Source organism: Streptomyces sp. NPDC088732 (assembly GCF_044751205.1).
Classification (GTDB): domain Bacteria; phylum Actinomycetota; class Actinomycetes; order Streptomycetales; family Streptomycetaceae; genus Actinacidiphila.
Genome location: NZ_JBIVLI010000017.1, coordinates 1 through 110,769, shown reverse-complemented (window position 1 = coordinate 110,769; position 110,769 = coordinate 1). Strand labels below are relative to the sequence as shown.

Here is a 110,769-nt window from a genome sequence, read left to right as displayed (position 1 = left end):
AAAGAAATGGGAATCCGCAAGCACCTACGATTCGATCCCGTAGAAGAGGAGACTCGGGCGATTTATCGCGCCAGGGAGCTCAAGCCGCGCCCGGTGCCTACAAAGTACGGGCGGTTGATCGATGAGCGCCCCCGCGGAATGGCTGCCGGGCCAAGCAGGTTCCTGCCGGCCTCTTCGTCTCGCGGCAGCGGAACGGCGGTGTGCACAGGGGTGCTCCAAGGGAAGGCCGCCTCTCACGTCGGTCGCGCGATTCTCCAGCGCCCAGAACCGGCTCGGCGACCCGAGGCCCCGCTGCACCCGTGTGCATCAGGCACGCATGCGGCACGTCAACCGCCGCGAACCGGACCGCGGTTGCCCGCGTCCATCGCGCGGCTTCGCAGGGCGGCATCGTCGTCACCCACTGAGAAAATGTTGCCGTGCAATCATTCCGTGCAGCGGGCTGTGTCGCGTTGCTCCTCACCGTGGTCGGGTGCGGGGCCGCCATGAGTAAGTCGAGTGCTCCACCCCATCCCGCCAACGACACGGCGAACTCAGTGGTGAGACCGTCGGTGGACCCCAGCTCCGTCTATGTCCTTGTCACGTTCGTCGGGGGACCTACTGATGGGCAGACACAACAACTCCCCTTGTCCCGGCTGGGCGAAGGGATAACCGTGTCCGGCGTCACCTACCGCACCGCTCTGGGTCTGGCGCCAGAGATAAGAGACACTGCCCAAGGATTGGCGCAGGTCTTTCGACCCGAGTAGGAACCGCTCAGCCAACGCTGTCCGCGCATCGGGCTGACTCGCCGTTGCCTTGCCCGCGACAGCCCGACGTGAGCCCGGATCTCGGAGGCTCGCGCCGTGGCGGCGGCCCAGAGCATCGGAACACCGGTGCCCCCTGGCCTACCCCCTGCGGGGCACGGACGGGGGCGTGAGCGACGCCGGGTGCGTCCAAAAAATAAGGGCGATGATCGCGACATCGTGCACCCCGCTCACTGGACGTCGAGCGCCCACCGCACGGACCGCTCCTTGGGCGCGAACCCGGCCTTCTCGTAGATGCCGAACGCCCCGCTGGGATTCGCCGAGTCCACGCTCAGGCCCGCCTTTCCGTAGCCCTGGTCGGCGGCGTTGCGCAGCGCGTGCGCGATCAGCCCGCCGGCGACTCCGCGCTTGCGGTATTCCCGGAGCGTCCCGATGAGCATGAAGTAGGCCTCGCGCACGCCGGTGGCCGCCGTGTCGGCGTCCCACGACATGGTCACCAGCATGCCCGCCGGGGCTCCGTTCGCCACGTCCCGGAGCAGGAAGCTGACCTCGGGCCGGAAGCTGTGGTTGGTGATCTTGTTCTTCCAGGCGTCCGCGGGCACCGGGACGGTGCCCCAGTGGTCCTTGAACGCCTCGTTCCGGATCATCCGGAACTCCTCGTCGTTCTGCTCCGACCACGGCTCGACCCGCAACCCGTCCGGGATCGCCGTGTCCGGGATCGCGTCGCGCAGCGGGTGCTCCATGGACTGGTAGTAGCGGGCCGGCGCGAACCCCTGGGAGTGGAAGAGCTGGGCCGCGCCGGGGATGTGCTCGCACTGCTGGGCCTCGACCACGAGCTTCAGTGTCGGGTGATGCTGCGCATGCAACGCCTTCGCGCCCGCTGTCCCAGCCTTGAGCAACGCGGTGCCGACGCCCTGGCGGCGGTAGTCCGGGTGCACCCCGCCGTCGACCATGACCCGGTGTATGTCCTCGGCGGTCGGCTTGTAGGTGGCCTTCACGTAGCCGACCATCAGGTCGCCGTCGAAGGCGGCGAGGCTCGCACGCTGCAGGTCCGCGTAGGGATCCACCAGTTCCTGGAGGGTGTCCTCCTCCTCGTAGTGCTCGCCGGTCCTGTCCTCGGCCTCCATGGCCTTGAGGAGGTCGGCCGACGCCTTCGCGTCCCCGATGGTGAGCGGTCGCCACGTCAGGTCGGCGGAGTCTGCGTCCATGCGGCCGACGGTACTGAAGCCCGCCGCACGGTGTCGCTCGGATTTTCGTGACGCGGACCAGAAGCACGGTGGGGCACTCCCGGGACCCTGCTCCCCCAATACAACCCGGCTGCGGGGCTGGGGGGTTACCACCCCGATCTCCGTGCGCGCGGCAGTGGGGTCACGCTGAACCCGTTCCCAATCCCCTGGCCCAACGGCGGCGATCGTTCGGCACGATCCGGCAGGCACGCCGGGGACGGTCCGGGGCAGCGGCCCCACACCGCTGCGCGGCCGCTGTCAGGGGCCGTCCATCTCGTGCCGCTATCGTGCGCCGGTACGGCAATCCTGACCGGTTCGGGCACCGGTGGACTGGGGAGTGAGTGATGAGCACGTCGGCCGCCACGGGCAGCGGGGAGCTGAAGCGGCACCTTGGGGTGTCGGACGCCGTGCTGATCGGGCTCGGGTCGATGATCGGCGCCGGGATCTTCGCGGCACTCGCCCCGGCCGCCGCCGCGGCCGGCTCCGGGTTGCTGCTCGGCCTCGCCCTCGCGGCCGTGGTGGCGTACTGCAACGCCACCTCCTCGGCCAAGCTCGCGGCCCGCTACCCGCAGTCGGGCGGCACCTATGTGTACGGCCGCGAGAGGCTCGGGGAGTTCTGGGGCTATCTGGCCGGGTGGGGGTTCGTCGTCGGCAAGACCGCCTCCTGCGCGGCGATGGCCCTGACCGTGGGCTCCTACGTGTGGCCGGGCCAGGCCCACGCCGTCGCGGTCGCCGCGGTGGTCGCCCTCACCGCGGTGAACTACGCCGGGGTGCAGAAGTCCGCGCTCCTGACCAGGGCCATCGTCGCCGTCGTCCTTGCGGTGCTCGCCATCGTGGTCACCGCCTGCCTGACCTCCGGCGCCATGGACACGGCCCGCCTCGACGTCGGCGCCGACGCCTCCTTCGGCGGGGTCCTCCAGGCGGCCGGGCTGCTGTTCTTCGCCTTCGCCGGGTACGCGCGCATCGCCACCCTCGGCGAGGAGGTCCGCGACCCCCAAAGGACGATCCCGCGGGCAATCCCGCTGGCGCTCGGCATCACCCTGGTCGTCTACGCGGCCGTCGCCGTGTGCGTTCTGCTGGTCCTGGGCCCCGGCGGCCTCGCCCGCACCACCGCGCCCCTGGTCGAGGCCGTCCACGCGGCCGGTGTGCCCGCGCTGGCGCCCGTCGTGCGGGCCGGCGCGGCGGTGGCCGCCCTCGGCTCGCTGCTCGCCCTGATCCTGGGCGTCTCGCGCACCACGCTGGCGATGGCCCGCGACCGGCACCTGCCGCACGCGCTCGCCGCCGTCCACCCCCGCTTCCAGGTCCCGCACCGTGCCGAACTCGCCGTCGGCGCGGTCGTCGCCGTCCTGGCCGCGACCACGGACGTGCGCGGCGCGATCGGCTTCTCGTCCTTCGGCGTGCTGGTCTACTACGCCGTCGCCAACGCCTCCGCCTGGACACTGAGCCCCGCCGAGGGCCGTCCTGTCCGCGCCGTGCCGATCGTCGGCGCGGCAGGCTGCCTCGTGCTGGCCTTCGCGCTCCCCGTGGCCTCGGTCCTCACGGGCGCCGCCGTGATCGCCGCCGGTGCCGCCGTCCACGGCCTGCGCAAGGCCGCCGTCCGCCGTACCTGACGGACCCGGTCCAGCCCCCAACACCGCCCCGCGCGGCGACCGTTCAGGACTGCGCACACCGTGACAGCCCTGTTGCCGGAACTGTGGGCTCCGTCACAGCCGTCCGGCTCCCGCGCTGATGGACTCGCCCGATGGTCTTCCTGCTGCTCGTCCCCGCCGGCCTCATCGCCGTCCTCGGCCTGGCCGGCTACGGCCTCGGCACCCTCGGCCGGTCCGGGGTGCGCGGCGCCGGGCGGGAGGTACGGCTCAAGAGCGGCGCGGCACTGCTCGGCGCCTGCGCGGTCGCAATGTACACCTGGGGCCTGATGCACGTCGCGGGAGCCGTCATCGAGGCGGAGGACGGCGGCACCGATTCAGCGCCGCTGCGGCCCTGCAGGTCGCCGGGTCCGTGGGACCGGGCGCTCCACGTCGTGGGCTACCGCGTGGAGTACGTGCCGCTCGGCTTCGTCTGCGAGACGAAGGACGGGGGCAGTTACACGGCCGCGTCCGTGCCGGGCTACGTCAACCCGGCCGCCGTGGGCTTCGCCCTGGGCGCGGTCGTGTGCGCCGGCGCCGCGGCGGTCGAGTCGGAGCGCCGCGCCCGGAAGGCGCAGGGCGCGCAGCACCCCGTCAGGACCTGAGGGCGCCGCGGTCCGGACGACAGATCCCGCACACGCCGACCTCGGGCATGCCGAGCGCGATCTCGAACTCCTTGGCGCTGAGCCGCCCCCCGCCGGGGACGCGGCAGTCGTCGCGGTGGACGACGCCGCGGCCGGGGCCGCCCTGGGGATCGGGAACGCTCTGGAGGCGCCAGGCCCGGGCGGGGGCGGGTCGCCGTCGGGGGCGGACGCCGGCCTCCGCCTTCCGGATCCTGGCGTCCACGGCGTCGATCTGCAGCTGGAGGTACAGCCGGATCACCCGCAGACGTTCCAGATCCGATGGCAACTCGTACACATGTTCGAGATTAGCCGGACGAGGATCGCAGGGCCAGCACGGGTCCGCCACGGGCGTGCCCCAGGCGCACCGCGCACGTGCCGCGGCACGGTCCGCGCGGCTCAGAACCCCAGGTCCGACAGGCTCGGGTGGTCGTCGGGGCGGCGTCCGAGCGGCCAGTGGTAGGCCCGCTCCGACTCGTCGATGCGCAGGTCGTTGATGCAGGCGTGGCGGACACAGTTCAGGCCCTGGTCGTCGAACTCCCAGTTCTCGTTGCCGTAGGAGCGGTACCAGTTGCCGGAGTCGTCGTGGGACTCGTAGGCGAAACGGACGGCGATCCGGTTGCCGTCGAAGGCCCACAGCTCCTTGATCAGGCGGTAGTCCAGCTCGCGGTTCCACTTCCGGGTGAGGAACGCGACGATCTCGTCCCGCCCGTTGACGAACTCCGCGCGATTGCGCCAGCGGCTGTCCGGCGAGTAGGCGAGCGAGGTCTTCACGGGGTCGCGGGAGTTCCAGGCGTCCTCGGCCATGCGGACCTTCTGGATGGCGGTCTCCCGCGTGAAGGGCGGTACCAAGGGCTTCGCGGCCATGCTCGCTCCAGTGGCTCGGCGTCCAGGGGGGTTGATCAAGTCCACCCCAGGACGCCGTTGATCGCATCCCCGCGCGGCGGATTTCAGCCGGAGCCGACGAAGATCACCAGGAGCAGCCACACCACGGGCGCGGTGGGCAGGAGCGAGTCCAGGCGGTCCATGATGCCGCCGTGGCCCGGCAGCAGCTTGCCCATGTCCTTGATGCCGAGATCGCGCTTGATCATCGACTCGCCGAGGTCGCCGAGGGTGGCACTGGCCGCAACGGCGAGGCCCAGCAGCAGACCCTGCCACCAGCGACCGCCGTCGATCAGGTACTGCATGGACAGCGCGCCTGCCGCCATCGCGAAGGTGACGGCCCCGACCAGGCCTTCGCGGGTCTTGCCGGGGCTGATGCGCGGCGCCAGCTTGTGCGTGCCGAAGCGCCACCCCACCGCGTACGCGCCGGTGTCGCTGACGACCGTCAGCAGCAGGAAGACGAAGACCCGCCACGGACCGTCGTGCGAGGCGAGCATCATCACCACGAAGGTGGCCAGGAACGGTACGTAGAAGGCGGCGAAGACGCCGGCCGTGACGTCGCGGAGGTAGTTCTCCGGGGGTTCGACCATCCGCCAGACCAGGACGGCGAGCGCGGTGAGGGCCATCGCCACCCACGCGCCCTCCGCGCCGCGCGCGTACCCGGCGACGACCATCGCCGCGCCGCCGACGGCCAGCGGGATCAGCGGTGCCTTGATCCCCTTGCGCTCCGCGAGCCGCGAGGTCAGCTCCCACAGCCCCACCACCACCGCCGCCGCGACGACCGCGACGAACACGGCCTTGACGATGAAGAGCGAGGCGAGGATGACAACACCGAGGCCGACGCCGACCCCTATCGCGGCGCGCAGGTTGCGCCCGGCGCTCTTCTTCGCGGGGCCGCCCGGGGCCGCCTGATGCGGCGCGGGGCGATCGGGCCGCGCGGAGTGGTCCGCCGGTTCGGGGGCATCGTCGCGGAACAAGGGGCCGCTCATACGAGTGGCCCCTTCGTCCTCGCCTCCCCAGGAGCCGGCGCGTGGCGAAGCCCCCCAGGAAGAGTCGTTCACGGAGATTCGCCTCGCGTTTTCGTCCGGTCCGGGTCGGTCGGAGGTGGGGTGAGTGGGCGGAGGAGCAGGGCCGGGGCTCGGCGGCCCGGCGCGGCCGGTTCCGGCCCGGGGGCCGGAACCAGATGCCGGGGATCAGACCTCGAGCAGCTCGGATTCCTTGTGCTTGAGCAGCTCGTCGATCTGCGCCACGTACTTGTGCGTGGTGTCGTCGAGCTCCTTCTCCGCCCGGCGCACCTCGTCCTCGCCGGTCTCGCCGTCCTTGACCAGCTTGTCGAGGGTCTCCTTGGCCTTGCGGCGCACGCTGCGGACCGAGATCCGCGCGTCCTCCGCCTTGCCGCGGGCGACCTTGATGTAGTCCTTGCGGCGTTCCTCGGTCAGCTGCGGGAAGACCACCCGGATGATCCGGCCGTCGTTAGTCGGGTTGACGCCGAGGTCGGAGTCCCGGATCGCCTGCTCGATGTTGCGCAGCGCCGAGTTGTCGAAGGGGGTGATCACGGCCATCCGCGCCTCGGGCACCGCGAAGGAGGCCAGCTGGTTGATCGGGGTCGCGGCACCGTAGTAGTCCGCCACGATCTTGTTGAACATCGCCGGGTGGGCACGGCCGGTACGGATCGCGGCGAAGTCCTCCTTGGCGACCACGACGGCCTTCTCCATCTTCTCCTCGGCCTCGAGGAGGGTCTCTTCAATCACCATGTGCTCCTGGTCTTCAGAAGGCGGAGCCATCCAATCCGGGCCCCTGCGCGCGTCTTCCCTGCACGGTGTCCGACCGGCAGCCTGTTGTCCATCCCCGTTCCGGGCGGATCGCCGGCCGGGTTGCGGCCGGCGTCGTCCGTCAGCGGGCGCCCGTGTCGTTGACGAGCGTGCCGATCTTCTCACCCTTCACGGCCCGCGCGATGTTGCCCTCCGCGAGCAGCTCGAAGACGAGGATCGGAAGCTTGTTGTCCTGGCAGAGCGTGATCGCCGTCAGGTCCGCGACGCGCAGGTCGCGGGCGATGACGTCGGAGTACTCCAGGACGTCGAACATCACGGCGTCGGGGTTCTTGCGCGGGTCGGAGTCGTAGACCCCGTCGACGCCGTTCTTGCCCATCAGCAGCGCCTGGGCGTCGATCTCCAAGGCGCGCTGCGCGGCAGTGGTGTCGGTGGAGAAATAGGGCATGCCCATGCCGGCGCCGAAGATGACGACGCGGCCCTTCTCCAGGTGGCGCACGGCCCGCAGCGGGATGTAGGGCTCGGCGACCTGCCCCATGGTGATCGCGGTCTGCACGCGCGACTGGATGCCCTCCTTCTCCAGGAAGTCCTGGAGGGCAAGGCAGTTCATCACGGTTCCGAGCATGCCCATGTAGTCGGAGCGTGCCCGGTCCATACCGCGCTGCTGGAGTTCTGCGCCGCGGAAGAAGTTGCCGCCGCCGATGACGACGGCGATCTCGTAGCCCTCGCGGACGACCGCCGCGATCTCGCGGGCCATCTTGTGCACGACGTCGGGGTCGACACCCAGTCCCCCGCCGCCGGCGAAAGCCTCTCCGGAGAGCTTGAGCAGGTACCGGCGCTGGGCGTTGGAGCCGTCGCCGTTGGTGTTGTGGGCCTTGTCGGCGCCCTGATCCATGGAGATCTCCTCGTGCACGTACGAAGAAGGCCATTGCCGAGGGTTCGTGATCGTTCCCTGTAGCAATGGCCTCCTCGTCACAACTGCGGCCGGCCGCCGGTGAACGGCAGGCTGCGTACGACCCTAGCGGGGTCGCCGGTCAATCGCTTGCGCGGCTAGGACGCTCAGACACCGACGCGGAAGCGGGCGAAGCGCTTCAGCGTGACGCCGGCCTCGTCGAGGACCTTCTGAACGCTCTTCTTGTTGTCCTTGGCGAAGGCCTGCTCGAGAACGACGTTCTCCTTGAAGAAGCCGTTGACGCGACCCTCGACGATCTTCGAGAGGGCGGCCTCGGGCTTGCCCTCCTCGCGGGCCGTGGCCTCGGCGACGCGGCGCTCGTTCTCGACGGTCTCCGCCGGGACGTCCTCACGGGACAGGAAGGTCGGGGCGAAGGCGGCGATGTGCTGCGCGACGTCCTTGGCGACCTCGGCGTTGGCCTTGTCCAGCTCGACCAGGACACCGACCTGCGGGGGCAGGTCCGGGCTGGTGCGGTGCAGGTAGGAGGCGACGAAGCCGTCGGTGAACTGCGCGAAGCGGTCCAGGACGATCTTCTCACCGAGGGTGGCGTTCGCCTCGTCGACGAAGGCCTGGACGGACTGGCCGTCCTTGATCTCGGAGGAGAGCAGGGTCTCCAGGTCGGCCGGCTTGGTGGCGGCGACGTGCGCGGCGATCGCGTCGGCGGCGGCCACGAACTTGTCACCCTTGGCGACGAAGTCGGTCTCGCACTTGAGCTCGACGAGGACACCCTCGCTGTTGTCACCGGCGATCAGGGAGACCACGGCGCCGTTGGACGCGGAGCGGCCCTCGCGCTTGGTGACACCCTTCTGGCCCTTGACCCGGAGGATCTCGACGGCCTTGTCCAGGTCGCCCTCGGCCTCCTCGAGCGCCTTCTTGCAGTCCATCATGCCCGCGGCGGTGAGCTCGCGGAGCTTCTTGACGTCGGCGGCGGTGAAGTTCGCCATGTCTGTCAGTCTCTTCTCGGAAGTCGGTGAATCCGGTGAGTCCGGCGGTTCTATGTGCGGACGGCGGGGGCCGGAGCCCCCGCCGTCCTCACACGCATCGGAAGGCGAGCGAGGCTCAGGCCTGCTCGGCGTCGGCGGCCGGCGCCTCGGCGGTCTCGGCAGCGGCCTCGGCCGGAGCGGCCTCAACCGGAGCGGCCTCGGCGACGGGCGCCTCGGTGGCGGCCTCGGCCGGAGCGGCCTCAGCGGCGGCCGGCTCGGCGGCGGACTCGTCGGCCTTGGCCTTGTCGCCCTCGAGGAGCTCGCGCTCCCAGGCGGCGAGCGGCTCGCCCTCGGCCTTGTCACCGGTGGCGGCACCGGCGCCGGAGCGGGCGATGAGGCCCTCGGCGACGGCGTCGGCGATCACGCGGGTGAGCAGGGTGACCGAGCGGATCGCGTCGTCGTTGCCCGGGATCTTGTAGTCGACCTCGTCGGGGTCGCAGTTGGTGTCCAGGATCGCGACGACCGGGATGCGGAGCTTGCGCGCCTCACCGACGGCAATGTGCTCCTTCTTGGTGTCCACGATCCAGACGGCGCTGGGCACCTTCTGCATCTCGCGGATACCGCCGAGGGTCTTCTCCAGCTTCTCCTTCTCACGGGAGAGGACCAGGAGCTCCTTCTTGGTGAGGCCGGAGGCGGCCACGTCCTCGAAGTCGATCTCCTCGAGCTCCTTCAGGCGCTGCAGGCGCTTGTAGACCGTGGAGAAGTTGGTGAGCATGCCGCCCAGCCAGCGCTGGTTGACGTAGGGCATGCCGACGCGGGACGCCTGCTCGGCGATGGCCTCCTGCGCCTGCTTCTTGGTGCCGACGAACATGATGGAGCCGCCGTGCGCGACGGTCTCCTTGACGAACTCGTAGGCGCGGTCGATGTACGACAGCGACTGGAGCAGGTCGATGATGTAGATGCCGTTGCGCTCGGTGAAGATGAAACGCTTCATCTTCGGGTTCCAGCGACGGGTCTGGTGCCCGAAGTGGACGCCGCTCTCCAGCAGCTCCCGCATCGTGACGACGGCCATGGCCGTACTCCTAGAGATACTCGGTTCTGAGCGGCCGCCGGACGGCGGCCGCGCCTGACGCCCCGAACGCGCCGTGCCACAAGGGACCGAGGGACGCGTCCACCGCTCACGAGGAGGACGGTGGCGGGGCGTGCGAAGTCGACCCGGTGACCCGGATCGCCATGGAAAGTGTACGGGACCGCCGGAGCGGCGGGCGACATCGCGCCTGCGGGGTGCGGGCTCCGTGCGGTTGTCCACAGGTCGCGACCATGATCATCTCTTCCCGGCCGGGTCCGTCACCGTTGAGGCATGACGAGATCGACGGTGTTCGTGATGACGGTGTACCTCGCGGTGGTGGCGTGGCTCGGTGGGCCCACGGGGCCCGCGAACGCGACCGCTCGGTGGGCTGACCAGGGTGGCGGCCCAGCTGACCGCGCCTGGCCGGTGGCGGGGGCCGGCGGGGCGCGGCGGCCGGTGGTGGAGCGGGGCTTCGACCCGCCGCTCGTGCGATGGGGTGCTGGGCACCGCGGGGTGGATCTCCGGGCGGGCCCCGGCGCACCGGTGCGCGCGGCGGCGCAGGGCCGCGTGACGTACGCCGGGTCGGTGGCGGGGCGCGGAGTGGTGGTGATCGGACTGGCGGAAGGGCTGCGGATCACGTACCAGCCGGTGCGGGCGACGGTCGCGGCGGGTGACGAGGTGCGCGCGGGCCAGCTGGTCGGGGAGCTCGCGGACGGGCCGTGGCACTGCCCGGGCGGCTGTCTGCACTGGGGGCTGCTGCGCGGGGACACCTACCTCGATCCGCTGTCGCTGCTGCCGGACGGCATGTTGCGCGACGGACCGTCACGGCTGCTGCCGGTGTTCGGCGTGCCGCTGCCCGACGCGACGACGGCACGGCGGGTGCCCGAGGGGAGGGCCGTGCCCGCTCTCAGCCGAGGACCCCGCGCAGGGCCGTGGTGACGGCGGCGTCGGCGATGGCGTCCGGCTCCTCGGCCGCGCCCAGTTCGATGCGGCGCACCGCGGCGTCCACGACGCCCTGCACCAGCATGGCGATGAGCCGGGGTTCACGGTGGCCGAGGGCGCCCAGGGCATCGACGACCATGGCGATCAGGCCGCCGTGGGCGGCGCGGATCCTCTCGCGGGCGCCCGCGTCGAGCTCACCGGCGGAGATGGCGACCACGGCGCGGTGCCTGCGGTCCCCGACGAGGGCGAGCTGACTGCGCACATACGCCTCGATCTTGCGCTCGGGACCGTCGGCCGCCTCCATCGCGGCCTCGACCTCCGCCGCCCAGACGGGGAAGTCGACCGCGCACAGCTCCTCGACCACGGCCGCACGCGAGCGGAAGTACTCGTAGACCGAGGACCTGGCCAGTCCGGTGCGCTCGGCCAGGGCGGGGAAGGTCAGGGCTTCCGTACCGCCCTCGGAGAGCAGGGTTCGCGCGGCGTCCAGCAGGGCGTCGCGCTGCATCGACCTGTGCTCGGCCACCGAGGCCGCTCGAATCTTGGGCACGCCACCACTGTACGGAAGCCGCGCGGGGGCCGGGCCCTCCCGTCGGCAACGCGCGTCATCGGCCGACGTCGGCCAGTTTCGCGCGCAATTGGAGCACGGACTTGGTGTGGATCTGGCTGACCCTGCTCTCGGTCACCCCGAGCACCTGCCCGATCTCCGCGAGTGTGAGCCCTTCGTAGTAGTAGAGGGTGACCACGGTCTTCTCCCGCTCGGGAAGGGTGTTGATCGCCCTGGCCAGCAGCCGGCGCAGTTCGCGGTCCTCGGCGACCTCGACGGGGTTGTCGGCACCGGTGTCCTCCAGGGTGTCGACGAGGCTCAGCCGGTCGCCGCCCTCGACGCCGCCGTGCAGCAGGTCCTCCAAGGCGACGACGTTGGCGAGCGAGAGCTGGCTGAAGACCGCGTGCAGTTCCTCCAGCGCGATGCCCATTTCGGCGGCGACCTCGGGTTCGCTGGGGGTGCGCCGCAGCGAGGCCTCCAGCGTGGCGTAGGCGCGCTCGACGGCGCGGGCCTTCTGGCGCACCGAGCGGGGGATCCAGTCCAGGGCACGAAGTTCGTCGATCATGGCGCCGCGGATGCGGGTGATCGCGTAGGTCTCGAACTTGATCGCGCGCTCGGGATCGAATTTCTCGATGGCGTCGATGAGCCCGAAGACCCCGGACGAGACGAAGTCCGCCTGCTCGACATTGGCCGGCAGACCCACGCTGACGCGCCCGGCCACGTACTTCACCAGGGGCGAGTAGTGCAGGATCAACTGCTCACGCAGGCGCGTGTCCCCCGTGGACTTGTAGGTCCGCCACAGCGCGTCGAGCGAGGTGGGGGCGGGAGGCCGGGGGGAACCGGTGACGGTGGTCGCCGCCGTCGCGCGGTCTGACCCGGGGGTGTGCGGGTGCATGCGTGGATTTGAGCCGTTCTGCTGTGACCTGCGGGGCGGACGGGAGTCGGACCTCCTTGAGCGTAGCGTGACGGCGAGGTCGCAGACCGCGACGTTTCGGCGTCGACATAAGCACGCCATCCAGGAGGTCCCAGGTCAAGAACCGTCCTGTCACCTGATGGTGTGTTCACCGGCGGAGCGTGTCGGCGCAGACCCCTCCTTCAGATGGTTTTCCGCCAACTTCCAGCGCGGGCCGTCACGTTCCACAAAGCCGAGAACATGCAGTTCAAGGAGGTGGCCGAGGGTGGCGTCGGGCGTGCTCGCGGCGGCCGCCGCGATCGCCGCGCACTCGGCGCCCGCCCGTCCGCCGGGCAGTGCCTCCAAGACCCGTGCGGTCTCCGGCGGGAGCAGATCGCGCGGCAGGAGGGCACCACGGCGCTCGGGCGCGAGGTCCTGGCCGATCCGGCCGACGAGTTCGGCCACATCGGCCGCGCCGGTCACCAGCGTGCCGTCCGCGCGCAGCAGTTCGTGCACCCCCTGGGACAGCGCCGACGTGCAGGGACCGGGCACTCCCATCACGAAGCGTCCCAGTTCACGGGAGCGGCGGGCGGTGATCAGCGAGCCGCTGCGGTACTGGGCCTCGACCACGACCGTGCCCCGCGTCAGGGCCGCGATCACACGATTGCGGAGCACGAACCGGGCCCGCGTCGGGTGCGCGGCGGGCGGCAATTCACTGAGGAGCAGACCCTGTTCGGCGATGCGTCCGATCAACTCGGCATGACCGGCCGGATAGGCCACGTCCACCCCGCAGGCGACGACCCCCACCGTCGCGCCCCTGACGGAAAGCGCCCCGCGGTGCGCGGCGCCGTCGATGCCGTACGCCGCGCCGGAGACGACGACCCAGCCCGACTCGGCGAGCTCCGCGCCGAGCGTGGAGGCCATGTGGGAGCCGTACTCCGTGCACGCGCGGGCGCCGACGACGGCGACCGAGCGCAGCGCCCACATCCGCAGTGAGGGCCGCCCGCGCGTCCAGAGCCCGAACGGCCGCTCGTCCCCGAGGTCGTCCAGCTGGGTCGGCCAGTCCGGGTCCCCCGGGCACAGGAACCGCCCGCCCAGGGCCCGCACGGCGGCAAGGTCCCGCGCCGGATCGGCGCGCGCCGCCCGCAGGGTGTAGCCCGCCCGCCGCTGCTCGCTCGCCCCGGGCAGGGCCTCGCCGGCCGTCAGCGCCTTGAGCGTCTCGACGGGGCCGAGTTCTCGCAGCCAGCGTTCGACGACCACATCGCCGGGATCGGCGACAGCGGTGAGCGCGGCCCGGGCGAGGCGCTCCTCCTCCGTCGGGGGCGGTTCGTCCCCGGGTCCGGGTCCGTCCAGCGTGTCGTCGGTGCCGAAGAGCGTGCCGTGCGTCATGGGACCTCCTTCGCCGCCGGCGCCGCCCCTGTCGCCGCGAGACCGCGGCGGATCCCGGTGCGCAGTTCCAGTGCGCGTTCCATGTCGACGCCGTCAGGCCGGTCACGACCGGCCAGGTCGGCGACGGTCCAGGCGACCCGCAGCACCCGGTCGAGACCGCGGGCGGTGAGCAGGCCGCGCTCCATGTCCCGTTCGACGGCGCGCAGGGCGCCAGGGGCGGCGGCCCAACGGGTCCGCAGCTCATGGCCGGGGACCTGGCTGTTGATGCGCCAGGGGGTGCCCACGTACCGCGCGGCGGCCCGTTCCCTTGCCTCGCGCACCCGTTCCGCGACCGTCCGCGTGCTCTCGGAACCGGCGGCGCCGCCCATCAGTTCGGAGCGGCTGACCGCCTCGACCTCCACGCGCAGGTCGACCCGGTCCAGCAGCGGCCCGGACAGTCTCCCCTGATAGCGGCGGACCATGCTGGGTGTGCAGTCGCACAGGCCGCCGACCGACCCGTACCGCCCGCAGGGGCAGGGGTTGGCGGCCAGGACGAGCAAAAAGCGTGCCGGGAGGCGGACGACGCCGGCGGCGCGGGCGATGACAACGTGTCCGGCCTCCAGGGGCTGGCGCAGCGCGTCGAGCGCCTGGCCGCTGAACTCGGGTGCCTCGTCGAGGAACAGCACGCCCTTGTGGGACAGGGAGACGGCGCCGGGGCGCGGCAGGGCGTTCCCGCCGCCGACGAGCGACTGCATCGTCGCCGAGTGGTGCGGAGCGCAGTAGGGCGGCTCCTCGACCAGCGGCTTGCCTGCGGGCAGGATGCCCGCGACGGAGTGCACGGCGGAGACCTCGACCGACTCCTGCCGCGTCAGCGGTGGCAGGAGCCCGGGCAGGCGTTCCGCGAGCATGGTCTTGCCGGCGCCGGGCGGGCCCTTGAGGTAGAGGTGGTGGCCACCGGCCGCCGCCACTTCCAGGGCGAGGCGTGCCGCGCCCTGCCCGGCGACGTCGGCGAGGTCGGGTGTACCGGCGTCGGAGAACCCCGTGCCGTGTCCCGCGCCGGGCAGGGCGAGGCCGGCCAGCATGGGATCGGGGCGCCCTTCGCCCGGGTCCTCGGGTTCCTCCGGGGCCAGTTCGTCGTTGAGGAGCGCGATCAGCTGCCGCAGGCTGCGCACCCCGAGGACATGGACGCCCGGCACGAGCGAGGCCTCCGCCACCGTCCGCTCGGGCACCACCACGTGCCGGTAGCCGGCTTCGGCGGCGGCCAGGACGGCCGGCAGGACCCCGCGCACGGGCCGGACACGGCCGTCGAGCCCCAGTTCCCCGATCATCATCAGGTCGGCGATGTCCCTGGGGGCGACGCGCTCGTTGGCGGCGAGCACGGCGCAGGCGACGGCCAGATCGAAGCCGCTGCCGCCCTTGGGGACGGACGCGGGGCTGAGGCCCACGGTGAGCTTCTTCTGCGGCCAGGTCTCGCCGCTGTTGACGAGCGCGGCGCGGACCCGGTCGCGGCTCTCGGTCAGGCTCTTGTCGGGCAGCCCCACCAGCGTGAATGCCGGCACGCCGGGTTCCAGGTCGGCCTGGACCTCGACGACGACGCCCTCCACGCCGAGCAGCGCCACCGAACACGTACGGGCGAATCCCATCAGGCGGCCCCCCGTACGTGCTCGACCCGGGCGGCGCCCCGCTGCGGCAGGGTCACGCCGACGACGTCGATGCGGATCCCGCCCGGTGGCGGACCCCCGTGGTCGGCCAGCCAGCATTCGGCGAGCTGCCGCAGCCGTTCGGCCTTGCGTGCGGTGACCGCGGCCATCGGGTGCTCGCGGCCGCCCTCCGTCCGCGACTTGACCTCGCAGACGACCACGGCGTCCCCGTCGGCCGCCACGATGTCGATCTCGCCGTGGCGTTCGCGGTGCCGGCAGCGCCAGTTGCGCTCCAGCACCGTCATCCCGGCGGCCGCCAGGGATCGCGCCGCCACGTCCTCGCCGTACCGTCCGATCGCTCCTCGGGCGTTCATGTCACACCACCTCCGTCACTCACTGTGACGGAGGTGGTGCCCCAAAGATGATCTTGCCTGCGCCCTGTGGATAACTTTCCCGGGAGGGCCGAGGCGCCGAGCCCGCCGGGCCGGCCGACTCAGCCGTTGAAGCCCGAGTCGTCCGACGGGAGGTCCAGATCGGCCTTGTTGAGCTCCTCGATGTTCACGTCCTTGAACGTGAGCACCCGTACCTGCTTCACGAACCGCGCCGGGCGGTACATGTCCCACACCCACGCATCGGCCATCGACACCTCGAAGAAGACCTCACCCTGGACCGAGTGCACCTGCATCTCGTAGTCGTTGGTGAGGTAGAAGCGACGCTCGGTCTCGATCACGTACTTGAACAGGCCGACGACATCCCGGTACTCCCGGTAGAGCTTGAGCTCCATCTCGGTCTCGTACTTCTCGAGGTCCTCGGCACTCATGGCATGTTCCCCTTCAGCCGTACGTCCCCCCATTGTGCGTCAGTCACGCTCCGTCCCCAGGTGGATCGGGGACAGTGGGGGTCCTTCGCCCAGCAGCTTGCCCAGCAGTCCGGCGAGTCTGGTCGGATACACCGTCTCACGCGTGCCGAGAAGTTCTTCACAGGTCCACCATCGCAGGCCTGTGACGCTGCGCTGCTCCAATTCCGTCAATCCGGCGGTATGGAATCGGGTGTCGTCGGTACGGGCCAGGAAATACCACTCGTCCTGCTCCCAGCGCCGCCCGTCGAAGTCGAACGCGCACGACCGCTCCCAGAGCACCGGCCCGAGCTTCACGCCCGTGATGCCGGTCTCCTCGGCGAGCTCGCGCAGCGCCGCGTCCTCCAGGCTCTCGCCCTCCTCGACACCGCCGCCGGGGGTGAACCACCAGGTCACCGACGGGTCGTCCGGCTCGTAGCCGTGCAGCAGCAGGATCCGGTCAGTGGGATCGAGCAGGATGACCCGCGCCGCGCGCCGCCGCGCCACGGTCAGCGCGCCGTCCGCCGGCGGCCCGCGAGACGGGCCACCGGCCCGTACGCAGCCCCGCAGAAGATGAGCACGGCACCGCCCACCACCGCCGCCACGACCGCCTTCAGCGGCCCCGGAGCGGACGGTCCGTCCCCGGACAGGCCCGCGAAGGCCGTGGGGCGCTCCAGCATGCCCGCGCGGCCCGCGGGCCAGGCGATGGCGTCGGCGCGCGCGCTCACCGCGCTGCGCGGCACGGAGCCGTCGTCGGAGTCGGTGAGCCGGACCCGGGAGTCCTCTGACGTGGCGCGGTTGTCGCCCATCATGAAGAGATTGCCCTGGGGCACGGTGGCCGTGAAGCCGGTCGGCGAGGCCGGTGCCTTGGGATCGAGCAGGTACGGCTCGTCGATCGGCTTGCCGTTGACCGTCAGCCGCCCCTGCTTGTCGCAGCAGGCCACCTTGTCGCCGCCGACCGCCACGACCCGCTTGACCATGGGGACGTCGCCCCAGAGCGAGTCGTTGAAGACCACGATGTCGCCGCGGCGGACGTCGGAGCCGTCGATGCGCTGGGCGAGGATCCGGTCCCCCGCGTCCACGGTCGGAGTCATCGACCCGGTCGGGACGGTGTAGGGCTGGTAGAGGATCGCGCCCCAGACGAATCCGCCGAGGAAGAGAACGGAGCCGAGGGCGACGGCCAGCCCGGAGAGTATCCCTCCGGCCCGTCCGCCGCCCTCACCGCCCGTCCCGCGCGTGCCGCCCGTCGTCGTACGCGTGCCCGTGCGTGTGCCTGTGCTCATGCGACCGCACCCTACCCGGCGGTACGGATTCCGGGCAGCCCCGTCACTTCGCCTGGTTGATCAGCCGGCGCCGCCGGAGCAACACCAGCGGCACCGCGCCCGCGACACCGGCCGCGGCGGGCAGCCCCGCGGCGGCGGCCGCGCTGATGCCCGGCTGGTCGAAGGTGCTGGGGATGGGCAGGGTCGACCAGCGGCCGATCGGCCACGCCACGACGATCGCCCGTCCGACGACCTCGTCGTTGGAGACCGTGCCGTTGCCCGGGAGGTCCTGGTGGTAGCGGGAGTCCAGGGAGTCCTGGCGGTGGTCGCCCATCACCCAGATCCGGTCCTTGGGGACCCTGATCGGACCGAAGGGGCGGTCGCCGCAGGGCGTGTTCCCCGGGTAGATGTACGGCTCGTTCAGCGCCTTGCCGTTCACCTTGACCGGGCCGGTGCCCTGGCACTCCACGGTGTCGCCGCCGACCGCGATGACCCGCTTGATCAGGTCCTTCTCCTCGGCCGAGGGCATCAGGCCGACGAAGCTGAGGACCTTCTGGATCGCCGAGGTGACCGGGTTGGTGTCGACCGGCGCGGTCTCGCCGAGCCAGCCGCCCGGGTCGTGGAAGACGACGACCTCGCCGCGCTCGGGCTCCGAGCCGAACCAAGGCGTCAGTTTGTCGACGAGGACCCGGTCGCCCTCCTGCAGCGTGTTCTCCATCGACGCGGACGGGATGGAGAACGCCTGCACCAAAAACGTCTTGATCAGCAGCGCGAGCACCAGGGCGATCACGATGAGCAGCGGCAGTTCCTTCCAGAACGAGCGCTGCTTCTGCGGCGAGTCGCCTTCGCCGTCCGTCGTGTCATCCGCCTCGTCGGAGGAGCCTCCCGAGCCGCCCGAGCCGGATTCCGTGCGCGCCCCGTCTCCGGGCCTCACACCGTCCTCGCCGGTCGCGCCCTCCGAGGAACCCTGATCTTCCGGCTCTTCGCGTCCGGACCTTGCGCCGACCACCAGGTCCCCCACATCCACTCCTCACTCCACGCTGCCGCCCGCGCCGGATTCGGCCCAGGCCCACGACTCCCATAACGAGCGGGAGTTCCGCAGGAGGCGGGAGCGCAATCATTCCTTGCCGATTGTTGGATGTTGCCACCCTATGGCTCGCGGTGGCGGGAGACGCGCCAGGGAGAGCCGGTGCGGCGACGGTGGAGAAAGTTGTCGGTTCCTTCAGTCCGGCCCAGTGGCCCAAGGGCCAGGCCACCGCGAAGGCACGGCCGACGACCAGGCTTTCGGGCACGGTGCCGTTGCCGGCGTCCTTCAAATGGAACCGGGAGTCCGCGGAATTGGAGCGGTGGTCGCCCATGACGAACAGCCGGCCCGGCGGAACCTTGACCGTGAATTTAATGTCCGAGGGCGGATTGCCCGGATAGATGTACGGCTCGTCGAGCGGCGTGCCGTTGACCGTGACCCGTCCGTCCTTGTCGCAGCACTTCACCGTGTCGCCGCCGACCGCGACGACCCGCTTGATCAGGTCCTGCTCGTCAGCGGACGGCAGCAGGCCGATGAAGGTGAAGAACTCCTTGATCTGCTTGACCCCCACGGGGTCCTGGCCGCTCTGGGCCTGCTCGCCCTCCAGCCAGTTGCCGGGGTCCTTGAAGACGACGACGTCCCCGCGCTGCGGCTTGGTGCCGAACCAGGGGGTGAGCTTGTCGACGACCACGCGGTCGCCGATGCGGATCGTCTGCTCCATGGAGCCGGACGGGATGACGAACGCCTGGAGCAGGAAGGTCTTCAGGACCAGGGCGATCAGCAGCGCGACGCCGATGAGCAGCGGTATCTCGCGGGCCGCGGAGCGCCGGCGTTTGCGCTTGACCTTCCGGGCCAGCCTGCGGCGCTCGGCGCGGCCACCGCTCCTGCGCGGCCCCGCGGCGCCCTCCTCCTCGTCGTCGCCCAGGTACGCCGCGCGGACGGGCCTGCCCTCTCCCGACCGTCCCCGGCTACCCATGGGCGCCGTCCAGCGACCGGCGCCGGCTCAGCGGCCAGATGGTGAACTCGGCCCTGCCGATCACCTTGTCCACCGGGACCGTGCCTCCGCCGGGGTCACCGAGATGGTCCCGGGAATCCCGGCTGTCGGCACGGTGGTCGCCCATCACCCACAGCCTCCCCTCAGGAACCTCGATGTCGAACGCTACCCGTGACGGTGTGTCGCCGGGATAAAGATAGGTCTCGTCCAGCGGACGGCCGTTGACGGTGATCCTGCCCTGTCGGTCGCAGCAGGTCACCCGGTCGCCGCCGACGCCGATCACACGCTTGACGTAGTCGGTACGGCCGGACTCCTGCACGAACGATCCCTCGCCGTCGAACACCACGATGTCGCCCCGGGCCGGGGCGCCGCCGAAACGGTACGCCAGTTTGTCGACCAGCACTCGGTCCCCGGGGCGCAAGGTGTTCTCCATCGACCCGCTGGGAAGCTCGAAGGGCTGCGCCACAAAGGTGTTGACCGCGGCGATCACGGCGGCGCAGGCCACGACGAGAAGCGCATACCGCTGTGTACGTACGCCGAAGCGCGACCGCTCATCCCGCTCTGGGGCGGGATCTGCGCGGTCGCGCTTCGCAGGAGGTACCTCGGTGTCCATCGAGCGCAGAGCCTATACGGCCCCGCATATGCCCGGACGGACTCAGCGGTCGCGCTTCTCCTTGATCTTCGCGGCCTTGCCGCGCAGCTCACGGAGGTAGTACAGCTTCGCGCGACGGACGTCGCCGCGGGTCACGAGCTCGATCTTCTCGAAGATCGGGCTGTGCACCGGGAAGGTACGCTCGACGCCGACGCTGAAGGAGACCTTGCGGACCGTGAAGGTCTCACGGACGCCGGAACCCTGGCGGCGGATGACAACGCCCTTGAACTGCTGGATACGGGAGCGGTTGCCCTCGATCACGCGGACGTGGACGTTGACGGTGTCGCCCGGACGGAAGGCCGGGAGGTCGCTGCGCAGCGACGCGGCGTCGACGGTGTCGAGCAGGTGGGACATGTGTGTCTGCTTCCTTCGCCCATGCCACAGGTCATCGGCGGACATAGTGATGATGATGAGTGCCACCGCGTCGGACGGGCGTCGTGTCCCCCTGTGGCAGGGGCGCGCGGCGGACGCAGAGCGGCAGCCGCCTATTCTTCCACGGCTTCCGGGGCTCGCCAAAATCGGCCGTCCTCGCGCGGGGCCCAGCCGAGGGCCGCGAGGATCGCCCGGTCGTGCTTGTCGAGGGCCGCGGGGTCGCAGCGCTCGATCAGATCCGGGCGATGAGCCGAGGTGCGGCGGAAGGCCTCGTCGCGGCGCCAGCGGGCGACCTTGCCGTGGTGGCCGCTGAGCAGCAGGTCCGGCACGCCGCGGTCCCGCCAGACCGGCGGCTTGGTGTAGACGGGGCCTTCGAGCAGGTCGGCCATCGCGCCGGGGGCGAAGGAGTCGTCGCGGTGGGACTCGGCGTTGCCGAGCACGCCCGGCAGCAGCCGGGCGATCGCCTCGACCATGACCAGCACCGGGGCCTCGCCGCCGGCCAGCACGTAGTCGCCGATGGAGACCTCGCGCACATCGAGCCGGTCGCCGTACTCGTCGATGACGCGCCGGTCGATGCCCTCGTAGCGGGCCGGGGTGAACACCAGCCAGGGCCGTTCGGAGAGCTCGACCGCGAGTTCCTGGGTGAAGGGGCGCCCGCTGGGGGTCGGCACGACGAGCACCGGCGCACCCTCGCCCGAGGCCAGGACGGCGTCCAGCGCCTCGCCCCACGGCTCGGGCTTCATGACCATCCCCGGGCCGCCGCCGTAGGGGGTGTCGTCGACCGTGTTGTGCCGGTCGTGGGTGTACGCGCGCAGGTCGTGGACGCGGACGTCCAGCTGACCGCGCGTCCTGGCCTTGCCGACCAGGGAGACGTTCAGCGGCTCCAGGTACTCCGGGAAGATCGTGACGACGTCGATGCGCATTACGCCGGCTCCGCCCCGCCCTCGCCGTCGGCCTTGCCTCCGTTGTCGGCGCTGCCGGTGCTGTCGGCGCTGCCGGCCGTCTCGGCCTCGGCCTCGTCGAGCAGGCCCGGCGGCGGGTCGATGACCGCCCGCTGCGCCTCCAGGTCGATCTCGGGCACGATCTCGCCGACGAAGGGCACCATGACCTCGCTGCCGTCCGGGCGTTCCACGACGAGCAGGTCGTGGAAGGGCAGGTGGGAGATCTCAGTGATGCGGCCGACCTCGGTCCCGTCGACGGTGACCACGTCGAGGTCGATCAGCTGGTGGTCGTAGAACTCCTCGGGGTCCTCCGGACGCTCCTCCGGGTCGACCTCGGCGATCAGCAGGATGTTGCGCAGCGCCTCGGCGCCGGTGCGGTCCTTGACGCCCGCGAAGCGCAGCATCAGCCGGCCGCTGTGCACGCGCCCGGTCTCAATCGTGAGCGGTCCGGCCGAGGCCGGGTCCGTGGCCAGTACGGCGCCCGGGGCGAGCCGCAACTCCGGCTCGTCGGTGCGTACCTCGACCGAGACCTCGCCCTTGATGCCATGGGCGCGGCCGATGCGTCCCACTACCAGCTGCACTTGTTCGCGCTCCTGTGCGTTGCCTGTCGGATACGGCTCGGGCCGGGGGCGGCGGTGACGCCTCCCCCGGCCCGTGCCGGTGCTTCGTGTCTCAGCGAACCTGGTCGACGTCGACGAGGTCGACGCGCACACCACGTCCGCCGATCGCGCCCACTACGGTGCGCAGGGCACGGGCGGTACGGCCGTTGCGGCCGATCACCTTGCCGAGGTCGTCGGGGTGCACCCGGACCTCCAGGACCTTCCCACGACGCAGAGTGCGCTCGGCGACCTGCACGTCATCGGGATTGTCGACGATGCCCTTGACCAGGTGTTCGAGGGCCTCCTCGAGCACGATCAGGCCTCGGTCGACTCGGCCGCCTCGGCGGCCTCGTCCTTCTTGTCCGACTTCTTGGCCTTCTGGGTGATGGCCTCACCCTTGGGTCCGTCCCCGGCGTCCTTGGCGGCAGCCTCGAACAGGTTGCGGTGGTCGGCCTTGGGCTCGGCGACGAGGAGCGGGGCCGGAGCCGGCTCGCCCTTGTACTTCTGCCAGTCGCCGGTCTTCTTCAGGATCGCGAGCACGGGCTCGGTCGGCTGCGCGCCGACACCCAGCCAGTACGCCACGCGCTCCGCGTCGACCTCGATGCGGGACGGGTTCTGGACCGGGTGGTACAGGCCGATCTCCTCGATGGCCCGGCCGTCACGGCGGGTCCGGGAGTCGGCGACGACGATGCGGTAGTGAGGCGAACGGATCTTGCCCAGACGCTTCAGCTTGATCTTGACTGCCACGGGAGTGGGTTCTCCTGGTGTTGACGTGGGTTGGGCACACCTGACCGCCACGTGGGGTTGTGGAGGCGGATGCCCGACGGACGCGTCAGCCGAAGGAGAGAGGGGTCCTGCACGGCTGCCGAGTGCTCAGCTGACCATTGTGCCATACGGCGGGCATGCCGCCGCACGCCGGGAACGGCCCCGGCGGTGCTTGCCGTGCCCGCCGCCGCGGGCGGCCGCCTCAGGCGACGGCCGCCGCGGCCTCCGGAATCCGGAAGGGTGTCCCGCACGCCCCGCAGACGATCGGCGCCTGCGCGAGCACGGACGGCACGACGCGGACGTTGCGCCCGCAGTCGCAGACCGCCTTCACCCGTACGCCGCCGCCCGAGGACCCGTGCCGGGCGGCGGGCCCGCGGAAGCTGCGGGCCGTGTCGGCGGCGGTCGCCGCGGTGTGCGCTCTGAGGGCGCGCTGCAGCCGGTCGATCGTGGCCCGGTAGCGCTTCTTGGTGTCGGGGCGCATCTGGACCAGGGAGAAGCCGCTGCTGGGGTGCGGCTCCTCGGCGTGGTCCAGGCCGAGTTCATCGGCGATGGCCAGGAACCGACGGTTGTGGTAGCGGCCCGCCCGCGAGGTGTCCCGGACGCCGCGGGCGGCGGCGACTCCGTGGACGGCCTCGTGCAGCAGGCGCTCGAAGGAGAGCTCCGTGCCGCACGCGGACGAGGACTCTCCGATCAGGGACTCGGGGGCGGCCAGATCGGGCAGCTCGGGGTGGTGCCGTTGAATGTCGGCCCATGCGACTGCCAGCTCGGCGGCGAGGACTGGTGGTGTCGTGCTCACGTCGTGACAACGAGCCGGGGGCGCCCGGTGTTCCGATACCGGGCCATCCCAAATATTTTGCACGTACTAGTCAGTTCAGGATGATGAGTACGGCCGAGGGCGGGTGCGGAGAACAGTGGAGAAGTCACGCACCCGCCTCAAGGAAGGACGTACTGCCGATTACGTACGTCGCTTTTCAGTCACCTGACGGTCAGTATGCCCGCGCGACGACCGCGACGGTACCCGGCGCGTCGTCCGAATCCGGCACGGCCCCGTCCTCGGTGAGCAGGCAGCGCACGGACACTCCCTGCTCGGCGAGCTTGGCCTCGCCCTCCGGGCCCAGGTCGGCCCACGGAATGCGGGCCCAGCCGGTGGCCGCGGCCTCGGCGGCCTCGCCGATGGTCGCGACGTCCACGGTGCGCGACTCGCGGCGCTCGCGGGACTGGCGCAGCAGCGTGGCCTGGTCCTCCTCCAGCGCCTTGGGGATCAGCGCGGTGAGCTCGTCGATGGCCACCGGCTCCTTGCCCCCGGGGATGCGACGGGCCAGCATCGCGGTGCCGTTCTCCAGGTCGCGCGGGCCGACCTCGACGCGGACGGGCACGCCCTTGAGCTCCCAGTCCACGGCGCGGCGGCCGAAGGGGGTGTCGGTGCGCACGTCCACCTGCACGCGGACGCCCGCGGCCTTGAGCCGGTCGCCGATCTCGCGGACCTTGGCGACGACCGCGTCGTCCCCCTTGATCGCGAGCACGACGGCCTGCACGGGTGCCAGCCGCGGCGGCACGCGCAGTCCGTTGTCGTCGCCGTGGCTCATGATCAGGCCGCCGACCATGCGGGTCGAGGTGCCCCAGGAGGTCTGCCAGACCAGCTCCTGCTGCCCCTCCTTGGACAGGTAGGAGGTGTTGAAGGCCTTGGCGAAGTTGGTGCCCAGCTCGTGGCTGGTGCCGAGCTGCAGCGCCTTGCCGTCGCCCATCATGCCTTCGAGCGTGAGGGTGTTGATGGCGCCGGCGAAGCGCTCGCGGGCGGTCTTGCGACCCAGCAGGACGTCGATGCCGAGAACGCCGGTCATGAAGTCGCCGTAGACCTCGCGGTGGATCATCGAGGCGTAGTCGCGCGCGTCCTCGAAGGTGGCGTGCGCGGTGTGGCCCTCCTGCCAGAGGAACTCGCTCGTGCGCAGGAAGAGCCGCGAGCGCATCTCCCAACGGACGACGTTCGCCCACTGGTTGATGAGCAGGGGCAGGTCGCGGTAGCTCTGCACCCACTTGGAGAAGTACTCGTTGACGATGGTCTCGGAGGTGGGCCGGACGACGACCGGCTCCTCCAGCTCCTTGCCGCCGCCGTGGGTGACCACGGCCAGCTCCGGGGCGAAGCCCTCGACGTGCTCGGCCTCCCGGGTCAGGTAGGACTGCGGGATGAAGAGCGGGAAGTACGCGTTCTGGGCGCCCGCCTCCTTGATCCGCGCGTCCATCTCCTGCTGCATCCGCTCCCACAGCGCGTACCCGTACGGCCGGATGACCATGGTGCCGCGCACCGGGCCGTTGTCGGCCAGTTCGGCCTTGTTGATCAGGTCCTGGTACCAGCGCGGGAAGTCGTCCGCCTGGGGCGTGAGTACGGGAGCCTTTGCCATGCCGCAGATGGTACGGGTCCGCCGCCGCCGGACGTGAATCGACGGGGCGTGCGCCCCGTCGCGGGTTCGGCTCAATCCCCGCCTTCAAACCTCTGGACTACGGCCCGGAAGGGGAGTTGGCTGACCTAGGGGGCGTGCACCGCGTAACCGGGAACATGCGCGGCGTAACGGGGGAGCGGACGAGGAAAGCTTTCAGCGAGACCGCGACGCGGCTGAAGGGGCGATCTATGACACCTACGCTCGCACACCCACCGATCCACCGGACCGACCAAAGGGCGCGGGACTGGGCCGAGATCCAGGAGCGGATGCTCGTGCCGCTCTACGAGTCCGTGCACGAGCGCCTGAACGTCGGCACCGGAACCCGCCTGCTGGGCGTCGGATGCGGTGCGGGGCTCGCGCTGCTCATGGCCGCCGCCCGGGGCGCCACCGTCACCGGGTGCGACCCCGACGACCACCGGCTGGCACTCGCGCGGCAGCGACTGCTGCCCGCCCCGCAATGGGGCGTCCCCGCGCCCTCCTCCGGCCGGGTACGGCTGGTGCCCGGCGGACCGGAGGCGGCGGCCGTGCCCGGAGCGCGGCCGTTCACGGTGATCACCGCGTTCGACCCGGCGGCGCCGCCGTCGGACCTGGTGCCGGCGCTGCGCGCGGCGGCCGCCCTCGCCGAGCGCGGCAGCCCCGTCGTCCTGGCCGGCTGGGGTCCGCCCGAGCGGTGCGCGACCGGACGGGTGCTGCGGGTCGCCGCACGCCTGGCCGAGCCGCGCGGCGCCGCGGTGGAGACCCGCCTCAGCGGCCGCGACGACCTGGAGGACATGGCCCGCGGGGCGGGGCTGCGCCCGGACGGGTCGGGACGGGTCTCCTGCCCGTTCGGCTACCCCGACATGGACAGCGCGGTCCGCGGCCTGGTCTCCACCGGGCTCTTCGACGCGGCGGCCGCCGCCACGGACGGGGACCAGGTGCGCAAGGAACTGCGGGAGGCACTGCACCCGTACCGGCGTGCGGACGGCACCGTGCGGATGGAGAACGTCTTCCGCTACCTGGTGGCACGGGTCTGACCCGCTCCGGGCCCGGTTCACTTCAGGGGCCCGAAACCTTGGTGTCGATCACCTAGTCGAGGTTCCCGGTCGGCTTCTCCAGCCGGGGGATGCCCGCGGCCGCGTACGCCTCGCCCTCCTCCAGCGTCTCCGCCTCCAGCAGCCGCTCCGCCAGCGAGTCCAGTTGCCCGCGGTGCTGGTCGAGGAGGCGGCAGGCGGTGCCGTAGCACTCGTCGACGATGCGGCGCATCTCCGCGTCGACCACGTCGAGGGTGGAGGGCGCGGCGGACAGCCCGTACGGCTGCTGGGCGTCGGACGGGATCGCCGACAGCGGCCCGACCCGGTCGCTCATCCCCCATCGGCCGACCATGCCGCGCACGAGGTTGGTGACCTGCTCCAGGTCGTTCTCGGCGCCGGTGGTGATCACCCCGAAGACGACGTGCTCGGCGGCCATGCCGCCGAGCGCGCCGATGATGCGGCCGCGCAGGTACTCCTCGCTGTAGGCGTAGCGGTCGGCGTCGGGCGTGGACAGGGTGACGCCCAGGGCGCGGCCGCGCGGCACGATGGTGATCTTGCGTACCGGGTCGGCGCCCGGCTGCAGCATGCCGAGCAGGGCGTGGCCCGACTCGTGGTACGCGGTGCGGCGCCGTTCCTCGGGGGAGAGCACGAGCGGACGCTCGGCGCCGAGCTGCACCTTCTCCAGGGCGTCGGACAACTCACGCTGCCCGACGGCCTTCTTCCCTCGCTTGACGGCGAGCAGAGCGGCCTCATTGGCGAGGTTGGCGAGTTCCGCGCCCGTCATGCCGGGGGTCGCGCGGGCGATCCGGGTGAGGTCGATGTCGTCCTGCAGCGGGACGTCCCGGAGGTGGATGCGGAGGATCGCCTCGCGGCCGGCGCGGTCGGGCGGGCTGACGTGCACCGTGCGGTCGAAGCGGCCGGGCCGGGTGAGGGCGGGGTCGAGGACGTCCGGGCGGTTGGTGGCGGCGATGACGACGACGCCCTCGGAGCCGGAGAAGCCGTCCATCTCGGTGAGGATCTGGTTCAGGGTCTGCTCGCGCTCGTCGTGGCCGCCGAGTCCGCCGGCGGCGCCGCGGGCGCGGCCGATGGTGTCGATCTCGTCGATGAAGATGATCGCGGGGGCGACCTTGCGGGCCTCGGCGAACAGCTCGCGCACCCGGCCGGCGCCGACGCCGACGATCATCTCGATGAACTCCGACGCCGAGGCGGAGAAGAACGGCACATCGGCCTCGCCCGCGACGGCCCGTGCCAGGAGCGTCTTTCCGGTACCGGGCGGTCCCGCGAGCAGGACGCCGCGCGGCATGCGCGCCCCGAGGGCCCGGTAGGCGTCGGGCCGCTTGAGGAAGTCCACGACCTCGTTGAGTTCGGCCTCGACCTCGTCGATGCCGGCGACGTCCTCGAAGGTGGTGCGCCGGCCCTGGTCGGGGCGGATCGGCACGGGCGTCTTGCGTCCGAAGCCGCCGAGCCCGCCGAGGCCTCCCCCGCCGGCCAGCCGGCTCATGCGGCGCGCGACGAAGAGCCACAGCAGGACCAGCAGCAGCACCGGCGCCAGGGACAGCGCGATGTTGTACAGGATGCCGCGCTGCTGGACGACGGGCTGCGCGGTGACGGTGACCTTGTTCTTGGTCAGCGCGCCCCACAGGTCGTCCTTGGCGAAGACCGGGCGCTGCGTCTTGAACTGGGTGTAGGTCTTCTCCCCCGAGCTCTTGGGCGCGGGGGCGGACTCCCTGAGCTGGCCCTCGATGGCATCGCCCTTGGAGTAGATCTTCGAGATGTTGTTCGCGGCGAGCTGCCGGCCGAACTCGGAGTACGAGATCGTGATCGGGCGTGCGCCGGCGACCAGCGACAGCACCAGGTCGGTGATGACGAAGACGACGACCGCGGCCAGGATCATGCCGCCCCAGCCGCCGAGCCTGCGCCGTCGCCTGGTGGGCGGTGACGGCGGAGCCCCCTCCGCCCGCCAGGGGTCGCCCGGGTTCTTCCGGGGCGGTACCGAATTGGCCATATTGGCACCATACGGACAGCGGCCCGCGCGCGCCCCTCAAGTTCCGGGTCAGGCCCCGGGCCACTCCTCGGCGGTCAGCGCGAAGCGCTCGTGGTCCCGCCAGGCGTCGTTCAGGTAGAGCATCCGGGGCGAGAAACCCTCGTGCCGGAAGCCGAGCCGCTTGGCCATGGCGACCGACCGCTCGTTCTCCGGCTGGACGTTGATCTCCAGCCGGTGCAGGCCCAGCCCGCGCGGCTCCGCGGTGAAGCAGCGTTCCACCACCAGGCGCAGGCCCTCGGTCATCCGGCCCGTGCCGACGAAGGGCACGTAGCTGTCGTAGCCCAGCGAGGCGTTGCGGAACCGGCCCATGACGATGTTGGCCACGTTGCACTTCCCCGCGATCAGGCCGGTCTCCTCGTCGACGATGAGGAAGGTCCGCAGGCCCGGCCCCTGGCGGCGCAGCAGCTCCGGCAGCCCGTCCGGTTCGACGGGATTCCACTGGCCCACGTGTTCGGCCGAGCGGAGGACGGCCTCGCGGTACGCGGGGGCGTCGGCGAATTCCGGCAGGCGGATGTGAACGCGCATGCGTCCATCATGCCCGTGCGCCGCGGGCACCCCCCTCCCGGGGGCGTCCGCGGCACGGCACGGGGCGACGGGCTCAGCCCATGAACTTCTTGAACTCGTCGGGCAGTTCGAACTGGTTGCCCTGGTCCTGCGGGACGCCGAAGGCATTGCCCGCCTGCTGCTCGCGGCGGGCGGCCTCGGCCTTGGCCTCCTCCGCGCGCTTCAGCGGGTTGCCGCTCTGGCGCTTGCCCTTGGCCTTCTTCTGCTGCTTCTTCTGGCGGCCGCCGCCCATGCCCGGCATGCCGGGCATCCCCGGGATACCGCCCTGGGCCATCCGGGACATCATCTTGCGCGCCTCGAAGAACCGCTCGACCAGGCCCTTCACCGCGCTGACGTCCACACCGGAACCGCGGGCGATACGGGCCCTGCGGGAACCGTTGATGATCATCGGGTCCTGGCGCTCGCCCGGGGTCATCGACTTGATGATCGCGGCGGTGCGGTCCACATCGCGCTCGTCGAGATTGTTGATCTGGTCCTTGATCTGGGCCATGCCCGGCAGCATGCCGAGCAGCTTGGAGATCGAGCCCATCTTGCGGACCTGCTCCATCTGCTGGAGGAAGTCGTCGAGCGTGAACTCCTTGGGACCCTTGGCCAGCTTCTCGGCCATCTTCTGGGCCTCGGCCTGGCTGAAGGTCTGCTCGGCCTTCTCGATCAGGCTCAGGACGTCACCCATGCCGAGGATGCGCGAGGCCATCCGGTCGGGGTGGAAGGCGTCGAAGTCGTCCAGCTTCTCGCCGTTGGAGGCGAACATGATCTGGCGGCCGGTGACGTGCGCGATGGAGAGCGCGGCACCACCGCGCGCGTCGCCGTCGAGCTTGGACAGCACCACGCCGTCGAAGCCGACGCCGTCACGGAAGGCCTCCGCGGTGTTGACCGCGTCCTGGCCGATCATGGCGTCGACGACGAAGAGGATCTCGTCGGGCTGCACGGCGTCGCGGATGTCCGCGGCCTGCTGCATCATCTCGGCGTCGATGCCGAGGCGGCCGGCGGTGTCGACGACGACGACGTCGTACTGCTTGGCCCGGGCGTGCTCGACGGAGTCCTTGGCCACCTGCACCGGGTCGCCCACGCCGTTGCCCGGCTGCGGGGCGAAGACGGAGACACCGGCCCGCTCACCGACGACCTGGAGCTGGTTGACGGCGTTGGGGCGCTGGAGGTCGGCCGCAACGAGCAGCGGGGCGTGGCCCTGCGTCTTCAGCCAGCGGCCGAGCTTTCCGGCCAGCGTGGTCTTACCGGCACCCTGCAGACCCGCGAGCATGATCACGGTCGGCGGCTGCTTGGCGAACCGCAGACGGCGGGTCTCGCCGCCGAGGATGCCGACCAGCTCCTCGTCGACGATCTTGATGACCTGCTGGGCCGGGTTCAGCGCCTGCGAGACCTCGGCCCCCGCGGCCCTCTCCTTGACCTGCTTGATGAACGCGCGGACCACCGGCAGGGCGACGTCCGCCTCCAGCAGCGCGATACGGATTTCGCGCGCCGTGGCGTCGATGTCGGCCTCGGAGAGGCGGCCCTTGCCCCGGAGGTTCTTGAATGTCGCTGCGAGGCGGTCGGAAAGGGTGTCGAACACGTCGGTCGCGGATCCTCAGGTCGGGGGCGGGAGGTGGATCGCCCTCCAGGGTATCCGCCCGGCCCCTGAAAGGTCTCCATGGCGTCAGCGCAGCGCCCGCTCCACCTGCTCGGCGAGCTCGGCCGCGCGTACGTCGGGAAGCGGATCGCCGTTGCCGTCGGTGACGTAGAAAGCGTCCACCGCGTTGGCGCCGAGCGTGCTGATCCGGGCTGAGCGCACATTGACGCCCGCCGTCTCCAGGGCGCTGCCGATCCGGTGCAGCAGCCCCGGGGCGTCATGGGCGCGGACCTCGATGACGGTCGCCGCCTTGGAGGTGCCGGGCGCGACGGTGACCCGCGGCGGGGGCGGGGTCACGCCGCGCCGCCGGGGGTAGGCCGACTCGCGCTCGGCGAGCCGGGTCCCGATGTCCAGCGAGCCCCCGAAGGCCCGGGCAAAGTCGTTGCGGAGCCTCGCAGCCTCGGGCAGGGAGCCGTACTCGGCGGCAACGCGCCAGCGCAGCAGGGTGACCGGGCCCTCGCCGATGGGGTCGACCGCACGCAGGTCGGCGGCGCGGACGGTGAGCCGGTGCAGGGCGAGGACGCCGGCGGCGGCCGCCAGCAGACCGGGACGGTCCGGCACGGCCAGCAGCAGCTCGACGCCGACCGGCTCCGGCTCGTCGTCCGCCGTGTCCCGCGAGGCGGCCTCCGGGCCGGGCTCGGTGTGGGCGTGCAGCGCGATCACCGGGCCGCGGGTACGGGCGGCCTCGACCGCGAGGCGCTCCTCCTCGGCGGTGGTCTCGGGGGCCGCGGGCTCCGGCACCTCACCGCTCGCCAGTACGGCGGCGACCCGCTTGACCAGGTCGGCGACCAGGGAGGCGCGCCAGGCGCTCCAGGCCGCGGGGCCGGTGGCCAGCGCGTCCGCCTCGGTGAGCGCGTGCAGCAGCTCCAGGGTCTCGGTGTCGCGCACGGCCTCGGCGACGGCCTCGACGGTGACCGGGTCGTCCAGGTCGCGGCGGGTCGCGGTCTCGATCAGCAGCAGGTGGTGGCGGACCAGCAGGGCCAGCGTCGCGACGTCGGCGCGGCCGAAGCCGAAGCGGGCCGCGGCGTCGCGTGCGATGATCTCGCCCGCCTCGGAGTGGTCGCCGGGCCAGCCCTTGCCGATGTCGTGCAGCAGGGCCGCGATGAGCAGCAGGTCGGGGCGGCCGACCCGGCGGGTCAGCCGGGAGGCGCGCACGGCGCACTCGACGAGGTGCCGGTCGACGGTCCAGATGTGCACGGCATTGCGCTGCGGTCGGCAGCGCACCCGCTCCCAGTCCGGGATCAGCCGGGTGACCATGCCCTCGGCCTCCAGCGCCTCCCACACCGGGACGGTGGACTCCCCCGCCCCCAGCAGCGTCACCAGCTGCTCGCGGGCCTCGGCGGGCCACGGCACCGGCAGCGGGCGGGCGGCCTGCGCGACGGCGAGCCGGCGGACCGCGTGCAGGGACAGCGGCAGTCCGTTCTGCGCGGCGGCCGCCGCGGCGCGCAGCGGCAGCGCCGGATCGCGCTCCGGCCGGACCGTACGGGCGAGAACGGCCTCGCCCTCGTGCTCCACGACGCCCTCGGCGAGCGGAGTGCGCTCGGCCGTTGCCGCGCTCTGCTCGGGGCGGCCGAGGCCGAGCAGGCCGCGCCGCCGGGGCCGGGTCTGCCGCGCGCGCAGGACCCGGCCGACCTCGCGCCAGGTGACGTCGGAGGCGTAGGAGACGGTGCGGGCCGACTCGTACACCTGGCGCAGCAGGGTGTCGGCGTCGAGCAGGCCGAGCGCGTCGGCGACCTGGTCCTGCTCCTGCAGCGCGAGGCGGTCGGTGGCGCGGCCGGTGACGATGTGGAGGGCGTCGCGGGCGTCGAGCAGCCGGGTCCGGGCGTCCTCCAGGCCCTCGCGGGGCGCGTCGGCCAGCCAGGAGGCGGCCACGGCGCGCAGTGCGGTGGCGTCGCGCAGGCCGCCGCGGGCCTCCTTGAGATCGGGTTCGAGGAGGTAGGACAGCTCGCCCTGGCGCTCGGCGCGCTCCAGGCAGAGTTCGTGGAGCGCGGGCAGCCGCTTGGGGGCCTGGTTGCGCCAGTCGGCGAGGACGGCGGAGCGCAGGGACGCGGTCAGAGCGGCGTCGCCCGCGATGTGGCGGGCGTCGAGCAGGCCGAGCTGGACCTTGAGGTCCTCGCCCGCGGTCCTGCGGGCCTCGGCGGGGGTCCGTACCGAGTGGTCGAGGGCGACGCCCAGGTCCCACACGGGGTACCAGACACCGTCCGCGAGGGACGCGACGGTGGCGGCCTTCCCGGAACCGTCGTGCAGGAGCAGCAGGTCGAGGTCGCTGCGGGGGGAGAGCTCGGCCCGGCCGTAGCCGCCGACGGCGACCAGGGCCCAGGTGCCGGCGCCGGCCCGGGCGGCCGCGCCGTGGGCGAGTGCGGCCAGCCAGCGGTCGGTGATGCCGGCCAGTGCCTTGCGGCGCGCCGGCCCCGAGGGTCCGTCGCCGTTCAGCAGCGCCAGCCGGGCGGCGGCATAGCCCTCCGGGGTGTTGTCGCCGGCCTTGGCCTCGACGCTCTCCGTCACACTGTCTCCCGTCGCCGTGCGAAAGGGGCGCGGCCGGATCCCGGCCGCGCCCCGCGCTGTCTCAGAGTGCGTCCGGCCCGCGCTCGCCGGTGCGGACCCGCACCGCCGTGTCGACCGGCAGGCTCCAGACCTTGCCGTCACCGATCTTGCCGGTGCGGGCCGCCTTGACGATGACGTCGATCAGCTGGTCGGCGTCGCTGTCCTCGACCAGCACCTCGATGCGGACCTTCGGGACGAGGTCGACGGTGTACTCGGCACCCCGGTAGACCTCGGTGTGACCCCGCTGCCGGCCGTAGCCGCTCGCCTCGGTGACGGTCAGGCCCTGCACGCCGAAGGCCTGGAGGGCCTCCTTGATCTCGTCCAGCCGGTGCGGCTTCACAACTGCCGTGATGAGCTTCACGCATCCACCTTCTTCGAAGAGGCGCCGGCCTCGGTGCCACTGCTGCTGTCCAGGGAGGAGAGAACGGAGCGGACGGCGCCGGCCACACCCGCGAAGTCGTAGCCGGTCTCCGCGTGCTCGGCCTGGTCGATGCCCGCGACCTCCGTGTCCTCGCTCACCGTGAATCCGATCACCAGGTCGATGAGCTTGGCAAGGATGGCCGACGCGACCAGGGAGTAGGCGAGGACCACGCCGACACCGAGGAACTGCTTCCACAGCTGGTCGAAGCCGCCGCCGTAGAAGACGCCCTTGGCGGTCTGGCCGACACCGCCGGTGGCCAGGAAGCCGATGAGCAGGGAGCCGATGATGCCGCCGACCATGTGGACGCCGATGACGTCCAGGGAGTCGTCGAAGCCGAACTTGTACTTCAGGCCGACCGCGGCGGCGCAGGCCACACCCGCGATGACACCGACGGCGATGGCGCCGAGCGGGCTGACCGAGCCGCAGGCCGGGGTGATGGCGACCAGGCCGGAGACGGCGCCGGAGGCCGCACCCAGGGTGGTGAAGGAGCCGTGCTTGATCCGCTCGTAGGCGAGCCAGCCCAGCATGGCGGCGGCGGTGGCGACCTGCGTGTTGGTGAAGGCCACGGCCGCGACGCCGTCCGAGGCGAGCCAGGAGCCGGCGTTGAAGCCGAACCAGCCGAACCACAGCAGACCGGCGCCGAGCATGACCAGCGGCAGGTTGTGCGGCCGGAACGGGTCCTTCTTGAAGCCCACGCGCTTGCGGATCACGAGGATCACGCCGAGCGCCGCCGCACCGGCGTTGATGTGCACCGCCGTACCACCGGCGAAGTCGATCACGCCGTGGGTGAAGAGGAAGCCGTCGGAGGCCCAGACCATGTGGGCGACCGGGAAGTACACGACCGTGACCCAGAGCGCGACGAACAGCGACCAGGCGACGAACTTCACCCGGTCCGCGAGCGCCCCGCTGATCAGGGCGGGGGTGATGATCGCGAACATCAGCTGGAAGACGGCGAAGACGTAGACCGGGATGGTGTAGCCGTCCCAGAGCTGGGAGATCCCGATGTTGCGCATGCCGGCCCAGTCGAGGCCGCCGACGAAGGCGTTGCCGGAGTCGAAGGCGAGGGTGAAGCCGTAGAGCGTCCAGAGCACGGTGACGATGCCGATGGCGATGAAGCTCATCATCAGCATGTTCAGCACGCTCTTGACCCGCACCATGCCGCCGTAGAAGAAGGCGAGGCCGGGGGTCATCACGAGCACGAGTGCGGCGCTCAGCAGCATGAACGCCGTGCTGCCGCTGTCCAACTTGGGCGTGTCTGCGGCAAGCGTCAAGATGCCTGCTGCCATCGGCGTCTCCTCGTCATCCGGACGGCCCGTGCGGGAAGGGGGCTTGTGGGCCGGTTTTCGCCATGAGGTTGTCCCAGGCGGGTTTCCGTGGGCGCCACCCGGTGTTTCGAGGCCGTGACGAAGAAGTCGGCTGTGTTACGTCACGATGAACCGCAGCCTCAGCGTAAGCCGCCGTGACTGCTCCGTGACCATTGGCGGGGCCGACGCGCTGTATACGGGACCGGCCGCGGACGGCCACCCGGTTGACCTGGCATGGGGGAGCCGAGTCGGGCTGTCGGGATGGCCGGCCGCGGCCGGAGTGCTGGGGCGGTGGCGGGATCAGGCCGTTTCCGCGGCCTCGGGGAGGGCGGTGGCGAGCCGTTCGGTGAGCTGGGCGACCTCGGCCACATGGCCGTAGTGGCGCAGTGCGGAGTCGGCGGTCTTGCGGATGCGGGTGTTGACCCGTTCGGAGCGCACGTGCCGGGCCACGTCGATGGCCTGCACGGTGAGGCGTGCCGCCTGCTCGGGTTCCTTCTCCAGGAGGTGCACCGTGGCCATGCCGATCAGGTTGAGGGCATAGGCGCGCTGATGGACGTTGTCGTCGGCGAAGAGGTCGACGGCCTTCTGCATCACCGGGCGCGCGAGTGAGGCGTACGCGGGGCTGCGGCCGGCCACATAGGCCAGGTCGCGGTAGGAGTGGGCGTTCTCGGCGTTGAGCTCTGCCTCGTTGAAGAAGCTGATCCAGTCGGGGTCCTCGGTGGGGCAGGAGTCGGAGAAGGAGTCCTCGGCCATCCGCACGGCCCGGTGGCACTTGTTGACCTGGCCCATCGTGGCGTAGGCGCGGGCCTCCACCGCGTGCAGCATCGCCTGGGTGGTGGCGGTCGCGGTGCCGCGGCTGCCGTACTGCGCCAGATGGATGAGCTCCAGGGCGTCCTCCGGCCGGTCCAGGTGGATCATCTGGCGGCTCATGCTCGACAGGATGAACGCGCCCAGCGGCTGGTCGTCGGCCTCCTTGGCCGAGTGCAGCGCGAGGACCAGGTACTTCTGGGCGGTGGGGTGCAGACCCACGTCGTACGACATCCAGCCGGCGAGCGCCGCCAGTTCCGCGGTGACGCGGTAGAGCCGGCGGGCGACGGCCTGCGGGTGCGGTTCCTGCAGCAGGTCGGTGACCTCGTGCAGCTGGCCGACGACGGCCTTGCGGCGCAGGCCGCCACCGCACTGGTTGTCCCACTGGCGGAACATCACCGTGGTGGCCTCCAGCAGCTCCAGCTCGGGGCCGGAGAGCTTCGGCCGGCGGTCGCCGGTCTCGCGGAGCGGTGACTGGTGGCCGACGCCGCCCTGCGGGGGCACGGGCACCAGCCAGCGCTGCATCGGTTCCACGAGGGACGGGCCGGCGGAGAGCATCAGGGAGGTGCCGAGGAATCCGCGGCGGCCCAGCATGAGGTCGCTGCGCGAGAACTCGTTGATCAGCTGGACGGTCTGCGGGCCGGCCCACGGCAGGTCGACCCCGGTGGCGGCGGGCGGCTGGTGGGCGGGGTGCAGCCCCAGGTCCTCCACCGGCACGACGCAGCCGAAGCGCTCGGAGAACAGCTCGGAGAGGATGCGCGGAATGGGCTCGCGGGGCTGCTCGCCGTCGAGCCAGCGGCGTACCCGGGAGGTGTCCGTGCTGACGTGCAGCGCGCCCATCTGCCGCGCCCTGCGGTTCACTTGACGCGCGAGTTCGCCCTTGGACCAGCCGCTGCGCACAAACCATGAGGTCAACTGCGCGTTGGGCTGCTTGTCCTGTGTGCCGCCCACGGTCATGCCCCCATTCCGTCGCCCAACACCTCGGAGGCTTGGACCCGTTGCCTGGTTCGGCCCCCAAGTGCTCAGTGTGCTACGAGCCTTGCCTCCGGCATACCCGCCGGCCCGCATACTCCCCGGGGCTTCCCAACCGAAAGTAATCCTACGATCACCCATCCGGCGACCCCCTTGCGGAAACGCCACCATTCGCCACCCCTTCGAATGAACTACGTCCGCACGCGGCGCGCTTCACTTGACACATGCCGACCAGGCACGGGCGTAACCATCGGCAACTGCGACCCGTTGGGGGTGTCATGGGCTTCACGATCGGCAGCATGCGCGAGATGCGAAACATCCGCTCCGGCGCGCGCCGCCGCACGCACGCCTCGGCGTGCACCACCGTGGCGGAGTACACGGGGTTGTGCGGCTGGGCGGTGGCGCCGGGTGCGCGCGCCACACGCGGGGGCGGCCAGTGCTCCTGCGGGGACCCGGGCTGCAAGGCACCGGGGGCGCACCGGCTGGACTTCGCCGGCGAGGTGCCGGCCGGGGCGACGCTGGAGCAGGCCGTGGCCGCATGGGAGCAGGTGCCGGGCGCGGCGCTCATGCTGCCCGTGGGGCGCACCTTCGACGTGATCGAAGTGGCGGAACGATCCGGCGTGCGCGCCCTGGTGCGTCTGGAACGCATGGGACTGCGCCTCGGGCCGGTCGTCGCCACCCCGGACGGCCGGGCGCAGTTCTTCGTCGCGCCGGGCGCCGCCGCGGAGCTGCCGCACCTGCTCTACCGCATGGGCTGGGACGACGCGGACCTCGACCTGCGCTGCCTCGGCCTCGGCGACGACATCACCGCGCCGCCCTCCGACCTCGGCGGCCTGGGCCCCGTCCGGTGGCTGCGGCCGCCGGCCCTGGACGCCGCCCAGCAGCCCCCCGAGGCGCGCCTGCTCCTCGGCACCCTGGCGTACGTCTGCCACCGCGACCGCGCGTACGCCTGAGCGGACCGCCGCACCAGGTCCCGCCTCCGCATGAGTAAGGGGCGCGCCCCAGGGAGCGCGCCCCTTACTCATGCACTTAAGGGCGTGCCGGCCGGGGTCAGGAACCGATCAGCGCGTCCACGAACGCCTCGGGCTCGAAGGGGGCGAGGTCGTCCGCGCCCTCGCCCAGGCCGATGAGCTTGACGGGTACGCCGAGCTCACGCTGGACCGCCACGACGATGCCGCCCTTGGCGGTGCCGTCGAGCTTGGTCAGCACGATGCCGGTGATGTCCACGACCTCGGCGAAGACGCGGGCCTGCACCAGGCCGTTCTGGCCGGTGGTGGCGTCGAGCACGAGCAGGACCTCGTCCACCGGGCCGTGCTTCTCCACGACGCGCTTGACCTTGCCCAGTTCGTCCATGAGGCCGGTCTTGGTGTGCAGCCGGCCGGCGGTGTCGATGAGCACGACGTCCGCGCTCTCGGCGATGCCCTCCTTGACCGCGTCGAAGGCGACCGACGCGGGATCGCCGCCCTCGGGCCCGCGCACCGTACGGGCACCGACCCGCTCGCCCCAGGTCTGCAGCTGGTCGGCGGCGGCGGCACGGAAGGTGTCGGCGGCCCCGAGGACGACGCTGCGGCCGTCGGCGACGAGCACACGGGCGAGCTTGCCGGTGGTGGTGGTCTTGCCGGTGCCGTTGACACCGACGACCATCAGCACGGCCGGCTGGTCCGCCCCGTCCGCGTTGGGCTTGCCCTCGGTGTGCAGGGTGCGGTCGAAGTCCGTGCCGACGAGGGTCAGCAACTCCTCGCGCAGCAGCGTGCGCAGCTCCGCGGGGGTCCGGGTGCCGATCACCCGTACCCGCGTGCGCAGCCGCTCGACCAGTTCCTGGGTGGGGGCGACACCGACGTCCGCGGTGAGCAGGGTGTCCTCGACCTCCTCCCACGTGTCCTCGTCCAGGTGCTCACGGGAGAGCAGGGTGAGCAGCCCCTTGCCGAGCGCGGTCTGCGAGCGGGAGAGCCGCGAGCGCAGGCGCACCAGGCGGCCCGCGGTCGGCTCCGGCAGCTCGATCTCGACGGCGGCGGGGCGCTCCTCGACGACGACGCCCGGGCCCGCGGCCCCTTCCGCGTCGGGGAGCTCGACCTCTTCGATGGTCCGGCGGGGTTCGTCCCGCGGTTCCTCGGCCTCGTCGCCGACATGAGGTTCGGCGGGCGGGGCGGTGATCGTCGGGGTCTCGGTGGGCGGGGCGGGGGGCAGCTGCTTCCTGCGGCGGCTGCCCACCACCAGCCCGCCGGCCGCGAGGATCACGACCAGGGCGATGACTACGGCAAGAATGACGGTTTCCATAACCCGTCCAGTATCGGTCACGCGGCGCCCTCCCCAGGGAGCCACCCGGGCACGGGTTCCCAAGTCCGCTCAACTGACGGCCGATCAGTGAGCACGCGGTGCCGTCCCCGGTCCCGACCGGACCGGGGGCGGCGCCACCGCGGAAGTACGGGCGGCGGGGCTAGCCCATCTCCTCCAGGGTCTTGCCCTTCGTCTCGGGCACGAATTTGAGCACGAAGGGGATCGACAGCAGCGCGAAGGCCGTGTAGATCACGTACGTCAGCGACAGATTCCAGTCGGCCAGGCTCGGGAAGCTCGCGGTGATCACCCAGTTGGCGATCCACTGCGCCGACGCGGCGACGCCGAGGGCCGCGGCCCGGATGCGGTTCGGGAACATCTCGCCGAGGAAGACCCACACCACGACACCCCACGACAGGGCGAAGAACAGCACGAAGGCGTGCGCGCCGATCAGCGCCACGGCGCCCTCGGCGCCCGGCAGCGTGATGTCGCCACCGCTGCCGGTCTTGTGGGAGAAGGCCCAGGCGACCAGGCCCAAGGAGACCGCCATGCCCACGGAGCCGATGAGCGCCAGCGGCTTGCGGCCGATGCGGTCGACGAAGACCATCGCGATCACGGTGCCGATGATGTTGATGATCGACGTGGTGAACGAGTACAGGAACGAGCTGCTCGGGTCGATGCCGACGGACTGCCACAGCGTCGCGGAGTAGTAGAAGATCACGTTGATGCCGACGAGCTGCTGGAACACCGACAGCCCGATGCCGATCCACACGATCGGGGCGAAGCCGAAGCGCCCGCCCAGCAGGTCCTTGAACGTGGACCGGTGCTCGCTCCTCATGTGGGAGCGGATCTCGGCGACACGCGCGTCGGTGTCGACGCCCTCGCCCTCGATGTCGCGCAGCACCTCCTTGGCGTCCGTGAGACGGCCGGCGGAGATCAGGAACCGCGGCGACTCGGGGATGGCGAAGGACAGCACGCCGTACAGCACGGCGGGCACGACCATGACGCCGAGCATCAGCTGCCAGGCCTCGACGCCCAGCAGGTGGCCGCGCTGGTCGCCGCCGGCGGCCTGGAGGATGCCCCAGTTGACAAGCTGGGACACGGCGATGCCGACGACGATCGCGGCCTGCTGGAACGAGCCGAGCCGTCCGCGGTAGGCGGCGGGGGCGACCTCCGCGATGTAGGCGGGGCCGATGACCGACGCCATGCCGATGGCGAAGCCGCCGATGACCCGCCAGAGGGCCAGGTCCCACAGGGCGAAGGGCAGCGCGGACCCGACGGCGCTGACGGTGAAGAGCCCCGCGGCGATCCGCATCACCCGGATGCGGCCGATGCGGTCGGCGATCCGGCCCGCGGTGGCGGCGCCGATGGCGCACCCGATGAGCGCGATGGCGACGACCTGGGCGAGTGCGGCGGAGCCGATGTCGTACTTCCCGCGGATGCCCTCGACGGCGCCGTTGATGACGGAACTGTCGTAGCCGAAGAGGAAGCCGCCCATGGCGGCGGCCGCGGTGATGAAGATGACGTGGCCGAGATCGGCATGGCCTGCCGTGCCGGCCTTGTGTGTGGTGGTGGTCACTGGTGAATCTCCCGGACTCGGCGATGAGCCCACAGGTGGGGGGCAGAAGCTACGAGTGCCGGGACTCCCCAAGTGACCGCCACTCGAACACTAAGCGAAACCTGAGCGAACCCAGAGCAAACGCTACAGACCCAGCAGACCCTAATCATTCAAGCTTCAAAGTCAAAATGCATACTTTGACCCCAGAAGGGAAGGGAGACCCACCCGCTCACCCTTCGATTGTTCGCATCTTGAACCCAAACGGCCGCCTGATCGGCTCACCCGTTCAGCCGCTGGCTGATCACCTTCGAGACGCCGTCGCCCTGCATGGAGACGCCGTACAGCGCGTCCGCCACCTCCATGGTGCGCTTCTGGTGCGTGATCACGATCAGCTGCGAGCTCTCCTGGAGCTCGCGCATGATGCGGATCAGCCGCTGCAGGTTGGTGTCGTCCAGGGCCGCCTCGACCTCGTCCATCACGTAGAACGGGCTGGGGCGCGCCTTGAAGATCGACACAAGGAGCGCGACGGCGGTCAGCGAGCGCTCGCCGCCGGACAGCAGCGACAGCCGCTTGACCTTCTTGCCCGGCGGCCGCGCCTCCACGTCCACACCCGTGGTCAGCATGTTCTCCGGATCGGTGAGGATCAGCCGGCCGTCACCGCCGGGGAAGAGCCGCGAGAAGACGCCCTCGAACTCGCGCGCCGTGTCGTGGTACGCGGAGGTGAAGACCTGCTCGACCCGCTCGTCGACCTCCTTGACGACCTGGAGCAGGTCGGCGCGCGTCTTGCGGAGGTCCTCCAACTGCTCGGACAGGAACTTGTGCCGCTCCTCCAGCGCCGCGAACTCCTCCAGCGCCAGCGGGTTGACCTTGCCCAGTTGCTGGTACGCGCGCTCCGCCGCCTTCAGGCGCTTCTCCTGCTCGCCCCGGTGGTAGGCGCGGGGCTTGTTGCGGGGGTGCTCGGGGTCCTCCGGCAGCTCCTCGCCCTCGGCGGGCGGTGACGGCGGCACGAGCTGGTCGGGGCCGTACTCGGCGATGAGCCCGGCCGGTTCGACGCCGTGCTCCTCCAGCGCCTTGGCCTCCATCTGCTCGATGCGCATCCGCTTCTCGGCGCCCAGCACCTCGCCCTTGTGCACGGAATCGGTCAGCCGGTCCAGTTCGGACTTCAGCTCCCGCCCCTGGCGGCGCTCGGTGTCCAGCTCCGCCTCGCGCTCCGCCTTGGCCCGCTCGGCCGCCGCGCGCTCAGCCTCGGCGCGGGAGAGCGACACCTGTACGTACGCGAGCAGGCCGTGCGCACCCTTGAGCACGGCGGACGCGACCTGCGCCTCGTACGCCAGACGCGCCTTGCGCCGCTCCGCGCGGGCCCGCGCCTCCCGCTCGGCGCGGGCGGCCCGGTCCAGGCCGTCGGCACGGCCGGCGAGACCCTTGACGCGCTCCTCGTGCGTCCGCACCTGGAGCCGCGCCTCCATCTCCGTCTGCCGCGCATTGGCGCCGTCGGCGGCGAGCCGGTCACGGACGGAGGTGTCGGGCTCCTCCTCCGCGGGCGCGGCCTCCGCCTCGCTGAGACGGAACGACAGCTCCTCGAACTCCTCTATGGCCGCGGCCATCGACTCCTCGGCACGTCCCACCGCCGCGGCCGAACGTTCCGCCTCACCGCCCGCGGCCCGGGCCTGGCCGGCCAGCCGGCCCAACTGCTGGGCGACGGCCGACTTCTCCTTCTCGGCCGCCCGGCGCCGCTGCGTGAGCTCGTCGACCTGACGGGCGGCCGCGGCCCGGCGCTCCTTGGCGAGCCCCTGCGCCTCGGCGAGCTCCGCGCAGCGCACGGCGAGCGACTCCAGCTCCGCCGCCGCCTCGTCCACGGCGGCCTGGACCTCCAGCAGACTGGGCGCGCCGGCCGAACCGCCGTGCGCGAAGTGGGCGCCCAGCACATCGCCTTCCGCGGTGACGGCGGTCAGCGCGGGATGGCCGGACACCAGCGTCTCGGCGTCGGAGAGGGTGTCCACGACAACGACGTCCCGCAGCAGCCGGCGCACCGCGGGCAGCAGCCCGTCGGGCCCCGCGACCAGCGAGGCCGCCGAACGGCAGCCCGGGGGAAGGGCGGCGCCCCCGGGGAGCGCGGTGTCGCCCGCCACCAGCAGCGCCGCCCGTCCGGCGTCGTCCTTGCGCAGCAGGCGCAGCGCCTCCGCCGCGGCCGAAGGCCCGGAGACCGCGACGGCGTCGGCGGCGGCGCCCAGCGCGGCGGCCACCGCGACCTCGTGCCCGGGGGCCACGGTGAGCAGTTCGGCCGCCGGTCCGAGCAGACCGGTCAACCGGTCGCCCGCAGCGAGCAGCGCGCCGGTGCCGTCCTTGCGGCGCAGCCCCATGGCCAGGGCGTCGTGACGGGCCGCCAGGGCGGCCCGTTGCCGTTCCGCGGCGGTCGCGGCCTCACGGGCGGCGGAGTGGGCCTCGTCCGCGGCGGCCTGCTCGGCCTTCGCGGCGTCCAGGCGTTCGTCCAGCTCGGTGTCGTCCGCGTCCAGGTCCTCGACCCGGGCGCGCAGTTCCTCGTACTCCTCCTGCGCGGACTCCGCGCGCTCGCGGGCCTCGTCGCGCGCGGCCGCCAGCCGGCCGATCTCGGCCTCGGCGGAGCCGGCCTTGGAGCGGGCGGCGTTGACCTGGCCCTGGAGCCGGGCCAGCCCCTCACGGCGGTCGGCGATCGCCCGGGCGGCGGCCTTGAGGGCCTTGTCCTCCTCGGCGAGCCGGCGTTCGAGTTCGGAGCGGTGGTGGACCGTGTCGTCCAAGGCGCGCTGCGCGGCCTCCAACGCCTCGCTGAGCTCGGCCTCCTGCTCGCGGATCCGGGCGGCCTCACGCTCCATGTCCTCCGGGTCGCGGCCGCGCCGCTCCTCCGGCTGCTGCGCCGTGGCGTGGCGCACGCGCTGCTCGGCCAGGCCGATGGTGCCGCGGACCCGCTCGGCCAGCTGCGACAGCCCGTACCAGGTGGCCTGGGCATCGGCCAGCCGCGGGGCCAGCGCCCGCACCTGCTCCTCCAGCCGGCTCTCGCGCTGGATCGCGGCGGCCAAGTCCGACTCGACAGTGTCGCGACGCTCCTTGAGGGCGGCCTCGTCGGCGACCTCGGTGCGCAGCGCCTCCCGCAGGGTGACGAGGTCGTCGGCCAGCAGGCGCAGCCGGGCGTCGCGCAGGTCGGCCTGGATGACCGCCGCCCGCCGGGCCACCTGCGCCTGCCGCCCCAGCGGCTTCAGCTGGCGGCGCAGCTCACCGGTGAGGTCCTGCACTCGGGCGAGGTTGGCCTGCATCGAGTCGAGTTTGCGCAGCGCCTTTTCCTTGCGCTTACGGTGCTTCAGAACTCCGGCGGCCTCCTCGATGAAGGCGCGGCGGCCCATCGGATCGGCGTGCAGCACGGAATCCAGCTGCCCCTGGCCGACGATCACGTGCATTTCGCGGCCGATACCGGAGTCCGAGAGGAGTTCCTGGATGTCGAGCAGCCGGCACGTGTCGCCGTTGATCTGGTATTCACTGCCGCCGTTGCGGAACATGATCCGCGTGATGGTGACCTCGGCGTAGTCGATCGGCAGGGCGCCGTCGCTGTTGTCGATGGTCAGCGACACCTCGGCACGGCCGAGCGGCGGGCGGCCGGTCGTGCCGGCGAAGATCACGTCCTCCATCTTGCCGCCGCGCAGTGACTTCGCGCCCTGCTCGCCCATGACCCAGGACAGCGCGTCCACGACATTGGACTTGCCGGAACCGTTCGGTCCGACGACACACGTGATTCCGGGTTCGAACCGCAGGGTCGTCGCCGAGGCGAATGACTTGAACCCGCGCAGGGTCAGGCTCTTGAGGTGCACGCCGTGGGACTCTACCTGCCGGTCCCGGTTTCACCGAGGAATGCCGGGGGCACATGGAACGTGAGGGCGGAGATCATGGGAGGGTGAGGGGGAAGGCAAAACGACGAAGGGACGCCGGGGCGTCCCTTGCACATTCCCAAACGGGGTCGTTTCCACTGATCGGCCGAAAGGCCGGATCAAGCGAGAACAGGCTCCGGGTGAGGTACGTCGACGAGCTCGCGCGAAGCGTTGGCAAGCGCATCGTTCTCGGCCTGAATCCGTACGAGTTCGGTTTCCAGGTCCTGGACGCGCTGCTGCAGCCTTCGCATCTCGGAGAGAAGCCGCGGGTCGGGACCGCCGACGTAACCGAGAAGCGCCTTTGCCATGATGGATGGTCCTCCACGCTGAGTGACCGACCGTTGTGCGGTGTGGGTCGTGAGTGAGGGGTCAGGAGACACCCGCGCTGTGTGCGCCGAGACTGCCCTTCGCCATGCATACAGCCGCGGTGCGCGGGGCTTCCAGCGTCTCACCAAATAGTTTGACGGTCAACACGATCACAGCCCGGCCGTCGGGTGCGCCTGGGAATTCACGGTGCGTACCGGCACCGGAGGCGTCCCGCGTGGGGTGGAGGAAAGGGCCCGGACAATACTTCCGGAAGATCACCGAATCCCCGATGTCGGCAGCCTTCCACGCGGTGCGCGAAATGGCAACCTCCTTGGCGCTCTTGCCAAGTGCGATTGCCATTGATCTTCTATTGATCTTCGATGTTCGTTCCCACCTGCGAGGACGCCTGCGGAACGGGCGGGGTGCGAACCCGGGCTCTCAGCGGATCGCGAAGCCCTCGTAGCCGCCGCGCGGCTCTCCCCAGATCTCGGTGACGCCGTCGACGCGTCCGGGCGTGTCGCCCTCGCGGAGCGAGTGCAGAAGTCGGTCGCACAGCTTACGGTCACCCTCGGCCACGACCTGGACCCTGCCGTCAGAGAGATTGCTCACATAGCCGGCGAGGTTGCCGATCTCCAGCGCGCTGGCCCGCGTCCACCAGCGGAAACCCACCTGGTGAACACGGCCGCGGACCCATGCGGTGAGGCGGACGGTCTCGTTCACGGCAGCACGCTAACCCGCCAGTTGCTCAGGGTTCACACCTGCCCCGCCAATGTTTCGGTACAGTCACGCCGCAACAGGGCTCACCCGAACGGGTGAACACGTTCGTCGATGTGAAGGACTGCACCGGATGGGCCGCCACAGCCGTAATGCCTTTGAGCCGGCGCCAGTCGCAGAGGCGCCGCGCCCCCGCGGCCACCGCAGCAACGCCCGGCGACGCAAGAGCAACCCCGTGCGCACCGGCCTGCTGGCCTCTTCCGCGGCACTGGCGGTGGGAGCGATCGGCGTCTCCAGCGGCCTCCTGCCGTCGCCCGACGGCTCGGGCGGCATCTCGTACCACGACAACGGGCCGGGCCAGATCCAGGCCGCCGGGCTGCCGAACTCCAGCAGCCCGCAGGACCTGGGCACCGTCCCCGCGGACCGCCCCTCCCAGCCGGCCAGCCGCGGCGACGCTCGGGCGACGCCGCCGAGATCGACGCCGCCCTCCGCGCCGGCGACCAGCGCGACGCCCGCGCCGCCGACGCCCTCCAGGCCCGCCACCCCGGCGGCTCCGCAGACCTCCGCCCCCGCGGCCCCGCAGACCTCGGCGCCCGCGTCGCTCGTGCCGACCACGCCGCCGGTGGCCACCGCCCCGCCCGTGGAGAGCGGCTCCGAGAGCGCCGCCGAGGCCGCCGTCCTCGCCCTGGTGAACCAGGAGCGCGCGACCGCGGGCTGCCAGCCGGTCACCGACGACCAGCAGCTGGACGCCCTCGCCTCGGACTTCAGCGCCGACATGGCCGCCCGCGCCTTCTTCGACCACACCGACCCCGACGGCGACGACCCCTGGGACCGCGCCGCGCAGGCCGGCGTGAAGGACCTCGGCGGCGAGAACATAGCCCGCGGCCAGGCCACGGCGGAGGAGGTCATGACCGCCTGGATGAACAGCGAAGGCCACCGCGCCAACATCCTCAACTGCGACTTCAAGACCCTCGGCGTCGGCGCGGTCTTCGGCGACGGCGGCCCCTGGTGGACCCAGGACTTCGGCTACTGAGGCGGCCGCAGGTCAGATAGGCCTCAGACGGCTCGGGCCGTCTCCGGGCCGTCGTCAGTCGTGGGCATGTAGCCGCATACGCGATCCACGGCGGCCCGCGTGCGTGTGTCGCTCGTGGAGCGTGAAGCCGGGGCCGGAATGACCGAGGTACTCGCTGACGGCCTTGCCGCTCTCCCCCGCGTCCAGGAGCACGGACGCGTCGAAGTGCCGCAGCGCGTGCATTCCCGTCCTCGCGCCCACTCGGGCACCGGCACCCGACGCACGGATCCGGGCCGGCACTCCGGCCCACGGCCCCCGGCGGACGGGCACGCGTGACAGCCTGTGCCACCGGCAACTATCGACGCCTGCCGCGGGCACCGCGCGCGGTGCCCCGCATGACAAGCTGTGCTTCCCACTGCCCGAGTCCAGGAGGTCACCATGGCTGACGCGTCTCCATCGCAAGAAGGTTCGGAGCCGGCTGAGCCCGAGCGCCCTGCCCTGGCCCCTGACGAGGACGGCCAGTACGACCTGAAGGCCAAGTTTCGGGAGGCCCTGGCGCGCAAGCGCGGCATGCAGGCGGAAGCAACGGCCCTCGCTGCGAACACCGACGCGTCGAAGGCCCGCGGCGCGCACGGCCCGGCTGCGAGCCAGCGGTCGTTCCGACGCAAGAGCGGCGGCTGAGGGGTCGCTGTCGGTGGCGTCGCGCGGCTTTCAGCCACCGGATGCTCACCTCCGCGCCCACCACCTGACTGTGAGCCACTCCGGCACCGGTACCGACCTCCTGAGAAAGCCACTGGCGGGACGGCCCGGGCCGGTGCCGGTCGCAGGCTTGCAGCCGGACGTGCGATCGACGGCGGCCAGGCGTGTGCGTGCTCACTCGTAACCGTCGGCACATGCGGCAAGCGTCCGGATGACGACCGGCCGCGGCCGCGTTCCTGACACAGCGCGCTGTCATCGAGATCCGGTCCACCTGGAAGACGGCAGGCCCGGCCGGGCGTCAGCGGATCGTGGCCACCCTGGACCAGGAAGGGCTCGGCTGGGCCCTGCCGCCAGACGACACCGGAGCCGACGCCGAGAACCGTCGCCCCGGGGCGGCTCGAGTCCCAGGAAAGCCCGGCGATGACGGGTGACCGCCACCCGCGGGTGCCCGCGGCGCGGGGCGGCTACGGGCGGGTAGCCGCGGGGCGCGGGGGGCGCTGGCAGCGGGGGCAGAAGTAGCTCGAACGGTTCATCCACGGACGGCGGCGGATCGGTGTGCCGCAGCGGCGGCAGGGCTCGTCCTCGCGGCCGTACGCGTCCAGGGAGCGGTCGAAGTAGCCGGACTCCCCGTTGACGTTGACGTAGAGGCTGTCGAAACTCGTGCCGCCCGCCGCCAGGGCGTCGCTCATCACCTCGCGGATGTGGGTGAGCAGTTCGTCGGTCAGCGGCCGGGTGAGGGTGGCGGTGGGGCGCTCGTAGTGCAGCTTCGTGCGCCAGAGCGATTCGTCGGCGTAGATGTTGCCGACGCCGCTGATCAGGGACTGGTCCAGTAGCGCGCGCTTGATCGTGGTGCGGCGGCGGCGCAGCGCCGTGTGGAAGGCGGCGTCGTCGAAGGCGGGGTCGAGTGGGTCGCGGGCGATGTGCGACAGGGGCCCGGGCAGTCCTTCCGGGTCGCCGGGGACCGCTTCGTGCAGCGACAGGCCGCCGAAGGTGCGCTGGTCGACGAAGCGCAGCTCGGTGCCGAGGGCGTCGTCGAAGCCCACCCGGATGCGCAGGTGCGTCTCGGCCGGCGCGTCCTGCGGCTGGACGAGCAGCTGGCCGCTCATGCCGAGGTGGCCGAGGAGGGTGAGCGGGGAGTCCTCCAGCGGCAGCCAGAGGTACTTGCCGCGGCGCCGCGCCGGGCCGAACGTCACGCCCTTCAGCCGGTCCGCGAAGTCCTCGGCCCCGGCGAGGTGGCGGCGGACGGCGCGCGGGTGCAGGACCTCCGCGTCGGCGACGGTGCGGCCGCTGACCCAGCGCTCCAGACCGCGCCGCACCACCTCGACCTCGGGCAGCTCGGGCACGGCGTGCACTCCTCTCGGCGGGTCCGGCGAACCGGGGCGTCCGGAAAAAACCGGAAGGGTCCTCCCGGACGGCCTGGGGCCGGCCGGGAGGACCCGACGGTGTTCAGCTCACGGCAGCCGTGTCGCCGTCCCGCTTGGCGCGGATCGCACGCCACGCGGCCTCGGCGGCCTGCTGCTCGGCTTCCTTCTTGCTGCGGCCGGTGCCGGTGCCGTACGCGACACCACCGACGCGGGCGGCAGCCGTGAAGGTCTTCTCGTGGTCGGGTCCGGTCTCGGTGACCACGTACTCCGGGACGCCCAGACCCTCGCCCGCGGTCAGTTCCTGGAGACTGGTCTTCCAGTCCAGGCCCGCACCGAGGTTGGACGACTTCTCGATCAGTGGATCGAAGAGCCGGTGGACCAGCTCGGACGCGGCGTCCAGGCCCTGGTCCAGGTAGACCGCCCCGATCACCGCCTCCAGCGTGTCCGCCAGAATCGATGCCTTGTCCCTGCCGCCCGTGCCCTCCTCGCCCCGGCCCAGGCGGATGAAGCTGCCCAGGTCCAGGCCGCGGCCCACATCGGCGAGCGCGCGCGAGTTGACCACCGCGGCCCGCAACTTGGCGAGCGTGCCCTCCGGGAGATCCGGGTGGCCGCGGTAGAGGGTGTCGGTGACCACCAGGCCGAGCACGGAGTCCCCGAGGAACTCCAGCCGCTCGTTGGTGGGCAGACCGCCGTTCTCGTACGCGTACGAGCGGTGGGTCAGCGCACGTACCAGAAGGGCGGGTTCGAGTGTGTACCCGAGCCGCCCTTCCAGAACCGCGGGGGACGAGGCTGCCTTACCGGCGTCTGTCGACGTTGTTCCGTCCGACATGAGGCCCCTCACCCGCCGATCAGACCTCGAGGACCTGACGACGGTTGTAGGTGCCGCAGCTCGGGCACGCGATGTGCTGCTGCTTCGGCTCGTGGCAGCGCTCGCACGCCACCAGGCTCACGGGCGCAGCCTTCCACTGCGAACGGCGGTGGCGCGTGTTGCTGCGCGACATCTTCCGCTTCGGAACAGCCACGGCTACTTCTCCTGGTTCTCGTCGGCGCCCTCGTCGGCACCGCTCAGCTGAATGTTCTGCAGGGCCGCCCAACGGATGTCGGCGGCCTCGTGACGGTGGTCCGGGTCGTCCGCCAGCCGTGCCCCGCACTCGGAGCACAGGCCGGGACAGTCGTCCTGGCACACCGGCTGCAGCGGCAGTTCGAGAACCACCGCGTCCCGCAGCACGGGCTCGAGGTCGAACAGGTCGCCCTCGAGGAGGTGAGTGTCCTCCTCCTCCGCGTCGTCACCGGCGTCGGCGGCACCGTGGTGCCCACCGGTCCGGGTGTCGGCGTCGGGGTAGGAGTACAGCTCCTGGAATTCCGTGTCGAGCTCGCGCTCGACCGGTTCCAGACACCTTACGCACTCCCCCGAGAGCGGCGCGTGGGCGGTGCCCGTGACGAGCACCCCTTCCATCACCGACTCCAGGCGGAGGTCCAGCGTGATCTCCGCGCCCTCGCGGACGCCGATGACCTCGATGCCGAGATCCTTGGGCGCCGGAACCGTGCGGGAGATCTTCTTCATCGCACCAGGACGACGGCCCAGCTCGTGCGTGTCGAACACGAGCGGGTTGCGGTGGTCGAGGCGGGTGTTCAGAACTCCTGCTTTCATCGGTTCGGTGCCCGTTCGTCCGGGAAGACGGTGGGCACGCCAAAACGCCGGGGATCACACGGCTGAGGGATCAGGATACCCGTCCCCCGGGCTCAGCCCAAACCGCGCTCCTGCTCCAGCTCCCGCAGCCGGTTCAGGTCGATCATGCTGGTGTCGAAGAAGCTGGTCTCGTCCAGCGCCGCGCCCTGGGGCTGGTGGTGCTGCTGCTGCGGGATGTACTGCTGCTGCTGCTCGTAGCCCCCCTGCGGCTGCTGCCAGCCGTAGTTCGGGTCGTAGTACGCCTGCTGCTGCGGCTGGGCCGCGTACGGGTCGGCGTACTGGGCGTGCTGCTGCTGGTACGGGTCGGGCTGCGGCTGCTGCTGGTACGGGTCCGGCTGCTGCTGGTAGCCGTAGGCCGGCTGCTGGGCCGCGTTCACGTCGTACCGGTAGTCGCCGGGAGCCGCGGGGGCGGCCAGGCCTGCCAGGTAGTCGGCGTCCGACTGGCCGGGGTCGTGGGCCTCGGCGTCGCCGGCGTCGTGGGCCAGGTGGGCGCCCAGTTCGTCGATCGGGCGGTGCCCGGTGAGCTTCAGGCGGCCGCGGCCGACGGCCTCCAGGGTCTTGCTCAGCACCGCCTCGAAGGCACCCAGCTTGGCGTCCACGTACTCGTCGGCGCTGCGGCGCAGCGTCTCGGGGTCGGCGCTGCGCTCGGGCGCGTCGTCGTCCTCGTACGGGTAGCCGTTCTCGTCCAGCGCGGGGCCGTGGCCGTGGCCGAGCAGCTTCTCGCGGCCGCGGTCGACCGAGCCGATGGTCTTGGTGAGGACGACCTCGAAGTTGGCCAGCTTGCTGTCCACGTAGTCGTCGGCCTCGGCCCGGATCTCGGTGGCCTCGCGCTGCGCCTCGCCGACGATGCGCTCGGCCTCCTGCTGGGACCGCCGGGCGATCTCGGTGTCGGAGATCAGCGAACCGCGTTCGGCGTGCGCGGCCTCGAGGATCCGGCCGGCCTCGGCGCGGGCCTCCTCGACCATCTGCTCCCGGCCGCCCAGCAGCTGCTGGGCCTGGGAGAGCGAGTCCGGCAGCGCGGCCCGCACGTCTTCGAGCATGGCGAGCAGCTCGGCACGGTTGACCACGCAGGAGGCCGACATCGGCATGGACCGGGCGGCCTCGACGGCGGCCACGATCTCATCGAGCTTCATCTGGACGTCCACGTCACAGACTCTACTGCTGCGCGAGCTTCTTCTTGAGGGCCTCCAGCACGACGGGGGGCAGCAAGTGGGCGACGTCACCGCCCCATTGCGCCACCTCCTTGACGAGACTGGAGGACAGGAAGCTGTAGGTGGGGTTGGTGGGGACGAAGAGCGTCTCCACTCCGGACAGCCCGTTGTTCATCTGGGCCATCTGCAGCTCGTAGTCGAAATCGCTGACCGCGCGCAGCCCCTTGACGATGGCGGGGATGTCGCGCTGCTTGCAGAAGTCGACGAGCAGGCCGTGGAAAGCCTCGACGCGGACGTTTCCGTAGTCGGCGGCGACCTCCTCGATGAGGGCGATGCGCTCCTCGATCGAGAACAGCCCCTTCTTGGACTTGTTGATCATCACGGCCACGTAGACCTCGTCATAGAGGCGGGAGGCACGGGCGATGATGTCGAGGTGTCCATTGGTGACGGGGTCGAAGGACCCCGGACAGACTGCGCGGCGCAACGGTGACTCCTCGCTCTGAGGGCTCTGCGGTTGGTTCATGACGCGTCAGTGACGTCGGCGGCGCGACCGTACCAAAGGGTCCCTTCGCCGTAGCGGCGGGCCCGCAGCCCTTCGAAGCCCTGGGGCCAGCGGAATTCCCCGCCTCGGGTGCTCCGTTCCACGGTGGCGACCGCGTCGCCGGCGAGCCACCCCTGCGTACGGAGTGTGAGCAGGATCTCTCGCAGCTCGTCGTCGGTGACGGCGTACGGCGGGTCCAGGAAGACCACGTCGTACGGTTCCCGCGGGGCCGGTCCGGCGATCACCTTCTCCGCCTTGCCGGCCCGGACCTCGGCCCCGGGCATGCCGAGGGTGCGCACGTTGTCCCGGATGACGCGGGCGGCCCGCGGGTCGGCCTCGACGAGCAGGACGTGCTCGGCCCCGCGGGACAGCGCCTCCAGGCCGACGGCGCCCGAGCCGCCGTACAGGTCGATCACCCGCGCGCCCGCCAGGGTGCCGCGCAGCGACTCCCAGGTGGAGAACAGCCCCTCCTTGGCCCGGTCCGAGGTGGGGCGGGTGCCGGTGCCCGGCGGTACGGCCAGGCGGCGGCCACCGGCGGCTCCTGCGATCACGCGGGTCATCTGCGGCTCATTCGTCTCGTGGGCGGGCGGAGCGGCACCCTGCGGCACCGCTCCCCCACGATACGTAGGTCAGTCCTGGCCCTGCTCGCCCCCGGCCTCCGGCGCGGGCGAACCCACCAGCGCGGGCGAGGCGTAGCGCGACCAGGACAGGCAGCCGTCGGGCGGGCAGTACTCGGGGCGGCGCGGGTCGTGGCCGAGTTCGCGCAGCTTCGTCCGCAGGGAGTCGGGGGTGCGGCCGAAACGGGCGGCTATCCGGGCGACGGAATCGCCGTCGTGGAACCGGCGGACCAGCTCCTCCTCGTGCTGCGGCACCCAGGGCGCGCCGTGCCCCGGGAACAGCTCCCGCAGCACGTCGCGGTCCGGGATGGGCTCGGACACGTCGGCCACGAGGGCGAGCGCGCGCAGCGCGCGGTTGAGGGCGATGCGCAGGGACGGGACGTCGGCGAGCGGCAGGGCGAGCGTGCCGGAGGCGAGGAGGGTGTCCGGGTCGTCCTCGGACCAGCCGGCCAGGGACAAGGTCACGGTGCTGTCGTCGTCGCTGGAGAGCTCGATCCGGAAGACCTTCTCACCGAGCGGCAGTTCGTTGAGATGACGGAACGACATGAAATCAGCCCCCAAAGGTCCAACTACGCCGATTCCCGAGCGGATCGGCGCGGACTGTGTCCATTCTCCCAGGGGGGTCTGACACTGACGGGCCGTCAGCCCTTGTCGAGGTACTGCTCACGGTCCGCGTCGACCAGGCTCTCCAGGGCACTGCGCAGATCGGGCTGCCCGGCCAGTTCCGGGTCCTCTGCGACCAGCGCGACGGCCTCCTCGCGGGCGGCCTCGATCACGTCCTCGTCGTCGATGACGGTGAGCATCCGCAGCGAGGACCGGGTCCCGGACTGCGCCTGCCCGAGCACGTCGCCCTCCCGGCGCTGCTCCAGGTCGATCCGGGACAGCTCGAACCCGTCCAGCGTCCCGGCCACGGCGTCCAGCCGGGCCCGGGCGGGGCTCGCCTCCGGCATCTCGCTCACCAGCAGGCACAGCCCCGGCGCCGAGCCCCGGCCGACCCGGCCGCGCAACTGGTGCAGCTGCGAGACGCCGAACCGGTCGGCGTCCATGATCACCATGGCGGTCGCGTTGGGAACGTTGACGCCGACCTCGATCACCGTGGTCGCGACGAGGACGTCGACCTCCCCCGCGGCGAAGCGGCGCATCACGTCGTCCTTGGCGTCCGGGTGCATCCTGCCGTGCAGGACCTCGACCCGCAGGCCCGCCAGCGGCCCCTTCACCAGCTGCTCGGCGATCTCCAGCACCGCCAGCGGCGGCCGCCGCTCCGCCTCGTCCTCCGCGGACTTCTTCTTCGGATCGGGCTCCTCGTCGCCGATGCGCGGGCACACCACGTACCCCTGGTGCCCGTTCTCGACCTCCTCGCGGACCCGGTCCCAGGCGCGCGACAGGAAGTGCGGCTTGTCCTTGGCCGGCACGACATGCGTCGCGATCGGCGAACGGCCGGCCGGCAACTGGTCCAGCACGGAGGTCTCCAGGTCGCCGAAGACCGTCATCGCGACCGTGCGCGGGATCGGTGTCGCCGTCATCACCAGCAGATGCGGCGGCTGCTTCGCCTTGCCCCGCAGCGCGTCGCGCTGCTCGACCCCGAAGCGGTGCTGCTCGTCGACCACGACCAGGCCGAGGTCGTGGAACTGCACCTTGTCCTCGATCAGCGCGTGCGTGCCCACGACGACGCCGGCCTCGCCCGTCACCAGGTCCAGCAGCGCCTGACGGCGCGCGGCGGCCCCCATGGAGCCCGTCAGCAGCACCACCTTCGTGCCGACCTCGGAACCGCCCAGCAGACCGGCCTCGGCGAGGTCGCCCATCATCTCCGTGATCGACCGGTGGTGCTGCTGGGCCAGCACCTCCGTCGGCGCCAGCATCGCGGCCTGACCGCCCGCGTCCACGACCCCGAGCATCGCGCGCAGCGCCACCATCGTCTTGCCGGAGCCGACCTCGCCCTGCAGCAGGCGGTGCATCGGGTGGTCCGTCGCCAGATCCGCGAAGATCTCCGCCGACACGGCCTCCTGGCCCTCGGTGAGCGTGAACGGCAGCCGCGCGTCGAACGCCTTCAGCAGCCCGTCCGCCGCCGGCACCCGCGGCACGGCCGGCAGCGCCGACTCCGCGGCCCGGCGCCGGGCGAGCGCCACCTGCAGCACGAACGCCTCGTCCCACTTCAGGCGGTCCTTGGCGACGGCGATGTCCGCCTTCGTCCGCGGCCGGTGGATCTTCTCCAGCGCCTCCGGCAGCGCCACGAGCCCGCGCGACTCGCGCAACGCCGCGGGCAGCGGCTCCCCCGCCCCGGCCCACCGCGTCGCCCCCAGCGAGGTCAGCACCGTGTCCACGGTCTTCGCGATCGTCCACGAGTTGACCTGCTTGCACGCCGGATAGATCGGCATCAGCCGGCCCGCGAAGGCGTCCACGGCCTCCTTGCCCTCCTCGGCGTCCAGCAACTGGTACTCCGGGTGCGCCAACTGCAGCGCCCGGTTGAACACCGACACCTTGCCCGCGAACATGCCGCGCCGGCCCGGGAGGAGGTCCTGCTCCGGCTTGAACACCCCCCTGCCGAAGAACACCAGCGTCAGCGAGCCGCCGCCGTCGGTGACGACCACCTCCAGGCGGGCCTTGCCCGGGCCGTAGGTCTTCTTCGTCGCCTTCGCCACGCGCGCGACGACCGTCACGTGCTCGTCGAGGGGCAGGTCCGACAGGCGCGTCAGCTCACCGCGCTCGGCGTAGCGGCGCGGGTAGTGGTGCAGCAGGTCGCCGACGGTGTGCAGGTCGAGGTGGTCGGCGAAGACCTTCGCGGTGCGGCCGCCGACGGATTTGGTGAGCGGTTCGTCAAAGGGAGCAGACATCGCGTCCATCTTTGCGCACGCGTCCGACATCGCGGCGCCGTCAGCGCGCCTGCGCTTCGCTGTGCCTGGGTTTTTCCCCCGCCCTCCCACCCGAGTGCCCGGCACGATAAGTACGGGCCCCGCCCGTGTGCCGTGGGGTCGGCGCCGCGCCGGGGTACGTCCTCAGCGCTCGCGGGTTACCCCCACATCGTTCGGCATCGACCACGCCGTCACCGCTCGTCGCTTCCGGGCGCACCCCGCCACACCCCCTCCCGGGCCGGTTGGGGCGACTGACGGCCGGTGGGGTGTCTGTTGGCGGTGACGGCGGAGCATGCCGTTGGCGCGGCGTCTACGGGTGCCCGAGCACGGTGCCGCTTCAGACCACCCACCGGGGATCAGGCGCCGGACGAGACGGAGGGGGCGGGGTCGTAGGGGTGGCGTTCTGGACACTGGAGCATATTTGGGTGCATGACCCGGAGTGCGCAGCGGAAAGCGCCTGAGGCACCTAAATGTGCTGTCCAGAATGGCAGCCCCGGAGGCCCCGGACCCGGCCCCCGCACAACGCGCGTCGGGGCGCCCTGACTTCATGGAGCACACGGGCGGGAGGGCGGGGGAAAAAGCTACTCGACGCCGATCAGGAGCGGGCACCGCTCCTGCCCCCCGGCATACACCACCGTGTCCACCGCAAGGTGACTGTCCCGGACATGCGCCTCCAGCCGCCCCGCCAGATCCGCCGGCGCGCCCGCGCCGAGCACCAGGGTGACCATCTCCCCGCCCGCCGCCAGCATCCGGTCGAGCACCGTGATCCCGGTCTCGACGAGGTTGCCGCCGATGACGGCGACGTCGCCGTCGATGAGGCCGAGGACGTCCCCGGCCTGGCAGACGCCCGCCATGGTCCAGGACTGCGTCTCCGCGACGGCGAGTTCGGCGTAGCGCGTGGCGCCGGCCGCGGAGGTCATCGCGACGACGTCCTCGTCGAACCGCCGGGTGGGCTCGTGGACGGCGAGGGCGGCGATGCCCTGGACCGCGGACCGCGTGGGGATGAGGGCGACCCGGATCCCCTCCGTGCGGGCCTGTTCGGCCGCGGCCCCGGCCGCGTGGCGCAGTTCGACGTCGTTGGGGAGGAGCACGACCTCGCGGGCGTAGGCGCGGCGCACGGCCTCGGCGATCTCGCCGCTGGCGGGCGGTTCCCCGGGCCGGACGGCGATGACCACGGCGCCGGCCTCGGCGCACAGCGCGGCGAGGCCGTCGCCGCGCACGACGGCGACGACGGCGCGCAGGGCGGGTTCGCCGCGCTGTCCGCGGCTGCCGCCGCGCTCGTGGGCGCGGGCCTGGTCGCCGAAGTGGGTGACCTTGATGCGGTGCGGCCGTCCGGCCTCGATCCCGGCCTCGATGGCGGCGCCGACGTCGTCGACGTGGACATGGACGTTCCACAGGCCGTCACCGCCGACGACCACCAGGGAGTCGCCGAGCACGTCGAGCCGGCGGCGCAGGCCGCCGACGGCGGTGTCGGGGGCGTCCAGGAGGTAGACCACCTCGAAGCCGGGTCCGCCGGGCACGACGTGCGGGTCGCCGGCGTCGCCACCGGGCGCGCAGCCGAAGGGGAGGGCGGGGCCCTTGGGGAGGGCGTCGACGAGCGGGCCCATCGGGGCCTGGCCGGAGACCGCGTCGGCGAGGGCTCCCAGGACGGCCACCAGTCCGCGGCCGCCGGCGTCGACCACGCCCGCGTTCCCGAGGACGTCCAGTTGGGCCGGGGTCGCCGCGAGCGCGCGGCGCGCGCCCTCGTACGCGGCCCGGGCCACCGCCCAGGCGTCGGCGGCCGCGTCGGCCGTCGCGGCGGCGGCTTCGGCCGCGGCGGTCGCCACGGTGAGCATGGTGCCCTCGACGGGGTGCGCGACCGCCTGGTACGCGGATTCCGCGGCGCGGCGCAGCGCGGGCCGCAGGTCCCCCGAGCCGGAGGCCAGTACCTCGGTCATGCCGCGCAGCAGTTGGGCGAGGATGGTGCCGGAGTTGCCGCGGGCCCCGATGAGGGCGCCGTGCGCCATGGACTGCAGGCACGAGGGCAGGTCGGGCTCGGTGCCGGAGGCGGCGTGCCCGTCGAAGACCGCGTCGACGGCCTGCGCGGCGGATTCGACGGTGAGGTACATGTTGGTGCCGGTGTCCCCGTCGGCGACGGGATAGACGTTGATCGCGTCGATCTCCTCGCGCGCCCGGCCGAGGGCCTGGAGGGCGAGCCTGCACCATGCGCGCACCGCGGGGGCGTCGAGCGTCGGCGGCACGTGTTCCTCCTGCGGGGGGCGGCCAGGGACCTGGGGATGAGGCAGGGTTCCGCACGCAGCGTACTGAGGCGCGGGACCCGGCGGGGGACCGGGCCGTCCCGCTGACCATGGTAGTTTCGAGGGACAGGAGCGGACGTAGTATGCTGCTCCGGTTGCCCGGGGCTGTCCCGGGCCGTCCCTCGGTACCACCGGTTTTCCTTCAAATCCTTTTGAACGGACGTCCGACGCCGGTGGGATCTATCCGTTAGTGCATCTGAAGTCTTTGGAGTGACCCGTGGCTGCCAACTGCGACGTCTGCGGCAAGGGGCCGGGCTTCGGCAACAACATTTCGCACTCGCACCGCCGTACTCGCCGTCGTTGGAACCCCAACATCCAGACGGTGCGTGCTGTGGTCGGGCGGACGCCGAAGCGCCTCAACGTCTGCACCTCGTGCATCAAGGCCGGCAAGGTCGCGCGCTGACGCATTCGACGTCGTAGCGCAGCCTTGCGGCTACCCAGAGCCGGTCCACCTCGCGGTGGACCGGCTTTCTGCTCTGCCCGGGTTCAGCCGCGCTGACGCCAGGCGTGGTCGACGGGGCCGATGCCCGCGCCCAGGGGGAAGCCGGCGGCGATGGCGCCGGTGACGTACTCCTTGGCGGCACCGACCGCGTCGGGGACGTCCAGGCCCAGGGCGACGTGGGAGGCGACGGCCGCGGCGAGGGTGCATCCGGTGCCGTGGGTGTGACGGTTGTCATGGCGGGGGGCGCGCAGCCAGTGCTCCTGGGTGCCGTCGGTGAGCAGGTCGACGGCGTCGCCGTCGAGGTGGCCGCCCTTGATCAGCGCCCAGCGCGGCCCGAGGGCGAGGACGGCGGCGGCGGCCTCGCGCATGCCGGGCTCGCCGTCCACCACGACGCCGGTGAGCTGCCGCACTTCGTCCAGGTTCGGGGTGGCGACGGTGGCCAGGGGCAGCAGCTCGGTGCGGACGACGTCGACGGCGTCGGCGGCCAGCAGCGGATCGCCGTGCTTGGAGACGCCGACCGGGTCGACGACCACGGGAACGCCGAGCGGGGCCAGGAGTTCGGCGACGGTCTCGACCAGGGCGGGCGAGGAGAGCATGCCGGTCTTGACCGCCTCCACGCCGATGTCGTCGACGACGCTGCGGAACTGGGCGCGCACCGCGTCCACCGGGAGCTCCCAGGCGCCCTGCACACCGAGCGAGTTCTGCGCCGTGACGGCCGTGACCACGCTCATGCCGTGCGTCCCGAGGGCCAGCATCGTCTTGAGGTCGGCCTGGATGCCCGCGCCGCCGCCGGAGTCGGAGCCGGCGACGGTGAGCACACGCGGTGGGATCTTCATACGGCGAATCTAGTCGTCGCCCTCACGCGTCGCCGAAGTGGTCCCAGCCGCCCGCCGCGTCCCAGGGCGCGCCGTCGACGGTGACCTGCGGCGAGGTGGTGGCCTTCACCACGCGCCCGATCACCCGCCAGCGGGCGGGGAGCTTGGTGTCCGGTGGGAAGGCGGCGACCAGGGCGTGGTCCTCGCCGCCGGTGAGCACCCAGTGCAGCGGGTCGACGCCGACGGCCTGCCCGATGTCGGCCATCTGCGCGGGGACGTCGACGTCGGCCGACGCGAGGTCGATGGTGACGCCGCTGGCCGCGGCGATGTGCCCGAGGTCGGCGACGAGTCCGTCGCTCACGTCGGTCATCGCGGTCGCGCCGAGCTCGGCGGCGGCCGGCCCCGCGTGGTACGGCGGTTCGGGCCTGCGGTGGGCCTCGACGAAGGCGCGGGGGGAGCGGAAACCGCGGGCGAGCACGGCCAGTCCGGCCGCGGACCAGCCGAGCCAGCCCGTGACGGCCACGATGTCGCCGGGCCGGGCGCCGGAGCGGGTGACGGGTTCGCGGTGGCGCAGGTCGCCCAGCGCGGTGATGGACACCATGATCGTGTCGCCGCGCACCACATCGCCGCCGACCACGGCCGCGCCCGCGACCTGGCACTCGTCGCGGATGCCGTCCATCAGCTCCAGCGGCCAGGTGACCGGCAGGTCCGCGGGGACGACCAGGGCGAGCAGCACGGCGGTCGGCACGGCGCCCATTGCGGCGATGTCGGCGAGGTTCTGCGCGGCGGCCTTGCGGCCGACGTCGTACGCGGTGGACCAGTCCCGGCGGAAGTGCCGCCCCTCCAGGAGCGCGTCGGTGGTGGCCACGACGCGCCCGTCGGGCGCGGTGACGACGGCGGCGTCGTCTCCCGGCCCGAGCCGTACGGCGGGACTGGAGGTGAGCCGCGAGGTCAACTCCCTGATGAGCCCGAACTCCCCCAGCTCGCCCACGGTGCCCTTCATCCCACTGTCCCCTTCACCTGGCCGGTCCTGATCCTGTTCTGTCATCGCTTCCGTGGCGGCTTTCGGGCGTCCGGTACCGCGCGGGTCTCCCCGCGGCGTGCGGCGACGCGGTACCGTGACGTTCCCTCCCACATGATCCTCGTAAGCCGCCCTGGAGGTTCCGTGGTACAGGCGTACATTCTGATTCAGACCGAGGTCGGGAAGGCCTCGGCGGTAGCGGAGGTGATCTCCAAGATTTCCGGGGTGATCCAGGCCGAGGACGTCACCGGGCCGTACGACGTCATCGTGCGGGCCCAGGCGGACACGGTCGACGACCTCGGCCGCCTCGTGGTGGCCAGAGTGCAGCAGGTGGAAGGCATCACCCGCACACTCACCTGCCCGGTCGTGCACCTCTGATCACCCCCTGTACGCTCGGCGGGTGATGTATCGCCGCCGGGTCGCACTTGTCTCCGTGTCCGCCGTCGCGTGCCTCTCCGCGGCGGCGGTCTACGTGTCCGCCGACGGAACGCCCACGAGCGGGATCGCCGTCCCGTCGCCCTCAGCCGAGGCCGCCACACTGTGCGGCCGCCTCCACGACGCCTTGCCGCGCCGGGTGGACGGGCTCTCCGCGCGGACGTTGTCGCCCGTCTCCACCCTCACCGCCGGCTGGGGGGATCCTACGGTGGTACTGCGCTGCGGTGTGCCCCGGCCCGAGACACTGACGCCGGGCAGCACGACGTACAACCCGGGCGCCGACGCGGTGGACGTCAACGGAGTGAGCTGGCTCATGGAGCGGACCGGCGACGGCTACCGCTTCACGACCACCGACCGCGCGACGTTCGTCGAGGTGAGCGTGCCGGCGACGTACGCACCCGAGGTCAACCCGCTGGCCGACCTCGGGAACGCTGTCGAGAAGTCCATCCCGTCCGAGCTCTGACGTCCCCGGACCGCGGGGGTCAGCGCAGCCCGGTGGGGCGGCGCAGCGCGGCCTGGACGAGCCGGTCCACGAGTTCCGGGTAGTCGACCCCGCTCTCCCGCCACATGCGCGGGTACATCGAGATCGGCGTGAAGCCCGGCATGGTGTTGATCTCGTTGATCACGAACTCGCCGCTGTCCAGCAGGAAGAAGTCCGCGCGGACCAGGCCCTCGCACGAGGCGGCCTCGAACGCGGCCACGGCGAGGCGCTGGACCTCGGCGGTCTGCTCGCCGGTGAGCGGCGCGGGCACCAGGCCCTCGGCGGAGTCGATGTACTTCGCCTCGAAGTCGTAGAACTCGTGCGCGGTGACCGGCGGGATCTCGGCCGGGACCGAGGCGCGCGGGCCGTCCTCGAACTCCAGGACACCGCATTCGATCTCGCGGCCCCGCAGCAGCGACTCCACGAGCACCTTGGGGTCGTGGCGGCGTGCCTCCTCGATCGCCTCGTCCAGGCCCGCGAGGTCGTCGACCTTGCTGATGCCCATGGAGGAGCCGGCGCGGGCCGGCTTCACGAAGACCGGCCAGCCGTGGTCGGCGGCGAAGTCCACGACCTTCTTGCGGGCCGCGGCCGGATCGCCGTCCCACTCGCGCGGCCGGATCACGACGTACGGACCGACCGGCAGGCCGAAGGAGCTGAAGACGCGCTTCATGTACTCCTTGTCCATGCCGACCGCCGAGGCCAGCACACCGGAGCCGACGTAGGGCACACCGGAGAGTTCCAGCAGTCCCTGGAGGGTGCCGTCCTCGCCGTACGGGCCGTGCAGCACGGGGAAGACGACGTCGACGTCGCCGAGCGCCTTGGGCACCGAGCCGGGTTCGCTGTAGACGACCTCGCGGCTGGCCGGGTCGACCGGCAGGACCACCGAGCCCTCGGCGGACTCGGCGAGCTGCTCGACGCTGGGCAGCGCGCGGTCGGCGATCGCCATCCGGGAGGGGTCGTCGGTGGTCAGCGCCCAACGGCCGTCGCCGGTGATGCCGATCGGCAGCACGTCGTACTTGTCGCGGTCGATGGCGCTCAGCACGGCGCCCGCGGTGAGAACCGAAATCGCGTGCTCGGAGCTGCGTCCGCCGAAGACGACCGCGACGCGCGGCTTGCGTGAAGAAGGCTGAATGCTCATGTCGCGTTGACCTTACCGTTCCGGACGTCAGCGTTCCGACTTGGCGGACCGCGACATCAGCTCCTTGACCGCGACGACCGGCTGCTTGCCGTTGTGGACGATGTCGACCACGGTCTCGGTGATGGGCATGTCGACACCGTGCCGGCGTGCCAGGTCGAGCACCGACTCGCAGGACTTGACGCCCTCGGCGGTCTGCCGGGTGACCGCGATGGTCTCCTGCACCGTCATGCCCCTGCCGAGGTTGATGCCGAAGACGTGGTTGCGGGACAGCGGGGAGGAGCAGGTGGCGACCAGGTCGCCGAGGCCCGCGAGACCCGAGAAGGTCAGCGGGTCCGCGCCCAGCGCGATGCCCAGCCGGGTGGTCTCCGCCAGACCGCGGGTGATCAGCGAACCCTTGGTGTTGTCCCCCAGCCCCATGCCGTCGGCGATGCCGACGGCGAGACCGATGACGTTCTTGACGGCGCCGCCCAGTTCGCAGCCGACCACGTCGGTGTTGGTGTACGGGCGGAAGTACGTGGTGTGGCTGGCGGCCTGGAGCCGCTTGGCCACGGTCTCGTCGCGGCAGGCGACGACCGACGCGGCGGGCTGCCGGGCGGCGATCTCCTTGGCCAGGTTGGGACCGGACAGCACGGCGACGCGTTCCGGGCCGGCCTCGGCGACCTCCGCGATGACCTCGCTCATCCGCTTGGCGGTGCCGAGTTCGACGCCCTTCATCAGGCTGACCAGCACCGCGTCCGACGGCAGCAGCGGCGCCCACGCGGCCAGGTTGCCGCGCAGCGTCTGCGACGGTACGGCGAGGACGACGAACTCGGCGTCCTCCGCGGCCTCGGCGGGGTCGGTGGTCGCGGTGATCGCCGCGGGCAGTTCGACCCCGGGGAGGTAGCCCGGGTTGGCGTGGGTGCTGTTGACGGCCTGGACCACCTCGGGGCTGCGCCCCCACATGGTCACCCGGGCCCCGGCGTCGGCGAGGACCATCGCGAAGGCGGTGCCCCAGGAGCCGGTGCCGTAGACCGCGCAGCGCGTCGTCACTTGCCGGCTCCCCTCTGCTTGCGCGGGTCGAAGCGCTCGGACGGCGGGGTCGCGCCGCGCAGTTCTCCGAGCAGCTCGCTGATCGAGGCCATGATGACGTCCGTGGCCTCCTTGAGCACCTCGGCGGTGAGCTCCTGCCCGTAGTAGTCGGACAGGTCCACCGGCGGGCCGGCCAGCACCCTGAGCGTCTTGCGCGGGAAGAGGCGGACCTTGTTCTCCTTGGCGTACGGGGGGACGGCCTCGTTGGCGCCCCACTGCGCGACGGGGATGACGGGCGCCTTGGTCATCAGCGCGACACGGGCGACGCCGGTCTTGCCCACCATCGGCCACATCTCGGGGTCGCGGGTCAGCGTGCCCTCGGGGTAGAAGGCGACGCACTCGCCGGAGTTGATGGCGTCCACCGCGGAGCGGAAGGCGTTGGCGGCGTCGGTGCTCTCCCGGTACACGGGGATCTGGCCGGTGCCGCGCAGGATCGCCCCGACGAACGCGGGCTTGAACAGCGGCGCCTTCGCCAGGAAGCGCGGGACCCGCCCGGTGTTGTACTGGAAATGCGCGTACGACAGCGGGTCGAGGTACGAGTTGTGGTTGACCGCCGTGATGAATCCGCCGTCGGCCGGAATGTGCTCCATTCCCTGCCAGTCCCTCTTGAAGAGGACGACGAGCGGTGGTTTCGCGATGACTGCTGCGAGCCGGTACCAGAAGCCGATCCTGCGGCGGGACACCAGAACTCCTCCTCGTTCCGCCGCCGACCCGGGATCACCGGATCGCGGCCGTGCTGTGTGACGGCGCACCGGCGTACGGCCGGTGCGGCCGCACAAGTGTCGCCGGTAAGCCACCGTAACGCCAGGGTGGAGCGGCGGTGGCGGTGGCCTCGGGAAACCCCGAGCACAATAGTTCGGTGTCGGTAGCAGTGAACTCGTCGCAATGGTCACTCGTCGTTCCGCTGAAGCCCTTGGCCGTGGCCAAGAGCCGCCTCGCGACGGCCGCCGGGCCCGTGCGGCCCGGGCTGGCACTGGCCTTCGCCCAGGACACGGTGGCCGCGGTGCTGGCCTGCTCAGCGGTGCTGGACGTGACGGTCGTCACGGACGATCCGCTGGCCGGGGCCGCGCTGACGGCGCTCGGGGCGCGGGTGGTCGCGGACTCCCCGGCCGCGGGGCTCAACGCCGCGCTGGCGTACGGCGCGGGCCAGGTCCGCCGGCTGCGTCCGGAAGCCGCCGTGGCGGCCCTCAACGCCGATCTCCCGGCCTTGCGGGCCCCGGAGCTGGAGATGGTGCTCGACGCGGCCACCCGGCGTCCTGGACGGGCATTTCTGGCCGACGCGGCCGGAATCGGTACCACGCTGCTCGCGGCCACGTCCGGAACGCCCTTGGACCCGGCCTTCGGCGGCGCCTCCCGGGCCCGTCACCGGGCGTCCGGCGCGCGTGAGATCACGCTGCCGGGCGTGGACTCCGTGCGCCAGGACGTGGATACGGGCGAGGACCTGAGGGCGGCCCTGGTCCTGGGCGTCGGACCGCGCACCCGCGAACTGCTGCGGACCGGGCCGGTGGCCGCGACGGGCTGAACAGGCACGGGCCGGGCCGGGACCCGCCGCCGGGCGGCCGGATAGGCTGCCCTTCATGCAGGCGACCGCGTACACCTACGACCCCGAGACCCGCGCCGGCAGCGTGCTGCTGGACGACGGGACGCCGCTGCCCTTCGACGCGGCCGCGTTCGACGCCGGGGGCCTGCGGCTGCTGCGGCCCGGTCAGCGGGTGCGCATCCGCACCGAAGGCAGCGGCGAGGCGCGCCGGGTGGTCTTCGTGACGCTGCAGACCTTCCCCGACCCGGGGGCCTGAGGCAGCGGGACAACGCAGCGGGCCGGGCGCCCCCGAGGGGGTGCCCGGCCCGTCGCTGTGTCGGGTCGGTGCCGCTCTACCGCTTGGCGGCGCGCTTGGTGGCCGTCTTGCGGGCCGCCGACTTGGCGGGGGCCTTCTTGGCCGGCGCCGTCTTCTTGGCCGTGGCCTTCTTGGCGGTGGTCTTCTTCGCCGTAGCCTTCTTGGCCGTGGCCTTGGCCGCCGTGGTCTTCTTGGCGGTGGTCTTGGCGGCCGTGGTCTTCTTCGCGGCGGCCTTGGTGGTGACCGCCTTCTTCGCCGTGGTCTTCTTGGCGGCGGCCTTCTTCGTGGTGGCCTTGGCGGTGACGCCGCCGGTCAGGCTGCCCTTGGGCGCCTTCTTGACGGAGACCTCGCCGGCCTTGGGGAGCTTCTTCGTCCCGCTCACCAGGTCCTTGAAGCCCTGGCCGGCGCGGAAGCGCGGCACGGAGGTCTTCTTGACCCGGACCCGCTCCCCGGTCTGCGGGTTGCGGGCGTAGCGGGCGGGACGCTCCACCCTCTCGAACGAACCGAAGCCTGTCACCGAGACCCGGTCGCCGTTGACGGTCGCGCGGACGATGGCATCCAGGACCGCGTCGACCGCCTCAGCGGCCTGCTGACGGCCGCCGAGCTTGTCGGCAATCGCTTCAACGAGCTGCGCCTTGTTCACGTCTTCCCCTTCGGAAACTTGCCCGGCGATGAGTTCGGGCCTTTTTCGCACGCTAGGCGGATATATACCGCAAATCAAATACGAAACGGGCGAATCACCCTTGTGCCGCAACGAACTCCGGGCTCAGGAAGGCTCTTGATCGGGGAATCGGCCTTCGTCGAGGTCCTTCATCAGATCCTCCAGACGCCTTGCCGCACCTGCGAGATCGTGCTTCGAGGCGGCGGTGATGACGAGAAGTCTCCGGGTCAACTGCACCCGGACTTCATCCGGCACTTGCAGACCCGCCACACGGGTGTGGGCCTGCTTCAACCTGGCAGCGAGGAACGCGTACAGCTCGAGTTGGCCATCGTGTTCCATGTGCCGATTGTGTCATCTGCGGTGAGTTGTCACGAGGTGTGGAGCCGAACACGCCGCAGCGCCCCCCGCCCGGTGGGGGCGGGGGGCGCTGCGGGGAGGCGGGGAACCGGCCGCGAGGACGCGCGGCGCGGGGCGGGGAAGGGGCTCGGACCGGGTCAGACCTGGAGGGTGCGCGGCTTGTAGGACGGGCGCCCGACCTCGTAGGCGGCGATGTCGGCCTCGTTCTGCAGGGTGAGGCTGATGTCGTCCAGGCCGTTGAGCAGCCGCCAGCGGGCATTGTCGTCCAACTCGAAGGGCGCGGTGATGCCCTCGGCGCGGACCTCGCGGGTCTGGAGGTCCACGGTGATCTCGGCGGTCGGGTCGGCCTCGGTGAACTCCCACAGCCGCTCGACCGTCTCCTGCGGCAGGATCACGGTGAGCAGGCCGTTCTTCAGCGAGTTGCCGCGGAAGATGTCGGCGAAACGGGAGGAGATCACGGCCTTGAAGCCGTAGTTCTGCAGTGCCCAGACCGCGTGCTCGCGGGAGGAGCCGGTGCCGAAGTCGGGGCCGGCGACCAACACGCCGGCGCCCTGGCGCTCGGGCCGGTTGAGGACGAACTCGGGGTCCTTGCGCCAGGCCTCGAACAGGCCGTCCTCGAAGCCGTTGCGGGTGACCTTCTTCAGCCAGTGGGCCGGGATGATCTGGTCGGTATCGGTGTTGCTCCGGCGCAGCGGGACCGCCCGGCCGGTGTACGTGGTGAACGCTTCCATGGTTCTCAGGCCTCCAGGACGGCGACGCCGGGCAGATCGGCGGGGGACGAGAGGTGGCCGTTGACCGCGGTGGCGGCGGCGACCTGGGGGGACACCAGGTGGGTGCGGCCGCCCTTGCCCTGCCGGCCCTCGAAGTTGCGGTTGGAGGTGGACGCGGAACGCTCACCGGGCGCCAGTTGGTCGGGATTCATACCCAGGCACATCGAGCAACCCGCGTGCCGCCATTCGGCGCCGGCCTCCTTGAAGACCTGGTCCAGGCCCTCCTCGACGGCCTGCAGCGCGACCCGGACCGAACCGGGGACGACCAGCATCCGCACACCGTCGGCCACCTTGCGGCCCTTGACGACCGACGCGGCCGAGCGCAGGTCCTCGATGCGGCCGTTGGTGCAGGAGCCGACGAAGACGGTGTCGACCGCGACCTGCCGCAGCGGCGTGCCGGCCTCCAGGCCCATGTACTCCAGCGCCTTCTCGGCCGCCAGCCGGTCACTGGGGTCGGCGAAGGACGCCGGGTCCGGTACGGAGGCGCTCAGCGGGGCGCCCTGGCCGGGGTTGGTGCCCCAGGTGACGAACGGGGACAGCGAGGCGGCGTCGATGACGACCTCGTGGTCGAAGACGGCGTCCTCGTCGGTCCGCAGGGTCTCCCAGTAGGCGACCGCGGCGTCCCAGTCCTCGCCCTGCGGGGCGTGCGCACGGCCCTGCAGGTAGTCGAAGGTGGTCCGGTCCGGGGCGATCATGCCGGCCCTGGCGCCCGCCTCGATCGACATGTTGCAGATGGTCATCCGGGCCTCCATCGAGAGCTTCTCGATGGCGGAGCCGCGGTACTCGATGACATAGCCCTGGCCGCCGCCCGTACCGATCTTGGCGATGATCGCCAGGATCAGGTCCTTGGCCGTGACGCCCTCGGGCAGTTCGCCGTCGACGGTGATCGCCATGGTCCTGAAGGGGGCCAGCGGCAGCGTCTGGGTGGCCAGCACGTGCTCGACCTGGCTGGTGCCGATGCCGAACGCCAGCGCGCCGAAGGCGCCGTGGGTGGAGGTGTGGCTGTCGCCGCAGACCACGGTCATGCCCGGCTGCGTCAGGCCCAGCTGCGGGCCGACCACGTGCACCACGCCCTGCTCGACGTCGCCCAGCGGGTGCAGCCGCACCCCGAACTCGGCGCAGTTCTTGCGCAGCGTCTCCAGCTGCGTGCGCGAGACCGGGTCGGCGATCGGCTTGTCGATGTCGAGGGTCGGGGTGTTGTGGTCCTCGGTCGCGATGGTGAGGTCCAGCCGGCGCACCGGGCGGCCGTTCATCCGCAGACCGTCGAAAGCCTGCGGGCTGGTGACCTCGTGGAGCAGATGCAGGTCGATGAAGAGGAGGTCGGGCTCGCCTTCGGCGCGCCGCACGACGTGATCCTCCCAGACCTTTTCCGCGAGTGTCCTGGCCATCGCATTCCCTCCGACCGGCCGCGTTGCCGGCCTGTTCGTCGTTGCCGGGCGCCTCCGTCCGATTGCGGCGGACGGGGGCTCCGGGCCTGTTCATCCAGCGTGCCGCGTTCACGGGAAAATTGAACTTGCGTTTCACAGAGTGAGACGGGAGTATCGTTTCATGGACAACAGTAGTGGCGTCGGCGTTCTCGACAAGGCGGCTCTGGTGCTCAGCGCACTGGAGTCCGGTCCGGCCACCCTGGCCGGTCTCGTGGGCACCACGGGTCTCGCCCGCCCCACCGCGCACCGTCTCGCTGTCGCACTGGAGCACCACCGCATGGTCGCCCGCGACATGCAGGGACGCTTCATCCTGGGCCCCCGGCTCTCCGAACTGGCCGCCGCGGCGGGCGAGGACCGCCTGCTGGCGACCGCCGGCCCCGTGCTCACTCACCTACGGGACGTGACCGGCGAGAGCGCGCAGCTCTACCGGCGCCAGGGCGACATGCGCATCTGCGTCGCCGCCGCAGAGCGGCTGTCCGGACTCCGGGACACCGTGCCCGTCGGCTCGACCCTGCCGATGAAGGCGGGTTCCGCCGCCCAGATCCTGATGGCCTGGGAGGAGCCGGAGCGGCTGCACCGCGGGCTGCAGGGAGCCCGGTTCACCGCCACCGCGCTGTCCGGCGTGCGCCGCAGGGGCTGGGCGCAGTCGATCGGAGAACGCGAACCGGGTGTGGCCTCCGTCTCCGCGCCGGTGCGCGGACCGTCCAACCGCGTCGTGGCGGCCGTGTCCGTCTCCGGCCCCATCGAGCGGCTGACCCGGCACCCCGGCCGTATGCACGCACAGGCCGTCGTGGACGCCGCGGGCCGGCTGTCCGAGGCGCTGCGCCGTTCCGGCTGAACCTCCGCCGCGGTTCGGCCACAGCGGCCGCTACCCCTTGGCGGACCGCAGCCGCTCGGCCGCCGTCTCGCCACGACGGCCCACCGGGACGACGCCGGTCGCGGCACCGAGCCCGAAGGCGGGCATGTCGACGTACACCGACTCGTAGGAACCGGCCGGCGCGGAGTAGGTCTCGTGCCATATGCCCACCCGCCCCTTGCCGGCCCGGGCCCGCCGGTTGAACTCCGCCCACGCGGGCCGGTGCTGCCTGTCGGGCTGCGAGGCGTAGGCGATGAGCTGCTCCTTGCTCGCCCAGTACTGCACGACGCACACCAGCCGCGGCAAGCCCATCAGCAGTTGGTAGCCGAGGAACCCGCTGTCCTGGTCCCGCGACAGCTCCCGCAGCATGCGCGGCATGGCCATGAAGGCCGGCAGCCAGCTGCGCAGCGCCCACCAGCGGTTGATCCGCATCCCGATGTGGAAGACGACGATCTCGCCCTCGGCGGCCGCGGTGTTGCGGCCCGGGACCAGTTGAACGGACATGGCTCTCCCCCTTCGCCCACGACGGATGCCGGGCACCCGTCGGCCGTGCCCCGTGCCCAGGCATGGCATGGCATGGCATGGCACGGCATGCCATGGCACGGCAGTCATTGGATAGTGACGCTATCCATGATTGGATACTGCCACTATCCAGCGAAGGGCGCAAGAGGACATGCGACTGGCGGAACTGAGCGAGCGCAGCGGTGTGCCGACGCCGACGATCAAGTACTACCTGCGCGAGGGCCTGCTGCCACCGGGCCGCCGTGTCACGGCCACCCAGGCCGAGTACGGCGAGGAGCACCTGCGCCGGCTCCGCTTCGTGCGGGCCCTGATCCAGGTCGGCAAGGTGCCCGTGGCCACCGCCCGCGAGGTGCTCGCCGCGATGGACGACGAATCGCTGAACCAGCACTCGCGGCTGGGCGCAGCGACCTTCGCGCTGCCGCACGGCCCGGAGCCCGACGAGGACGACCCGGCCACCGTCGTCGCCCGCGGGGAGGTGGACCTGCTGATGTCCGGGCTCGGCTGGACGTACGGGAACGAGGACCACGGCCCCTCCCCCGCCTACCGGATGCTCGTCGCGGCGGTCGCCGTGCTCACGCGGCTGGGATACCCCAGCGGGGCACGGCACTTGGAGCCCTACGCGCGCCTGGCCGCCCAACAGGCCGTCCACGACCTGGATCTGGTCGAGCTCTACGACACCCCGCTCGAACAGGCCGCGGCCGCCGTGACGCTGACCGTGCTCTACGAGCCCGTGCTGCTGAGCCTGCGCCGGCTCGCCGAGGCCGAGGAGTCCTTGCGGCGCTTCGGAGTTGAGTGACGCGACCGGGCGCGAGGCCCTCGTGGAGAACGGAGGAACGAAAGAGGCCCCCCGCCGAAGCGGGGGGCCTCTTCCCGATGTACCCCCGACCGGATTCGAACCGGCGCTACCGCCTTGAGAGGGCGGCGTGCTAGGCCGCTACACAACGGGGGCAAGTCAGAAATACGCTGGGGTACCAGGACTCGAACCTAGACTAAATGAACCAGAATCACTCGTGCTGCCAATTACACCATACCCCATGGTGTGTCAAGTACCCCCGACCGGATTCGAACCGGCGCTACCGCCTTGAGAGGGCGGCGTGCTAGGCCGCTACACAACGGGGGCCCTAGCGATCCCTGCGAGAGAGATCCGTACCCCCGACCGGATTCGAACCGGCGCTACTGCCTTGAGAGGGCAGCGTGCTAGGCCGCTACACAACGGGGGCTCTGCAAAAGAACTGCGCTGGGGTACCAGGACTCGAACCTAGACTAACTGAACCAGAATCAGTCGTGCTGCCAATTACACCATACCCCACCAAAACACAACCCCCCGTAGGGGGTGTTGTCTGGCGTGCGCTCCGGACCGGTTTTTCGGCCCGCCCGGCGGCGCAGGAAGAACATTACCCGATCGAAGACGGGGCTCCAAAACGGGTATCCGCCGCCAGGAGGGCCGGCAGCTGTGCCAGTCCGGTGATCCGCCGCAGGTCGGGGGCGGTGACGCTACCCGTTCGGTCCAGCCACACACCGTGAAGACCTGCGGCGTTCGCCCCGCGCGCGTCGGTGTCCGCCTTGTCCCCCACGTACGCCACCTCGGCGGGCGGCAGGCCCAGCGCCTCGCACGCGGCCAGGAAGGCCTCCGGCGCCGGCTTGGCGAACCCCAGTTCCTGCGAGCAGAGCAGGCACTCGAAGCGATTCCGCAGGCCGAGCCGGGCGAGCTTGCGTTCCTGGTGGGCGGTGGCGGAGTTGGAGAGCAGCCCGTGCCGGTAGCCGGGCGTGAGCGCGTCGAGGGCGGGGACGACGTCGGGGAAGACCGCCCAGGCGGCCTCGAAGTGGACGTAGTAGGCCGCGAACCAGGAGTCGGCCGCCGCGTCGGGCACATCCGGTCCCAGGAAGGCGCGAACGCGCTCCCTGCGCTGCTCCGCCCAGGTGATCTCGCCCGCGAGGAAGCGCTCGTAGTGCAGGTTCATCACCGCGTGCCAGCGCGCGACAGCTGTGTTCTCGCCGTCCTCGCCGTACTCGTCCTCGAAGGCGGAGAGCAGTCCCTCGTTCCGCAGATGGGTCAGGACCCCGGCACGCTCGGCCGCCGAGTAGTCGAAGATCGTGTCGTCGATGTCCCACAGCACGGCACGGATCGGCATGCCCGGACTCTATCCGTGCGCTTCCGCGGCCGGCGGCGCGGGTTCCGGCGGCGGGGACAGCGTCCGGCGGCTGACGAAGCGGCGCCGCTCGCCGGTGACCGGGTCGTCGAACTCCAGCAGCCGGGCGAGCAACTGGAGGGGCCGGCCGAAGTCGCCGGGGGCGGGCTCGGGCAGGACGCGGGGGTAGACGGGGTCGCCGAGAAGGGGCAGGCCGAGGCTGTTCATGTGCACGCGCAGCTGATGGGTGCGGCCGGTCTCCGGGTGCAGCCGGTAGCGGGCCAGGGAACCGTGGCGGGACAGGAGTTCCACGCGGCTGCGGGCGTTGGGCGGTCCGGGGACCTCCCGGGCGGCGATGACCCCGCGCTCCTTCTCGATCCGGCTCTCCACGGTGCGCGGCAGCTCCAGCGCCGGGTCGTACCCGGCCACGGCCTCGTACTCCTTGCGCACCCGGCGGTCGCGGAAGACGGTCTGGTAGGCGCCGCGCAGTTCGGGGCGGATCACGAACATGACCACTCCGGCGGTCAGCCGGTCGAGCCGGTGGGCCGGGCTGAGCGCGGGCAGGCCGAGGTCGTGGCGCAGGCGTGTGAGGGCGGTCTCGGTGACGTGGCTGCCGCGCGGGGTGGTGGCGAGGAAGTGCGGCTTGTCCACGACGAGCAGCGCGTCGTCCCGGTGCAGCACCTCGACGGGGAAGGGGACGGGGGCCTCCGGCGCGAACTCCCGGTGGAACCAGAGGAAGGCACCCGGCCGGTAGGGCGCGTCGGGGGCCAGCGGCCCGTCGGCCGTGTGGATCTCCCCCGCCGCCAGCATCGCCTCGACGTGCCCCGCGGGCAGCGCCGTCAGCCGCTCGACAAGGTGCTCGCGCACCGACGTCCAGGGGCCGGCCTCCGGCAGCCGCAGGCGCACCGCGTCGACCCCGTGGCGCTGGGGCAGCGGGGAGGGCGGGGGCTTGGGCCTGCGTCGCATCGGTGCTCCGGAAGCGCGCCGCCCCGGGTCCGCGGGGAACCCGGGGCGGTCGCGGGCGGCTTCCGTCAGCCGGCGAGCTTCGCCAGCGCGGCGTCGACGCGGGCCAGGGTGCGGTCGCGGCCGAGCACTTCGAGCGACTCGAAGAGCGGCAGGCCGACGGTACGGCCGGTGACGGCGACCCGGACCGGTGCCTGGGCCTTGCCGAGCTTGAGGCCGTGGGTCTCGCCCGCGGCGAGGACGGCGGCCTTCAGGGCCTCGGCGTTCCAGTCGGCGGCGGCGAGGTTCTCCCGGGCGGTGCTGAGCAGCGCGGTGGCGGCCGCCGGGTCCTTCATCGCCTTGTCCCAGGACGCCTCGTCCTCCACCGGCGCGCCGAGGAAGAGGAAGTCGACGTTCTCGGTGATCTCCGAGAGCACGGTCAGCCGCGTCTGGGCGTGCGGCGCGATCGCCTCGAAGGCCGCCTGGTCGAACGCCTCGGGCGCCCAGGGGGCGTGCGGGGCCCGCAGCCACGGACCGCAGGCCTCGGTGAACGTCTTCACGTCCATCAGGCGGATGTGGTCGGCGTTGATCGCCTCGGCCTTCTTCAGGTCGAAGCGCGCCGGGTTGGCGTTGACGGCGTCGATGTCGAAGGCGGCCACCATCTCCTCGATGCTGAAGACGTCGCGGTCGGCGGAGAGCGACCAGCCGAGCAGGGAGAGGTAGTTGAGCAGCCCCTCGGGGAGGAAGCCGCGCTCCCGGTAGAGGTTGAGGGAGGACTGCGGGTCGCGCTTGGAGAGCTTCTTGTTGCCCTCGCCCATGACGTACGGCAGGTGGCCGAACTGCGGGGTCGTGCCGTTGCCGACACCCAGTTCGGCCAGCGCCCTGTAGAGCGCGATCTGCCGCGGGGTGGAGGACAGCAGGTCCTCGCCGCGCAGCACATGGGTGATCTCCATCAGCGCGTCGTCGACCGGGTTGACCAGCGTGTAGAGCGGGGCGCCGTTGGCCCGGACGATGCCGTAGTCGGGCACGTTCTCCGGGGTGAAGGTCAGCTCGCCGCGCACCAGGTCGGTGAAGGTGATCGGCTCGTCGGGCATCCGGAAGCGGACGATCGGCTCGCGGCCCTCGCGCTCGTACGCGTCGATCTGCTCGGCGGACAGGGCGCGGCAGTGGCCGTCGTAGCCGGAGGGGCGGCCTGCGGCGCGGGCGGCGTCGCGGCGCTCGTCGAGCTCCTCGGTGGTGCAGTAGCACTTGTAGGCATGGCCCGACTCCAGCAGCCTGGCGGCCACGTCCCGGTAGATGTCCATGCGCTGCGACTGGCGGTACGGCGCGTGCGGGCCGCCGACCTCGGGGCCCTCGTCCCAGTCGAAGCCGAGCCAGCGCATGGCCTGCAGCAGCTGCTCGTACGACTCCTCGGAGTCGCGGGCGGCGTCGGTGTCCTCGATGCGGAAGACCAGGCTGCCCTGGTGGTGGCGGGCGAACGCCCAGTTGAACAGGGCGGTGCGGACCAGGCCCACGTGGGGGTTGCCGGTCGGCGACGGGCAGAAACGTACGCGTACGGGTGCTGCGCTAGTCACGCTTGATCACCTTGTTGGTGAGAGTGCCGATGCCTTCGATGGTGACGGCGACCTCGTCGCCGACATGGAGCGGTCCTACCCCGGCAGGGGTGCCGGTGAGGACGACGTCGCCGGGGAGCAGGGTCATCGCCTCGGAGATGTGGACGATCAGGTCCTCGACGGAGCGGATCATCTGGCTGGTGCGACCCGCCTGGCGCAGTTCGCCGTTGACGGTCGCGGTCACGGCGAGGTCGCCGGCGGCCGCGAGGTCGAGCCCCGTCTCGATCCAGGGGCCGATGGGGCACGAGGAGTCGAAGCCCTTGGCGCGGGCCCACTGCTTCTCGGCCTTCTGGGCGTCGCGCGCGGTGACGTCGTTGGCGCAGGTGTAGCCGAGGATCACGTCCTGGACCCGTTCGCGGGGCACCTCGCGGCAGAGCCGGCCGATCACCACGGCGAGCTCGGCCTCGTAGTGCACCTCCTGCGAGAAGGAGGGGTAGGCGATCGGGTCGCCGGGGCCGATCACCGAGGTGGACGGCTTGAAGAAGGCGACCGGCACCTCGGGTACCTCGTTGCCCAGTTCCGCGGCGTGCTCGGCGTAGTTGCGGCCGATGCCGACGACCTTGCTGGGCAGTACGGGCGGCAGCAGCCGCACCTTGCTCAGCGGCACCTTGGTGCCGGAGCGCTCGTACTCGGCGAACGGGATGCCCTTGATGATGTCGAGAACGAGTCCGTCCGGGACGGACTCGTCGCCCTCGACGACGCCGAAGGCGACATTGCCGTCGATGGAGAACCTGGCGATGCGCACGGGAAGCAGCTCACCTCACTGGCCGGAGACTGACGCTCCAGGTTATCCCGGGGGTGCCGCGCCCTCCCGTCCGGCGAGCCGGGGCCTCAGCCCGCGGGCTGCTCCTTGAGGTCCTTCAGGACGGTGCGGCGCGGGTTGGCGGTCTGCCGCGGCAGGATGACGACAGGGACCTCGCCCTCGACGGCCGGTGCGACCTCGGCGGTCCGCGTGTCCTCGGCGTCCGTGAGGTGCGCGAGGGTGGTGCGACGCGGATTGGCTATGGGTCGCATGATCATGGTCGTCTTCATGGGGCGGTCAGAACCTCGTGGAGTCCGGGCGCCCGACAGGGCGCGGGTTGACGTAGTACACGGTCGTGTCAAACGTCAACCTATCTGGCGGGCATTCCCCATTCCGGGTGACCGACACGGGCACACCCCTGTGATTTTACTCACCAAGTGATCGACAAGAAGGGCGAATCGGACGGCGGCCCGATGTCCGTGAACCCGACATCACGGATGATCCACGCCATTTGCACCCGGCGGCCGGCAGCCGACTCGTGCAGGCAGAAGCCCATGAGCCCCTGGAGGCGCCCGAATTGACCACGCCCGCCCGAATGCGGCCGGACACCGCGTGACACGTCCGGTGCGCTGAGTCACGTATTCCACTCGATACCTGACGGGCCTTGTTGGAGGTCCGGCACTGTGCTGGAATTCCCCGGACCGCCGTATCAACAGATGCCGGCGCGCAAGGGGGAGCGTGCGATCGCCGAGCGGCGGCGGCTAACGGGTACCTGCCGGGGAGGGCGGGACTCCACAAACTCGACACCGTCCTGCCGCCCGCGCGGGGGACGCCTGGTCCAGAGGTTGCGACGCTAGTGCAGGGACGTTTCAAGAGGGATGGCGGCGCTGCGGGCGACCCGGAACAGCGCGGTGGGGCCGATACCGGCCCCGCCCGCCGGGAGGACACCGCAGACGTCGGAACCGCGGGCGCGGAGAGCGGCGCCACGCCGGAGAGCGGTGTGCGCTCAGGCCCCAAACACGGCTCCCGAATAGCCATGCGGAACTGGCGCATCAGCACACGTCTGGTGTCGCTGCTCGCGCTACCGGTGGTCGCCGCGACCACTCTGGGTGCCCTGCGCATCCAGAGCTCGCTGGAGAACGTGAAGCAGCTGGACGCGATGACGTCCCTGACCGACCTCACGGAACAGGCGACCAAGCTCGCCGCCGCGCTCCAGAACGAGCGGGACGTCTCCGCGGGTCCGCTGTCCAGCACTCCCCGCGACGAGAACGACGACGACATCGTCGCCGCCCAGCAGAACACCAAGCTGGCCCGCCAGGCCTTCAGCCAGGCCGAGGAAGGCATCGACCCCGACCTCACGGGTGTCAACGCCTCGCTCCAGGCGATCCACCGTCAGCTCGGCACCCTGCAGGCGATCCGCGAGCGCGCCTACGACCAGCCCGGCTTCGTCTCCTCGACGGTCAGTGAGTACGACGGCCTGATCCAGTCGCTGATCGACCTCTCCCAGGAGATGGCCGAGGCGACCGGCAACACCGAGATGATCTCCAGTACCCGCGCGCTGGCGGCGTTCTCCGCCGCCAAGGAGTACGAGTCCATCCAGCGCGCCGTGGTCAGTGCCGCGCTCGCCGACGGCAAGAAGCTCAGTTCCAACGACTTCCGCTTCATGGGCGGCGCGCTCCGTTCCGAGCGCACCTCGCTGGAGCAGTTCCGCCAGATCTACGGCCGGCAGAAGTCCGAGGACCTCCTCACGGGCCTCGAGCACGGCAACAACGCGATCACCCAGCACGACGAGCAGGCCGCCCGTATCGCGGCGTCCGAAGAGGGCATCCAGAACTTCGACGGCTCCTACCTCGACTGGGACGACGCCGCGAAGACCAAGCTCGACACGATGAAGGCCATCGAGCAGCACCTCCTCGAGGAGATGCAGCAGCAGGCCCTGACGCTGCGCAACGCGGCCCAGCAAGAGGCGATCATCAGCGGTGCGCTGATCCTCCTCGTGCTCGGCATCTCGGTCGTCGGCGCCTTCGTCGTCGCCCGCTCCATGGTCCGCTCGCTGCGCCGCCTGCAGGACACCGCTCAGGAAGTCGCCCAGAAGCGGCTGCCCGAGCTGGTCAAGCAGCTCTCCGAGTCCGACCCGCAGGACGTGGACACCTCGGTCGAGTCGATCGGCATCCACACCCGCGACGAAATCGGCCAGGTGGCCCGCGCGTTCGACGAGGTCCACCGCGAGGCGGTCCGTCTCGCCGCCGAGCAGGCGCTGCTGCGAGGGAACGTCAACGCGATGTTCACCAACCTCTCGCGCCGCAGCCAGGGCCTGATCCAGCGTCAGCTGAGCCTGATCTCCGAACTGGAGTCCCGCGAGGCCGACCCGGACCAGCTGTCCAGCCTCTTCAAGCTCGACCACCTCGCGACCCGTATGCGCCGGAACGGCGAAAACCTCCTCGTCCTCGCGGGCGAGGAGCCCGGCCGCCGGTGGACCCGCCCGGTCCCGCTGGTCGACGTCCTGCGCGCCGCGGCCTCCGAGGTGGAGCAGTACGAGCGCATCGAGCTCACCTCGGTGCCGGGCGTGGAAGTCACCGGCCGCGTCGTCAACGACCTCGTCCACCTGCTCGCAGAGCTGCTGGAGAACGCGACCTCGTTCTCCTCCCCGCAGACCAAGGTCCGGGTCACCGGTCACGCGCTGCCCGACGGGCGCGTGCTGATCGAGATCCACGACACCGGCATCGGCCTCTCGCCGGAGGACCTCGCCGACATCAACGAGCGGCTCGCCAACCCGCCGACGGTGGACGTCTCCGTCTCCCGCCGCATGGGTCTGTTCGTGGTCGGCCGCCTGTCCCTGCGACACGGCATCCGCATCCAGCTGCGTCCGTCCGACTCGGGCGGCACCACCGCGCTCGTCATGCTCCCGGTCGACGTCACCCAGGGCGGCGCCAAGCCGCAGCCCGGTGCCGCCGGCAACCGCGGCCAGCAGCCGGGCGGTCCCGGTGCGGGCGGTCCGGGCGCGCCGGTGGGCGCCGGTGCGGCGGCCGCCGGTGTCGGCCGCGCGCCGCAGCGCGGCCAGGTGCCCGGTTCCGCCCAGCGCCCGGCGCTCAACTCGGGCCCCGGCGGCCCGGGTCAGGCCCCGCAGGGCGGGCGCCCCGGTGCTCCCGCGGCCCCGCAGCGTTCCAACCCGAGCTGGGCGAACGAGCAGCAGGGCCAGGGCGGCCAGGGCCGTCCGCAGCGACAGGCCACTCCGCCGCAGCCCACGCAGCAGCCGCAGGCCCCGCAGTTCCCGACCGCACCGCAGCCGGTGGGCGCCGCTCCCGGCGGCCCGGCGGCGGACATGCCGCGCGGCCACGAGGACCTGGAGAGCACGGCGCAGTTCGAGCGCCCTGACTTCAACACGATCCCTCACACGGCTCCGCAGCGCGGCAGCATGAGTTCCGCCTTCGGCCGGCAGCAGCCCCAGCAACCGGCGCAGTACCAGCAGGACCAGAACCACCAGCAGTACCAGCAGGAGCAGCCGCAGCAGTACGGGCAGGAAGCCCAGCAGCCGCAGTACCAGCAGGACCAGAACCACCAGCAGTACCAGCAGGAGCAGTACCAGCAGCCGCAGTACCAGCAGGACCAGAACCACCAGCAGCCGCAGCAGACGGGCACCTTCACCCGCAGCGACGTCTTCCAGCGTCCGCAGGCCCAGATGCCCCAGGCGCAGATGCCCCAGGCCCCGATGCCGCAGGCGCCCATGCCTCCGGCCCCGCAGGCCCAGCGGCAGCGCGGTCCGGCCGCCGGTCAGCAGCGGCCCGCCGAGCCGCGGCACCCGCTGCCGGCCGCGTCCGAGCCGATGGCCCTGCCGCCGGCCCCGGTCCGTCCGGACGAGTCCAGCCCGATCTTCGACTCCCTCGAGTCGGACTGGTTCCGCACCGGCCGTGCCGAGCGCATGCAGCAAGTGCACGTCGAGCAGGGCCCGGTGGCCCCGCAGCAGAACGGCAGCGGTCCGCTCTCCGGCGGTGCCCCGACCCGTCCGCCGCAGCGCCCGCAGCAGCCGCCGCGGCAGCAGCACCCGCAGCAGCCCCAGCAACCGCCGCAGCGGGTCCGCGCCGAGCAGTCCCAGGCCCAGCAGGTCCCGCCGCCGCCCCGTCGTGAGCCCGCCGCCTGGCGCAGCTCGCCCAACGACGAGGTGTGGCAGCGGGCCGGCCAGGTCCGTGAGCCCTCCGCCGGCGGGGTCACCCCCTCCGGCCTCCCCCGCCGGGTGCCGCGCGCGAACCTCGTGCCCGGTTCCGGTACGACCCAGCAAGCCCCCCAGGGTGGTCCGCAGGTTTCCCGGGCCCCCGACGACGTGCGCGGACGCCTGACCAACCTCCGGCGCGGTATTCAGCAAGGCCGCCAGGCCGGTACGGGCACGACCGACGGCCGCGGCTTTGGCACCACTCACCAGCAGGAGCGTTAGTTGAGCCAGATGAGCCAGGCGGCACAGAATCTGAACTGGTTGATCACCAACTTCGTGGACAACACCCCCGGGGTGTCCCACACGGTGGTGGTCTCCGCCGACGGCCTGCTGCTGGCGATGTCCGAGGGTTTCCCCCGGGACCGCGCCGATCAGCTGGCGGCCGTGGCCTCCGGTCTGACCTCGCTGACCGCGGGTGCGTCCCGCATCTTCGAGGGCGGCAACGTCAATCAGACGGTGGTGGAGATGGAGCGCGGCTTCCTCCTCCTGATGACGATCTCGGACGGATCCTCGCTGTGCGTTCTCGCGCACCCCGAGTGCGACATCGGCCTCGTCGGCTACGAGATGGCGCTGCTCGTCGACCGAGCGGGCGCCGTCCTGACCCCCGACCTGCGCGCTGAACTCCAAGGCAGTCTGATGGGCTGAGCTCGTGTGAGCCCGGCCGACAACCGCCCCATGACAAGAGAACCGCGTCCGCTCTTATCCGGAGGACCTTCATGACACCGCCGCCTGCCTCGCCCGGCCCGTACGGCGCGCCCCACCATGCGCCGTACGGGGGCGAAGGCGACCAGCCGCTGGTGCGGCCGTACGCCATGACCGGTGGTCGCACCCGGCCTCGCTACCAGCTCGCCATCGAGGCGCTGGTGAGCACCACTGCCGAGCCGGGTGCCTACCAGGGGATGCTCCCCGAACACCAGCGCATCTGCCACCTGTGCCTGGAGATCAAGTCGGTCGCCGAGATCTCCGCACTGCTGGCGATTCCGCTGGGGGTGGCCCGGATCCTGGTGGCCGACCTGGCTGAGGCCGGGATGGTCGCCATCCACCAGCCGAGCAGCGGCGAGGCCGGCGGACAGCCTGATGTGACACTGCTCGAAAGGGTGCTCAGTGGACTTCGCAAGCTCTAGGCCGGGGCAGCAGGCGGCGTACGGTGCGCCGCCCGCGGCCCGTGCCACCACCTCGGCGAAGATCGTGGTGGCCGGTGGCTTCGGCGTGGGCAAGACCACGTTCGTCGGAGCGGTCTCGGAGATCAACCCGCTCCGCACGGAGGCCGTGATGACCTCCGCGTCCGCGGGTGTCGACGACCTGACCCACGTGGCCGACAAGACGACCACGACCGTGGCGATGGACTTCGGCCGTATCACGCTCGACGACGACCTGATCCTGTACCTGTTCGGTACGCCGGGTCAGGACCGCTTCTGGTTCATGTGGGACGACCTCGTGCGCGGCGCCATCGGCGCGGTCGTGCTGGTCGACACCCGCCGGCTGGCGGACTGCTTCCCGGCCGTGGACTACTTCGAGAACAGCGGTCTGCCCTTCGTCATCGCCCTCAACGGGTTCGACGGCCACCAGCCGTACACGCCCGACGAGGTGCGCGAGGCACTTCAGATCGGCCCCGAGGCGCCGATCATCACCACCGACGCGCGGCACCGCGCGGAGGCGAAGAGCGCGCTCATCACGCTCGTCGAACACGCATTGCTCGCTCGCCTCAAGTAAGCACTCCAGCTTGCCACTTCGGGTACGGACCGGCTGTGTCTTTTGACATGGCCGGTCCTTCTGTTCATAACGTTTCGACCGCGAATCGGAACATCTCGAACACCGCCCGCGCCCGACCGGCTTCACTGCGCATACATCGCCCTGCTGAAATGCCACCGCTTTATGCTTATGCCCCTTTTAACAAGCGCGTGATCATGGGTTCGGCATCGCCGCCGGAGGTTTGTGGAGCACCCCCATGACGTGCTGGAATTCATCGAAACCCGAGAGTAGGAACGACGCCGCCGGCGTCGTCGCCGAGAGGTTGTTGGTCGAGTGAGGAACACGAGGCGCGCAGAGCCGGGTCCCGCGGACCACCCGCGTGGCAATTTCACCCCGCCCGCGCGACACGGCGCGGCGCAGACCGCGACCGCTCCTGAGATCACGGAGCCGGTCGCCGCGTCGGGCAGCCGTTTTGCCATGCGCAACTGGCGGGTGGCCACCCGCCTGAACGTCATCCTCCTCATCCCGGTGCTCGTCGCCCTGGTCTTCGGCGGCTTCCGGGTGCAGACGGCCGTACAGACCTGGCAGGACGCCGACGACGCGGTGCGGACCGCGCGCGCCGTCCGGGCCGCGGTGGACTACGCCAATGCCGTGTTGAACGAGCGCGACGTCAGCGTGGTTCCCCTGCTCCAGGGCGACAAGGAGGACAAGACCGTGGTCGCGGCGCGTGCCGCCACCGACGCGGCCGCCTCCGCCTTCGACGCCACGGTGCGCGAGCTGCCCGCGGACGAGCGCCTCCAACGCCGTGTGGCCAACATCCGCGAGGGCGAGAAGGTCCTGGCCAAGCTGCGCGAGACCGCCTTCACCCGGCAGCTGCCCGGCGTGCAGACCGAGGAGAAGTACGTCGAGATCCAGCACCCGTTGATGGAGCTGGCGAACGAACTCGGTTTTGGCACCAGCAGCGTCGCCTCCTACGGACGCACGCTGTACGCCATCGAGCTGGCCAAGGCCGCCGAGTCGCTGACCCGCTCCATCGGCACCCACCTCCTGGTCGAGGACCGCTCCAAGCTGGCCCCCGAGGAACTGAAGACCCAGCTCACCTCCTTCGCCTCGTACGCCTACCTCCAGCAGGTCGCCGAGGCGGAGTACAAGGGCGGCGGCACCGCGGCCGACTACCAGCGCCTCCAGGACGAGCAGGCCGCGGCACAGCAGAAGGGCAAGGAGCAGGTCACCCAGGCCGCGCAGGCGGCCAAGGACGCCGGCCAGCCCTTCGTCACCCCGCCGGACCTGCTGTCGATGATCAAGCTGATCGCCTCCGGTGAGGACCCGGCGAGCCTCAAGACGAAGGGCATCACGGAGCAGAGCTGGTTCGGCGCCACCACACTCGGCTTCGAGGCGTACCAGAACGTCGAGAAGCACCTGGCGGACCAGGCGCTGAAGGACTCCAGCGACATCGCCGACAGCGCCCGCATCGAGGCGATCGTCAACTCCGCCATCGTGCTGGTGGCCCTGATCATCGCCTTCATCGTCGCCGCGATGATGGCCCGTTCGATGAGCAACAGCATGCGGCGGCTGCGCACCTCGGCCTTCGATGTCGCCGAGCAGCGCCTGCCGGCGCTGGTCGACCAGCTGTCCCGGACCGACCCCGGCAAGATCGACACTCGCGTCGAGCCGATCCCGATCAACTCCAACGACGAGATCGGCGAGGTCGCCCGCGCCTTCGACCAGATCCACCGCGAGGCCGTGCGGCTCGCCGCCGAGCAGGCACTGCTCCGCGGCAACGTCAACGCGATCTTCACCAACCTCTCCCGCCGCAACCAGGGCCTCATCCAGCGCCAGCTGACGCTGATCACGGACCTGGAGAACAACGAGGGCGACCCGGACCAGCTGTCCAGCCTCTTCAAGCTCGACCACCTCGCGACCCGTATGCGCCGCAACGGCGAGAACCTCCTGGTCCTCGCCGGCGAGGAGCCGGGCCGCCGGTGGAACCAGCCGGTCCCGCTGGTCGACGTGCTGCGCGCCGCGGCCTCCGAAGTGGAGGCGTACGAGCGCATCGAGCTGGTCGGCATCCCGGAGACGGACATCCACGGCACCGCCGTGACCGACCTCGTGCACCTGCTGGCCGAGCTGCTGGAGAACGCCACGACGTTCTCGTCGCCGCAGACCAGGGTCCGCGTCACCGCGACCCGGCTGCCCGACGGCCGTGTGATGGTCGAGATCCACGACAAGGGCATCGGCCTCACGGCCGAGGACTTCGCGGACATCAACCACAAGCTGGCCGACCCGCCCACGGTCGACGCCTCGATCTCCAAGCGCATGGGCCTGTTCGTGGTCGGCCGCCTCGCCGACCGGCACGGCATCCGCGTGCAGCTGCGCCCCTCGGGCGAGCAGGCGGGCACCACGTCGCTGGTCATGCTCCCCGAGCCCATCACCCACGGTGGCGGCGGCGAGGAGATACCGCTGGACGACGACTTCACGGTGTCCCGGATGATGCCGGAGGCCGAGACCGAGTCCTTCGCCGCGTACGGGCCGACCGCCGCCGAGCTCGGCTTCGACGACTCCCGCTACGACCGCGCGGAGGCACCGGGCGACGCCCGTGCGCTGGACCCGGTCGGCCGCTCCCTGAAGCGCGGCGAGCGCCGTGCCCAGCTGGAGGCCGCGGCCAACGACCGCGGCGAGCGCCCGCTGTTCCGCGACGAGGCCGGCGGGCAGCAGGAGGCCTTCGACGGCTTCGAGTCCCCGGCCGCCGCGGAATCCTTCCCGCAGGACGCCTTCCCGCAGGACGCCTTCGCCCAGGAGGCCTTCCCGCAGAACGGGTTCGACGCCCAGGGATTCCCCGAGCAGCCCCTCCCGGCGCAGCAGGGCTTCGCGGAGCAGCACGGCTACGACACGCAGGCCGCGCCCTTCCAGGAGCCCGCGTACACCGACGGCGGCTTCCCGGCCCCGGCGCCCGAGTACGACGCCGCCCAGGCCGGCTACGGCCAGGACGGCTGGCAGCAGCAGAACGGCTACGCGCAGGACGGCTGGAGCGCCCAGCAGCCCGCGCCGCAGCAGGAGATGCCCCAGGCCACGGCCTACCCCGAGGCGCCCGCGGCCGATTCCGCCACTGGCGCCCCCTTCGAGGCCCCGGACCGCGTAGGCTTCGACGGGCCGGGACCGTCCTCAGGCCCGCTGCACACGACCGTGACGGACGCGGGCCTGCCGCGCCGCGACCGCGGGCGGCAGCAGTCCGGACCGTCGGTGCCGGCCCAGTCGGAGCCCCAGCCGACGACCGGCTTCCCCACGCAGCCGGCCCCCGCGACGCCGGCCGGGACGCCGGACACCTCGGTGGAGTCCTCCGAATGGCGTTCCACGAACGACGAGAACTGGCAGCGGGCCGAACAGGCCCGCAAGCCCAAGGCCGGCGGGGTCACCCCCTCCGGCCTGCCCCGGCGGGTCCCCAAGGCCAACCTGGTCCCGGGCACCGCACAGCAGACTCCGCAGGGCGGCCCCATGGTCTCCCGAGCACCCGAGGACGTCCGCGGCCGACTGAGCAATCTGCGGCGCGGTGTCCAGCAGGGGCGTACTGCGGGAACTGACACGAACGGCCAGGGCTTCGGCCCCAAGCACCAGGAGCGTTAGTTGAGTCCGATGAGCCAGGCGGCACAGAACCTGAACTGGTTGATCACCAGTTTCGTGGACCAGACCCCAGGGGTCTCCCATACGGTTGTGGTCTCTGCCGACGGCCTGCTGCTGGCGATGTCCGAAGGGTTCCCGCGGGACCGCGCGGACCAGCTGGCCGCCGTGGCCTCGGGGCTGACCTCGCTGACCGCGGGTGCCTCGCGGATCTTCGAGGGCGGCCATGTGAACCAGACCGTCGTGGAGATGGAGCGCGGCTTCCTCTTCATCATGTCCGTCTCCGACGGATCCTCGCTGGCCGTGCTCGCGCACCCCGAGTGCGACATCGGCCTCGTGGGCTACGAGATGGCCCTGCTGGTGGACCGGGCGGGCAATGTGCTCACCCCCGATCTGCGCGCGGAACTGCAGGGCAGCCTGCTCAACTAACGGACAGGCATGCGAGCGCGTCCGGGGACCCGTAGGGTTCTCGGACGCGCTACCCAGCTGGAGGAGGAACCGTGGCAACGCCCCCAGGCGGAGATCAGTACGGCAATCACCAACAGCAGCCGCCCCTCAAGCGGTTCAACTTCCCCTCGGCGCCCACCCCGGAGCCACCCCCCGCCTTCGGCGGTGGGACCCAGGAACCGGGCGGCAGGCCGTCGCATCGGCAGCCGAGGATCCAGCCGTACGAACCCCCGCAGGCACCGTCACCGCGCACGGCCCCGGCCGGACGCACCTCCCCGTCCGGGCTGGTCCGCCCGTACGCGATGACCGGTGGCCGCACCCGGCCGCGCTACCAGCTCGCCCTCGAGGCACTGGTCAGCACGACCGCGGACGCGTCACAGCTGCGGGGGCAGTTGCCGGAGCACCAGCGGATCTGCATCCTCTGCCGGGAGATCAAGTCGGTCGCGGAAATCTCCGCGCTTCTCTCCATCCCCCTCGGCGTCGCCCGAATCCTCGTCGCCGACCTGGCGGAGGCCGGTCTCGTCGCCATTCACCAGCCCGGTGGCGACGATGCCTCGGGCGGACAGCCAGACGTGACACTGCTCGAAAGGGTGCTCAGTGGACTTCGCAAGCTCTAGCGGTCCAGCTCGCTCAACCACCTCGGCGAAGATCGTGGTGGCGGGCGGCTTCGGCGTGGGCAAGACCACGTTCGTCGGTGCCGTATCGGAGATCAACCCGCTGCGTACCGAAGCCGTGATGACCTCCGCCTCGGCGGGCATCGACGACCTGACCCACGCGCCGGACAAGACCACGACCACCGTGGCCATGGACTTCGGCCGTATCACGCTGGACGAGGACCTGATCCTGTACCTGTTCGGTACGCCGGGTCAGGACCGCTTCTGGTTCATGTGGGACGACCTGGTGCGCGGCGCCATCGGCGCGGTCGTCCTGGTGGACACCCGCCGGCTGGCCGATTGCTTCCCGGCCGTGGACTACTTCGAGAACAGCGGGCTGCCCTTCGTCATCGCCCTCAACGGCTTCGACGGACACCAGCCGTACAACCCGGAGGAGGTCCGGGAGGCGCTGCAGATCGGCCCCGAGGCCCCCATCATCACCACCGACGCCCGCCACCGCGGCGAGGCGAAGAGCGCGCTCATCACGCTGGTGGAGCACGCGCTGATGGCGCGGCTGCGGTAACGGCGGTCCGCACGACGCGAAAGGCCCCGCACGGCGAGTGCGGGGCCTTCGCGTTTCTGCCATGTTTGTCGTGCAACTGCCAGGCCCCGCACGGCGTTTGACAGAAGTGGAACGGAAGAGGCGCTTCGGCGCGCCCGAGTCGGCGGGGGTGGCCCATGGGTGTCGTGCTGCCGGACGAACTGGCGTGGCTCCTCGACCTGATCGGCATCATGTGGCCGAACGTCGACGAGGACGACTACCGCGAAATGGCCACGGCCCTGAGGGAGTTCGCCGACGACGTGGACCACGGCGGAGGCGGCCTGCACGACGCGGTCGCGGGCCTGCTCGGGGCGACCGAGGGCCCCGCGGTCGACGCCTTCAACTCCCACTGGAACAAGGTCGGTTCCCATCTGGGCAATCTGGCGGACGCCGGACGGCTGGGCGCCACCGCGCTCGACGGGGTGGCCCTCGTCGTCGAGGGCGCCAAGATCGCCGCCGTGGTCCAGCTCGGCATCCTGGCCGCCGAGGTGATCGCCGCCCAGGCCGCCGCGCCGTTCACGCTCGGCCTGTCCGAACTCGGCGCCGCCGGGGCCACCCAGGCGACCCGGCTCATCGTCAAACGCCTGTTCAAGGAGGCCGCCCAGCAGGCCCAGGACCAAGTGATCGGGCTGGCGACCGGGCCGGTGTACGCGGCCCTCGGCAACATGGCCGGCGACCTGGCCATCCAGCTCGGCGCCAACGCGCTCGGCATCCAGCACGGCGTCGACCTCGGCCGTGCCGCCGACGTGGCAAGGGCGGCTTCGAGCAGGGCGTCCAGGACTCCCGTCACCAGCTCACCGGGGGCAAGGACGGCGGCTTTGTGCTGGCCTCCGCCGGCGGCGGCACTGGCGGCACGTCCGGGAGCGGGGGCGGCGGCGGTCGGATCCGGCACGACGAGAGCGCGTACGCCGACTTCGACACCCAGGTCGACAGCCACGGCCAGGACATGCGGTCCCGCGGCAGCGAGCGGATCCGGCGCGCCAACGACCGCCACGCCCGGGTCAAGGGCAAGGGCGGCGAACTCACCCAGGCCGCGGAGCAGTTCATCGAGACCCTCCCCCGGACCCCGGCGCCCCGCGGGCTGCGGGCGGTGTGGCGGCGGGCGGCCCCCGCGCTGACGGCGCTCGGCCTCACCGGGCCCGAACACGCCGCCGTCCTCCACACGGCCGCGCTGGCCGAGGACCCGAAACTGGCCGGGTACCTCGAACCCCTGGCCCGCCTGCACTCCTGGACGGCACGGTGAGCCACCACCGGGCCGGCGACGGCCCTGGCACCCGGCGGGGGCGGGCTGCTCGTGGCCGACCCGGTGGGCCGGCTGACCGTGCTGGACCCGGCGACCGGCGCGGTCCTCTCCCGCCTCCCGCTCGACGCCGCCCTGCGTCCGGTGGGCATCGCGCCGGCCGCGGGCGGCGGTCTGCTGCTCCTCGACGCGGACGAGGCCCTGCAGACCGCGGGTGCGATGTCCAACGCCCTGTCCCGGGTGGCCGACGTCCACAACGCCGCGAGGACGCCGCCCACGGCGGTCGCCGCCCACGGCAGCCGTGTCGCCGTGGGGGACGCCGACGGCCGTGTGTACGTGTGGGACGCCACGGCCCACGACCGCGGCCCGGTCACCCGCAGGCTGCATCCCGCGCCCGTCACGGCGGCGGCCCTCGTCGGCGCCGTCGGTCTCGCCCTGTGCCTGAGCGGTGGGGCGGACGGCACCCTGCGCCTGTGGGAGACGGGCGGCGACCCGATGCCGGAGCCCGTCGACCGCCGCGAGGCCGTCGTGACGTCGCTCGCGGCCGCCGAGACCCCCTCGGGGTCCGTGGCGGCCGTCGCCTGGTCCGACGGCGAGGTGCACCTGTGGGACCTCCCGGCGGGCACCCGGCGGGCGGTGGTGCCCCCGTACCGCGCGGAAGCGCTCGCGCTCTGTGGCGACGGCACGCTGTTCGTGGCCGGCACGGCGGGCGTCGCCGCGCTCGGCACCTCCCGCACGCCGTCCTGAACCTCGACACGACGGTGGCGCGGCACCCCCGGAGGGGTACCGCGCCACCGTTGCGAACGGGACCGGAGGGTCAGCTGCGCCAGCTGTGCGGCGCGCTGAAGCCGGACTGCCGCTCCAGGCGGCGCCAGCCGGCCGTGGAGCGGGGCTTGACGAAGGCGGTCGTGTCCTGGCCCTGGGCCGCGGCGCGGGCGAGGAGGACGGCCGTCAGGGCGGCCAGTTCCTCGTCGCTGGCGTGGCCGCGCTCGACGCGAACGAGCGCCGCGGCGGAGCTGTCGGCAGGAGTGCTCACGGGGTCGGTCTCCCTTACTGGGGCGGGTTGCCGTGCTTGCGGGACGGCAGGTCGGCGTGCTTGGTGCGCAGCATGGCGAGCGAGCGGATGAGGACCTCGCGGGTCTCGGCGGGGTCGATCACGTCGTCCACGAGGCCGCGCTCGGCCGCGTAGTACGGGTGCATCAGCTCGGACTTGTACTCCTTGACCATGCGGGCGCGCATGGCCTCGGGGTCGTCGGCGTCGGCGATCTGCCGCCGGAAGATGACGTTGGCGGCACCCTCGGCGCCCATCACGGCGATCTCGTTGGTGGGCCAGGCGTAGGTCAGGTCGGCACCGATCGACTGGCTGTCCATGACGATGTAGGCACCTCCGTACGCCTTGCGCAGGATCAGCGAGATCCGCGGCACGGTGGCGTTGCAGTACGCGTACAGCAGCTTGGCGCCGTGCCGGATGATGCCACCGTGCTCCTGGTCGACGCCCGGGAGGAAGCCGGGGACGTCCAGAAGAGTGATGAGCGGGATGTTGAAGGCGTCGCACATCTGCACGAACCGGGCCGACTTCTCGCTGGCCTCGATGTCGAGCACACCCGCCAGGGAGGCGGGCTGGTTGGCGATGATGCCGACCACCTGGCCGTCGAGGCGGGCCAGGGCGACGATGATGTTGGTCGCCCAGCGCTCGTGGATCTCCAGGTACTCGCCCTCGTCGACGATCTCCTCGATCACCTGGTGCATGTCGTAGGAGCGGTTGCCGTCGGCCGGGACGATGTCCAGCAGGACGTCGCCGCGCCGGTCGGCCGGGTCGCTGGTGGGGGCCGACGGCGGGTTCTCGCGGTTGTTCTGCGGCAGCATCGACAGCAGGTAGCGGACCTCTTCCAGGCAGGTCTGCTCGTCGTCGTACGCGAAGTGCGAGACACCGGAGATCTCGGAGTGGACGTCGGCGCCGCCGAGCCCGTTCTGCGTGATCTTCTCGCCGGTGACGGCCTGGACGACGTCCGGGCCCGTGATGAACATCTGCGAGGTCTCACGGACCATGAAGACGAAGTCGGTGAGCGCCGGGGAGTACGCGGCGCCGCCGGCGCACGGGCCGAGCATCACCGAGATCTGCGGGATGACACCGGAGGCGCGGGTGTTGCGCTGGAAGATGCCGCCGTAGCCGGCGAGCGCGGAGACGCCTTCCTGGATGCGGGCGCCGGCGCCGTCGTTCAGCGAGACCAGCGGGGCGCCGGCCGCGATGGCCATGTCCATGATCTTGTGGATCTTGGAGGCGTGGGCCTCGCCCAGCGCGCCGCCGAAGATCCGGAAGTCGTGCGCGTACACGAAGACGGTGCGGCCGTGGACGGTGCCCCAGCCGGTGATGACGCCGTCGGTGTACGGCTTCTTCGCCTCCAGGCCGAAACCGGAGGCGCGGTGCCGGCGCAGCGGCTCGACCTCGCTGAAGGTCCCCTCGTCGAGCAGCAGGTCGATCCGCTCGCGGGCGGTCAGCTTGCCCTTGGCCTTCTGGGCCTGGGTGGCCTTCTCGCTGGGGCCGAGCCGGACCTGCTCGCGGATCGCGTGCAGTTCCGCGACGCGCCCGCGCGCGTCGTTCGCCGGCTGGGCGGCTTCGTCGCCCTCCTCGGCCTCGGCAGGCTGGGTCGGCACCTCGTCCAAAACGCTCATGACATCGACCATACGAGCGCAGGGCCCTCGGAAACGGCGTCCACTTCGTACAGTGTCCGGACCCGCTTCATGGAGCATCTGGACAGAACCAACACAAGAAATGCCCCGCACGGCACGTGCGGGGCCCTTTCTTTGTAGCGGTCGTCCACCCGGACTTCAGTGAACGGTCAGCGTCCGGTCACCGCGGCGGCCAGGGCGAGGACACGCCGGGCGTCATCCACATGGAGGTTCTCGATCATCCGCCCGTCGACCGTGACGACTCCCCGGCCCTCGGCCGCGGCGGCCTCGAAAGCCTCGATGATGCGCCGGGCCTTGTCGGTTTCCTCCTCCGAGGGGGCGAAGACCCTGTTGCAGATCTCCACCTGCTTCGGGTGGATCAGCGTCTTGCCGTCGAAGCCGAACTGCCGGCCCTGGACGCACTCCGCCTCGAAGCCCGCCAGGTCCTGCACGTCGTTGTACACGCCGTCCAGGATCGCCTTGCCCGCCTCGCGGGCGCCCAGCAGGGCCAGCGACAGCCCGGTCAGCAGCGGGGCCCGGCCGGGGACGTGCTCGGCGTGCAGTTCCTTCGCCAGATCGTTGGTGCCCATCACCAGCACCGTGAGCCGCTCGGAGGCGGCCGCGACGGCACGGGCGTCCAGCATGGCGCGCGGGGTCTCGACCATCGCCCAGATCGCCGTGCGGTCGGGGGCGCCCGCGGCCTCCAGGGCCCGCTCGACGGCGTGCACGGTGGCCGCGGAGTCGACCTTGGGGACGACCACGGCGTCGGGGCCTGCCTCGGCGGCGGCCCGCAGGTCGTCCTCGTGCCACGGAGTGCCGGGCGCGTTCACCCTGATGGTCAGCTCCCGCGGCCCGTACTCCCCGGAGGCGGCCGCGGCGGCGACCCGCTTGCGGGCCTCGGCCTTGGCGTCAGGGGCGACGGAGTCCTCCAGGTCGAGGATGAGCGCGTCGGTGGGCAGGCTCTTGGCCTTCTCCAGGGCGCGCTCGTTCGCGCCGGGCATGTACAGCACGGAGCGGCGGGGCCGCAGGGTCGCGTCGGTCATCGGCTCTGCTCCTTCCAGGCGGCCTCGTACGCCTCGGCCAGTTCGGGGTCCCGGGCGGCCAGCGCGTCCGCCAGGTCGACGACGACCTTGCACTGCTTCACGGTCGCGTCGTCCTGCATCTTGCCGTCGAGCATCACCGCGCCGGTGCCGTCGCCCATCGCGTCGATGACCCTGCGCGCCCAGGCCACATCGGCGGGGGCCGGGGAGAAGACCCGCTTGGCGATGTCGATCTGCACCGGGTGCAGGCTCCACGCGCCGACGCAGCCCAGCAGGAAGGCGTTGCGGAACTGGTCCTCGCAGGCCGTGGTGTCCTTGATGTCGCCGAAGGGGCCGTAGTACGGCAGGATGCCGTGCGCGGCGCAGGCGTCGACCATGCGGGCGATGGTGTAGTGCCACAGGTCCTGCTGGTAGGTCAGCCGCGGCAGCTCCACGTCGGGGTCCTTCGGGTCCTCCCGCACGAGGTACCCCGGGTGTCCCCCGCCGACGCGGGTGGTCTTCATCCGGCGGCTCGCCGCGAGGTCGGCCGGGCCGAGCGAGATGCCCTGCATCCGGGGGCTGGCCCCGGCGATCTCCTCGACGTTGGCCACGCCCGAGGCGGTCTCCAGGATGGCGTGCACGAGGATCGGGCGGCGCACCCCGGCCCGGGCCTCCAGCTGGGCGAGCAGCCGGTCGACGTAGTGGATGTCCTCGGCGCCCTCGACCTTGGGCACCATGACGACGTCGAGCCGGTCGCCGATCTCGGTGACGAGCGTGATCAGGTCGTCCAGGGCCCACGGCGAGTCGAGGCTGTTGACCCGGGTCCACAGCTGTGTGTCGCCGAACTCGGTCCCCTTCGCGATGGCGACCAGGCCCGCCCGCGCGGCCTCCTTGCGGTCGGCGGCGACGGCGTCCTCCAGATTGCCCAGCAGGACGTCCACGGTGGGCGCGATGGCGGGGACCTTGGCCGCCATCTTCTCGTTGCCCGGATCGAAGAAGTGGATCATCCGCGAGGGCCGGAACGGTACCTCCCGTACGGGGGCCGGGGCCCCCACGGCCAGCGGTCGGAAGAAGTCCTTCGCGGAACGCATGCGGTCTCCCAGGGGTCGAGGGTGGGGAGCGTACGGCGCTCACCCTATGATCCGCGGGGGTTCGGCGTTACTGGTCAGTACGTGTGCTGTTGGTCACCGAGCGTCCACGGCCCCGGCGGCGGCAGGGGCACGCGGCCGCGCGCCGGTGGGCCGTCCGGGTGGCGGCGCCCGGCGGCCGGAACGTGGTCGAATGGCCTTTCCGCCGATCCGGGAGGAACACCGCCGATGACCACCGCGACCGTGCACAGCCTCACCCACTACCCCGTGAAGGGCTGCGCGGGCGTGCCCGTGAGCCGCGCCGAGGTGACCCCCACCGGACTGGCCCACGACCGGGTGTTCATGGTGGTGGACGCCTCCGACGGCACCTTCCGCAGCCAGCGCAAACTGCCGCGGATGGCCGTGGTACGCGCCGAGGTGACCGACGACGGCAAGCACCTGGCGCTGGCGGCGCCCGGCGCCGGGGAGGTGCGGGTGGAGGTGGCGCACGAGGGGGCGCTGCGCGAGGTGAGCATGTTCGACCGGCCGCTCGGCACGGCGGTCGACCAGGGCGAGGAGGCGGCCCGCTGGCTCTCCGACGCCCTGGGGCAGCCCTCGCGGCTGGTGCGGGTGCGGCCCGGCTTCGACCGGGACGGCTGGGGCGAGCACCCCGGAAAGGTCAACTTCGCGGACGCGCACGCCCTTTCGGTCGCGTCGCTGGCCTCGCTCGACGAGCTCAACCGGCGCATCGGCGAGCGCGGCGGTGCCCCGGTCCCCGTCGACCGCTTCCGCGCGAACATCGTGGTCGAGGGCTGGTCCGAGCCGCACACCGAGGACCGGGTGCGCCGCATGACCGCCGGCACCGCGGTGCTGGGGTACTCCGTCCGTGCGGTCCGCTGCGCGGTCCCGATGGTCGACCAGGCCACGGGGCGTACCGACGGGCCCGAGCCGGTGCGCACCCTGGCGGACTACCGGCGGGAGGCGGAGTACGGGAACAAGGTGAGCTTCGCGATGAAGGCGGCCGTGCTGCGGCCGGGAGTCGTCGCGGTCGGCGACCGCATCGAGGTCCAGGCGTGGGAGTGAGCGCCGCACCGGCCCGGACGGCGCTCCTGCGCCGCCCGGGCCGGGTCAACAGCGCTTCCTCGAAGCTCCGTCGGGGTCAGCAGCCCCCGCAGTTGTAGTAGAGGACGTCCCAGTGGTTGCCCTCGTCGGCGTAGATGTTGCCGGAGCCCGACTGGTACTGGGGCGCGCCGTCACCGCGCAGACCGATGTAGGCGAACGAGCCGTGGATGTAGTTGGTGACGCAGCTGTTCTTGCCGTAGTCGAGCTTGTAGCCGTTCCAGTGCGAGTACGTACCGCTCGCATGCCCGGTCTCGGTGCCGCCGGTGATGTTCAGGGCGCAGCCGCTCGCGTGCCTGAGCGTCACGGCACCCTGCGCGGTGGCCTGGTTCAGCTGGTCGAACGACGTGCAGGTGGCATTGTTGCGGTTGGAGCAGCCGCCGGACGACGACCAGGTGATCCCGGCGGACCGGAACATGGCCGTGGCCTGGGCGTGCGTCAACTTCGTGACGGCGTACGCGTCGTGCGGGGCGGCGAGCCCGGCGCCGGGCGCGAAGAGCACGCCGAGCGCGAGGACGAGCGCGCTCACGGCGGAGCGGAACTTCATGGGGGAACCCTCCTGCTGATGACCGTGCATCCTGTGGGGCGGCTGTGCAGGTGGAGCAGGAGGAGTGTTCCCGCGTTCTACGCGCGTATGCGCGGGAGTTGGGCCCGGCGGGCCTCACGCGGAAGGCCCCGCTGAGCGTGCGGCGGGGCCTTCGCGGGCCGACCGGCCGGGCATCCGCCCGTTACGGGAGGTCGCAGATCTGCGTCCAGCCGTTGTTGTAGCCGTTGCGGTAGCCCGTCCGGTAGTCCTGTCCGGGCTCCCTCGGGTTGAAGTTGAAGCCGAAGGCGTTGCAGGATCCGGGGGCACCCTGCTGGGCATCCGAGAGCCCGTCCCGGTTGCCCTGCTGGAATCCGCGCTGAGTGGCGGTCAGCGAGGGGACGACCTTGCCGTGCGAGGCCGTCGCCGCCGCGTCCGCGTGCGTGGGTGCGGCCGAGGCCTGCGACATCACGGCGGGCGAGAACGCGAGAGCCCCGGCTGCGACGAACGGGCTGGCCAGAAGTGCGATGGTTCGCTTCACGCGCATTTCTTGTCTTCTTCCTTCGAGACCGGGAATGCACAGACGGTGCCTCGACCTGACCAGGGCGCACGAGACGTGCCGTGATGAGTCAGGGAGCAAGAACTGCACTGCGATGCGCTGGGCACCGTCCAGCCGGCGGATTCCGGCTTCCGCCACCGTACGGCTGCGGTTTGTACTCTCCGCAACGGCGGCGTCCGTATTTCGACCGTAGCCACCCCTGGGTAAATTGTCCACCTTTGGGCTAACGCGCCTGATTGATTGGTCAACCGCCTCAACATCCGCCGCCGGAAAGGTGGATGCCTGTGGCAATCAATACGTGATGCGGTATGCCGCACGCCTTTCTGACGGCCCATGGGAAATGGCGCGTGAGAACAACGAAAATGCGGACACGGGCCGGGGCCCGTGTCCGCATGTCGTCCTTCCTCCTACGACCCGCCGTCGCGGTCAGTCCCGGCGCGGCTCGACCCCCGCGCGCAGCAGCCCGTACGCGTAGGCGTCGTCCAGCGCCTGCCAGGAGGCGGCGATGACGTTCTCGCCGACGCCGACCGTGGACCATTCGGACGTGCCGTCCGAGGTGGAGATGAGCACCCGGGTCGTGGACTCGGTGCCGTGCTTGCCCTCCAGGATGCGGACCCGGTAGTCGACCAGTTCCAGCTTCGCCAGCTGCGGGTACGTGCGCTCCAGCGCGACACGCAGCGCCCGGTCCAGGGCGTTGACGGGGCCGTTGCCCTCGGCGGTGCCCACGATGCGCTGGCCGTCGGCCCAGACCTTGACGGTCGCCTCGTTGGCGTGGATGCCGTCGGGGCGGTCCTCCACGATCGCGCGCCAGGACTCGACGCGGAAGTAGCGGATGGGCCGGCCCTCGATCTCCTCGCGCAGCAGGAGTTCGAAGGAGGCGTCGGCCGCCTCGTAGGTGTAGCCCGCGAGTTCGCGTTCCTTGACGCGTTCGACGACCCGGCCGATCAGCTCGCGGTCCCCTCCGAGGTCGACGCCGAGCTCCTTGCCCTTGAGCTCGACGGAGGCGCGGCCCGCCATGTCGGACACCAGCATGCGCATGGTGTTGCCGACGAGTTCGGGGTCGATGTGCTGGTAGAGGTCGGGGTCGACCTTGATGGCGGAGGCGTGCAGACCCGCCTTGTGGGCGAACGCGGAGACTCCGACGTACGGCTGATGCGTGGAAGGCGTGAGATTGACGACCTCGGCGATCGCGTGCGAGATCCGGGTCATGTCGGCGAGCGCGCCCTCGGGCAGCACGGTGCGGCCGTACTTGAGCTCCAGCGCCGCGACGACGGGGAAGAGGTTGGCGTTGCCGACCCGCTCGCCGTAGCCGTTGGCGGTGCACTGCACGTGCGTGGCGCCCGCGTCGACCGCGGCCAGGCTGTTGGCGACCGCGCACCCGGTGTCGTCCTGGGCGTGGATGCCCAGGCGGGCGCCGGTGTCGGCGAGGACGGTGCGGACGACGGCGGTCACCTGCGCGGGCAGCATCCCGCCGTTGGTGTCGCACAGGACGACGACGTCGGCGCCGGCCTCGTGCGCGGCGCGGACGACGGCCTTCGCGTAGACCGGATTGGCCTTGTAGCCGTCGAAGAAGTGCTCGCAGTCGACGAAGACCCTGCGGCCCTCGGAGCGCAGGTGGGAGACGGTGTCCCGGACCATCTCCAGGTTCTCCTCCAGCGTGGTGCGCAGCGCCAGCTCGACATGGCGGTCGTGCGACTTCGCGACCAGCGTGATGACCGGCGCTCCGGACTCCAGCAGCGCCCTGACCTGGGGGTCCTCGGCGGCGCTGCCTCCGGGGCGGCGGGTGGCGCCGAAGGCGACCAGTTGCGCGTGGCGCAGGTCGAGCTCGCCGGCGGCCCGGGCGAAGAACTCGGTGTCGCGCGGGTTGGCGCCGGGCCAGCCGCCCTCGATGAATCCCACCCCGAAGTCGTCCAGGTGCCGGGCGATCGTCAGCTTGTCGGCGACGGTGAGGTTGATGCCCTCGCGCTGCGCGCCGTCGCGCAGCGTGGTGTCGAAGACGTGGAAGCTGTCGTCCAGTACGGCCGTCATGGTCTGATCCAACTCCTGTCGGGTGAGTGGTTCCGGAAAACCGGGTTCCACTTGCCCCCATTTTCCCTCGCGCTGGTCCGCGCCCGGCACGGGTGGGCCGGGAAACGAAAAAACCCCTCGCGGGTGCGAGAGGTCTGCGCGCGGGTCTGGGACACGGTGATCGCTTCCGCCGAGGTCTGCGGTGAGCGGTCACTGAGGACCGGCGCGCCTGCTGCCAATAATCATGACGAACGAGGGCACGCTCGCAGTCTGCCACACCCCGCCGACGGGTGGGACACGGTCTCACTATGCGGGCGACAGGGCCTCGTCCAGGAACTCCTTGACGTGCCCGAGCGCCTGTTCGCGGTCCATGCCCGGGAGCCCGATCACCAGCGGCACCCCGAAACCGTCCAGCAGCGCGCGCAGCCGCACCGTCGTCCGCTCGGGATCCACCGGCCGGAAGTCGCCGCGGGAGATCCCCTCGGCGAGCAGCGCGACCAGGTCCCGGTGCCAGACCAGTTCCAGTGCGAGCTGGCGGCGCAGGACGTCCTCGGCGGCCGTCGTCCGGTTCCAGACCTCCGACCACAGGGTCCAGCGCGGATCGCGGCGGCCGTCGGGCAGATACAGGCCGATCACCGCGTCCAGCCGCTCACGGGGGGACGCGGTGCGGCCGAGGACGCGGCGGCGTTCGGCCGCGAGCTGCTCCTCGCTCCACTCCAGGGTCTGCAGCAGCAACTCGTCCTTGCTGCCGAAGTAGTAGAGGATGTGGCCGCTGCTCATGCCCACCTGGCGGCCGAGGCCCGCCATCGTCAGCTCGGCCAGCCCGCGTTCGGCGATCGTCGCCATGGCGGCGGCCATCACCTCCTCGCGCGGCTGCTTGAGCCGCCGCCGGGGGCGGGCGGATCCGGTCACCTTGTGTCCTTCGGGGGCGGTCGTGTCACACCTGCGGCTGCTGCTGGGTGATGCAGTGGATGCCACCACCGTGCGCGAAGATCGTACGGGCGTCGACGAGCACGACCTCGCGGTCCGGGAAGAGCCGCTCGAAGATCGCCTTGTTGACCTCGTCGGCGGGGTCGTCGAAGGCGCACAGGATCACCGCGCCGTTGCAGAGGTAGTGGTTGACGTAACTGTGGTCCACCGGCTCCCCGTCGCTCTCCCGCACCCGCGGCGCGGACAGCTCCACGACCTCCAGCCGCCGCCCCCGGGCGTCGGTGGCGGCCCGCAGCAGGGCTGCGGCCTCCCGCGAGACGGCGTGGTCGGGGTGGGACGGGTCGCGCTGGTCGTGGACGACCACGACGCCGGGACGGACGAAGGCCGCGACGATGTCCACGTGCCCGCGGGTGCCGAAGCGCCCGTAGTCGGCGGTGAGGCCGCGCGGCAGCCAGATCGCCTGGCGGGTGCCGAGGAAGGCGTGGAGCTCCGCCTCGGCCCGCTCCCGGCTCCAGCCCGGATTGCGGCCCGGGTCGAGCTGCACGGTCTCGGTGAGCAGCACGGTGCCCTCGCCGTCCACGTGGATCCCGCCGCCCTCGTTGACGAAGGAGGTCGCGTAGCGGCGGGCGGCGGCCTTCTGCGCGACCAGGGCGCCGATCCGGGCGTCGTGCTCCCAGGACGCCCATTCCTGGGCACCCCAGCCGTTGAACGTCCAGTCCGCGGCGGCCAGTCCGCCGTCGCCGGTGAGGAAGGTGGGGCCGATGTCGCGCATCCATGCGTCGTCCAGCGGCGCCTCGGCGACCGTGGCGGCGGTCCCCAGCGCCTCCCGTGCCCCGGCGGCGTCCTCGGGGCGGGCCACGACCGTCACGGGCTCGAAGCGGGCGACCGCCCTCGCCACCGCGGCCCACGCGGCACGGGAGGCGGCCAGGTCCTCCGCACCGTCGAAGGTCGTGCTGGGGGACGGCCACGCCATCCAGGTGCGCGCGTGGGGGGCCCACTCGGCGGGCATCGCGTAGCCGTCGGCGGCGGGGGTTGCGGGCATGGTGCTGGTCCTTGTCAGAGGAAGTAGAGACGGCTGAGCGACACCTGTTCCGCGGGCTCGGAGCGCAGCGGGTCCCCGTCGAGCGTCACCAGGCCCGTGCGCGTGTCGACGTCCACATGTCCCGTACGGGAGTTGAGGACGAGATCGGCCGGGCCGATGCCGCGGGTGCCGCGCACGGCGACCCGCCGGCGCCGGGTGGGCATGCGGTCGTGCTCCAGGTCGAGTGCGGCCCGGGCGACGAAGGCCACCGAGAGGTCGGCGGCGGTGGCGCCGTGGGCCCCGAACAGCGGCCCGAGCACCAGGGGTTCGCAGGTGTCGGTGGCGGCGCCCGGGTCGCCGGTCACGCCGTAGGCGGGGAAGCCGGACTTGAGCACCATCTGCGGCTTCGCCCCGAAGTACTCCGGCCGCCACAGCACGATGTCGGCGAGCTTGCCGGCCTCGATCGAGCCGATCTCGTGGGCCAGGCCGTGCGCGATGGCCGGGTTGACGGTCAGCTTGGCGATGTAGCGCAGGACGCGGGCGTTGTCGTCGTCCGGGCCGTCGCCCTCCAGAGGGCCGGACTCGGCCTTCATCTTCCCGGCCATGGCGAAGGTGCGGCGCACGGTCTCCCCGGCGCGGCCCATGCCCTGGGCGTCGGAGGAGGTGATGCCGATCGCGCCCAGGTCGTGCAGCACGTCCTCGGCGCCCATCGTCCCCGCGCGGATGCGGTCGCGGGCCATCGCGGCGTCGCCGGGCAGGTCCGGCTTGAGGTCGTGGACGGAGACGATCATGCCGTAGTGCTCGGCGACCGCGTCACGGCCGAAGGGCAGCGTGGGGTTGGTCGACGAGCCGATGACGTTCGGCACCCCGGCCATCTTCAGCACATTGGGGACGTGGCCGCCACCGCAGCCCTCGATGTGGAAAGCGTGGATCGTACGGCCCTCCAGCACCCGCAGGGTGTCCTCCACCGACAGGCACTCGTTCAGGCCGTCGCTGTGCAGCGCCACCTGGACGTCGTGCTCCTCGGCGACCCGCAGCGCGGTGTCCAGGGCGCGGGTGTGGGCGCCCATGTCCTCGTGGACCTTGAAGCCGCACGCGCCGCCCTCGGCCAGCGCCTCCACCAGCGGCGCCGGGTCCGAGGACGAACCGCGGCCCAGGAAGCCGATGTTGACCGGCCATGCGTCGAAGGCGTTGAAGGCGTGCCGCAGCGCCCAGGGCGAGTTGACGCCGACCCCCCACACGGGCCCGAACTCCTGGCCGATGATCGTGGTCACGCCGGAGGCCAGCGAGGCCTCCATGATGCGCGGCGACAGCAGGTGGACGTGGGTGTCGACGGCGCCGGCGGTGGCGATCAGCCCCTCGCCGGACACGATGGACGTGCCCGTGCCGACCACGACGTCCACCCCGTCGAGCGTGTCGGGGTTGCCGGCCCGCCCGATGGCGTGGATGCGGCCCTCGCGGATGCCGATGGAGACCTTGCGGATGCCGACCGCCGTGTCGATGACCAGCACATTGCTGATCACCACGTCGCAGGTCTCCCGTACGGCGGCGGCCTTCAGCGCCAGCCCGTCCCGCGCGGTCTTGCCGAAGCCGGCCAGGAACTCGTCACCGGGGCGCTGGGAGTCCGACTCGACGCGGACCACCAGGCCCGAGTCGCCCAGCCGGACCCGGTCGCCGGCGCGCGGCCCGTGCACGGCGGCGTACTCGTACGGATCGATGCTCATCGCTCCGCCCCCAGATAGCCGCACGCCGCGGCGCGCCGCAGTGCCTCCTGTCGCGCGCCGGGCGCGTCCAGCGGCCCGTCGACGAGCCCCGCGAAGCCGATCGCGACCCGGTCGCCGCCGATCGGGACGAGACCCACCTCCCGCTCCTCCCCCGGCCCGAAGCGCACCGAGGACCCGGCCGGCACGTTCAGCCGCATGCCGTAGGCCGCCGAACGGTCGAAGTCCAGCCGGGGGTTGGCCTCGAAGAGGTGGAAGTGCGAGGTGACGCTGACCGGGACGGGAGCGGTGTTGTGCACGGTCACGAACACCTCGGACGGCCGCTCGGGCAGGGCGGGACCGGGCAGCACCGCGCCGGGCGCCCGTTCCCGCAGGGAGCCCCCGCCGATCGGGTCCCCGACCACGGCCAGCCGCGAGCCGTCGTCGAAGACGGCCTCGACATGGACCTCGGTCACGATGTCCGCCACGCCGGGCAGCACGTCGTCCGGACCGAGCACGGCGCGGCCGGCCGCGACGGCCTCCGCGAGACGCGCGCCGTCGCGCGCGGCCTCGCACACCGCGTCGGCGATCAGCGCGGTCGCTTCCGGCACGTTCAGCCGCAGCCCCCGGGCGCGGCGCGCCCGCGCCAGTTCGGCCGCGCCGAAGAGCAGCAGCCGGTCACGTTCCGTCGGGGTCAGCCGCACGCTTCCGCACCTCCCACGAGGGTCACCGGGACACCGTTTAGAACGCCACTCTAAAGCGCGATGCCCTATGAGGGAAGCCTTGGCCGGGCCCTTGCTCGTCCTGGCACCGCATCCGCCTTGAGCGCCGTTCGAATCATCCCGCACGGCTGCCGCGCCGGGAAAGCGCGAAGCGGCCGCACGCGGCCCCGGAAAGTGCTCCGGGACCGCGTGCGGCCGCTTCGGACGTCGTGCGCCCCGCGGGGGTCAGGAACCCAGCGGGTGCATCCAGCCGTGCGTGTCGGGGGCCAGTCCGGTCTGGATGTCCAGCAGGGCCTTGCGCAGCTTCATCGTCACCTCGCCGGACTTCCCGTCCGCGACGCTCCAGTCCGCCCGCGTGGACTTCACGGAACCGACCGGCGTGATGACCGCGGCGGTGCCGCAGGCGAAGACCTCGGTCAGGGAGCCGTCCGCGTTGCCGTTCTTCCAGTCGTCGACGGAGATGCGGCCCTCGGAGACCTCGTAGCCCAGGTCCTCGGCGATGCGCAGGAGCGAGGCGCGGGTGATGCCGGGCAGCAGTGAGCCGGTCAGCTCGGGGGTGACGATCCTGTCCCCGTACACGAAGTACAGGTTCATGCCGCCCATCTCCTCGATCCAGCGGCGCTCCGTCGCGTCCAGCCAGACGACCTGGTCGCAGCCGTGCTCGATGGCCTGCGCCTGGGCGACCAGGGACGCGGCGTAGTTGCCGCCCGCCTTGGCCGCACCGGTGCCGCCGGGCGCGGCGCGCACGTACTCCTCGGAGAGCCAGACCGAGACCGGCTTGACGCCGCTGGGGAAGTAGGCGCCGGCCGGGGAGGCGATGACGATGAACAGGTACTCGTTGGCGGGCCGCACGCCGAGCCCCACCTCGGTGGCGAACATGAAGGGCCGCAGGTAGAGCGACTGCTCGCCGGTGCTCGGCACCCACTCGCGGTCCTGGGTGACCAGGGCGTCGCAGGCGGCGATGAAGGTCTCGACGGGGAGCTCGGGCATGGCCAGGCGGCGCGCGGAGGCCTGGAAGCGCTCGGCGTTCGCCTCGGGGCGGAAGGTGGCGACCGAGCCGTCCGGCTGACGGTAGGCCTTCAGGCCCTCGAAGATCGTCTGCGCGTAGTGCAGCGTCATGTTGGCCGGGTCGATGGACAGCGGCGCGTACGGCACGAGCTCCGCGTCGTGCCAGCCCCGGCCCTCCGTCCACCGGATCGTCACCATGTGGTCGGTGAAGTGGCGGCCGAACCCGGGGTTGGTGAGGATCGCCTCGCGCTGCGCCCGCGGCAGCGGGTGCGAGGAGGGCTTGAGCTCGATCGTGGGGATCGTCATAGATGATGTCCTTCGCGTCTGGTCATGGCGGACCGCACCCGCAGTCCTCCAAGGTGCCAGGACATCCGAGTTTCCCCTCGCACAGCGGCCCCACCGCCGATTATCGCAGCGGTGGGGCCGTGGACATACATGCGCGGCCCGAGAGGTCTGGGTCAGTCGTGGGAGTGCGCTGACCGTCCGGGCCGACTGAGGGGGCTGACCCGGCGGTCAGCCGGCTACTCGTGCGGCGAGCGTGTCGCCGATCTCACTGGTGCTGCGCGCACCGGAGCGCTCCGCGAGGTCCGCGGCGACCGCGCTCTCGATGCGCTCGGCCTCGGCGTGGTAGCCGAGGTGCTGGAGCAGCAGGGCGACGGAGAGCACCGTCGCGGTGGGGTCGGCCTTGCCCTGGCCGGCGATGTCCGGCGCGGAGCCGTGCACCGGCTCGAACATCGACGGGAAGTCGCCGCCCGGGTTGATGTTCCCGCTGGCGGCGAGGCCGATACCGCCGGTCACGGCGGCGGCGAGGTCGGTGAGGATGTCACCGAAGAGGTTGTCGGTGACGATCACGTCGAACCGCTCGGGCTGGGTGACGAAGAAGATCGTCGCCGCATCCACGTGCAGGTAGTCGGTGGTGACCTCGGGGTACTCCTCGCCGACCTTGTCGAAGATGTTCTTCCACAGGTGGCCGGCGTGCACGAGGACGTTGTTCTTGTGCACCAGCGTCAGCTTCTTGCGCGGACGCGCCTGGGCGCGGGCGTAGGCGTCCCGGACCACCCGCTCGATGCCGAACGCGGTGTTGAGGCTGACCTCGGTGGCCACCTCGTGCGGCGTCCCGGTGCGCAGGGAGCCGCCGTTCCCGACGTACGGGCCCTCGGTGCCCTCGCGGACCACCACGAAGTCGATCCGCGGGTCGCCCGCCAGCGGTCCCTTGACACCCGGGTAGAGCTTGGAGGGACGGAGGTTGACGTGGTGGTCGAAGGCGAACCGCAGCTTCAGCAGCAGCCCGCGCTCCAGCACACCGGAGGGCACGGAGGGGTCGCCGACCGCGCCCAGCAGGATCGCGTCGTGCGCCTTGAGCTGCTCCAGCTCCGCGTCGGGCAGGGTCTCGCCCGTCTCGTGCCAGCGCTTGGCGCCGAGGAGGTACTCCTTGGTCTCCAGCTTCACGTCCTGCGGGAGGACGGCGGACAGGACCTTGAGGCCCTCGGCCACGACTTCCTGGCCGATGCCGTCACCGGGGATCACTGCGAGGCTGATGCTGCGAGACATGCCGGTCACCTTACTCGGCCGTCCACTGGATGACACTTGCTGTCCGCATGGTGGGCAGCCCGGCCACCCGGCCGGACGGCGCCCAACCGGATGGCCGGGCCCGCCGGGCGGGCGTGCACCCTCACGGCACCGGGGACGGGACGTGCGGACGCTCGTACGGACGGATCACTTCACCATCGCGCACACGGCCAGGTAGGCGAGGCGGCGCAGGCGCCGGAAGGGGTGGGGGACGGTGGCGGTCATCGCTGCTCGTGTCCCGTGGAGCCGCCGTTGTCGCGGCGGTCGAGGGCGCGCTGCAGGGCCTCGGCGGCATTCTTGCGGGCGGTCTCGTCCATGGTGAACATCTCCCAGGTCAGAAGAGGAGGGTTGCGTCGCCATAGAACGGGGCGGGGAGCGGCGCTGCAGGGGGTGACCTGCCAGAGGTGCGCGGCTCACGACCGCCGGTCGCTGGTGGAGCGAGACGTTCGGCTTCTACAAAGCTAGGACAGCACGGCTCGTCTGTCTCCACAATTACTCGGACTTCCTACTATCTGAGACGGCGAAGGCCCGGCACCCCCCGATCGGGGGATGCCGGGCCCTGCCCCTTGCGGGTCAACCGGGGGCCGGAGCTCAGCCCATGTGCGGGTAGCGGTAGTCGGTCGGCGGCACCAGGGCCTCCTTGATCGACCGGGTCGACGTCCAGCGCATCAGGTTCTGCGCGGCGCCCGCCTTGTCGTTGGTGCCGGAGGCGCGGCCGCCGCCGAAGGGCTGCTGGCCGACGACGGCGCCGGTGGACTTGTCGTTGATGTAGAAGTTGCCGGCCGCGAAGCGCAGCTTGGCCATCACGTCGGCGACGGCGGCGCGGTCACGGGCGACGACCGAACCGGTCAGCGCGTAGGAGGCGACCGATTCCATCTGGGTGAGCATCGCCTCGAAGTTCTCGTCCTCGTAGACGTGCACGCCCAGGACCGGGCCGAAGTACTCCTCGCGGAAGATCTCGTGCTCCGGGTCGGAGGAGACCAGCACGGTCGGGCGGACGAACCAGCCGACGCTGTCGTCGTAGCTGCCGCCGGCGACGACCTCGACCGACGGGTCGGCCTTGGCGCGGTCGATGGCGGCCTTGTTCTTGGCGAAGGCACGGTCGTCGATCACGGCGCCGATGAAGTTGGACAGGTCGGTGACGTCACCCATGGTGAGGCCGTCGACCTCGGCCGCGAACTCCTCCTTGAAGCCGTTCTCCCACAGCGAGCGCGGGATGTAGGCACGGGAGGTGGCCGAGCACTTCTGGCCCTGGTACTCGAAGGCGCCGCGGGTCAGCGCCGTCTTCAGCACCGCCGGGTCGGCGGACGGGTGCGCGACGACGAAGTCCTTGCCGCCGGTCTCGCCGACGATCCGCGGGTAGCTGCGGTACTTCTCGATGTTGGTGCCGACCGTCCTCCACAGGTGCTGGAAGGTCCGGGTGGAACCGGTGAAGTGGATGCCGGCCAGGTCCGGGTGCTCGAGGGCGACCTCGGAGACGGCGATGCCGTCACCGGTGACCAGGTTGATCACGCCCTTGGGCAGCCCGGCCTCCTCCAGCAGCGCCATCAGCAGCACGGCGGAGTGCGTCTGCGTCGGGGAGGGCTTCCAGACCACGACGTTGCCCATGAGCGCGGGCGCGGTCGGCAGGTTGCCGGCGATGGCGGTGAAGTTGAACGGGGTGATCGCGTAGACGAAGCCCTCGAGCGGGCGGTGGTCCAGGCGGTTCCAGACACCGGGCGAGTTGGCGATCGGCTGCTCGGCCAGGATCTGCCGGGCGAAGTGCACGTTGAAGCGCCAGAAGTCGACGAGCTCGCAGGGGCTGTCGATCTCGGCCTGCTGCGCGGTCTTGGACTGGCCGAGCATCGTGGAGGCGGCGATCGTCTCGCGCCAGGGGCCGGCCAGCAGGTCCGCGGCGCGCAGGATGATCGCGGCGCGGTCGTCGAAGGACATCGCACGCCAGGCGGGAGCGGCGGCTAGGGCCGCCTCGACCGCGTCGCGGGCGTCGTCCTGCGTGGCGTTGGCGTACGTGCCCAGGCGGGCGCCGCGGTTGTGCGGCTGCACGACGTCGAAGCGCTCACCGCCGCCCATGCGCTTCACGCCGCCGATGGTCATGGGCAGCTCGACCGGGTTCCCGGCCAGCTCCTTCAGCTTCGCCTCCAGGCGGGCCCGCTCCGGGCTCCCCGGGGCGTAGGAGTGCACCGGCTCGTTCACCGGGGCGGGGACCTGGGTCACGGCGTCCATGAAAGACATCTCCTTGTGTCCTTGGGGGATCGGGGCGTGGGCTCAGCGGGAGGGGAGGAAGGACCGCAGGAAGAAGGCCAGGTTGGCCGGCCGCTCCGCGAGCCGGCGCATGAAGTACCCGTACCAGTCTGCGCCGTAGGGGACGTAAATGCGCATGCGCTCGCCGTCCTCCGCCAGCCGCCGCTGCTCGGCGGTGCGGATGCCGTAGAGCATCTGGAACTCGTACGAGCCCTGCTTGCGGCCGGCCCGGTGGGCCAGATCCTGGGCGATCGCGATCAGCCGCGGGTCGTGGGAGCCGACCATGGGGTAGCCCTCGCCCGCCATGAGGATCTTCAGGCAGCGCACATAGGCCCGGTCGACCTCGCCCTTGTCCTGGAGCGCGACGGAGGCGGGCTCCTTGTACGCGCCCTTGACCAGGCGGACCCGGGAGCCGGCGACCGCGAGGCGGCGGGCGTCCTCCTCGGTGCGGAAGAGGTAGGACTGGAGCACCGCGCCCGTGCCCGGGTGGCGCTCGCGCAGCTCGGCGAGGATCGCCAGCGTGGAGTCGACCGTGGTGTGGTCCTCCATGTCGAGCGTGACGGTGGTGCCGATCTCGCTCGCCAGCTCGGCGACCGGGCGGACGTTCTCCAGGGCGATCTCGTGGCCGCCGACCGGCAGCGCCTGGCCGAAGGCGGAGAGCTTGACGGAGACCTCGGCGCGGGTGCCGGCGCCCTCCTCGCGCAGCGCCTCCAGCAGCCGCAGGTACGCGTCCCGCGTCGCGACGGCGGTCGCCTTGTCGGTGACGTCCTCGCCCAGGTGGTCGAGGGTGACCTCCAGGCCGGACGAGGTCAGCGAACGCACGGTCTCCATCGCGGGCGCCAGCTCGTCGCCGGCGATGAAGCGGTTGACCACCGGACGGGTGATCGGCGCGCCCGCGACGACGCGGCGCATACGGTCGCTGCGCGAGGCGGCGAGCAGTACGGGACCCAGCACGGTCTCCTCCTGGGGCAAGGGCTGCCCAGGGGACAGGCAGCGTCGTCCGTGAAATCTAGGGTTCGCCTACCCCCGTCACCATCGACACCTGTCACGCGTGGGAACGGCGTCCCTCATACAGATGTATGAGGGAGAATGACGGCGTGCGAGGTGACTACCAGGAGCTGGTCGACGAGGTGTCGGCGCTCCTCGGCGCACCCGCGACCCTGGAGGACCGGGACTTCCGGCTGATCGCGTTCGGCGCGCACGACAGCGAGGACGACGCGGTGATGGACCCGGTCCGCACCCGTTCCATCCTGACCCGGCGCTCCACCGCCGAGGTCCGCGCCTGGTTCGAGCGGTTCGGCATCGCCCGCGCCACCGGCCCCGTCCACATCCCCGCGGCGGCCGACGCCGGGGTCTTCCGGCCCCGGCTGTGCCTGCCGGCACGGCACGGCGGCGTGGTGCACGGCTACGTGTGGCTGCTGGAGAACGCCGGGCACACCCCCGCACAACTGGCCGCGGCCATGGACGTGGCCGCCCGGATCGGCGCACTGCTGGCCGCCGAGTCCCGGGCGGGCGCCGACGCCGGCCGCGCGCTGGCCGCCGTGCTCACCGCCCGTCCGGGCCGCGGCCGGGACGGTGCCCGCGAGGAGTTGCAGGCCGCCCTGGGGCCCGACGCGGAGGAGGTGCACGCGCTGGTGTGCGTGCTGCCGTGGCGGTCCGGCGAGGGAGCCGGCGACGGCGCAGAGGCACCGGGACCGCGGACGGTGCCGGGCGCGGCCGCCTTGTGCGTACTCCCTCCGGGCGACATCGAGGGCGTCCCGCTGCCCGGGCTCGCGGCCCTCGTACGGCTGCGGTCGGCATCGGTCCCGGCCCCCGCCGTGAGCGCAGCCGGCCGGCTGCTGGAGGGCAACGGCACCCGGCAGGCCGCGCCGGACGCACGGGCCGGGGTCAGCGCGCCGCGCCAGGGCCTGGACGCCCTGCCCGGCGCCTGGCACGAGGCCGTGGCCGCCGCCCGGGCCGCCCGGGCGCAGCCGCGGCTCGGCCCTGTCGCCGAATGGGGCGCGATCGGCCCCTACCGGACGCTGGCCGCACTGCCGTCCGGCGCGGTCGACCCGGCCGTGCGCCCGCTGCTGGAAGCCGCGCACGCCGAACTCGCGCGCACCGCGGAGGTGTTCCTCGACTGCGCGGGCCAGGCCGGGCGTGCCGCCGGTGAACTGCGGATCCACCGGCAGACCCTTTACTACCGGCTGTCGCGCGTCGAGCGGCTCACCGGCCTCGACCTGGACGACGGCGAGGACCGCCTGCTGCTCCACATGGCGCTCAAGGCGGCACGCCTCGGCGACTGACCGGACTGTTGCCGACCGAAGGGGGCACAAGTAACGTGGCGCGGGGCCTCGGGGGGTCTGACCAGCGCGCGCAGGACGCGGGGGGATCCCGCGCCCGGCTCGGCCGACGGCGGGACAAGGGGATCGGGAACCGGTGACTCACTCCACGGAGGCGTTCGACCGCGAGCGCACGGCCCGGCCCGGCGCGCCCGCGAAGGGATCCGCCGCCCGGCCGCGACCGGACCGCCGACTGGTGCTCTCCCTCGTGCTGCTGGCGCTGTCACTGGCCGCCTTCACCGCGCTGTGCCTGTCGATGCCCGTGCCGATGGCCGACATGCAGGTCTACCGGGCCGAGGGCGCGGCCGTCGTGAACGGCACGGATCTGTACGGCTTCACGGTCACCGAGTGGAACCTGCCGGCGACCTACCCGCCCTTCGCCGCGATGCTCTTCGTCCCGACGACCTGGCTGCCGGTCCCGCTGCTCAAACTCGTCTTCATGGCCGGCAACCTGGCCCTGCTCGGCCTGCTCGCCCACCTGTCCTGCCGGACCGTCGGCCGGCCGCGGTCGCGCGGTACGCGGTGGACCGTGGTGGTGCTGGCGATGGCCGTCGGGCTGTGGCTGGAGCCGGTGTTCCAGACCATGCTGTACGGCCAGATCAACCTGCTGCTCGCGGTGCTGGTGCTGTGGGACCTCAGCCGGCCGGACGGCGCCCGGGGCAAGGGCGTGGCCATCGGCATCGCGGCCGGTATCAAGCTCACCCCGGCGATCTTCGCCCTCTACCTGCTGCTGACCGGCCGCCGCAAGGAGGCCGCCGTGGCCGGGGCGAGCTTCGCGGGAACGGCGCTGCTCGGCGCGCTGGCCCTGCCGGGCGCGACCGTCGACTACTGGACGCGCTGCATCTTCGACACCAGCCGGATCGGCAAGGTCTGGATCGTCGACAACCAGTCGCTGCAGGGGCTGGTGGCACGTGTCCTGCACACCCCGCACCCGGGGATGATCTGGGCGGCCACGGCGTTCGCCGTGGCCTGCGGCGGACTGGCGCTGTCGGTGTGGCTGGGGCGGCAGGGCCACGAGGCGTGGGGTGTGGTCAGCTGCGCGGTGACGGCCCTGCTGATCACGCCGATCAGCTGGTCCCACCACTGGGTGTGGTGCGTGCCGCTGCTGATCCTGCTGGCCGCGGACGCGCCGCGCTGGGTGCTGCGGGTGACCGCCGTGGTGTTCGTCGCCCGCAGCCTGTGGCTCGTGCCGAAGGCCGGCGACCTCGACCTGCACCTGGCGTGGTGGCTCCAGCCGTTCGCGTCCCCGTACCCGGTGCTGGGGCTGCTGTTCCTCGCGGCGGTGGCCGTGCGGTTCGTGACAGCGCAGGGGCGGCCGTCCCGGATCTCCCGGGACGACCGCTCCCAGCGGAGCCGGACCGCTGTCAGTTCTCGAGATTGACCGCTCGGGCCGAGGTCGCCCCGATCTCCGCGGCGATGTCGCCCAGCACCGGCGCCGGAACGGCGGTGTCGACCGTCAGCGCCACCAGGGCCTCGCCACCGGCCTGGTCACGGGCCACCTGCATGCCGGCGATGTTGACCCCGGCGTCGCCCAGGACACGGCCGATGGTGCCGACGACACCGGGCCGGTCGGTGTAGCGGAGGAAGGCCATGTGGTCGGCGAGGACCAGGTCCACGTCGTCGTCGCCGACGGCCACGATCTTCTGCACGTGCTTCGGGCCCGCGAGCGTGCCGGAGACCGAGACCTCGGTGCCGTCGGACAGCGTGCCGCGGACGGTCACCAGGTTGCGGTGGTCCGGGGACTCGCTGCTGGTGGTCAGGCGCACCTCGACACCGCGCTCCTGCGCGAACAGCGGGGCGTTGACGTAGGAGACCGTCTCGTCCACGACGTCCTCGAAGACGCCCTTGAGGGCGGACAGCTCCAGCACCTTCACGTCGTGCTGGGTGATCTCGCCGCGCACCTCGACGTCCAGGCGCACCGCCACCTCGCCGGCGAGCGCGGTGAAGATGCGGCCCAGCTTCTCGGCGAGCGGCAGGCCCGGGCGGACGTCCTCGGCGATCACGCCGCCCTGGACGTTGACCGCGTCCGGTACGAGCTCGCCGGCCAGGGCCAGGCGCACCGAGCGGGCGACGGCGATGCCCGCCTTCTCCTGGGCCTCGTCGGTCGAGGCGCCCAGGTGCGGGGTGGCCACCACGTTGTCGAACTGGAAGAGCGGCGAGTCCGTGCACGGCTCCTTGGCGTACACGTCCAGGCCCGCGCCGCCGACCCGGCCCTCCTTGAGGGCCGCGAACAGCGCCTCCTCGTCCACGATCCCGCCGCGCGCGGCGTTGACGATGCGGACGTGCGGCTTGACCTTGCGCAGCGCCTCGTCCCCGATCAGGCCGACCGTCTCGGGGGTCTTGGGCAGGTGCACCGTGATGAAGTCGGAGACCTCCAGCAGCTCGTCGAGGCTGAGGATCTTCACCCCCATCTGGGCGGCGCGCGCCGGCTGGATGTAGGGGTCGTAGGCGACGATCTTCATGCCGAAGGCCGACATGCGCTGCGCGACCAGCGCGCCGATACGGCCGAGGCCGACGACGCCGAGGGTCTTCTCGGCCAGCTCCACGCCGGTGTACTTGTTGCGCTTCCACTCGCCCTGCTTGAGCGCGGCGTTGGCCGGGGCGATGTTGCGCGCGACGGAGATCAGCAGACCGCAGGCGAGTTCGGCGGCGGTGACGATGTTGGAGGTCGGCGCGTTGACGACCATGACACCGGCCTTGGTGGCGGCGGAGACGTCGACGTTGTCCAGGCCGACGCCCGCGCGGGCCACGACCTTCAGCTTGGGGGCGGCGGCGACTGCCTCGGCGTCGACCTTCGTGGCGCTGCGGATCAGGATGGCGTCGGCCTCGGCGATCGCGCTCAGCAACTCGGCTCGGTCCGCGCCGTTGCAGTGCCGGATCTCGAAGTCCGGCCCCAGGGCCTCGACGGTGGCGGGAGAGAGCTCTTCGGCGATGAGTACGACGGGGTTGCTCACGTGAGTCCTCACTAGTCCCTGGCCGGCGGCCGCGTCCCGACGGCCGGAGGCGGTGGAAGGGAGATGGCATGCCGCGTGGAAGACGCACGACGCTGTGAGCCTGACGCGCTTGTTAAGGGAGTGTATCGGCGGCGGGCCCCGCATCCTGCGCCATCGCGGAAGGATCACCCGCACGAGGGTGTACGACGTGGCCAAAGCGGACGGTCCCGGGGGCGAGGAGCCTCCGGGACCGTACAAACCGCGGGAGGCATTACGCCTCTTCGTCCACCCAGCTCATGAGCTTGCGGAGCTTCTTGCCGGTGGTCTCCAGCAGGTGGCTCTCGTCGGCCTTCTTGTACTCGTTGTACTTCGGCAGGCCGGC

The 110,769-nt window shown here is 71.7% G+C and carries 109 protein-coding genes, 5 tRNA genes and 2 pseudogenes (1 of these 116 only partly in view); 29 read left to right on the top strand and 87 right to left on the bottom strand.

All coding sequences use genetic code 11. The features are described from left to right. Positions 1 to 43, top strand: partial view of a hypothetical protein gene (locus ACIP9H_RS27535; protein WP_401591333.1) — the end only. It extends 689 nt beyond the left edge of the window; 43 of the gene's 732 nt are visible here — the last part of the coding sequence; its start codon lies beyond the left edge, outside the window; the stop codon is at positions 41 to 43. A gap of 927 nt (positions 44 to 970) precedes the next feature. On the opposite strand, the gene ACIP9H_RS27530 is transcribed toward ACIP9H_RS27535, so the two are convergent. Then, positions 971 to 1,948, bottom strand: a complete 978-nt coding sequence (locus tag ACIP9H_RS27530) for a GNAT family N-acetyltransferase (protein WP_401961344.1) — start codon at positions 1,946 to 1,948, stop codon at positions 971 to 973. A gap of 362 nt (positions 1,949 to 2,310) precedes the next feature. On the opposite strand from ACIP9H_RS27530, the gene ACIP9H_RS27525 reads away from it, so the two are divergent. After that, on the top strand, positions 2,311 to 3,576 hold the full coding sequence (locus ACIP9H_RS27525; protein WP_401961341.1) for an APC family permease: 1,266 nt from the start codon (positions 2,311 to 2,313) through the stop codon (positions 3,574 to 3,576). Positions 3,577 to 3,707: 131 nt separating this feature from the next. Then, positions 3,708 to 4,196 (top strand): hypothetical protein, encoded by a 489-nt coding sequence (locus ACIP9H_RS27520; protein ID WP_401961338.1) that lies wholly within the window; start codon positions 3,708 to 3,710, stop codon positions 4,194 to 4,196. Here ACIP9H_RS27520 and ACIP9H_RS27515 read toward each other — a convergent pair. The 7 genes from ACIP9H_RS27515 to rpsB all read right to left on the bottom strand — a co-directional run bounded on the left by ACIP9H_RS27515 (position 4,186) and on the right by rpsB (position 9,809). Next, entirely contained in the window at positions 4,186 to 4,509 is a 324-nt protein-coding gene (locus ACIP9H_RS27515) for a DUF6233 domain-containing protein (protein ID WP_401591344.1), read from the bottom strand. The two genes, ACIP9H_RS27520 and ACIP9H_RS27515, sit on opposite strands and share 11 nt — an antisense overlap. Positions 4,510 to 4,610: 101 nt before the next feature. Next, the gene (locus ACIP9H_RS27510) at positions 4,611 to 5,078 is read right to left on the bottom strand and encodes a DUF1348 family protein (RefSeq protein ID WP_401591347.1); all 468 of its coding nucleotides are present in this window, start codon (positions 5,076 to 5,078) and stop codon (positions 4,611 to 4,613) included. An 83-nt stretch (positions 5,079 to 5,161) separates the two neighbouring features. Continuing rightward, positions 5,162 to 6,154, bottom strand: coding sequence for a phosphatidate cytidylyltransferase (locus ACIP9H_RS27505; protein ID WP_401591350.1), 993 nt, complete (start codon positions 6,152 to 6,154; stop codon positions 5,162 to 5,164). A gap of 132 nt (positions 6,155 to 6,286) precedes the next feature. Then, a complete protein-coding gene (gene frr / locus ACIP9H_RS27500; RefSeq protein ID WP_401591525.1) occupies positions 6,287 to 6,844 on the bottom strand; it encodes a ribosome recycling factor in 558 nt (185 codons plus the stop codon). Positions 6,845 to 6,986: 142 nt separating this feature from the next. Then, positions 6,987 to 7,757, bottom strand: a complete 771-nt coding sequence (gene pyrH, locus ACIP9H_RS27495; RefSeq protein ID WP_401591353.1) for a UMP kinase — start codon at positions 7,755 to 7,757, stop codon at positions 6,987 to 6,989. 164 nt (positions 7,758 to 7,921) lie between these two features. Next, positions 7,922 to 8,758 carry a translation elongation factor Ts gene (gene tsf / locus ACIP9H_RS27490; RefSeq protein WP_401591355.1) on the bottom strand — a complete coding sequence of 279 codons (837 nt, stop codon included), beginning with the start codon at positions 8,756 to 8,758 and terminating at the stop codon, positions 7,922 to 7,924. 115 nt (positions 8,759 to 8,873) lie between these two features. After that, a complete protein-coding gene (gene rpsB / locus ACIP9H_RS27485) occupies positions 8,874 to 9,809 on the bottom strand; it encodes a 30S ribosomal protein S2 (RefSeq protein WP_401591358.1) in 936 nt (311 codons plus the stop codon). 288 nt (positions 9,810 to 10,097) lie between these two features. Here rpsB and ACIP9H_RS27480 point away from each other — a divergent pair, with 288 nt between their 5' ends. Then, the gene (locus ACIP9H_RS27480) at positions 10,098 to 10,745 is read left to right on the top strand and encodes a murein hydrolase activator EnvC family protein (protein ID WP_401961333.1); all 648 of its coding nucleotides are present in this window, start codon (positions 10,098 to 10,100) and stop codon (positions 10,743 to 10,745) included. On the opposite strand, the gene ACIP9H_RS27475 is transcribed toward ACIP9H_RS27480, so the two are convergent. From ACIP9H_RS27475 to proS, 18 genes are all read right to left on the bottom strand, one after another. Next, positions 10,714 to 11,271 carry a TetR/AcrR family transcriptional regulator gene (locus ACIP9H_RS27475; protein ID WP_401591527.1) on the bottom strand — a complete coding sequence of 186 codons (558 nt, stop codon included), beginning with the start codon at positions 11,269 to 11,271 and terminating at the stop codon, positions 10,714 to 10,716. The genes ACIP9H_RS27480 and ACIP9H_RS27475 overlap by 32 nt on opposite strands. A gap of 79 nt (positions 11,272 to 11,350) precedes the next feature. Further along, on the bottom strand, positions 11,351 to 12,187 hold the full coding sequence (gene whiG, locus ACIP9H_RS27470; protein WP_360911209.1) for an RNA polymerase sigma factor WhiG: 837 nt from the start codon (positions 12,185 to 12,187) through the stop codon (positions 11,351 to 11,353). Positions 12,188 to 12,337: 150 nt separating this feature from the next. Next, entirely contained in the window at positions 12,338 to 13,573 is a 1,236-nt protein-coding gene (gene dprA / locus ACIP9H_RS27465) for a DNA-processing protein DprA (protein ID WP_401591364.1), read from the bottom strand. Beyond that, the gene (locus tag ACIP9H_RS27460) at positions 13,570 to 15,195 is read right to left on the bottom strand and encodes a YifB family Mg chelatase-like AAA ATPase (RefSeq protein WP_401961329.1); all 1,626 of its coding nucleotides are present in this window, start codon (positions 15,193 to 15,195) and stop codon (positions 13,570 to 13,572) included. The genes dprA and ACIP9H_RS27460 overlap by 4 nt, the downstream gene beginning before the upstream one ends. After that, positions 15,195 to 15,566: a YraN family protein gene (locus tag ACIP9H_RS27455; protein ID WP_401591371.1), complete on the bottom strand. Its 372-nt coding sequence runs from the start codon at positions 15,564 to 15,566 to the stop codon at positions 15,195 to 15,197. Before ACIP9H_RS27455 ends, ACIP9H_RS27460 begins: the two co-directional genes overlap by 1 nt. 119 nt (positions 15,567 to 15,685) lie before the next feature. Beyond that, entirely contained in the window at positions 15,686 to 16,012 is a 327-nt protein-coding gene (locus ACIP9H_RS27450; protein ID WP_018562949.1) for a DUF2469 domain-containing protein, read from the bottom strand. Positions 16,013 to 16,051: 39 nt separating this feature from the next. After that, the gene (locus tag ACIP9H_RS27445; protein ID WP_401591373.1) at positions 16,052 to 16,534 is read right to left on the bottom strand and encodes an NUDIX hydrolase; all 483 of its coding nucleotides are present in this window, start codon (positions 16,532 to 16,534) and stop codon (positions 16,052 to 16,054) included. 2 nt (positions 16,535 to 16,536) lie between these two features. Further along, entirely contained in the window at positions 16,537 to 17,310 is a 774-nt protein-coding gene (gene lepB / locus ACIP9H_RS27440; protein ID WP_401591375.1) for a signal peptidase I, read from the bottom strand. A gap of 43 nt (positions 17,311 to 17,353) precedes the next feature. Then, positions 17,354 to 18,223, bottom strand: coding sequence for a signal peptidase I (lepB, locus tag ACIP9H_RS27435; protein ID WP_401591377.1), 870 nt, complete (start codon positions 18,221 to 18,223; stop codon positions 17,354 to 17,356). Beyond that, the gene (gene lepB, locus ACIP9H_RS27430) at positions 18,150 to 19,289 is read right to left on the bottom strand and encodes a signal peptidase I (protein WP_401961324.1); all 1,140 of its coding nucleotides are present in this window, start codon (positions 19,287 to 19,289) and stop codon (positions 18,150 to 18,152) included. The genes lepB (ACIP9H_RS27435) and lepB (ACIP9H_RS27430) overlap by 74 nt, the downstream gene beginning before the upstream one ends. Continuing rightward, positions 19,282 to 19,920: a signal peptidase I gene (gene lepB, locus ACIP9H_RS27425; protein WP_401961321.1), complete on the bottom strand. Its 639-nt coding sequence runs from the start codon at positions 19,918 to 19,920 to the stop codon at positions 19,282 to 19,284. The genes lepB (ACIP9H_RS27430) and lepB (ACIP9H_RS27425) overlap by 8 nt, the downstream gene beginning before the upstream one ends. A 42-nt stretch (positions 19,921 to 19,962) precedes the next feature. Beyond that, positions 19,963 to 20,313, bottom strand: a complete 351-nt coding sequence (gene rplS / locus ACIP9H_RS27420; protein WP_401591383.1) for a 50S ribosomal protein L19 — start codon at positions 20,311 to 20,313, stop codon at positions 19,963 to 19,965. Positions 20,314 to 20,444: 131 nt separating this feature from the next. Then, positions 20,445 to 21,254, bottom strand: coding sequence for a tRNA (guanosine(37)-N1)-methyltransferase TrmD (trmD, locus tag ACIP9H_RS27415; protein WP_401961318.1), 810 nt, complete (start codon positions 21,252 to 21,254; stop codon positions 20,445 to 20,447). After that, the gene (gene rimM / locus ACIP9H_RS27410) at positions 21,254 to 21,853 is read right to left on the bottom strand and encodes a ribosome maturation factor RimM (protein WP_401591387.1); all 600 of its coding nucleotides are present in this window, start codon (positions 21,851 to 21,853) and stop codon (positions 21,254 to 21,256) included. Before rimM ends, trmD begins: the two co-directional genes overlap by 1 nt. Positions 21,854 to 21,944: 91 nt before the next feature. Next, entirely contained in the window at positions 21,945 to 22,184 is a 240-nt protein-coding gene (locus ACIP9H_RS27405) for an RNA-binding protein (RefSeq protein ID WP_319659722.1), read from the bottom strand. Positions 22,185 to 22,186: 2 nt separating this feature from the next. Beyond that, complete coding sequence (rpsP, locus tag ACIP9H_RS27400; protein WP_401591389.1) at positions 22,187 to 22,618, bottom strand: 30S ribosomal protein S16; 432 nt, start codon at positions 22,616 to 22,618, stop codon at positions 22,187 to 22,189. Between the two features lie 220 nt (positions 22,619 to 22,838). Beyond that, positions 22,839 to 23,432, bottom strand: a complete 594-nt coding sequence (locus ACIP9H_RS27395) for a hypothetical protein (protein ID WP_360911184.1) — start codon at positions 23,430 to 23,432, stop codon at positions 22,839 to 22,841. A 190-nt stretch (positions 23,433 to 23,622) separates the two neighbouring features. Beyond that, the gene (gene proS / locus ACIP9H_RS27390) at positions 23,623 to 25,035 is read right to left on the bottom strand and encodes a proline--tRNA ligase (RefSeq protein WP_401961314.1); all 1,413 of its coding nucleotides are present in this window, start codon (positions 25,033 to 25,035) and stop codon (positions 23,623 to 23,625) included. Positions 25,036 to 25,262: 227 nt separating this feature from the next. On the opposite strand from proS, the gene ACIP9H_RS27385 reads away from it, so the two are divergent. After that, on the top strand, positions 25,263 to 26,087 hold the full coding sequence (locus tag ACIP9H_RS27385; protein WP_401961311.1) for a methyltransferase domain-containing protein: 825 nt from the start codon (positions 25,263 to 25,265) through the stop codon (positions 26,085 to 26,087). 52 nt (positions 26,088 to 26,139) lie between these two features. Here ACIP9H_RS27385 and ftsH read toward each other — a convergent pair whose 3' ends face one another. The 7 genes from ftsH to ACIP9H_RS27350 all read right to left on the bottom strand — a co-directional run bounded on the left by ftsH (position 26,140) and on the right by ACIP9H_RS27350 (position 36,349). Continuing rightward, a complete protein-coding gene (ftsH, locus tag ACIP9H_RS27380) occupies positions 26,140 to 28,089 on the bottom strand; it encodes an ATP-dependent zinc metalloprotease FtsH (protein ID WP_401591395.1) in 1,950 nt (649 codons plus the stop codon). Between the two features lie 48 nt (positions 28,090 to 28,137). Then, a complete protein-coding gene (locus ACIP9H_RS27375; protein ID WP_401961308.1) occupies positions 28,138 to 28,653 on the bottom strand; it encodes a GNAT family N-acetyltransferase in 516 nt (171 codons plus the stop codon). A gap of 73 nt (positions 28,654 to 28,726) precedes the next feature. Next, entirely contained in the window at positions 28,727 to 30,259 is a 1,533-nt protein-coding gene (gene ffh / locus ACIP9H_RS27370) for a signal recognition particle protein (protein ID WP_401961306.1), read from the bottom strand. An 84-nt stretch (positions 30,260 to 30,343) separates the two neighbouring features. Continuing rightward, positions 30,344 to 32,821: a [protein-PII] uridylyltransferase gene (locus ACIP9H_RS27365; RefSeq protein WP_401591401.1), complete on the bottom strand. Its 2,478-nt coding sequence runs from the start codon at positions 32,819 to 32,821 to the stop codon at positions 30,344 to 30,346. Between the two features lie 61 nt (positions 32,822 to 32,882). Beyond that, entirely contained in the window at positions 32,883 to 33,221 is a 339-nt protein-coding gene (locus tag ACIP9H_RS27360) for a P-II family nitrogen regulator (RefSeq protein WP_360911170.1), read from the bottom strand. Then, positions 33,218 to 34,567: an ammonium transporter gene (locus tag ACIP9H_RS27355; protein WP_401591405.1), complete on the bottom strand. Its 1,350-nt coding sequence runs from the start codon at positions 34,565 to 34,567 to the stop codon at positions 33,218 to 33,220. Before ACIP9H_RS27355 ends, ACIP9H_RS27360 begins: the two co-directional genes overlap by 4 nt. Positions 34,568 to 34,885: 318 nt before the next feature. Next, positions 34,886 to 36,349, bottom strand: coding sequence for a hypothetical protein (locus ACIP9H_RS27350; protein WP_401961301.1), 1,464 nt, complete (start codon positions 36,347 to 36,349; stop codon positions 34,886 to 34,888). Between the two features lie 293 nt (positions 36,350 to 36,642). On the opposite strand from ACIP9H_RS27350, the gene ACIP9H_RS27345 reads away from it, so the two are divergent. Further along, positions 36,643 to 37,317: a bifunctional DNA primase/polymerase gene (locus tag ACIP9H_RS27345; RefSeq protein ID WP_360911164.1), complete on the top strand. Its 675-nt coding sequence runs from the start codon at positions 36,643 to 36,645 to the stop codon at positions 37,315 to 37,317. Between the two features lie 97 nt (positions 37,318 to 37,414). Here ACIP9H_RS27345 and ftsY read toward each other — a convergent pair whose 3' ends face one another. The 6 genes from ftsY to ACIP9H_RS27315 all read right to left on the bottom strand — a co-directional run bounded on the left by ftsY (position 37,415) and on the right by ACIP9H_RS27315 (position 45,115). Further along, on the bottom strand, positions 37,415 to 38,641 hold the full coding sequence (gene ftsY, locus ACIP9H_RS27340; protein WP_401591410.1) for a signal recognition particle-docking protein FtsY: 1,227 nt from the start codon (positions 38,639 to 38,641) through the stop codon (positions 37,415 to 37,417). A 160-nt stretch (positions 38,642 to 38,801) separates the two neighbouring features. Beyond that, positions 38,802 to 40,217 (bottom strand): sugar porter family MFS transporter, encoded by a 1,416-nt coding sequence (locus tag ACIP9H_RS27335; RefSeq protein WP_401591412.1) that lies wholly within the window; start codon positions 40,215 to 40,217, stop codon positions 38,802 to 38,804. Positions 40,218 to 40,474: 257 nt separating this feature from the next. Next, positions 40,475 to 44,032 carry a chromosome segregation protein SMC gene (gene smc, locus ACIP9H_RS27330; RefSeq protein WP_401591414.1) on the bottom strand — a complete coding sequence of 1,186 codons (3,558 nt, stop codon included), beginning with the start codon at positions 44,030 to 44,032 and terminating at the stop codon, positions 40,475 to 40,477. 176 nt (positions 44,033 to 44,208) lie between these two features. After that, positions 44,209 to 44,397: a hypothetical protein gene (locus ACIP9H_RS27325; protein ID WP_319659739.1), complete on the bottom strand. Its 189-nt coding sequence runs from the start codon at positions 44,395 to 44,397 to the stop codon at positions 44,209 to 44,211. A gap of 61 nt (positions 44,398 to 44,458) precedes the next feature. Continuing rightward, the gene (locus ACIP9H_RS27320; protein ID WP_401591416.1) at positions 44,459 to 44,755 is read right to left on the bottom strand and encodes a hypothetical protein; all 297 of its coding nucleotides are present in this window, start codon (positions 44,753 to 44,755) and stop codon (positions 44,459 to 44,461) included. A 78-nt stretch (positions 44,756 to 44,833) separates the two neighbouring features. Next, the gene (locus ACIP9H_RS27315; RefSeq protein WP_401591418.1) at positions 44,834 to 45,115 is read right to left on the bottom strand and encodes an acylphosphatase; all 282 of its coding nucleotides are present in this window, start codon (positions 45,113 to 45,115) and stop codon (positions 44,834 to 44,836) included. A gap of 127 nt (positions 45,116 to 45,242) precedes the next feature. Between ACIP9H_RS27315 and ACIP9H_RS27310 the strand changes: the two genes are divergently transcribed. After that, entirely contained in the window at positions 45,243 to 46,142 is a 900-nt protein-coding gene (locus ACIP9H_RS27310) for a CAP domain-containing protein (protein ID WP_401591420.1), read from the top strand. Between the two features lie 23 nt (positions 46,143 to 46,165). Here the strand turns inward: ACIP9H_RS27310 and ACIP9H_RS27305 are convergent. Next, positions 46,166 to 46,367 (bottom strand): annotated as a pseudogene (locus tag ACIP9H_RS27305) (site-specific integrase); the annotation flags it as partial. Between the two features lie 192 nt (positions 46,368 to 46,559). On the opposite strand from ACIP9H_RS27305, the gene ACIP9H_RS27300 reads away from it, so the two are divergent. Further along, the gene (locus ACIP9H_RS27300; protein WP_401591422.1) at positions 46,560 to 46,802 is read left to right on the top strand and encodes a DUF5302 domain-containing protein; all 243 of its coding nucleotides are present in this window, start codon (positions 46,560 to 46,562) and stop codon (positions 46,800 to 46,802) included. Positions 46,803 to 47,284: 482 nt separating this feature from the next. Here the strand turns inward: ACIP9H_RS27300 and mutM are convergent, their stop codons facing one another. From mutM to ACIP9H_RS27250, 10 genes are all read right to left on the bottom strand, one after another. After that, the gene (mutM, locus tag ACIP9H_RS27295) at positions 47,285 to 48,163 is read right to left on the bottom strand and encodes a bifunctional DNA-formamidopyrimidine glycosylase/DNA-(apurinic or apyrimidinic site) lyase (protein ID WP_401961294.1); all 879 of its coding nucleotides are present in this window, start codon (positions 48,161 to 48,163) and stop codon (positions 47,285 to 47,287) included. Between the two features lie 103 nt (positions 48,164 to 48,266). After that, on the bottom strand, positions 48,267 to 49,013 hold the full coding sequence (gene rnc, locus ACIP9H_RS27290; protein WP_401961291.1) for a ribonuclease III: 747 nt from the start codon (positions 49,011 to 49,013) through the stop codon (positions 48,267 to 48,269). A 19-nt stretch (positions 49,014 to 49,032) separates the two neighbouring features. Next, positions 49,033 to 49,206 (bottom strand): 50S ribosomal protein L32, encoded by a 174-nt coding sequence (gene rpmF, locus ACIP9H_RS27285; RefSeq protein ID WP_026251550.1) that lies wholly within the window; start codon positions 49,204 to 49,206, stop codon positions 49,033 to 49,035. Between the two features lie 2 nt (positions 49,207 to 49,208). Continuing rightward, positions 49,209 to 49,835 (bottom strand): YceD family protein, encoded by a 627-nt coding sequence (locus ACIP9H_RS27280; protein WP_401591428.1) that lies wholly within the window; start codon positions 49,833 to 49,835, stop codon positions 49,209 to 49,211. A gap of 92 nt (positions 49,836 to 49,927) precedes the next feature. Further along, positions 49,928 to 51,019 carry a cell division initiation protein gene (locus ACIP9H_RS27275; RefSeq protein ID WP_401591430.1) on the bottom strand — a complete coding sequence of 364 codons (1,092 nt, stop codon included), beginning with the start codon at positions 51,017 to 51,019 and terminating at the stop codon, positions 49,928 to 49,930. Positions 51,020 to 51,029: 10 nt separating this feature from the next. Next, positions 51,030 to 51,509, bottom strand: coding sequence for a pantetheine-phosphate adenylyltransferase (gene coaD / locus ACIP9H_RS27270; protein ID WP_360911140.1), 480 nt, complete (start codon positions 51,507 to 51,509; stop codon positions 51,030 to 51,032). A gap of 35 nt (positions 51,510 to 51,544) precedes the next feature. Then, positions 51,545 to 52,126, bottom strand: a complete 582-nt coding sequence (gene rsmD / locus ACIP9H_RS27265) for a 16S rRNA (guanine(966)-N(2))-methyltransferase RsmD (protein WP_401591432.1) — start codon at positions 52,124 to 52,126, stop codon at positions 51,545 to 51,547. Positions 52,127 to 52,195: 69 nt separating this feature from the next. Beyond that, positions 52,196 to 52,729, bottom strand: a complete 534-nt coding sequence (locus ACIP9H_RS27260) for a hypothetical protein (protein WP_360911137.1) — start codon at positions 52,727 to 52,729, stop codon at positions 52,196 to 52,198. A gap of 95 nt (positions 52,730 to 52,824) precedes the next feature. Continuing rightward, on the bottom strand, positions 52,825 to 55,023 hold the full coding sequence (recG, locus tag ACIP9H_RS27255; RefSeq protein ID WP_401591434.1) for an ATP-dependent DNA helicase RecG: 2,199 nt from the start codon (positions 55,021 to 55,023) through the stop codon (positions 52,825 to 52,827). A gap of 590 nt (positions 55,024 to 55,613) precedes the next feature. Then, positions 55,614 to 57,272 (bottom strand): DAK2 domain-containing protein, encoded by a 1,659-nt coding sequence (locus tag ACIP9H_RS27250; RefSeq protein ID WP_401591436.1) that lies wholly within the window; start codon positions 57,270 to 57,272, stop codon positions 55,614 to 55,616. 274 nt (positions 57,273 to 57,546) lie between these two features. Here ACIP9H_RS27250 and rpmB point away from each other — a divergent pair, with 274 nt between their 5' ends. Then, the gene (gene rpmB, locus ACIP9H_RS27245) at positions 57,547 to 57,732 is read left to right on the top strand and encodes a 50S ribosomal protein L28 (protein ID WP_014628431.1); all 186 of its coding nucleotides are present in this window, start codon (positions 57,547 to 57,549) and stop codon (positions 57,730 to 57,732) included. Positions 57,733 to 57,815: 83 nt separating this feature from the next. Here the strand turns inward: rpmB and thiD are convergent, their stop codons facing one another. Beyond that, entirely contained in the window at positions 57,816 to 58,607 is a 792-nt protein-coding gene (gene thiD / locus ACIP9H_RS27240) for a bifunctional hydroxymethylpyrimidine kinase/phosphomethylpyrimidine kinase (protein WP_401961285.1), read from the bottom strand. A 22-nt stretch (positions 58,608 to 58,629) separates the two neighbouring features. Then, positions 58,630 to 59,589 (bottom strand): thiamine-phosphate kinase, encoded by a 960-nt coding sequence (locus tag ACIP9H_RS27235; protein WP_401591440.1) that lies wholly within the window; start codon positions 59,587 to 59,589, stop codon positions 58,630 to 58,632. Between the two features lie 162 nt (positions 59,590 to 59,751). Here ACIP9H_RS27235 and ACIP9H_RS27230 point away from each other — a divergent pair, with 162 nt between their 5' ends. Next, positions 59,752 to 59,985: an Lrp/AsnC ligand binding domain-containing protein gene (locus tag ACIP9H_RS27230; protein WP_360911127.1), complete on the top strand. Its 234-nt coding sequence runs from the start codon at positions 59,752 to 59,754 to the stop codon at positions 59,983 to 59,985. A gap of 55 nt (positions 59,986 to 60,040) precedes the next feature. After that, positions 60,041 to 60,505, top strand: a complete 465-nt coding sequence (locus ACIP9H_RS27225) for a DUF3515 domain-containing protein (protein ID WP_401591442.1) — start codon at positions 60,041 to 60,043, stop codon at positions 60,503 to 60,505. Positions 60,506 to 60,524: 19 nt separating this feature from the next. On the opposite strand, the gene ACIP9H_RS27220 is transcribed toward ACIP9H_RS27225, so the two are convergent. The 3 genes from ACIP9H_RS27220 to ACIP9H_RS27210 are packed head-to-tail and all read right to left on the bottom strand — an operon-like array spanning position 60,525 to position 63,412. Then, positions 60,525 to 61,661 carry a D-alanine--D-alanine ligase family protein gene (locus tag ACIP9H_RS27220; protein WP_401591444.1) on the bottom strand — a complete coding sequence of 379 codons (1,137 nt, stop codon included), beginning with the start codon at positions 61,659 to 61,661 and terminating at the stop codon, positions 60,525 to 60,527. A 27-nt stretch (positions 61,662 to 61,688) separates the two neighbouring features. Then, positions 61,689 to 62,690 (bottom strand): NAD(P)H-dependent glycerol-3-phosphate dehydrogenase, encoded by a 1,002-nt coding sequence (locus ACIP9H_RS27215; protein ID WP_401961283.1) that lies wholly within the window; start codon positions 62,688 to 62,690, stop codon positions 61,689 to 61,691. Next, the gene (locus ACIP9H_RS27210; protein WP_401591448.1) at positions 62,687 to 63,412 is read right to left on the bottom strand and encodes a lysophospholipid acyltransferase family protein; all 726 of its coding nucleotides are present in this window, start codon (positions 63,410 to 63,412) and stop codon (positions 62,687 to 62,689) included. The genes ACIP9H_RS27215 and ACIP9H_RS27210 overlap by 4 nt, the downstream gene beginning before the upstream one ends. Before the next feature lie 176 nt (positions 63,413 to 63,588). Between ACIP9H_RS27210 and cofC the strand changes: the two genes are divergently transcribed. Together cofC and ACIP9H_RS27200 are read left to right on the top strand one after the other, a co-directional pair. Next, the gene (gene cofC / locus ACIP9H_RS27205) at positions 63,589 to 64,251 is read left to right on the top strand and encodes a 2-phospho-L-lactate guanylyltransferase (protein ID WP_401961281.1); all 663 of its coding nucleotides are present in this window, start codon (positions 63,589 to 63,591) and stop codon (positions 64,249 to 64,251) included. A gap of 55 nt (positions 64,252 to 64,306) precedes the next feature. Then, complete coding sequence (locus tag ACIP9H_RS27200) at positions 64,307 to 64,525, top strand: hypothetical protein (RefSeq protein WP_360911115.1); 219 nt, start codon at positions 64,307 to 64,309, stop codon at positions 64,523 to 64,525. 76 nt (positions 64,526 to 64,601) lie between these two features. Here the strand turns inward: ACIP9H_RS27200 and ACIP9H_RS27195 are convergent, their stop codons facing one another. The 4 genes from ACIP9H_RS27195 to leuC all read right to left on the bottom strand — a co-directional run bounded on the left by ACIP9H_RS27195 (position 64,602) and on the right by leuC (position 67,740). Beyond that, complete coding sequence (locus ACIP9H_RS27195) at positions 64,602 to 65,207, bottom strand: HU family DNA-binding protein (protein WP_401591452.1); 606 nt, start codon at positions 65,205 to 65,207, stop codon at positions 64,602 to 64,604. 123 nt (positions 65,208 to 65,330) lie between these two features. Continuing rightward, a complete protein-coding gene (locus ACIP9H_RS27190) occupies positions 65,331 to 65,564 on the bottom strand; it encodes a hypothetical protein (RefSeq protein WP_401591454.1) in 234 nt (77 codons plus the stop codon). A gap of 155 nt (positions 65,565 to 65,719) precedes the next feature. Then, positions 65,720 to 66,313 (bottom strand): 3-isopropylmalate dehydratase small subunit, encoded by a 594-nt coding sequence (gene leuD / locus ACIP9H_RS27185; protein ID WP_401961277.1) that lies wholly within the window; start codon positions 66,311 to 66,313, stop codon positions 65,720 to 65,722. 5 nt (positions 66,314 to 66,318) lie between these two features. After that, positions 66,319 to 67,740 (bottom strand): 3-isopropylmalate dehydratase large subunit, encoded by a 1,422-nt coding sequence (leuC, locus tag ACIP9H_RS27180; protein ID WP_401591458.1) that lies wholly within the window; start codon positions 67,738 to 67,740, stop codon positions 66,319 to 66,321. 160 nt (positions 67,741 to 67,900) lie between these two features. Between leuC and ndgR the strand changes: the two genes are divergently transcribed. Continuing rightward, positions 67,901 to 68,617 carry an IclR family transcriptional regulator NdgR gene (gene ndgR / locus ACIP9H_RS27175; RefSeq protein WP_401961274.1) on the top strand — a complete coding sequence of 239 codons (717 nt, stop codon included), beginning with the start codon at positions 67,901 to 67,903 and terminating at the stop codon, positions 68,615 to 68,617. Positions 68,618 to 68,647: 30 nt separating this feature from the next. Here the strand turns inward: ndgR and ACIP9H_RS27170 are convergent, their stop codons facing one another. Continuing rightward, positions 68,648 to 69,139 (bottom strand): DUF4188 domain-containing protein, encoded by a 492-nt coding sequence (locus ACIP9H_RS27170; protein ID WP_401591461.1) that lies wholly within the window; start codon positions 69,137 to 69,139, stop codon positions 68,648 to 68,650. Positions 69,140 to 69,308: 169 nt separating this feature from the next. Here ACIP9H_RS27170 and ACIP9H_RS27165 point away from each other — a divergent pair, with 169 nt between their 5' ends. After that, the gene (locus ACIP9H_RS27165) at positions 69,309 to 69,953 is read left to right on the top strand and encodes a MerR family transcriptional regulator (RefSeq protein ID WP_401591462.1); all 645 of its coding nucleotides are present in this window, start codon (positions 69,309 to 69,311) and stop codon (positions 69,951 to 69,953) included. Positions 69,954 to 70,033: 80 nt separating this feature from the next. On the opposite strand, the gene ACIP9H_RS27160 is transcribed toward ACIP9H_RS27165, so the two are convergent. The 10 genes from ACIP9H_RS27160 to ACIP9H_RS27115 form a co-directional block, all read right to left on the bottom strand. Beyond that, positions 70,034 to 70,106: transfer RNA gene (locus ACIP9H_RS27160), tRNA-Glu, on the bottom strand. Between the two features lie 14 nt (positions 70,107 to 70,120). Next, positions 70,121 to 70,192 (bottom strand) — tRNA-Gln (locus ACIP9H_RS27155). A 12-nt stretch (positions 70,193 to 70,204) separates the two neighbouring features. Continuing rightward, positions 70,205 to 70,277 (bottom strand) — tRNA-Glu (locus tag ACIP9H_RS27150). Positions 70,278 to 70,304: 27 nt separating this feature from the next. Then, positions 70,305 to 70,377, bottom strand: a tRNA-Glu gene (locus tag ACIP9H_RS27145). Positions 70,378 to 70,394: 17 nt separating this feature from the next. Next, positions 70,395 to 70,466, bottom strand: a tRNA-Gln gene (locus ACIP9H_RS27140). An 85-nt stretch (positions 70,467 to 70,551) separates the two neighbouring features. Next, complete coding sequence (locus tag ACIP9H_RS27135; protein WP_401591463.1) at positions 70,552 to 71,289, bottom strand: HAD family hydrolase; 738 nt, start codon at positions 71,287 to 71,289, stop codon at positions 70,552 to 70,554. A gap of 9 nt (positions 71,290 to 71,298) precedes the next feature. Beyond that, positions 71,299 to 72,252, bottom strand: coding sequence for a pseudouridine synthase (locus ACIP9H_RS27130; RefSeq protein ID WP_401591464.1), 954 nt, complete (start codon positions 72,250 to 72,252; stop codon positions 71,299 to 71,301). Between the two features lie 65 nt (positions 72,253 to 72,317). After that, entirely contained in the window at positions 72,318 to 73,802 is a 1,485-nt protein-coding gene (gltX, locus tag ACIP9H_RS27125) for a glutamate--tRNA ligase (protein ID WP_401591466.1), read from the bottom strand. Then, positions 73,795 to 74,586, bottom strand: coding sequence for a fumarylacetoacetate hydrolase family protein (locus ACIP9H_RS27120; RefSeq protein WP_360911093.1), 792 nt, complete (start codon positions 74,584 to 74,586; stop codon positions 73,795 to 73,797). The genes gltX and ACIP9H_RS27120 overlap by 8 nt, the downstream gene beginning before the upstream one ends. Before the next feature lie 86 nt (positions 74,587 to 74,672). Then, positions 74,673 to 74,873 (bottom strand): hypothetical protein, encoded by a 201-nt coding sequence (locus tag ACIP9H_RS27115; protein ID WP_401591470.1) that lies wholly within the window; start codon positions 74,871 to 74,873, stop codon positions 74,673 to 74,675. A gap of 746 nt (positions 74,874 to 75,619) precedes the next feature. Here ACIP9H_RS27115 and ACIP9H_RS27110 point away from each other — a divergent pair. From ACIP9H_RS27110 to ACIP9H_RS27060, 11 genes are all read left to right on the top strand, one after another. Further along, positions 75,620 to 79,012, top strand: a complete 3,393-nt coding sequence (locus tag ACIP9H_RS27110; RefSeq protein WP_401591472.1) for a nitrate- and nitrite sensing domain-containing protein — start codon at positions 75,620 to 75,622, stop codon at positions 79,010 to 79,012. 9 nt (positions 79,013 to 79,021) lie between these two features. Further along, positions 79,022 to 79,435, top strand: coding sequence for a roadblock/LC7 domain-containing protein (locus tag ACIP9H_RS27105; RefSeq protein ID WP_319660047.1), 414 nt, complete (start codon positions 79,022 to 79,024; stop codon positions 79,433 to 79,435). Between the two features lie 71 nt (positions 79,436 to 79,506). Then, positions 79,507 to 79,914 (top strand): DUF742 domain-containing protein, encoded by a 408-nt coding sequence (locus tag ACIP9H_RS27100; RefSeq protein WP_319659775.1) that lies wholly within the window; start codon positions 79,507 to 79,509, stop codon positions 79,912 to 79,914. After that, positions 79,895 to 80,503 (top strand): ATP/GTP-binding protein, encoded by a 609-nt coding sequence (locus ACIP9H_RS27095; RefSeq protein ID WP_319659776.1) that lies wholly within the window; start codon positions 79,895 to 79,897, stop codon positions 80,501 to 80,503. Before ACIP9H_RS27100 ends, ACIP9H_RS27095 begins: the two co-directional genes overlap by 20 nt. Positions 80,504 to 80,959: 456 nt before the next feature. Then, positions 80,960 to 84,103 (top strand): nitrate- and nitrite sensing domain-containing protein, encoded by a 3,144-nt coding sequence (locus ACIP9H_RS27090; RefSeq protein ID WP_401961269.1) that lies wholly within the window; start codon positions 80,960 to 80,962, stop codon positions 84,101 to 84,103. A gap of 9 nt (positions 84,104 to 84,112) precedes the next feature. Continuing rightward, positions 84,113 to 84,526, top strand: coding sequence for a roadblock/LC7 domain-containing protein (locus ACIP9H_RS27085; protein ID WP_018562059.1), 414 nt, complete (start codon positions 84,113 to 84,115; stop codon positions 84,524 to 84,526). A gap of 71 nt (positions 84,527 to 84,597) precedes the next feature. Continuing rightward, positions 84,598 to 85,161 (top strand): DUF742 domain-containing protein, encoded by a 564-nt coding sequence (locus ACIP9H_RS27080; protein WP_401591476.1) that lies wholly within the window; start codon positions 84,598 to 84,600, stop codon positions 85,159 to 85,161. After that, on the top strand, positions 85,142 to 85,720 hold the full coding sequence (locus tag ACIP9H_RS27075) for an ATP/GTP-binding protein (protein ID WP_360911084.1): 579 nt from the start codon (positions 85,142 to 85,144) through the stop codon (positions 85,718 to 85,720). Before ACIP9H_RS27080 ends, ACIP9H_RS27075 begins: the two co-directional genes overlap by 20 nt. A gap of 155 nt (positions 85,721 to 85,875) precedes the next feature. Continuing rightward, a complete protein-coding gene (locus ACIP9H_RS27070) occupies positions 85,876 to 86,856 on the top strand; it encodes a hypothetical protein (protein WP_401591478.1) in 981 nt (326 codons plus the stop codon). Further along, on the top strand, positions 86,829 to 86,981 hold the full coding sequence (locus ACIP9H_RS27065) for a hypothetical protein (RefSeq protein ID WP_401591480.1): 153 nt from the start codon (positions 86,829 to 86,831) through the stop codon (positions 86,979 to 86,981). Before ACIP9H_RS27070 ends, ACIP9H_RS27065 begins: the two co-directional genes overlap by 28 nt. 51 nt (positions 86,982 to 87,032) lie before the next feature. Next, entirely contained in the window at positions 87,033 to 87,725 is a 693-nt protein-coding gene (locus ACIP9H_RS27060; protein ID WP_401591482.1) for a hypothetical protein, read from the top strand. A gap of 70 nt (positions 87,726 to 87,795) precedes the next feature. On the opposite strand, the gene ACIP9H_RS27055 is transcribed toward ACIP9H_RS27060, so the two are convergent. The 4 genes from ACIP9H_RS27055 to ACIP9H_RS27040 all read right to left on the bottom strand — a co-directional run bounded on the left by ACIP9H_RS27055 (position 87,796) and on the right by ACIP9H_RS27040 (position 91,758). After that, positions 87,796 to 88,014 carry an acyl-CoA carboxylase epsilon subunit gene (locus ACIP9H_RS27055; RefSeq protein WP_401591484.1) on the bottom strand — a complete coding sequence of 73 codons (219 nt, stop codon included), beginning with the start codon at positions 88,012 to 88,014 and terminating at the stop codon, positions 87,796 to 87,798. Positions 88,015 to 88,028: 14 nt separating this feature from the next. Continuing rightward, entirely contained in the window at positions 88,029 to 89,651 is a 1,623-nt protein-coding gene (locus ACIP9H_RS27050; RefSeq protein ID WP_401591486.1) for an acyl-CoA carboxylase subunit beta, read from the bottom strand. Between the two features lie 167 nt (positions 89,652 to 89,818). Further along, the gene (locus tag ACIP9H_RS27045) at positions 89,819 to 90,691 is read right to left on the bottom strand and encodes an HpcH/HpaI aldolase/citrate lyase family protein (RefSeq protein ID WP_401591488.1); all 873 of its coding nucleotides are present in this window, start codon (positions 90,689 to 90,691) and stop codon (positions 89,819 to 89,821) included. Beyond that, entirely contained in the window at positions 90,688 to 91,758 is a 1,071-nt protein-coding gene (locus ACIP9H_RS27040; RefSeq protein WP_401591490.1) for an HpcH/HpaI aldolase/citrate lyase family protein, read from the bottom strand. Before ACIP9H_RS27040 ends, ACIP9H_RS27045 begins: the two co-directional genes overlap by 4 nt. 225 nt (positions 91,759 to 91,983) lie before the next feature. On the opposite strand from ACIP9H_RS27040, the gene ACIP9H_RS27035 reads away from it, so the two are divergent. Next, a complete protein-coding gene (locus tag ACIP9H_RS27035) occupies positions 91,984 to 92,817 on the top strand; it encodes an MOSC domain-containing protein (protein WP_401961263.1) in 834 nt (277 codons plus the stop codon). 76 nt (positions 92,818 to 92,893) lie between these two features. Here the strand turns inward: ACIP9H_RS27035 and ACIP9H_RS27030 are convergent, their stop codons facing one another. The 11 genes from ACIP9H_RS27030 to ACIP9H_RS26980 all read right to left on the bottom strand — a co-directional run bounded on the left by ACIP9H_RS27030 (position 92,894) and on the right by ACIP9H_RS26980 (position 106,087). Then, positions 92,894 to 93,400, bottom strand: a complete 507-nt coding sequence (locus tag ACIP9H_RS27030; RefSeq protein ID WP_401961261.1) for a hypothetical protein — start codon at positions 93,398 to 93,400, stop codon at positions 92,894 to 92,896. 181 nt (positions 93,401 to 93,581) lie between these two features. Then, positions 93,582 to 93,923, bottom strand: coding sequence for a hypothetical protein (locus ACIP9H_RS27025; RefSeq protein ID WP_401961259.1), 342 nt, complete (start codon positions 93,921 to 93,923; stop codon positions 93,582 to 93,584). Positions 93,924 to 94,361: 438 nt separating this feature from the next. After that, on the bottom strand, positions 94,362 to 95,963 hold the full coding sequence (gene cimA, locus ACIP9H_RS27020; RefSeq protein ID WP_401591497.1) for a citramalate synthase: 1,602 nt from the start codon (positions 95,961 to 95,963) through the stop codon (positions 94,362 to 94,364). 285 nt (positions 95,964 to 96,248) lie between these two features. Then, entirely contained in the window at positions 96,249 to 96,854 is a 606-nt protein-coding gene (locus ACIP9H_RS27015) for a TetR/AcrR family transcriptional regulator (RefSeq protein WP_401961257.1), read from the bottom strand. 25 nt (positions 96,855 to 96,879) lie between these two features. Beyond that, positions 96,880 to 97,914 carry an agmatine/peptidylarginine deiminase gene (locus ACIP9H_RS27010; protein WP_401961254.1) on the bottom strand — a complete coding sequence of 345 codons (1,035 nt, stop codon included), beginning with the start codon at positions 97,912 to 97,914 and terminating at the stop codon, positions 96,880 to 96,882. A gap of 14 nt (positions 97,915 to 97,928) precedes the next feature. Further along, complete coding sequence (locus ACIP9H_RS27005; RefSeq protein ID WP_401591503.1) at positions 97,929 to 99,617, bottom strand: urease subunit alpha; 1,689 nt, start codon at positions 99,615 to 99,617, stop codon at positions 97,929 to 97,931. Then, positions 99,614 to 100,297 (bottom strand): urease subunit gamma, encoded by a 684-nt coding sequence (gene ureA, locus ACIP9H_RS27000; protein WP_401591505.1) that lies wholly within the window; start codon positions 100,295 to 100,297, stop codon positions 99,614 to 99,616. The genes ACIP9H_RS27005 and ureA overlap by 4 nt, the downstream gene beginning before the upstream one ends. Before the next feature lie 243 nt (positions 100,298 to 100,540). Beyond that, positions 100,541 to 101,629, bottom strand: a complete 1,089-nt coding sequence (locus ACIP9H_RS26995; RefSeq protein WP_401591507.1) for a branched-chain amino acid aminotransferase — start codon at positions 101,627 to 101,629, stop codon at positions 100,541 to 100,543. Between the two features lie 207 nt (positions 101,630 to 101,836). Continuing rightward, positions 101,837 to 102,874: a 3-isopropylmalate dehydrogenase gene (locus ACIP9H_RS26990; protein WP_401591509.1), complete on the bottom strand. Its 1,038-nt coding sequence runs from the start codon at positions 102,872 to 102,874 to the stop codon at positions 101,837 to 101,839. Between the two features lie 609 nt (positions 102,875 to 103,483). Next, entirely contained in the window at positions 103,484 to 105,115 is a 1,632-nt protein-coding gene (gene pruA, locus ACIP9H_RS26985; RefSeq protein WP_401591511.1) for an L-glutamate gamma-semialdehyde dehydrogenase, read from the bottom strand. A gap of 42 nt (positions 105,116 to 105,157) precedes the next feature. Further along, positions 105,158 to 106,087, bottom strand: coding sequence for a proline dehydrogenase family protein (locus ACIP9H_RS26980; protein ID WP_401591513.1), 930 nt, complete (start codon positions 106,085 to 106,087; stop codon positions 105,158 to 105,160). A gap of 143 nt (positions 106,088 to 106,230) precedes the next feature. On the opposite strand from ACIP9H_RS26980, the gene ACIP9H_RS26975 reads away from it, so the two are divergent. Next, the gene (locus ACIP9H_RS26975) at positions 106,231 to 107,418 is read left to right on the top strand and encodes a PucR family transcriptional regulator (protein ID WP_401591515.1); all 1,188 of its coding nucleotides are present in this window, start codon (positions 106,231 to 106,233) and stop codon (positions 107,416 to 107,418) included. A gap of 133 nt (positions 107,419 to 107,551) precedes the next feature. Beyond that, a complete protein-coding gene (locus ACIP9H_RS26970; RefSeq protein WP_401591517.1) occupies positions 107,552 to 108,835 on the top strand; it encodes a glycosyltransferase 87 family protein in 1,284 nt (427 codons plus the stop codon). On the opposite strand, the gene serA is transcribed toward ACIP9H_RS26970, so the two are convergent. Both serA and ACIP9H_RS26960 read right to left on the bottom strand, forming a co-directional pair. After that, positions 108,819 to 110,408, bottom strand: a complete 1,590-nt coding sequence (gene serA, locus ACIP9H_RS26965; protein WP_401591519.1) for a phosphoglycerate dehydrogenase — start codon at positions 110,406 to 110,408, stop codon at positions 108,819 to 108,821. The two genes, ACIP9H_RS26970 and serA, sit on opposite strands and share 17 nt — an antisense overlap. Positions 110,409 to 110,658: 250 nt before the next feature. Beyond that, positions 110,659 to 110,769, bottom strand: a pseudogene (locus ACIP9H_RS26960) (ketol-acid reductoisomerase); the annotation flags it as partial.

What these genes read in the sequence shown, in the direction of transcription:
- ACIP9H_RS27530 (WP_401961344.1), bottom strand. Translation starts at nt 1,948, where the DNA reads ATGGACGCAGACTCCGCCGACCTGACGTGGCGACCGCTCACCATCGGG.
- ACIP9H_RS27525 (WP_401961341.1), top strand. Translation starts at nt 2,311, where the DNA reads ATGAGCACGTCGGCCGCCACGGGCAGCGGGGAGCTGAAGCGGCACCTT.
- ACIP9H_RS27520 (WP_401961338.1), top strand. Translation starts at nt 3,708, where the DNA reads ATGGTCTTCCTGCTGCTCGTCCCCGCCGGCCTCATCGCCGTCCTCGGC.
- ACIP9H_RS27510 (WP_401591347.1), bottom strand. Translation starts at nt 5,078, where the DNA reads ATGGCCGCGAAGCCCTTGGTACCGCCCTTCACGCGGGAGACCGCCATC.
- pyrH (WP_401591353.1), bottom strand. Translation starts at nt 7,757, where the DNA reads ATGGATCAGGGCGCCGACAAGGCCCACAACACCAACGGCGACGGCTCC.
- tsf (WP_401591355.1), bottom strand. Translation starts at nt 8,758, where the DNA reads ATGGCGAACTTCACCGCCGCCGACGTCAAGAAGCTCCGCGAGCTCACC.
- rpsB (WP_401591358.1), bottom strand. Translation starts at nt 9,809, where the DNA reads ATGGCCGTCGTCACGATGCGGGAGCTGCTGGAGAGCGGCGTCCACTTC.
- ACIP9H_RS27480 (WP_401961333.1), top strand. Translation starts at nt 10,098, where the DNA reads ATGACGAGATCGACGGTGTTCGTGATGACGGTGTACCTCGCGGTGGTG.
- whiG (WP_360911209.1), bottom strand. Translation starts at nt 12,187, where the DNA reads ATGCACCCGCACACCCCCGGGTCAGACCGCGCGACGGCGGCGACCACC.
- dprA (WP_401591364.1), bottom strand. Translation starts at nt 13,573, where the DNA reads ATGACGCACGGCACGCTCTTCGGCACCGACGACACGCTGGACGGACCC.
- ACIP9H_RS27460 (WP_401961329.1), bottom strand. Translation starts at nt 15,195, where the DNA reads ATGGGATTCGCCCGTACGTGTTCGGTGGCGCTGCTCGGCGTGGAGGGC.
- ACIP9H_RS27455 (WP_401591371.1), bottom strand. Translation starts at nt 15,566, where the DNA reads ATGAACGCCCGAGGAGCGATCGGACGGTACGGCGAGGACGTGGCGGCG.
- ACIP9H_RS27450 (WP_018562949.1), bottom strand. Translation starts at nt 16,012, where the DNA reads ATGAGTGCCGAGGACCTCGAGAAGTACGAGACCGAGATGGAGCTCAAG.
- lepB (WP_401591375.1), bottom strand. Translation starts at nt 17,310, where the DNA reads ATGAGCACAGGCACACGCACGGGCACGCGTACGACGACGGGCGGCACG.
- lepB (WP_401961324.1), bottom strand. Translation starts at nt 19,289, where the DNA reads ATGGGTAGCCGGGGACGGTCGGGAGAGGGCAGGCCCGTCCGCGCGGCG.
- lepB (WP_401961321.1), bottom strand. Translation starts at nt 19,920, where the DNA reads ATGGACACCGAGGTACCTCCTGCGAAGCGCGACCGCGCAGATCCCGCC.
- rplS (WP_401591383.1), bottom strand. Translation starts at nt 20,313, where the DNA reads ATGTCCCACCTGCTCGACACCGTCGACGCCGCGTCGCTGCGCAGCGAC.
- trmD (WP_401961318.1), bottom strand. Translation starts at nt 21,254, where the DNA reads ATGCGCATCGACGTCGTCACGATCTTCCCGGAGTACCTGGAGCCGCTG.
- proS (WP_401961314.1), bottom strand. Translation starts at nt 25,035, where the DNA reads ATGGCAAAGGCTCCCGTACTCACGCCCCAGGCGGACGACTTCCCGCGC.
- ACIP9H_RS27385 (WP_401961311.1), top strand. Translation starts at nt 25,263, where the DNA reads ATGACACCTACGCTCGCACACCCACCGATCCACCGGACCGACCAAAGG.
- ftsH (WP_401591395.1), bottom strand. Translation starts at nt 28,089, where the DNA reads ATGGCCAATTCGGTACCGCCCCGGAAGAACCCGGGCGACCCCTGGCGG.
- ACIP9H_RS27375 (WP_401961308.1), bottom strand. Translation starts at nt 28,653, where the DNA reads ATGCGCGTTCACATCCGCCTGCCGGAATTCGCCGACGCCCCCGCGTAC.
- ACIP9H_RS27355 (WP_401591405.1), bottom strand. Translation starts at nt 34,567, where the DNA reads ATGGCAGCAGGCATCTTGACGCTTGCCGCAGACACGCCCAAGTTGGAC.
- ACIP9H_RS27350 (WP_401961301.1), bottom strand. Translation starts at nt 36,349, where the DNA reads ATGACCGTGGGCGGCACACAGGACAAGCAGCCCAACGCGCAGTTGACC.
- ACIP9H_RS27345 (WP_360911164.1), top strand. Translation starts at nt 36,643, where the DNA reads ATGGGCTTCACGATCGGCAGCATGCGCGAGATGCGAAACATCCGCTCC.
- ftsY (WP_401591410.1), bottom strand. Translation starts at nt 38,641, where the DNA reads ATGGAAACCGTCATTCTTGCCGTAGTCATCGCCCTGGTCGTGATCCTC.
- ACIP9H_RS27325 (WP_319659739.1), bottom strand. Translation starts at nt 44,397, where the DNA reads ATGGCAAAGGCGCTTCTCGGTTACGTCGGCGGTCCCGACCCGCGGCTT.
- ACIP9H_RS27320 (WP_401591416.1), bottom strand. Translation starts at nt 44,755, where the DNA reads ATGGCAATCGCACTTGGCAAGAGCGCCAAGGAGGTTGCCATTTCGCGC.
- ACIP9H_RS27310 (WP_401591420.1), top strand. Translation starts at nt 45,243, where the DNA reads ATGGGCCGCCACAGCCGTAATGCCTTTGAGCCGGCGCCAGTCGCAGAG.
- ACIP9H_RS27300 (WP_401591422.1), top strand. Translation starts at nt 46,560, where the DNA reads ATGGCTGACGCGTCTCCATCGCAAGAAGGTTCGGAGCCGGCTGAGCCC.
- rnc (WP_401961291.1), bottom strand. Translation starts at nt 49,013, where the DNA reads ATGTCGGACGGAACAACGTCGACAGACGCCGGTAAGGCAGCCTCGTCC.
- ACIP9H_RS27280 (WP_401591428.1), bottom strand. Translation starts at nt 49,835, where the DNA reads ATGAAAGCAGGAGTTCTGAACACCCGCCTCGACCACCGCAACCCGCTC.
- rsmD (WP_401591432.1), bottom strand. Translation starts at nt 52,126, where the DNA reads ATGACCCGCGTGATCGCAGGAGCCGCCGGTGGCCGCCGCCTGGCCGTA.
- ACIP9H_RS27260 (WP_360911137.1), bottom strand. Translation starts at nt 52,729, where the DNA reads ATGTCGTTCCGTCATCTCAACGAACTGCCGCTCGGTGAGAAGGTCTTC.
- recG (WP_401591434.1), bottom strand. Translation starts at nt 55,023, where the DNA reads ATGGACGCGATGTCTGCTCCCTTTGACGAACCGCTCACCAAATCCGTC.
- thiD (WP_401961285.1), bottom strand. Translation starts at nt 58,607, where the DNA reads ATGAAGATCCCACCGCGTGTGCTCACCGTCGCCGGCTCCGACTCCGGC.
- ACIP9H_RS27235 (WP_401591440.1), bottom strand. Translation starts at nt 59,589, where the DNA reads ATGAAGGGCACCGTGGGCGAGCTGGGGGAGTTCGGGCTCATCAGGGAG.
- ACIP9H_RS27220 (WP_401591444.1), bottom strand. Translation starts at nt 61,661, where the DNA reads ATGAGCATTCAGCCTTCTTCACGCAAGCCGCGCGTCGCGGTCGTCTTC.
- ACIP9H_RS27200 (WP_360911115.1), top strand. Translation starts at nt 64,307, where the DNA reads ATGCAGGCGACCGCGTACACCTACGACCCCGAGACCCGCGCCGGCAGC.
- ACIP9H_RS27190 (WP_401591454.1), bottom strand. Translation starts at nt 65,564, where the DNA reads ATGGAACACGATGGCCAACTCGAGCTGTACGCGTTCCTCGCTGCCAGG.
- leuD (WP_401961277.1), bottom strand. Translation starts at nt 66,313, where the DNA reads ATGGAAGCGTTCACCACGTACACCGGCCGGGCGGTCCCGCTGCGCCGG.
- leuC (WP_401591458.1), bottom strand. Translation starts at nt 67,740, where the DNA reads ATGGCCAGGACACTCGCGGAAAAGGTCTGGGAGGATCACGTCGTGCGG.
- ndgR (WP_401961274.1), top strand. Translation starts at nt 67,901, where the DNA reads ATGGACAACAGTAGTGGCGTCGGCGTTCTCGACAAGGCGGCTCTGGTG.
- ACIP9H_RS27170 (WP_401591461.1), bottom strand. Translation starts at nt 69,139, where the DNA reads ATGTCCGTTCAACTGGTCCCGGGCCGCAACACCGCGGCCGCCGAGGGC.
- ACIP9H_RS27165 (WP_401591462.1), top strand. Translation starts at nt 69,309, where the DNA reads ATGCGACTGGCGGAACTGAGCGAGCGCAGCGGTGTGCCGACGCCGACG.
- ACIP9H_RS27135 (WP_401591463.1), bottom strand. Translation starts at nt 71,289, where the DNA reads ATGCCGATCCGTGCCGTGCTGTGGGACATCGACGACACGATCTTCGAC.
- ACIP9H_RS27130 (WP_401591464.1), bottom strand. Translation starts at nt 72,252, where the DNA reads ATGCGACGCAGGCCCAAGCCCCCGCCCTCCCCGCTGCCCCAGCGCCAC.
- ACIP9H_RS27115 (WP_401591470.1), bottom strand. Translation starts at nt 74,873, where the DNA reads ATGAAGACGACCATGATCATGCGACCCATAGCCAATCCGCGTCGCACC.
- ACIP9H_RS27110 (WP_401591472.1), top strand. Translation starts at nt 75,620, where the DNA reads ATGCGGAACTGGCGCATCAGCACACGTCTGGTGTCGCTGCTCGCGCTA.
- ACIP9H_RS27105 (WP_319660047.1), top strand. Translation starts at nt 79,022, where the DNA reads ATGAGCCAGGCGGCACAGAATCTGAACTGGTTGATCACCAACTTCGTG.
- ACIP9H_RS27100 (WP_319659775.1), top strand. Translation starts at nt 79,507, where the DNA reads ATGACACCGCCGCCTGCCTCGCCCGGCCCGTACGGCGCGCCCCACCAT.
- ACIP9H_RS27090 (WP_401961269.1), top strand. Translation starts at nt 80,960, where the DNA reads ATGCGCAACTGGCGGGTGGCCACCCGCCTGAACGTCATCCTCCTCATC.
- ACIP9H_RS27085 (WP_018562059.1), top strand. Translation starts at nt 84,113, where the DNA reads ATGAGCCAGGCGGCACAGAACCTGAACTGGTTGATCACCAGTTTCGTG.
- ACIP9H_RS27070 (WP_401591478.1), top strand. Translation starts at nt 85,876, where the DNA reads ATGGGTGTCGTGCTGCCGGACGAACTGGCGTGGCTCCTCGACCTGATC.
- ACIP9H_RS27050 (WP_401591486.1), bottom strand. Translation starts at nt 89,651, where the DNA reads ATGAGCGTTTTGGACGAGGTGCCGACCCAGCCTGCCGAGGCCGAGGAG.
- ACIP9H_RS27045 (WP_401591488.1), bottom strand. Translation starts at nt 90,691, where the DNA reads ATGACCGACGCGACCCTGCGGCCCCGCCGCTCCGTGCTGTACATGCCC.
- ACIP9H_RS27040 (WP_401591490.1), bottom strand. Translation starts at nt 91,758, where the DNA reads ATGCGTTCCGCGAAGGACTTCTTCCGACCGCTGGCCGTGGGGGCCCCG.
- ACIP9H_RS27035 (WP_401961263.1), top strand. Translation starts at nt 91,984, where the DNA reads ATGACCACCGCGACCGTGCACAGCCTCACCCACTACCCCGTGAAGGGC.
- ACIP9H_RS27030 (WP_401961261.1), bottom strand. Translation starts at nt 93,400, where the DNA reads ATGAAGTTCCGCTCCGCCGTGAGCGCGCTCGTCCTCGCGCTCGGCGTG.
- ACIP9H_RS27025 (WP_401961259.1), bottom strand. Translation starts at nt 93,923, where the DNA reads ATGCGCGTGAAGCGAACCATCGCACTTCTGGCCAGCCCGTTCGTCGCA.
- cimA (WP_401591497.1), bottom strand. Translation starts at nt 95,963, where the DNA reads ATGACGGCCGTACTGGACGACAGCTTCCACGTCTTCGACACCACGCTG.
- ACIP9H_RS27010 (WP_401961254.1), bottom strand. Translation starts at nt 97,914, where the DNA reads ATGCCCGCAACCCCCGCCGCCGACGGCTACGCGATGCCCGCCGAGTGG.
- ACIP9H_RS27005 (WP_401591503.1), bottom strand. Translation starts at nt 99,617, where the DNA reads ATGAGCATCGATCCGTACGAGTACGCCGCCGTGCACGGGCCGCGCGCC.
- ACIP9H_RS26995 (WP_401591507.1), bottom strand. Translation starts at nt 101,629, where the DNA reads ATGACGATCCCCACGATCGAGCTCAAGCCCTCCTCGCACCCGCTGCCG.
- ACIP9H_RS26990 (WP_401591509.1), bottom strand. Translation starts at nt 102,874, where the DNA reads ATGTCTCGCAGCATCAGCCTCGCAGTGATCCCCGGTGACGGCATCGGC.
- pruA (WP_401591511.1), bottom strand. Translation starts at nt 105,115, where the DNA reads ATGGACGCCGTGACCCAGGTCCCCGCCCCGGTGAACGAGCCGGTGCAC.